At 32.7% G+C, this 115,343-nt stretch carries 94 protein-coding genes, 1 rRNA gene and 1 pseudogene (2 of these 96 cut by a window edge); 52 read left to right on the top strand and 44 right to left on the bottom strand.

From position 1 onward, the window contains the following. From ACXGQW_RS06585 to ACXGQW_RS06570, 4 genes are all read right to left on the bottom strand, one after another. A protein-coding gene (locus ACXGQW_RS06585; RefSeq protein WP_457821248.1) for a translocation/assembly module TamB domain-containing protein crosses the window boundary here: on the bottom strand, positions 1–489 show its 5' portion. The gene continues 4,530 nt to the left of window position 1, outside the view; the window shows 489 of its 5,019 coding nt (coding positions 1–489); the start codon lies at positions 487–489; its stop codon lies beyond the left edge, outside the window. Between the two features lie 150 nt (positions 490–639). Continuing rightward, the gene (metG, locus tag ACXGQW_RS06580; protein ID WP_457821246.1) at positions 640–2,715 is read right to left on the bottom strand and encodes a methionine--tRNA ligase; all 2,076 of its coding nucleotides are present in this window, start codon (positions 2,713–2,715) and stop codon (positions 640–642) included. 798 nt (positions 2,716–3,513) lie between these two features. Then, a complete protein-coding gene (locus tag ACXGQW_RS06575; RefSeq protein ID WP_457821244.1) occupies positions 3,514–7,380 on the bottom strand; it encodes a beta strand repeat-containing protein in 3,867 nt (1,288 codons plus the stop codon). An 82-nt stretch (positions 7,381–7,462) separates the two neighbouring features. Then, entirely contained in the window at positions 7,463–8,272 is an 810-nt protein-coding gene (locus tag ACXGQW_RS06570) for a helix-turn-helix domain-containing protein (protein ID WP_457821242.1), read from the bottom strand. Between the two features lie 68 nt (positions 8,273–8,340). On the opposite strand from ACXGQW_RS06570, the gene ACXGQW_RS06565 reads away from it, so the two are divergent. Continuing rightward, the gene (locus ACXGQW_RS06565) at positions 8,341–9,192 is read left to right on the top strand and encodes an alpha/beta fold hydrolase (RefSeq protein ID WP_457821240.1); all 852 of its coding nucleotides are present in this window, start codon (positions 8,341–8,343) and stop codon (positions 9,190–9,192) included. A gap of 207 nt (positions 9,193–9,399) precedes the next feature. On the opposite strand, the gene ACXGQW_RS06560 is transcribed toward ACXGQW_RS06565, so the two are convergent. After that, a complete protein-coding gene (locus ACXGQW_RS06560; RefSeq protein ID WP_457821239.1) occupies positions 9,400–10,800 on the bottom strand; it encodes a hypothetical protein in 1,401 nt (466 codons plus the stop codon). 109 nt (positions 10,801–10,909) lie between these two features. On the opposite strand from ACXGQW_RS06560, the gene ACXGQW_RS06555 reads away from it, so the two are divergent. Continuing rightward, a complete protein-coding gene (locus ACXGQW_RS06555) occupies positions 10,910–11,887 on the top strand; it encodes a S66 peptidase family protein (protein ID WP_457821237.1) in 978 nt (325 codons plus the stop codon). A gap of 39 nt (positions 11,888–11,926) precedes the next feature. Here the strand turns inward: ACXGQW_RS06555 and ACXGQW_RS06550 are convergent, their stop codons facing one another. Beyond that, on the bottom strand, positions 11,927–12,082 hold the full coding sequence (locus ACXGQW_RS06550) for a hypothetical protein (RefSeq protein WP_457821235.1): 156 nt from the start codon (positions 12,080–12,082) through the stop codon (positions 11,927–11,929). 475 nt (positions 12,083–12,557) lie between these two features. Here ACXGQW_RS06550 and ACXGQW_RS06545 point away from each other — a divergent pair, with 475 nt between their 5' ends. After that, positions 12,558–12,920, top strand: a complete 363-nt coding sequence (locus ACXGQW_RS06545) for a YraN family protein (RefSeq protein WP_457821233.1) — start codon at positions 12,558–12,560, stop codon at positions 12,918–12,920. Positions 12,921–12,947: 27 nt separating this feature from the next. Next, entirely contained in the window at positions 12,948–14,057 is a 1,110-nt protein-coding gene (locus ACXGQW_RS06540) for a TlpA family protein disulfide reductase (protein WP_457821231.1), read from the top strand. A 35-nt stretch (positions 14,058–14,092) separates the two neighbouring features. Here the strand turns inward: ACXGQW_RS06540 and ACXGQW_RS06535 are convergent, their stop codons facing one another. Both ACXGQW_RS06535 and ACXGQW_RS06530 read right to left on the bottom strand, forming a co-directional pair. Continuing rightward, positions 14,093–15,400: a TlpA family protein disulfide reductase gene (locus ACXGQW_RS06535; RefSeq protein ID WP_457821229.1), complete on the bottom strand. Its 1,308-nt coding sequence runs from the start codon at positions 15,398–15,400 to the stop codon at positions 14,093–14,095. A 31-nt stretch (positions 15,401–15,431) separates the two neighbouring features. After that, on the bottom strand, positions 15,432–15,773 hold the full coding sequence (locus tag ACXGQW_RS06530; protein WP_457821227.1) for a hypothetical protein: 342 nt from the start codon (positions 15,771–15,773) through the stop codon (positions 15,432–15,434). A gap of 43 nt (positions 15,774–15,816) precedes the next feature. On the opposite strand from ACXGQW_RS06530, the gene ACXGQW_RS06525 reads away from it, so the two are divergent. The 3 genes from ACXGQW_RS06525 to ACXGQW_RS06515 all read left to right on the top strand — a co-directional run bounded on the left by ACXGQW_RS06525 (position 15,817) and on the right by ACXGQW_RS06515 (position 17,839). Further along, positions 15,817–16,263 carry a CvpA family protein gene (locus ACXGQW_RS06525; protein ID WP_457821225.1) on the top strand — a complete coding sequence of 149 codons (447 nt, stop codon included), beginning with the start codon at positions 15,817–15,819 and terminating at the stop codon, positions 16,261–16,263. 252 nt (positions 16,264–16,515) lie between these two features. After that, positions 16,516–17,046, top strand: a complete 531-nt coding sequence (locus tag ACXGQW_RS06520; protein ID WP_457821223.1) for a CvpA family protein — start codon at positions 16,516–16,518, stop codon at positions 17,044–17,046. After that, on the top strand, positions 17,024–17,839 hold the full coding sequence (locus ACXGQW_RS06515; protein WP_457821221.1) for a hypothetical protein: 816 nt from the start codon (positions 17,024–17,026) through the stop codon (positions 17,837–17,839). The genes ACXGQW_RS06520 and ACXGQW_RS06515 overlap by 23 nt, the downstream gene beginning before the upstream one ends. Positions 17,840–17,876: 37 nt before the next feature. Here the strand turns inward: ACXGQW_RS06515 and ACXGQW_RS06510 are convergent, their stop codons facing one another. The 3 genes from ACXGQW_RS06510 to ACXGQW_RS06500 all read right to left on the bottom strand — a co-directional run bounded on the left by ACXGQW_RS06510 (position 17,877) and on the right by ACXGQW_RS06500 (position 20,981). Then, on the bottom strand, positions 17,877–19,037 hold the full coding sequence (locus ACXGQW_RS06510) for an iron-containing alcohol dehydrogenase (RefSeq protein ID WP_457821219.1): 1,161 nt from the start codon (positions 19,035–19,037) through the stop codon (positions 17,877–17,879). Positions 19,038–19,071: 34 nt separating this feature from the next. After that, positions 19,072–19,704, bottom strand: a complete 633-nt coding sequence (locus tag ACXGQW_RS06505; protein WP_457821218.1) for a nitroreductase family protein — start codon at positions 19,702–19,704, stop codon at positions 19,072–19,074. A gap of 371 nt (positions 19,705–20,075) precedes the next feature. After that, entirely contained in the window at positions 20,076–20,981 is a 906-nt protein-coding gene (locus tag ACXGQW_RS06500) for a TIGR01777 family oxidoreductase (RefSeq protein WP_457821217.1), read from the bottom strand. Positions 20,982–21,107: 126 nt separating this feature from the next. On the opposite strand from ACXGQW_RS06500, the gene ACXGQW_RS06495 reads away from it, so the two are divergent. Next, on the top strand, positions 21,108–21,938 hold the full coding sequence (locus ACXGQW_RS06495; RefSeq protein WP_457821215.1) for a mechanosensitive ion channel family protein: 831 nt from the start codon (positions 21,108–21,110) through the stop codon (positions 21,936–21,938). A 230-nt stretch (positions 21,939–22,168) separates the two neighbouring features. Here the strand turns inward: ACXGQW_RS06495 and ACXGQW_RS06490 are convergent, their stop codons facing one another. From ACXGQW_RS06490 to ACXGQW_RS06450, 9 genes are all read right to left on the bottom strand, one after another. Further along, positions 22,169–22,723 carry an HNH endonuclease gene (locus ACXGQW_RS06490; protein WP_457821213.1) on the bottom strand — a complete coding sequence of 185 codons (555 nt, stop codon included), beginning with the start codon at positions 22,721–22,723 and terminating at the stop codon, positions 22,169–22,171. Positions 22,724–22,869: 146 nt separating this feature from the next. Then, positions 22,870–23,622: a tetratricopeptide repeat protein gene (locus tag ACXGQW_RS06485; protein WP_457821211.1), complete on the bottom strand. Its 753-nt coding sequence runs from the start codon at positions 23,620–23,622 to the stop codon at positions 22,870–22,872. 10 nt (positions 23,623–23,632) lie between these two features. Next, entirely contained in the window at positions 23,633–25,486 is a 1,854-nt protein-coding gene (locus ACXGQW_RS06480) for a BatD family protein (protein WP_457821210.1), read from the bottom strand. Then, a complete protein-coding gene (locus tag ACXGQW_RS06475; RefSeq protein WP_457821208.1) occupies positions 25,470–26,348 on the bottom strand; it encodes a tetratricopeptide repeat protein in 879 nt (292 codons plus the stop codon). The genes ACXGQW_RS06480 and ACXGQW_RS06475 overlap by 17 nt, the downstream gene beginning before the upstream one ends. Position 26,349: 1 nt before the next feature. Next, positions 26,350–27,390: a VWA domain-containing protein gene (locus ACXGQW_RS06470; RefSeq protein ID WP_457821206.1), complete on the bottom strand. Its 1,041-nt coding sequence runs from the start codon at positions 27,388–27,390 to the stop codon at positions 26,350–26,352. Between the two features lie 210 nt (positions 27,391–27,600). Further along, positions 27,601–28,602 (bottom strand): vWA domain-containing protein, encoded by a 1,002-nt coding sequence (locus ACXGQW_RS06465; protein WP_457821204.1) that lies wholly within the window; start codon positions 28,600–28,602, stop codon positions 27,601–27,603. Then, the gene (locus ACXGQW_RS06460) at positions 28,589–29,476 is read right to left on the bottom strand and encodes an LPXTG cell wall anchor domain-containing protein (RefSeq protein ID WP_457821202.1); all 888 of its coding nucleotides are present in this window, start codon (positions 29,474–29,476) and stop codon (positions 28,589–28,591) included. The genes ACXGQW_RS06465 and ACXGQW_RS06460 overlap by 14 nt, the downstream gene beginning before the upstream one ends. Before the next feature lie 49 nt (positions 29,477–29,525). Further along, the gene (locus ACXGQW_RS06455; RefSeq protein WP_457821200.1) at positions 29,526–30,392 is read right to left on the bottom strand and encodes a DUF58 domain-containing protein; all 867 of its coding nucleotides are present in this window, start codon (positions 30,390–30,392) and stop codon (positions 29,526–29,528) included. A 121-nt stretch (positions 30,393–30,513) separates the two neighbouring features. Beyond that, complete coding sequence (locus tag ACXGQW_RS06450) at positions 30,514–31,503, bottom strand: AAA family ATPase (RefSeq protein WP_457821198.1); 990 nt, start codon at positions 31,501–31,503, stop codon at positions 30,514–30,516. 198 nt (positions 31,504–31,701) lie between these two features. Here ACXGQW_RS06450 and ACXGQW_RS06445 point away from each other — a divergent pair, with 198 nt between their 5' ends. Beyond that, on the top strand, positions 31,702–32,916 hold the full coding sequence (locus ACXGQW_RS06445; RefSeq protein ID WP_457821196.1) for a class I SAM-dependent rRNA methyltransferase: 1,215 nt from the start codon (positions 31,702–31,704) through the stop codon (positions 32,914–32,916). Positions 32,917–32,977: 61 nt separating this feature from the next. Here ACXGQW_RS06445 and ACXGQW_RS06440 read toward each other — a convergent pair whose 3' ends face one another. The 5 genes from ACXGQW_RS06440 to ACXGQW_RS06420 all read right to left on the bottom strand — a co-directional run bounded on the left by ACXGQW_RS06440 (position 32,978) and on the right by ACXGQW_RS06420 (position 40,032). After that, a complete protein-coding gene (locus ACXGQW_RS06440) occupies positions 32,978–35,926 on the bottom strand; it encodes a hypothetical protein (RefSeq protein ID WP_457821194.1) in 2,949 nt (982 codons plus the stop codon). 37 nt (positions 35,927–35,963) lie between these two features. Further along, entirely contained in the window at positions 35,964–37,124 is a 1,161-nt protein-coding gene (locus tag ACXGQW_RS06435) for a T9SS type A sorting domain-containing protein (RefSeq protein ID WP_457821192.1), read from the bottom strand. A gap of 175 nt (positions 37,125–37,299) precedes the next feature. Continuing rightward, positions 37,300–38,049: a UDP-2,3-diacylglucosamine diphosphatase gene (locus ACXGQW_RS06430; protein WP_457821190.1), complete on the bottom strand. Its 750-nt coding sequence runs from the start codon at positions 38,047–38,049 to the stop codon at positions 37,300–37,302. Positions 38,050–38,051: 2 nt separating this feature from the next. Next, positions 38,052–39,611: a S41 family peptidase gene (locus ACXGQW_RS06425; protein WP_457821188.1), complete on the bottom strand. Its 1,560-nt coding sequence runs from the start codon at positions 39,609–39,611 to the stop codon at positions 38,052–38,054. Further along, a complete protein-coding gene (locus ACXGQW_RS06420) occupies positions 39,598–40,032 on the bottom strand; it encodes a deoxycytidylate deaminase (protein ID WP_457821186.1) in 435 nt (144 codons plus the stop codon). Before ACXGQW_RS06420 ends, ACXGQW_RS06425 begins: the two co-directional genes overlap by 14 nt. Before the next feature lie 125 nt (positions 40,033–40,157). Between ACXGQW_RS06420 and ACXGQW_RS06415 the strand changes: the two genes are divergently transcribed. The 3 genes from ACXGQW_RS06415 to ACXGQW_RS06405 are packed head-to-tail and all read left to right on the top strand — an operon-like array spanning position 40,158 to position 44,283. Continuing rightward, positions 40,158–41,051 carry a formylglycine-generating enzyme family protein gene (locus tag ACXGQW_RS06415; protein WP_457821185.1) on the top strand — a complete coding sequence of 298 codons (894 nt, stop codon included), beginning with the start codon at positions 40,158–40,160 and terminating at the stop codon, positions 41,049–41,051. Between the two features lie 19 nt (positions 41,052–41,070). Continuing rightward, positions 41,071–41,997, top strand: a complete 927-nt coding sequence (locus tag ACXGQW_RS06410) for an alpha/beta fold hydrolase (protein ID WP_457821183.1) — start codon at positions 41,071–41,073, stop codon at positions 41,995–41,997. A gap of 54 nt (positions 41,998–42,051) precedes the next feature. Further along, positions 42,052–44,283: a tetratricopeptide repeat protein gene (locus ACXGQW_RS06405; protein WP_457821181.1), complete on the top strand. Its 2,232-nt coding sequence runs from the start codon at positions 42,052–42,054 to the stop codon at positions 44,281–44,283. Positions 44,284–44,498: 215 nt separating this feature from the next. Here ACXGQW_RS06405 and ACXGQW_RS06400 read toward each other — a convergent pair whose 3' ends face one another. The 3 genes from ACXGQW_RS06400 to rpiB form a co-directional block, all read right to left on the bottom strand. Then, on the bottom strand, positions 44,499–45,701 hold the full coding sequence (locus ACXGQW_RS06400; protein ID WP_457821179.1) for an IS256 family transposase: 1,203 nt from the start codon (positions 45,699–45,701) through the stop codon (positions 44,499–44,501). A gap of 214 nt (positions 45,702–45,915) precedes the next feature. Continuing rightward, positions 45,916–47,223: an NAD(P)/FAD-dependent oxidoreductase gene (locus ACXGQW_RS06395; RefSeq protein WP_457821177.1), complete on the bottom strand. Its 1,308-nt coding sequence runs from the start codon at positions 47,221–47,223 to the stop codon at positions 45,916–45,918. Between the two features lie 99 nt (positions 47,224–47,322). Continuing rightward, on the bottom strand, positions 47,323–47,754 hold the full coding sequence (gene rpiB, locus ACXGQW_RS06390) for a ribose 5-phosphate isomerase B (RefSeq protein ID WP_457821176.1): 432 nt from the start codon (positions 47,752–47,754) through the stop codon (positions 47,323–47,325). A 1,024-nt stretch (positions 47,755–48,778) separates the two neighbouring features. On the opposite strand from rpiB, the gene ACXGQW_RS06385 reads away from it, so the two are divergent. The 6 genes from ACXGQW_RS06385 (at position 48,779) to ACXGQW_RS06360 (ending at position 55,688) form a co-directional block, all read left to right on the top strand. After that, on the top strand, positions 48,779–50,230 hold the full coding sequence (locus ACXGQW_RS06385) for a WD40 repeat domain-containing protein (protein ID WP_457821174.1): 1,452 nt from the start codon (positions 48,779–48,781) through the stop codon (positions 50,228–50,230). Positions 50,231–50,347: 117 nt separating this feature from the next. Next, positions 50,348–52,594 (top strand): ribonuclease R family protein, encoded by a 2,247-nt coding sequence (locus ACXGQW_RS06380; RefSeq protein WP_457821172.1) that lies wholly within the window; start codon positions 50,348–50,350, stop codon positions 52,592–52,594. Positions 52,595–52,732: 138 nt separating this feature from the next. Continuing rightward, positions 52,733–53,398, top strand: a complete 666-nt coding sequence (locus ACXGQW_RS06375) for a GIN domain-containing protein (protein WP_457821171.1) — start codon at positions 52,733–52,735, stop codon at positions 53,396–53,398. Positions 53,399–53,452: 54 nt separating this feature from the next. Further along, entirely contained in the window at positions 53,453–53,647 is a 195-nt protein-coding gene (locus ACXGQW_RS06370; RefSeq protein WP_457821169.1) for a Sec-independent protein translocase subunit TatA/TatB, read from the top strand. A gap of 62 nt (positions 53,648–53,709) precedes the next feature. Beyond that, a complete protein-coding gene (locus tag ACXGQW_RS06365; RefSeq protein WP_457821167.1) occupies positions 53,710–54,297 on the top strand; it encodes a DUF975 family protein in 588 nt (195 codons plus the stop codon). A gap of 8 nt (positions 54,298–54,305) precedes the next feature. Then, positions 54,306–55,688, top strand: coding sequence for a DUF5723 family protein (locus tag ACXGQW_RS06360; RefSeq protein ID WP_457821165.1), 1,383 nt, complete (start codon positions 54,306–54,308; stop codon positions 55,686–55,688). Positions 55,689–55,924: 236 nt separating this feature from the next. On the opposite strand, the gene ACXGQW_RS06355 is transcribed toward ACXGQW_RS06360, so the two are convergent. After that, positions 55,925–56,812, bottom strand: coding sequence for an SPFH domain-containing protein (locus tag ACXGQW_RS06355; RefSeq protein WP_457821163.1), 888 nt, complete (start codon positions 56,810–56,812; stop codon positions 55,925–55,927). Positions 56,813–56,909: 97 nt separating this feature from the next. Between ACXGQW_RS06355 and ACXGQW_RS06350 the strand changes: the two genes are divergently transcribed. After that, positions 56,910–57,278 carry a 6-phosphogluconate dehydrogenase gene (locus ACXGQW_RS06350; RefSeq protein ID WP_457821161.1) on the top strand — a complete coding sequence of 123 codons (369 nt, stop codon included), beginning with the start codon at positions 56,910–56,912 and terminating at the stop codon, positions 57,276–57,278. A gap of 53 nt (positions 57,279–57,331) precedes the next feature. Here ACXGQW_RS06350 and gltX read toward each other — a convergent pair whose 3' ends face one another. Then, positions 57,332–58,852, bottom strand: coding sequence for a glutamate--tRNA ligase (gene gltX, locus ACXGQW_RS06345; RefSeq protein WP_457821159.1), 1,521 nt, complete (start codon positions 58,850–58,852; stop codon positions 57,332–57,334). 127 nt (positions 58,853–58,979) lie between these two features. Here gltX and ybeY point away from each other — a divergent pair, with 127 nt between their 5' ends. The 4 genes from ybeY to ACXGQW_RS06325 all read left to right on the top strand — a co-directional run bounded on the left by ybeY (position 58,980) and on the right by ACXGQW_RS06325 (position 63,107). Further along, entirely contained in the window at positions 58,980–59,387 is a 408-nt protein-coding gene (gene ybeY, locus ACXGQW_RS06340; protein ID WP_457821157.1) for an rRNA maturation RNase YbeY, read from the top strand. Between the two features lie 101 nt (positions 59,388–59,488). Then, entirely contained in the window at positions 59,489–61,366 is a 1,878-nt protein-coding gene (gene mnmG, locus ACXGQW_RS06335; RefSeq protein WP_457821155.1) for a tRNA uridine-5-carboxymethylaminomethyl(34) synthesis enzyme MnmG, read from the top strand. Positions 61,367–61,464: 98 nt separating this feature from the next. After that, positions 61,465–62,103, top strand: a complete 639-nt coding sequence (locus ACXGQW_RS06330) for a SanA/YdcF family protein (RefSeq protein WP_457821153.1) — start codon at positions 61,465–61,467, stop codon at positions 62,101–62,103. Continuing rightward, entirely contained in the window at positions 62,103–63,107 is a 1,005-nt protein-coding gene (locus ACXGQW_RS06325; protein ID WP_457821151.1) for a class I SAM-dependent methyltransferase, read from the top strand. The genes ACXGQW_RS06330 and ACXGQW_RS06325 overlap by 1 nt, the downstream gene beginning before the upstream one ends. Before the next feature lie 137 nt (positions 63,108–63,244). On the opposite strand, the gene ACXGQW_RS06320 is transcribed toward ACXGQW_RS06325, so the two are convergent. From ACXGQW_RS06320 to ACXGQW_RS06280, 9 genes are all read right to left on the bottom strand, one after another. Further along, entirely contained in the window at positions 63,245–64,120 is an 876-nt protein-coding gene (locus ACXGQW_RS06320; RefSeq protein ID WP_457821149.1) for a helix-turn-helix transcriptional regulator, read from the bottom strand. A gap of 94 nt (positions 64,121–64,214) precedes the next feature. Next, positions 64,215–66,212: a T9SS type A sorting domain-containing protein gene (locus ACXGQW_RS06315; RefSeq protein ID WP_457821148.1), complete on the bottom strand. Its 1,998-nt coding sequence runs from the start codon at positions 66,210–66,212 to the stop codon at positions 64,215–64,217. Between the two features lie 101 nt (positions 66,213–66,313). Then, positions 66,314–66,673, bottom strand: coding sequence for a hypothetical protein (locus tag ACXGQW_RS06310; RefSeq protein WP_457821146.1), 360 nt, complete (start codon positions 66,671–66,673; stop codon positions 66,314–66,316). A 9-nt stretch (positions 66,674–66,682) separates the two neighbouring features. Next, positions 66,683–68,953 (bottom strand): TonB-dependent receptor plug domain-containing protein, encoded by a 2,271-nt coding sequence (locus tag ACXGQW_RS06305; protein ID WP_457821144.1) that lies wholly within the window; start codon positions 68,951–68,953, stop codon positions 66,683–66,685. After that, positions 68,953–69,840, bottom strand: a complete 888-nt coding sequence (locus ACXGQW_RS06300; protein ID WP_457821142.1) for a FecR family protein — start codon at positions 69,838–69,840, stop codon at positions 68,953–68,955. The genes ACXGQW_RS06305 and ACXGQW_RS06300 overlap by 1 nt, the downstream gene beginning before the upstream one ends. 8 nt (positions 69,841–69,848) lie before the next feature. Further along, positions 69,849–70,361 (bottom strand): RNA polymerase sigma factor, encoded by a 513-nt coding sequence (locus ACXGQW_RS06295; protein ID WP_457821140.1) that lies wholly within the window; start codon positions 70,359–70,361, stop codon positions 69,849–69,851. Between the two features lie 72 nt (positions 70,362–70,433). Further along, a complete protein-coding gene (locus ACXGQW_RS06290; protein ID WP_457821138.1) occupies positions 70,434–71,720 on the bottom strand; it encodes a hypothetical protein in 1,287 nt (428 codons plus the stop codon). 251 nt (positions 71,721–71,971) lie between these two features. After that, positions 71,972–73,105: a DNA polymerase III subunit gene (locus ACXGQW_RS06285; RefSeq protein ID WP_457821136.1), complete on the bottom strand. Its 1,134-nt coding sequence runs from the start codon at positions 73,103–73,105 to the stop codon at positions 71,972–71,974. A 92-nt stretch (positions 73,106–73,197) separates the two neighbouring features. Further along, entirely contained in the window at positions 73,198–73,605 is a 408-nt protein-coding gene (locus tag ACXGQW_RS06280) for a hypothetical protein (RefSeq protein WP_457821134.1), read from the bottom strand. Between the two features lie 264 nt (positions 73,606–73,869). Between ACXGQW_RS06280 and ACXGQW_RS06275 the strand changes: the two genes are divergently transcribed. The 7 genes from ACXGQW_RS06275 to ACXGQW_RS06245 all read left to right on the top strand — a co-directional run bounded on the left by ACXGQW_RS06275 (position 73,870) and on the right by ACXGQW_RS06245 (position 80,098). Then, positions 73,870–75,051, top strand: coding sequence for a phosphoglycerate kinase (locus ACXGQW_RS06275; protein WP_457821132.1), 1,182 nt, complete (start codon positions 73,870–73,872; stop codon positions 75,049–75,051). A gap of 97 nt (positions 75,052–75,148) precedes the next feature. Beyond that, complete coding sequence (locus tag ACXGQW_RS06270; RefSeq protein WP_457821130.1) at positions 75,149–76,186, top strand: aldo/keto reductase; 1,038 nt, start codon at positions 75,149–75,151, stop codon at positions 76,184–76,186. Positions 76,187–76,313: 127 nt separating this feature from the next. Continuing rightward, positions 76,314–76,553 (top strand): ribbon-helix-helix domain-containing protein, encoded by a 240-nt coding sequence (locus ACXGQW_RS06265; protein WP_457821129.1) that lies wholly within the window; start codon positions 76,314–76,316, stop codon positions 76,551–76,553. Beyond that, on the top strand, positions 76,546–76,833 hold the full coding sequence (locus ACXGQW_RS06260; protein WP_457821127.1) for a type II toxin-antitoxin system RelE/ParE family toxin: 288 nt from the start codon (positions 76,546–76,548) through the stop codon (positions 76,831–76,833). The genes ACXGQW_RS06265 and ACXGQW_RS06260 overlap by 8 nt, the downstream gene beginning before the upstream one ends. A gap of 399 nt (positions 76,834–77,232) precedes the next feature. Beyond that, a complete protein-coding gene (locus ACXGQW_RS06255) occupies positions 77,233–78,117 on the top strand; it encodes a sce7726 family protein (RefSeq protein ID WP_457821125.1) in 885 nt (294 codons plus the stop codon). Next, positions 78,099–79,037: a sce7725 family protein gene (locus ACXGQW_RS06250; protein WP_457821123.1), complete on the top strand. Its 939-nt coding sequence runs from the start codon at positions 78,099–78,101 to the stop codon at positions 79,035–79,037. The genes ACXGQW_RS06255 and ACXGQW_RS06250 overlap by 19 nt, the downstream gene beginning before the upstream one ends. Before the next feature lie 38 nt (positions 79,038–79,075). Then, complete coding sequence (locus ACXGQW_RS06245) at positions 79,076–80,098, top strand: RES domain-containing protein (protein WP_457821121.1); 1,023 nt, start codon at positions 79,076–79,078, stop codon at positions 80,096–80,098. A gap of 134 nt (positions 80,099–80,232) precedes the next feature. Here the strand turns inward: ACXGQW_RS06245 and ACXGQW_RS06240 are convergent, their stop codons facing one another. Further along, the gene (locus ACXGQW_RS06240; RefSeq protein WP_457821119.1) at positions 80,233–81,084 is read right to left on the bottom strand and encodes an AraC family transcriptional regulator; all 852 of its coding nucleotides are present in this window, start codon (positions 81,082–81,084) and stop codon (positions 80,233–80,235) included. 128 nt (positions 81,085–81,212) lie between these two features. Here ACXGQW_RS06240 and ACXGQW_RS06235 point away from each other — a divergent pair, with 128 nt between their 5' ends. The 6 genes from ACXGQW_RS06235 to ACXGQW_RS06210 all read left to right on the top strand — a co-directional run bounded on the left by ACXGQW_RS06235 (position 81,213) and on the right by ACXGQW_RS06210 (position 88,501). Beyond that, entirely contained in the window at positions 81,213–82,376 is a 1,164-nt protein-coding gene (locus ACXGQW_RS06235; RefSeq protein WP_457821117.1) for a cytochrome P450, read from the top strand. Positions 82,377–82,405: 29 nt separating this feature from the next. After that, positions 82,406–82,720, top strand: coding sequence for a 2Fe-2S iron-sulfur cluster-binding protein (locus tag ACXGQW_RS06230; protein WP_457821116.1), 315 nt, complete (start codon positions 82,406–82,408; stop codon positions 82,718–82,720). 101 nt (positions 82,721–82,821) lie between these two features. Continuing rightward, the gene (locus tag ACXGQW_RS06225) at positions 82,822–84,054 is read left to right on the top strand and encodes an NAD(P)/FAD-dependent oxidoreductase (RefSeq protein ID WP_457821114.1); all 1,233 of its coding nucleotides are present in this window, start codon (positions 82,822–82,824) and stop codon (positions 84,052–84,054) included. Between the two features lie 10 nt (positions 84,055–84,064). After that, the gene (locus ACXGQW_RS06220; RefSeq protein WP_457821112.1) at positions 84,065–85,189 is read left to right on the top strand and encodes an alcohol dehydrogenase catalytic domain-containing protein; all 1,125 of its coding nucleotides are present in this window, start codon (positions 84,065–84,067) and stop codon (positions 85,187–85,189) included. Positions 85,190–85,200: 11 nt separating this feature from the next. Further along, the gene (locus ACXGQW_RS06215) at positions 85,201–87,702 is read left to right on the top strand and encodes a glycoside hydrolase family 2 TIM barrel-domain containing protein (RefSeq protein ID WP_457821111.1); all 2,502 of its coding nucleotides are present in this window, start codon (positions 85,201–85,203) and stop codon (positions 87,700–87,702) included. Position 87,703: 1 nt separating this feature from the next. Further along, complete coding sequence (locus ACXGQW_RS06210) at positions 87,704–88,501, top strand: alpha/beta hydrolase (RefSeq protein ID WP_457821109.1); 798 nt, start codon at positions 87,704–87,706, stop codon at positions 88,499–88,501. 40 nt (positions 88,502–88,541) lie between these two features. Here the strand turns inward: ACXGQW_RS06210 and trpS are convergent, their stop codons facing one another. Further along, positions 88,542–89,510 carry a tryptophan--tRNA ligase gene (gene trpS, locus ACXGQW_RS06205; RefSeq protein WP_457821107.1) on the bottom strand — a complete coding sequence of 323 codons (969 nt, stop codon included), beginning with the start codon at positions 89,508–89,510 and terminating at the stop codon, positions 88,542–88,544. Positions 89,511–89,636: 126 nt separating this feature from the next. Beyond that, on the bottom strand, positions 89,637–90,107 hold the full coding sequence (locus tag ACXGQW_RS06200) for a CYTH domain-containing protein (protein WP_457821105.1): 471 nt from the start codon (positions 90,105–90,107) through the stop codon (positions 89,637–89,639). 80 nt (positions 90,108–90,187) lie between these two features. Here ACXGQW_RS06200 and ACXGQW_RS06195 point away from each other — a divergent pair, with 80 nt between their 5' ends. The 11 genes from ACXGQW_RS06195 (at position 90,188) to ACXGQW_RS06145 (ending at position 104,491) form a co-directional block, all read left to right on the top strand. Beyond that, positions 90,188–91,165, top strand: a complete 978-nt coding sequence (locus ACXGQW_RS06195; RefSeq protein WP_457821103.1) for an acyltransferase family protein — start codon at positions 90,188–90,190, stop codon at positions 91,163–91,165. Further along, positions 91,166–92,680 (top strand): phosphoethanolamine transferase, encoded by a 1,515-nt coding sequence (locus ACXGQW_RS06190; RefSeq protein WP_457821101.1) that lies wholly within the window; start codon positions 91,166–91,168, stop codon positions 92,678–92,680. A 47-nt stretch (positions 92,681–92,727) separates the two neighbouring features. Continuing rightward, a complete protein-coding gene (gene porZ / locus ACXGQW_RS06185) occupies positions 92,728–95,121 on the top strand; it encodes a type IX secretion system anionic LPS delivery protein PorZ (RefSeq protein ID WP_457821099.1) in 2,394 nt (797 codons plus the stop codon). After that, positions 95,121–95,843: a DNA repair protein RecO gene (gene recO / locus ACXGQW_RS06180; RefSeq protein ID WP_457821098.1), complete on the top strand. Its 723-nt coding sequence runs from the start codon at positions 95,121–95,123 to the stop codon at positions 95,841–95,843. The genes porZ and recO overlap by 1 nt, the downstream gene beginning before the upstream one ends. Next, complete coding sequence (locus ACXGQW_RS06175) at positions 95,843–98,278, top strand: TonB-dependent receptor (protein ID WP_457821097.1); 2,436 nt, start codon at positions 95,843–95,845, stop codon at positions 98,276–98,278. The genes recO and ACXGQW_RS06175 overlap by 1 nt, the downstream gene beginning before the upstream one ends. Before the next feature lie 42 nt (positions 98,279–98,320). Further along, positions 98,321–98,683, top strand: a complete 363-nt coding sequence (gene rnpA, locus ACXGQW_RS06170; RefSeq protein ID WP_457821095.1) for a ribonuclease P protein component — start codon at positions 98,321–98,323, stop codon at positions 98,681–98,683. A 25-nt stretch (positions 98,684–98,708) separates the two neighbouring features. Beyond that, a complete protein-coding gene (locus ACXGQW_RS06165) occupies positions 98,709–100,343 on the top strand; it encodes a DUF6909 family protein (RefSeq protein ID WP_457821094.1) in 1,635 nt (544 codons plus the stop codon). Beyond that, on the top strand, positions 100,343–100,918 hold the full coding sequence (locus ACXGQW_RS06160; RefSeq protein ID WP_457821092.1) for a sugar transferase: 576 nt from the start codon (positions 100,343–100,345) through the stop codon (positions 100,916–100,918). The genes ACXGQW_RS06165 and ACXGQW_RS06160 overlap by 1 nt, the downstream gene beginning before the upstream one ends. 3 nt (positions 100,919–100,921) lie before the next feature. Continuing rightward, positions 100,922–102,196: a phosphoribosylamine--glycine ligase gene (gene purD, locus ACXGQW_RS06155; RefSeq protein ID WP_457821090.1), complete on the top strand. Its 1,275-nt coding sequence runs from the start codon at positions 100,922–100,924 to the stop codon at positions 102,194–102,196. A gap of 219 nt (positions 102,197–102,415) precedes the next feature. Beyond that, on the top strand, positions 102,416–103,234 hold the full coding sequence (locus ACXGQW_RS06150) for a type IV pili methyl-accepting chemotaxis transducer N-terminal domain-containing protein (protein WP_457821088.1): 819 nt from the start codon (positions 102,416–102,418) through the stop codon (positions 103,232–103,234). A 198-nt stretch (positions 103,235–103,432) separates the two neighbouring features. Further along, positions 103,433–104,491 (top strand): glycosyltransferase, encoded by a 1,059-nt coding sequence (locus ACXGQW_RS06145; protein ID WP_457821086.1) that lies wholly within the window; start codon positions 103,433–103,435, stop codon positions 104,489–104,491. Here ACXGQW_RS06145 and ACXGQW_RS06140 read toward each other — a convergent pair. Both ACXGQW_RS06140 and ACXGQW_RS06135 read right to left on the bottom strand, forming a co-directional pair. After that, positions 104,472–105,512: a sensor histidine kinase gene (locus tag ACXGQW_RS06140; protein WP_457821084.1), complete on the bottom strand. Its 1,041-nt coding sequence runs from the start codon at positions 105,510–105,512 to the stop codon at positions 104,472–104,474. The genes ACXGQW_RS06145 and ACXGQW_RS06140 overlap by 20 nt on opposite strands. Further along, complete coding sequence (locus ACXGQW_RS06135) at positions 105,502–106,194, bottom strand: response regulator transcription factor (RefSeq protein ID WP_457821082.1); 693 nt, start codon at positions 106,192–106,194, stop codon at positions 105,502–105,504. Before ACXGQW_RS06135 ends, ACXGQW_RS06140 begins: the two co-directional genes overlap by 11 nt. 203 nt (positions 106,195–106,397) lie before the next feature. On the opposite strand from ACXGQW_RS06135, the gene ACXGQW_RS06130 reads away from it, so the two are divergent. From ACXGQW_RS06130 to ACXGQW_RS06110, 5 genes and pseudogenes are all read left to right on the top strand, one after another. Further along, a complete protein-coding gene (locus ACXGQW_RS06130) occupies positions 106,398–109,181 on the top strand; it encodes a TonB-dependent receptor domain-containing protein (RefSeq protein WP_457821080.1) in 2,784 nt (927 codons plus the stop codon). A 204-nt stretch (positions 109,182–109,385) separates the two neighbouring features. Continuing rightward, the gene (locus tag ACXGQW_RS06125; protein ID WP_457821078.1) at positions 109,386–110,429 is read left to right on the top strand and encodes a hypothetical protein; all 1,044 of its coding nucleotides are present in this window, start codon (positions 109,386–109,388) and stop codon (positions 110,427–110,429) included. A 91-nt stretch (positions 110,430–110,520) separates the two neighbouring features. Then, positions 110,521–111,232: pseudogene (locus tag ACXGQW_RS06120) on the top strand (3'-5' exonuclease). Between the two features lie 312 nt (positions 111,233–111,544). Then, on the top strand, positions 111,545–112,990 hold the full coding sequence (locus ACXGQW_RS06115) for a DUF3360 family protein (RefSeq protein WP_457821076.1): 1,446 nt from the start codon (positions 111,545–111,547) through the stop codon (positions 112,988–112,990). Positions 112,991–113,957: 967 nt separating this feature from the next. Further along, positions 113,958–115,343, top strand: a 16S ribosomal RNA gene (locus ACXGQW_RS06110) (it continues 137 nt past the right edge of the window).

Raw genomic sequence — 115,343 nt, 5'->3', positions numbered from 1 at the left:
TTTTATGTTAGAAGTCGTTGAATTGGCCGTGGTATCTTTAGGCTGAGTATTCTTAGTACTGTTATCTATAAACGCTTTGGGTATATAACTGTAATTGTACAACGTATCATTTTCTAAGGTATGCACGTTGGCTCTTAAACCTTTCCAAGTAACGTTTTTTATGTTGATTTTGTTTTGGGTAATAATGGGTAAAAAAGCTGTTGAAACTTCTAAGTAATGAGAATATAATAGGGTATCTTTTTGCTGATCTTCCAAATACAAATCTTCTACAATTAAATTTCCTGAGAAGCTTACGTATAGTTTTCCAATATTAAATTCAGTATCAATTTTATCGGTAACAAAATCCGCTAGTTTATTCTTTATAAAGTTTTGTCCCCAAGAACTTCGAATAGCAAGCACAGTTATGATGAATACAACAATCACAAACAAAAACACCCATTTTAATAGATGGAATGCTTTGATTAAAATTTGTCCTCCTTTATTAGTCATATTCTCTTTTCTATTCGTGCAACAAATATATAACGCACGCTATATAGTTTTGTTGATTTACAACATCTTTTAAAAAATATCTTTTAAGGAAAACCCCACTCCTTTTACAACAAAGAGTGGGGTTTGTTCTATGATGAGATTCGTTAAAAACTAACTAACAAATTCTCCGTTGGCTATATTGTCTTCTGATGGAGCTATAAAAGATAATTTTCCGTCTTTGGTGTCTGTCATTAAAATCATCCCTTCACTTTCTACACCACGCAATTTACGAGGAGCTAAGTTTACCAAAACAGATACTTTTTGACCTACAATATCCTCTGGCTTGTAACTTTCGGCGATACCAGAAACAATAGTTCTTACATCAATTCCAGTATCCACTTTTAAAACCAATAGCTTTTTTGCTTTTGGCATTTTTTCAGCCTCAATAATGGTTCCCGTTCTAATATCTAGCTTGGTAAAATCTTCGAAAGTAATAGTGTCTTTTTGCGGTTCTACGACTTTGGCTTCGGCAGCGTTGGCTAACTTTGTAGCTTCTAACTTATCTAACTGAACTTGAATATCTTTATCTTCAATCTTGGCAAATAACAATTCAGATTTACCAATTATGTGACCCGCAGGCATTAATTCGTCCTTAAGTTCTATATCACTCCAAGACAACTCCTTTTCGACTCCGCTCGAAGCCCCTAACTTTAAAATTCCCTTTAGTTTTTCGGAACTAAACGGTAAAAACGGTTCGGAAAGTACGGATAATGCGGCTGAAATTTGTAATGCCACATACATAATGGTTTGAGTACGTGCTTCATCTGTTTTTATCAATTTCCAAGGTTCTTCATCTGCCAAGTACTTATTACCTAAACGCGCTAAATTCATTAGTTCCGACAAAGCTTCTCTAAAGCGATAACGCTCCATAGACTTAGAAATCGTATTAGGGAATTCTTTTACTTGAGCTAACACATCCTCATCCAATTCCGATAAATTCCCTGCAAGTGGTACTTGCCCATTGTAGTATTTATTGGTTAAAACCACCACACGGTTGATAAAGTTTCCGAAAATAGCCACCAACTCATTATTATTACGTGCTTGAAAATCTTTCCAAGTAAAATCGTTATCCTTGGTTTCTGGTGCATTGGCCGTTAAAGCGTAACGCAACACATCTTGCTTACCTGGGAAATCTTCCAAATACTCATGTAACCAAACTGCCCAGTTTTTAGATGTAGATAATTTGTTTCCTTCTAAATTTAAAAACTCATTGGCAGGAACATTATCTGGCATAATATAGTCTCCATGCGCTTTTAACATCGCAGGGAAAATAATACAGTGAAATACAATATTGTCTTTCCCAATAAAATGCACCAACTTGGTGTCTTTATCTTTCCAATAAGGTTCCCAATCTTTTCCGTTTTGGGCAGCCCATTCCTTGGTAGAAGAAATGTAACCAATAGGAGCATCAAACCATACATATAAAACTTTTCCATCTGCCCCTTCCACTGGTACTGGAATTCCCCAATCCAAATCACGAGTTACCGCTCTTGGTCTTAAACCATCATCTACCCAAGATTTTACTTGTCCGTAAACGTTAGGTTTCCAATCATCTTTGTGCCCCTCTAAGATCCATTCTTTTAAAAATGCCTCATGCTTGTCTAAAGGTAAAAACCAATGTTTGGTTTCCTTAACCGTAGGTACGTTTCCTGTAATGGCAGATTTTGGATTGATTAAATCTGTGGCATTATGTGACGTACCACATTTTTCACACTGGTCTCCGTAAGAATCCTCAGCTCCACATTTAGGACACGTTCCTACCACAAATCTATCTGCCAAAAACTGATTGGCCTCTGCATCGTATAACTGAGATTCTACTTTTTCTATAAACTCACCACTTTCGTACAATTTGGTAAAAAATCCAGAAGCTGTTTTGTGATGTATAGGAGCAGATGTTCTGGAGTAATTGTCATAAGAAATACCAAACTCCTCAAAAGATTTTTTTATAATTCCGTGATACTTATCTACCACGTCTTGCGGAGTCACCCCTTCTTTTTTTGCTTTAATCGTAATAGGTACTCCATGCTCATCAGAACCTCCTACAAAGGCTACATCTTTACCTTTGTTACGCAAGTAACGCACATAAATATCCGCAGGCACATAAACCCCTGCTAAGTGACCAATATGGATAGGTCCGTTAGTATATGGCAAAGCCGTAGTAATCGTATATCTTTTAGGATTGTTCATCAGTAACATCAATTTAGACGGCAAAAATACAATTATGTAACGAAAATCTCATCATTGCCCAATTAAAGATTAGTGTAGTGACTCATATCTATTTTTATATGGGCATTCCCTTTCATTACATTGCAGGTCAGGCTGTACGTTATATCTTTTGGCGGTTTTCGATACAAATTTATTCCGTTGCACTTTATAAATTCACTCAAACTGACCGCAAAAGGATGCCACTTCCATCCTTAATGCTATTTTACATCGAAACTGATTCTTTTATTCCAAAAATCTGATGATTTGAGATAAAAAAACTGCCAATCGTTGAGATAATTACCCTACCAGTAGTACACAGTGTGATGAAAATTTCTTTTCAAAGCCGTGAACAACGTTATTAATAACCCACTAAGATTTACTCCTAAAAAACGAAAGTTTTAAAATCATCATTCGCAAAGAAACTGGTGATTTAAAAACTGCTATAGAAAAAAGCTATTTGTTTGCATGACGAAAATTTAGTAGGAGTTTACAATGCCAACTATTTTTATAAAAAACTGGAAGAGCGATTTACCATTGTAAAAAAATAGCGATAAAAACTCTATGAACACTTTCGTTCAAAAAGTACCAACAAAAAACCAATGGCTCAGGTTTGCTATTTTTTATAAAATTGATTTTAACTTATAGTCAACTAAAAGCAAAATTAAACTTGACTTAGGTTTTATCCTTAAACAGTCAGTCTCCTTTAAAAAAGTTATTTACTAAAAAAAAACACCTTTCTAAAAAATAGAAAGGTGTTAGATAATTGTAATTTACTAATGATTATTTTAAAACAAATTTGTGTTGACTTAAACCTATAGTTGTTTTAACTACAGCTATGTAGACTGTATTTAATTTTAGGTCAACTTTAAATTCTAGCTGATTTAAATCTTTGTGTTCTGTAATTAAATTTCCTCTCACATCAAATATTAAAACGTTTGAAATAGAATTTTTTGAAGTAATGACAAGGGAGTTATTGATGTTTCCAAATGCTACATCGTCATCTGATTTAACTATATGATTACTCAGAGTGCTTTCAGGAGCAATGGTTAAAAGACTAATCATTTCTAAATTATTGTTACCTGCTAAATCTCTAAAAGTATTGGCTTTAACACCAATAGTTACTACTCCAGTTCCAACGGGTGACACCACCAGCTTAAACTTTTTGGAAGAATTATTGATGATTGATTCTTGTTTAATTTTTGATTCAAAGTTAAAAGAATCACCTCCTCTAATAGGACCACCTTCATCATCATCATCATCATCATCATCCCTGCCATCAATTGGATCACCTATTGGAATGATAGGATCTGTATTGATTTCAGCAAAACTTACAAAAGTAGCATTGGTGATGATAAATTGGCTAGCGTCCGTAAATCTGCTTATGTTTGATACTTCCGAAAAAGACAATTCGATTTCTATATCCGTAGCTACTGTATAGTTGAGCGGGCTAGATACTACTGTAAACGTTGGTGCAGTATTATCGATTGTGATTGTTTGTGGGTCAGAACTCAAACTAATTCCGTTAAGAAATGAATGAACAATAAGAGTGTTTTGTTCATTAGCTGTTGTTTCTGGCAAAGTTATCAACCAGTTACCCGATCTGTTTGCTGTTGCAGACAAAATTGACTCTGAAATTGCAACATCATTAATGCTTAAAGATATAGCACTATTTGGCTTTGCTACACCTCTGATCGTAAGACTTGTGTCTGTGGTAATGTAGTCCCCATCATTACTACCTGTGTCTTGAGATATACTTGTAATCATTGGCTTTACATTGTTAATGGCAGAAATAAAAACGCTAAAGCGGCTTGGTATAACTCTGTTACCTGCCAAATCAATAATGTTTGATCCATCAAATGCAACACTAATACTCTCATCATCCACATTGGGAGTCACGTCAAAGGTATAAGAAGTATTAGAGACCATTACGAAATTAGAAATTGTGTAGTTAGAATTTGGCTGAAGGTCATCAACAGTTAAAGTTTGTTGAATTGCTTCTGATATTGTAACCGATACCGGGATGACAGATGCATTGGTAGTACTACTTACTGTAGATTGATAAGTAACTCTAGGACTCGTATAATCTAATGTATAACTTGTTTGATTAGCCCCAGAAGGAGTTAAGTTTGTTAGTACATTTCCGGCAATATCTTTTATCTGTTGGCTACTATTCACCACTAAATTTAATATTCCATCCTTATCTTCTACATTTGGGCTTCCTATAATTAAGGTGTTGGTTCCTCTTCCTGTTACTCTAGAACTTGATAATGCTTCGTTTAAAACTCCGCTAACACCAAAATCTACAGAAGACTCTGTGCTATTAAATACAGGCTCACTAAAAACAAGTTGCCAATTTACAAAAGTAGCATTGGTAGTCTCGTCCTGCAATCTTGTAATGCTTACTAAAGTTGGAGTAATAGTGTCTATGTTTAAAGTAATAACATCAGATTCGTTACGCTGTGTGCCATTTATAACAGACTCCGCACTTATAAGCGTTTCTCCTTCTAGAAAAACAGCAATGTTATTAGGAGTAGTAATAGACCAATTACCATCGTTATCTGTTATTGCCGAAAACCCTGGTATTGGAAACGACGAACCGTTTGTATTATTAAGTCTTAGACCAACAATACTTGTAGGCTTTGCAGTTCCGTTAATTGTAAAGCTCGTATTTTTTGTAATAAAATCTGTGCTACTTTCTCCGCTATCATCTGTAATATTAGTAATTACAGGTTGTACATTGTTTACCGGGTTAATCGTAATCGTAAAGGTTTGAGATATTGAAGCGTTTGCACTGTTACCCGTAGAAGGACCATCATCCAAAGCTGATATAGTTACGGTAGCCTCTCCAAAAGTGTTTTGAGCAGGTTCAAAAGTTAGGGTTCCTATATTAGAAATGGTAGGCTGTACAGAAAACAGATTATTATTATTATTTGTTAAGTTAAACGTTACCGTTTGTATTTCGTTTGCATCTCCGTCATCTATATTAATTAAGTAATTTTCAATAGTTCTTGCTCCTGTATTTTCGTTAAAAGCCAAATCTTTTCCTTCTGTTCTAAAATCGAAAGATGGAGCATTATTTACAACGTCCGAAGTTATAGTAACTGCTTCTGTTGCAGTATTAGTGTTTCCTGCTTTATCAGTAATAACACCACTGTTAAGAGCTATACTTATATTTTGAAATAGAGAAGTCGGACGGATGGTTAACGTGTACTCCGTAGTATTATTAGTACTTGAAATTTTATTGACTTTTGGAGTAAATTCTCCTACGCTTTCAAATCCGTTGTCATTAGATTCGTCAAACTCATCATTATCCTCATTGTTGTTAAGATCCGGCAAGTCAACACCTGGCCCTTCAATATCTAGACTAAAGCCTTCTTCAAAGTTTACAAATGTAGCATTGGTTAAGTTGAATAGACTTTCTAGATCGTTTCCAAAAGTAACATCTTCGTTAAAATTTACCCTAATTTTAATTATATCTACACTCTCAAAAGTTTCGTTGATGGTCGTTACAAAACCTTGTGGAAGTGTAGTATCTATGGTAATAACTTGTGCTATAGAACTAGTAGTTAAATTGTCTGTTTCGGCAATTGCAATTAAATTAGCCATACCGTCGGGTAGTATTTGAGGAATTGTGTAAGAAAATTCTCCTGAACTATTAGTTGTTGCACTTGCCAATACGCTAGGAACTTCAGTTCCGTTTACATTAAAAGCAATGGTGCTATTTGGAATTGCGGTTCCATTAACAGTTAACGTATTATCATTTGTAATAAAATCTGTGTTACTATCTCCCGTATCTTCTGAAATACTTGTGATTTTTGTTGCAGGAAAAATATTTAAGGTAAATGCTTTGGTAATACTATTGGTACCATTATTTGCTGTACCTCCATCATCCGTTAGTGTTACATTTATTGTTGCACTACCTGTTCTGTTTTCTGCGGATGTAAAATTTAAAGTTCCAGAACTACTAATTGTAGGTTGCACCTCAAATAACGATTCATTATTATTACTAGTAGTAAATGTTAAGTTTTGAGTTACACTATCATCACCATCGCTAATTTGGTCAATAAAATTTGGGATACTTCTATTACCACTATTTTCTAATATGTTAAATTCTGTGCCTGCATCAAACTCAAATGTTGGGGCTTGGTTTACAAAAAATACAGACTCATCCTTAGTGATAGCTACTTGAAAATTTAAATCTGTACCAATATTTATAGAGCTTCCGTCTGCATAAGCATCTTTCTGAAAACCAACAGTAGTATCAAAATTACTGTTACTAGTCATAATAAAAGTGTAGATTCTATCTTTTCTTACAAAAAAACCATCTGATTTGTTTGGTTTAAAATTATAAAATTGGCCAAAAGTGTTCCACGTTTTAGTGGTTGATATTTGTCTACCAAATTTTCCATTTCCTTCACGCAATACAATATTACCGTTGATTGAGGTTGGACTAGAACTAGATTGGACTAAAATAGTGTTAATAAACCCTGTTTCGCAAGCTTTAAAACTTTGACCTATTTCTTTGATATTAAAAGCCTTTAAATCAAGCCTGTCATCAGTTCTTAAAATGGTAATCGCACAATTTTGCGAATAGCCATTTATTGTCCCCAATACTATGAGGGTTAAAAAAAGTAGTATTTTTTTCATGATTAATTATTTTATTTATAAAACAAAATTATCAATCACAAAAAATTGAAACTTGTAAATTTAAGACATTGTTTGGTAAATTTTATCTTTTATAAATCCTATCTAAACCATTAGTTAATAATGGGTTATATATGTTTTTATAAGCTTTGATACTTTGCCCTAAAAACTTTTTAAAGTCTTTTTCAAAATGAGAATGGTCAAAATAATTATAATCATAAATTAACTCTTGCACTGGCAAATGATTAGATTTTTGTAATTCTCGAATCACATAATTAAAGCGAACTAGGCAAATAAAACGATATGGGGAGGCACCCACTTCTTTACTAAACATTCTCTCAATGGTTTTTTGAGAATAAGGGAATTTTTCTCGTAATGAATCCACCGTTAGTTTGCCTTTTTTTTTCACAATGTAATTTACAATTTCTGTTGATGGTAAAATTTCTGACCACTGTTGGTAGTAACTACCTAAATAGTAATCTACAACCTTGGTCATCTCTTCAATATGATGGATGTCTGCCAATTCGTTATACAGCGCTTTTACTATATCTTCTTCTACGTAATTGCAAAGTGAAATCAGTTTATTTCTATTTTTTACTGCGTGTATTTTGGTAATATTATGTAGTATGTGGTTGGGCAACTCAAAAGACAACCAAGAGCTATCTTTAAAAGCAGTAACGGTAAAATAATCTCCAGTTCCTTTTACAAAAACCTTGGGAACGGTTACGGTTTTATTTTTAAAATTGCAGGCATCAATTCGTCCGTACCGAAGCATTAAATAAGAATAACCATAATCATTAATTAAATTAGGTAACATATTTTCCGTATAGTTAATTCTTGTCGCATCTTTATAAAAAGTATGTTTAAAATTTTTGTTGTTGATAAATTCCATCATAATAAAAAAAAGCTAAATTAACCTAGGAGTTTTATAAAACTCTGTAAATTTAAGACATATATCGTTATATGGAAAAAAGTTATTTTAAATCGAACAAAGCAAAAGAACAAATTTTAAGACTTTATGATGAAAAACTAAGTGAACTTAATGGAAAATACCAGTCTATATACATAAATACTAGCTACGGAGTTACGCATGTTTTAATGGATCATGAAAGTATTAAACCGCCTATGGTGCTAATCCATGGTTTAAATTCCTGCGCTCCATATATGCTAGAACAATTTGAATTTTTACAGTCCAATTACAAATTGATTATTGTGGATGTGTTAGGTCAGCCTAATAAAAGTGATGAGGTTCGGTTATCTAAAAAAAATAACGATTTTGGTTTGTGGATTATAGAAATTGCCGACTACTTAAACTTAAAAAATTTCTCTATACTGGGGTATTCTTTTGGGGGATATATAGCTCTAAAAACAGCTCTTGTGGCTGACTCAAAAAGAATTGACCAGCTCTTTTTATTTGCACCTGCTGGATTGATAAACGGGAGTTTTTTTAAAATTTTTAAACATTTTTTATGGCCAATGCTTTGCTATAAAATTTCTAAAAACAAACAATTTTACGACAACTTTTCAGCTAGTTTGGGAATAGAAAACCACAACTCTTTGTATTACGAAATGATTTTTTTAAACTATCAGTCTGACACTAGCATGACCCCTATTTTTAAAAATAAAACATTACAAAAAATAAATGCTGAAGCCTTTGTTTTTTCAGGGTCAAGCGATTTTATATTCCCATCAAAAAAATTGAAGAACAAATGTAAATTCTTGCCAAAATTTACTTTTTTTAAACAAATTTGTAAAGGGAAACACCTTTTAAGCAAAACTCAAATAGAGCAGGTATTGCGTACTGAAGTTGTTTAATTTTCATCTATTTACATAAATGATTTAATACAAATCTTTCCAAGCACCTAGTTATTAGGTTGTAAAATTGCTTAATTTAGAACTTTAAATACAGCTTGTAGTTGTTCAAAAAATTGATTACCAGCAATTTAACACTGTAACACGCATAAAAATTTCCTAACAAAAACTGCTAGAAGGATTTAAAGAACTTTAGGAAAATAATAACTGTTATTTTATCAGTAATTTACTTCTTTGAATTTTTCCTTTACTATTCGTAAAGTTTACAATATAAATTCCCTGTAAATCTTTATTGGGTAATGTTCTACCTAAAGCATCTTTCACTTGTATAGCTACATCTGTTTGGTTAGTTCTCAAACTTCCGTTGCGCACACTATATCTTAAGCCTTGTATAACGTTACGAGAACTAGAAAGTATCGTAGCATTTTTATACACACGCACGTGTCCTGAACTAATTCTATTTCCAGTAGCACCAATAGCTACTACCGTTCCGTCCGCGCTAACACTTACAGCACCCCCTGAATTGTCACCACTAGCTTCTCCATCAATGTCTGCTCCTACTTGAGTCCATGTACTATTTACGTTCTTGTACATGCGAACGTTACCTGATGTAGATCCGTTAACACCGTGTCCTTTAGCTCCAACGGCCAATATCGTACCATTAGCATTCAAACCTACTGAACTTCCTGAAAAATCATAAAATGAGTCCCCTTTAATATCATCTCCTATTTGAGTCCATTTTCCGTTTACACTTTGATACACTCGAGTATGTCCTTCAGGACTCCCAGACGGATGTCCTCCTGCAGCCCCTACCGCTATTGTTGTACCATCAGCACTAAAACTTAGGGAAGTAACCTCCCCATCAATACTTCCTTTAGAAACCCAGCTTCCGTCAATATTCTGATAAACACTGACGTATCCTGATAAATAATCAATACCCGAGAACGTAGTAGTTCCTATAGCTAGCATAGAACCATCGGAATTCAAACTTACAAATTTCCCTGTAAAGGCGTTACTTTCCTGTTCTTCTAGATTCGTACCTATCTGAGTCCAAGTTCCGTTGTTATACTGGTACACTTGTACGTATCCCGATGGAAGCCCAAAAGCACTATCAGTAGGAGCTCCAATAGCTACTATAGTTCCATCAAAATTTAAGCTTACAGAAGCCCCCAACGGGTTAAAATCGGAGACTCCTTCAATATCCGCTCCTACTTGAGTCCAAGTCCCCTCATTATTTTGATATACACGTACTTGACCCTTATAATTTTCTCCAGCAGGGGCACCAATAGCCACAATTCTTCCATTACCACTTAAACTTAACGAGGTTCCCGATAGATTTCCAGCAGCTTCTCCATCAATATCTGCTCCTATTTGAGTCCAAGTCCCCTCATTATTTTGATATACACGCACGTGGCCAGAGTCACTACCATTCCCATCGTTATTGGGTGCTCCAATCGCGACCACTTTGCCGTCAGCGCTCAAACTCACAGATTTCCCTGATAAATCTCTTTCAAATTCTCCATCAAGGTCTGTTCCTATCTGAACCCACTGTGCGTAACTAAATAAGTTGCACAGTAGCAACATATTTAAAATAAGTGTTGTCTTTTTCATAGCATCATAATTTTTTTGGAATTTATCCAACAATAAATATAAAAACTTTATAAACACCTTAGTTTAAAAAATTGTAAAATTGCTTAATTTGGAGCTTCAAATACAGCTCATGAAAACCTTTTTAAGGCTTATCTTTTTATTGGTAATTACTTCTATGAACAGTCAAAACATTACTTTTACACAACCCGAATTTTTAAAACAAGGAGATACAATTTTAATTGTAGCTCCCGCAGGGATTGTGAAACAGCCCAAAGCTATTGCAAAGGCAAAAGAAACTTTTGAAAGCTTTGGTTATCAAGTAATTATCGGAGATCACGTTTTTAAAGAATACCATCATTTTGCAGGTTCTGACTCTGAAAGGCTCAAGGATATGCAATGGGCTATTAACCACAAATCTGCTAAGGCTGTTTGGTGTGCACGTGGTGGATATGGTTCTGTGAGAATTATCGATAGTTTAAATTTTACTGGATTGGTAAAACACCCGAAATGGATGATTGGTTATTCTGATTTTACCGTCTTTCATGACAAACTACACAACCTAGGTTTTAAAAGTATCCACGGGGCTATGCCTATTAATTTTAAAGAACATTGGGAAAATATACAAGAGAGTATGGATGCGTTGAACAATACTTTGCAAGGAAACTTAAATCAATATCACGTTCCTTTTAATTCTTACAACAAAAAAGGAAATTGCAGGGGAAGAATCATTGGTGGAAACCTTACCATTTTAGAAAATATGACGGGTACAGATGGCTGTATTTCTACAAAAAATAAGATTCTCTTTATTGAAGAAGTTGGAGAGTATAAATATCATATTGATAGATTGTTAAGAGGCTTGGATAGAAAAGGATATTTTAAAGATTGTTCTGGCTTAATTTTAGGCGATTTTACAAGCATCAAACAAAACAACCCATTATTTGGACAAACTATTGAAGAGATTGTTTTAGCAATTGTAGACAAATACAACATTCCTATCCTCTTCGATTTTCCTGCTGGTCACGAAGACAAAAACCTTCCCTTAATTTTTGGATCGGAGATTGAATTAAACATTACGGAAAATAATGCCACCGTTCAGTTTGTAGAGTAACTTCCGTAATTTTTGTCAACTACAGAAGTTACTTTTATATTATAAAAACAAAATAGGGTCTTCGTCATCTTCTGCATCTCTGTATTCCGATTCTATATTGATTTCTTTAGGATAAAAACTCCTTGTTAATTTATCTATATAATTCAGTAATTTTCTTTCTATATATTGATTGATTTTTTGGCTATAATTTTTCATTTCAGTTAAATTTTTCACAATAAAAAAGACACTTTAAAAGTGCCTTTATAAATTATTGAGATAGGTAATTGTATGTTACGGGTAATCTAGTTTATAAAGGCATGAATGTAAAAACATGACATAGGTTTTGTGGCTTGCAGTTGAAACTGAAACAAACTGTTTTGAAAATAAATTTGAAGTGTGTAATGATTTATTCATAGTAAAAAATTTAAACGTTTTAAAACAAAAAAAGCATCCCGTTAGGATGCTTTTAGTATATATTATATTCTGATTTTTTTATCAAATAAAGATACATAACAACATCCCTAAAGTGTAACATTTAAACGTCATCACTTTAAACGAAAGAACCTCGACAGATCCAAATTTTGCTGTATGTAAAGTATTATTTCTCATTTGTAAAGCAAATATTGTTATTTGTAGTCTGATAAACAAATATTTAACTTTCTATTTTAAAAATATTATTTTAGAAAATAAAATGGCTATACATAACGACTTAGGCAATAAAGGAGAACATCTTGCCGCAAAATTCTTAATCAGCAACAAATATCAAATTTTAGAAACCAATTGGAGATACCTTAAAGCCGAAGTTGACATTATAGCCCTCATCAATAACACGCTTATTATTGTAGAGGTTAAAACCAGGAGCAATAATTACTTTAGCAATCCCGAAGAAGCCATCAATTCCAAAAAAATTAAGCTGCTAACCAATGCTGCCCAAGCTTATTTAATTAAAAAAGACCTAGACATAGAAGTTAGATTTGATGTTATTTCCATCATAAAAAATAACCACAAAACTGAATTAAAGCACATCCTCAATGCGTTTTATTGTTTCGATTAAATGTTTAACTTAACCAAAAATTATCTTATGAATAGAAAAAAATTAATCTATCTAATTTACATCATTGGTATTGTTTTTTGCTCTCCAAAAATATTTTCGCAATGGATTTACGAAACTAACAGAGACTTAAAAAAGGATATTATTATTAGCTATAAGGTTACTTATGAGAACGAGCTAACGGAGGCACAAAAAAAATTACCCAATTATATTAAAGAAGTATTAGTCATTTTAAATGATCAGAAATTAATAGAAAAAGTGATTAGATATCCATACAACAAATCTAGTGTTAAGCTATGTGATTATGACAAGAATAAATATTATAGACTTTATTTGAGCAACAAAACTGGTTTTTCTTATGAGTTTAAAGAGCCCAAGTTTGAGGCTAGGCTACAAAAAAACAACGCAAAAAATATTTTGGGAATGTATTGTGAAAAATACGTAACACTATTAAAAGGCAAACCTGTAGAAATTTACAGTACCAAAGAATTAGGATTAAGATTTGTCCATAATTATAAAATTGATGGTTTGTTAATGGAATACACCGATTACGATAACAAACTTGGTTATTACAATGTGAAAGCAGAAAAAATTAACAGCTTTGATTTACCTGCAACCACGTTTAGTTTGGAGGATTACCAAATAACCCCATATAGTACCTACAGAAAAGAATACAATGAAAGAAGAGCTAGTCAAAAAAAATTGGTCGCAGAGAGTATGGGTAAACAAAGTCCTAAATTTTATGCTAGAACCATTGATAATAAAAAAATATCTAGTAAAAAAATGTTGGGTAACAGCGTAGTTGTATTAAACTTTTGGTTCCATACTTGCCCGCCTTGCAAAAAGGAAATTCCAAAATTAAATGAGCTCAGAAATCAGTATAAAAAAAATAAGAATGTAAAATTCATCGCTATTGGTTTGGATAACAAATCAACCATCGAACAATTCTTAACCACTCATCCTATTGATTACGACGTTGTGGACGAAGGTAGATGGCTAGCAACAAAATTTGGCATCACCTCTTACCCTACCAACATTATTATTGACAAGCAGGGAAAAATTCAATTTTTTGAAGTAGGTTACAAAACAAGTATCAAAGGAATCATGACTAATAAAATTGATGAACTATTAGACGAATAAAAAAAGAGCTTCAGAAATTTCTGAAGCTCTTTTCTTTATAAGATTTTTTTTATTTCTTCTAAGTCCTTGGGCTTTGCTATTATTTTTTTATCTGTATTTAACAAAAAGAAAGAGGGAGTTCCATCTATATTATAATTGATAGCGTCCGTACTTTCCCATTTTCCTAAGGAGATGGTGTGTTCCCAATCTGGATAAAATTTTGTGTTGTTTAACCAACTTTGCTCATCCTCTTTATTTTCTATTCCTACAGCTATCACTTTAAGCCCCTTTTTTGTACTTAAATACTTATTCACCTTTGGCAAGGTTAATCTGCAATGGGAACAGGTACTACTCCAAAAAATAATTAGATATTTTTCATGGGCTTTTAAGCTGTACAGACTAGTTGATTTAGATAATTTGATATCTGGAGCTCTTGCCCCTATTAAAGTTTTAGACTTACGTTCAAACTCTTTAATCTTTTCTGGGTTTTGAAGGTCTAACGGTAGTAACTTGTATTGAGTTGTAGTATGCTGCACAACTTCTATCAGCTCTTTTTTAACAAATTTTTTGATTAAAAAAGCTAGCAAACTTTCTTTAACTGTGTTACTACTTGCTTGAGTTAAAACCTCATCAACCGCTTTAATAAATAACTCATTTTGAATTTCAGAATCATCATTTTGATGTAGATAAAAAATATAGTCGTTTACCCTACTTCTCAAAAAAGTAGAATTAATTAAAATTTTATCGTTAAAATCTATATTATCAAAAAAGTGCGTTTTTATACTATTGATGTAGTTTCCCGGCAGGGTAAATGGTATAGGTGCATTATATCTTTTAGAAGCTTTTATAATACTCAAACAATAATCATGCTCAGCCAAATTTTCGTAATAGGCTTGGGCTCCTTTAATTTTTGATGCAATTTCTTTATACTTAGCCACATCAGCAGAAGGTTTTTTAAAAAAAGTCAATTGTACGGAGTCTAGTTTATTCTGCAAGTTGGCCATATTATAGTTGTAGGCTTGCAATAATTGATTTTCTCTAGAAACCAAATACTCAGCGGATAGTTGCCCCTTTTTGCTGTCTAACCTAAAACTTACATCTTCTTTATCGTAAATAAAATCGACATAACCTGTACTGATATTTTGATACAGAGCTCTGTAGTATCCCGAACTCAAACTGTCCATAACAAATGAAAAGGAGTTGTCTTTTACTTCTGTATATTTTACGTATTTAGAATCCCCGTGTGCAAGTTGGTACAAAGCGATATTTTTAATTGTAGGTATCGAATCTGTGAATTCTCCTTTTACTTGATATTGAGCCCAAGAAAAATTAACAACCAGAAGTAAAATGCTTAAATATTTCATAAACGGATTAAATCAAATAACATTCCAAAAATTAATCTTCGAAATAACGGACAATCGCTTCTTTCATTAACAGTGTTTGTTCCCCAGGCTTTAAGCTTGGTAACGTTTCTAAAGCCTTGTAGTGAGGCCAACCATCATCGTCAAAAAAATCAAACTCATAATAGCCGTAAGGTTCCAATAACCTGCAGATGGCGATATGCATTAAGTTTAGTTTTTCGTCTTTTTTAAATACTTTATATCCTTGTCCTAACTCCTGAACTCCTATTAAATACAAAATAGCATCTACATCTAAAGTATCTCCATCTGCAAATTGATTAGACAAATCTTTAACTATTTTGTTCCAACTCAGTTTTAACTGTTCGTCGTTAACCATTTTTGTTTTTTTTAGCAAATATAAGAAGTCAAATACGCTAAAAATGAAAAACATATATTTGATTTTAAAAATTGTTTTGATGAACTATCTAATTGATATAATTGTCTGTACTCTTCTCATTTTAGGATTTTACAGAGGGTTTAAAAAAGGTTTTTTCGATGAAATTTCTTATTTACTGTCTTTAGTGTTTTCGATATATGGAGCTATCCACTTTTCTTATCATTTAAAAGTTGTGTTAGATAAGCAATTTGTATTGGATTATAAATACAGCACTTTAATTGCTTTTTTTGGAATGCTAATTATTGTTGTGCTAGGAATGGCTTTAATTAGCAAGATTTTTGATAAGATGGAGGGCTTGGTTAATTTGGGGGTAGCTTCTAAATATTTGGGAGGTCTTTTGGCTTCTGCAAAATTAATACTCCTGCTAGGGATTGCTTTTACTTGGTTGGAAAGTGTAAGTTTTATGCTTCCTGTTTTTAACAAACAATAAAAAGAGACCTCTATCTTTTACGAACCCGCTAAAAAAGTTACAGACAAAGTCTTTCCCAAATTATTAAACAAGTTAGAGGATCTTAAAAACTTGGAAAAAAATCAGCGAGAACAGCAAGAAAAAGAGATTCAAGACAAAGAATATGATCATAAACAAAAAGGAAAAAACAAAGTGTTAAAATACTAGCTTTACTTATAAGGAAACTCAAAAGCTTAGTAAGTAAAACACTATCTTTGGATTCAAATTTTTTCTATGGAAATAATAGATATTATTCTGGGAATTGCTTTGCTATACGGTTTGGTAAAAGGAATTATGAAAGGTTTGTTGGCCGAGGTAGCTTCTTTAATAGCACTAATTGCAGGTATATACGGAGCGATGCACTTTTCTTTTTATGCCAAAGATTTGTTAACGGAACACATCAATTGGGAACCTAAATACATCTCCTTAGCAGCATTTGCTATTACCTTTTTAGTGATTGTTATTTGTATTTCACTAGCAGGAAAGTTGTTAACCAAATTAGCTTCTTTCATTGCTTTAGGATTTTTAAACAAAATTTTGGGAGCCTTATTTGGTGTTGTTAAAGTTGGGCTCATTTTAAGCGTATTGCTCGGATGGATAGAGAGAGTCAATGGAATGATTCCTTTTATTAGCAAGGAACAAAAAGAACAATCTATTTTATTTACTCCTGTTAAAAACTTAGCTCCTTCTATCTTTCCAACTTTGCTAGATAGAATAGACAGTAACACTAAAGAGAACGAAGATGATGACACAAAAAACATTTAGTATTCTAGGTTGTGGGTGGCTCGGTTTACCACTTGCGAAACGTTTGGTTAGTCATAACTTTATTGTAAAAGGTAGCACAACTACTATTACTAAGTGCGAAACGCTTTTAGAGGCCAATATCCAACCTTATGTATTATCTATTGACGATGAAATTGATGGAAATTTAGACCATTTTTTAAAATCTGATATTTTGTTAGTGAATGTGCCTTTTAGAAAACAAAAAGCTTTTTTAAACACTTATAAGCAACTGGTAAAGCAAATAGAGAAATCTACTATTCACCACGTAATTTTTATAAGCTCTACCTCGGTCTATAGTGATGTAAATACGGTAGTTACCGAAGATTCTGAAACTCCAGTAAATCCTGCAAAAAAAGAGCTTATAGATTTTGAAAATTTGTTTTTAAATAGTCAAAAATTTAAAACCACTATTATTCGTTTTGCAGGTTTGATTGGTGGAAATCGTCATCCAGGTAACTTTTTTAAAGAAGGAAGAGAGGTACAAAATGCATCGGCTCCAGTAAACTTAATTCACTTAGAAGATTGTATTGGTATTATCCACCAAATTGTTCATCAACAAAAATGGAATACTGTTTACAACGCAGCTGCATCAACACATCCAACTAAAGCTGAATATTATAAGCAAGCTACTTTAATAATGGGTAAAACACCCGCCACTTTTATAGAAGAACGAGATACTTTTAAAATTATATCTAGCCAAAAACTAATAGAGGAATTAAATTATCAATTCGTTTATCCTGATTTGTTAGAGGGATTAAAAACTTTTAAAAACTAAAACATCCACCTTAATTGGGTGGATGTTTGGATTTGTTTTAATAAGTATCTAAAATTATTTTTTCTACATCGGGTGGGGTTAGTTTTTTGTGTTCTCCCAAAGCAATCCAACCTCTCTGCTTAAGCCTATTGGCAACCTCCTCAGCAGTGCCTTTATAATCTTTAGTATAGTCTGATAATTTGGTATCGATTCCTAAATCATTAAAAAATGATTCCGTTTTGGTAATCGCTTGTTTGGCTTTTTCCTCCACGGTTCCTTCAGAAATATTCCAGACTCTTTCTCCATACTGAGCCAATTTTTCCTTTTTCGAATCAAAATTGTATTCATAATGACTGCGAGCAATAATAGCTAAGGTTCTCGCATGATCAATTCCAAATAAAGCGGTTAGCTCGTGACCCATTGCATGGATAGCCCAATCCGTTGGCACTCCTTTTTGAATTAAACCATTTAGTGCCATTGTACAACTCCACATAAAATTGGAAGCTGCCTCGTGATTGCTTGTATCCTTTATAATAGTGGGAGCTACTTCTATCAATGTTTGTAAAATACTCTCTGCAAATCTATCTTGTAGCAAAGCTCCTGTCGGATAGGTTAAATATTGTTCTAAAACATGGGTAAAAGCATCTGTAATACCGTTTGCCAATTGCCTTTTAGGGATAGAAACTACCACCGAAGGATCTAAAATTGAAAATTGAGGAAACAGTCCAGGTCCCCCCATTCCTAATTTTTCTTTGGTTTTATCATTGGTAATTACTGCACCTGAATTCATTTCCGAACCTGTGGCAGGCAACGTTAAAATGGTACCGAAAGGCATTCCTTTGAAAGTTCTTTTGCTTTCTTTTAAAATATCCCAAGGAGTATCACCTTCATATAAAGCTGCGGAGGATAAAAACTTGGTTCCATCAATTACGGACCCCCCACCTACAGCCAGTAAAAAAGTAATTTCTTGTTCTTTTATTATTTTAAGTGCTTTGAGTAAAATACTATATTCTGGATTGGGCGGAATACCTCCAAATTCTACTACTTGATGTTTTTCTAAAGACTTTTTTACTTTATCATAAATCCCATTTTTCTTAATGCTTCCTCCACCATATAGCAGTAGTACTTTAGCATCCGAAGGGATCTGTTTTGCCGTATTTTCTATTTGATTCTTTCCAAATAATATTTTTGTGGGATTCTGAAGTTCAAAATTATTCATTTTACTATTTTTTAATATTTCTGTATTAGTAGTACTATTTAACTTCAGTTATCAAATCTTTTGTTGATTTTCTAACTTTTTTTAAAGATTCAAGCCAATCATTTTTCGCATCCCTGTAACCTAAAGGTAATAATACAGCACTTCTAAGCCCCTTAGACCTCAAATCTAATATTTCATCTACAGCATCAGGGTCAAAACCTTCCATAGGTGTGGCATCTACTCCTTCATAGGCAGCTGCTGCAATAGACATGGCAAAAGCAATATAAGCTTGTTTTGCTGCATGATTAAAATTCACATCATCCTCTTTTTGTGGATAAGTATTTAACAATTGTTCGCGGTAATTTTCCCATCCTTCGTTTTTAAAACCCCTCACCTCGTTGGTTAAATCAAACATTTTATTGATTCTCTCTTTGGTGTACGTATCCCAGGCTGCAAAAACCAATAAATGGGAACAGTCCGTTACTACCGATTGATTCCAAGCGATGGGTTTTATTTTTTCTTTGATGTCTTGATTGGTAACCACTATTATTTCAAAAGGCTGCAAACCGCTTGATGTAGGAGCCAATCTTGCAGCTTCAATAATATTGTCTATTTTTTCTTGAGGTACTACTTGCTTGTTCATTGCCTTTGTAGCGTATCTCCAATTTAATTTGTCTAATAATTCCATTTTACTAATTATTTAATTATGCTATACTGTATCCTGCTTGGTAAAACATTGGTTAGTTTATGAACCCTCTCAGTTGAACTCTACACCTTTGGGAAACGTCAATCAATAACACAGAAGAAACCTACGTATGATTGATTTTCTTTTTATTTTAAGAGCAGGACAACACTCGCAGACAGTTACCAAATTCGTAAGAACTTTTACTAAGAGTTATCTTTTTTCCAATTTATTTTACACGATTAAATGTAACATAAAAAGGAATGAATATTTATTTTGACAGTATTGATACTTATCAAATAGTCCAAGGTAGCATTGGGCCTAGATAAAACGGAAAAAATTGTATTGTAAAATACAATTGACTTCAAGCCAAATTACTATTTGTGTAAAGTGTAGTTTAGGATAGCTGAAGAATTTGGATGCCTGAATTTGAATCCGGTTTCTTTAATTTTTGAATTGTCCACAGCACTTCCTTCTAGTAAAATTAAAGACATTTCCCCAAACAATAACTTTAATATAAAACTAGGAACATTGGGCATAAAGAGCGGAGCGTTTAAAATTTTGGCTATGTTTTTTGTGACTTGAGCATTGGAATCGTTTGCTGCAACAGCATTGTATATTCCAGAAATTTGATTTTCTATTATGTGAATATACATATCGCATAAATCTTCTACATGAATATAGGACATTATCTGTTGACCGCTACCTAAAGGAGAACCAACTCCTATTTTAATAGGAGTAACAATTTTTTGTAGGGCTGATTTTTCTTTGGCAAAAACAACTCCTGTTCTCAAGCAGGTGGTGGGGATACCGATGGTATTGAATTGCAAAGCCGATTTTTCCCAGTGCTTGCAAACCTCAGCTAAAAAATCATCTCCGTAAGCATCCGTTTCTTTGTAAACTTTATCCGTAGTTTCTAAACCGTAACAATCTGCTCCAGATGCGGAAACAAAACCTTTTACACAGTGGTTATTTTCTTTTAACGTTTTAAATAGCAAATTAGCCGTTTGTACACGACTATCAATAATTATTTTTTTCTGTTGGTCAGACCATCTTTTATCTGCAATATTAGCTCCTGCTAAATGAATAATATAGTCTGCACTACAAACTGCATTAACGTCTATTAAGCCTTTATCGATATCCCATTGAGCATAGGACAAACCTTTTTTATCAGATGATTTTTTATTTCTAGAAAAAATAGTTATCTCATATCCCTTAGATATCAACTTATCTTGTAAGTGCGTTCCTATCAAACCCGTACCCCCAGTAATTACTATTTTCATGCTATTTATTTTGTTTAATCTCCTAAGATATCAAACAATCATCAATTTTTAGTTTATTGATATAAGTTATTACTATTTAAAATAATTATATTTGAGTTTAAATTAAACTAAAACACTTATATAATTATGGAAGAAAACAATCTAATTGAAACAATTATGACCAAGGGTTCAGAATATTTGACTCTTTACGGATTAAAACTAGTCTCTGCTATTTTAGTATGGATTATTGGAGGATTTATTATCGGTGCTCTTGTAAAAGGGTTCAGTAAAATGCTAGACAAAAGAAACACTGATGCTTCTTTAAAACCATTTCTAAAAAGTTTAGTAGGTACTTTATTAAAAGTAATATTAGTTATTACAGTATTATCTACCTTAGGTATTGAAATGACTTCTTTCATCGCTATTTTAGGTGCTGCTGGTTTGGCAATAGGTATGGCTCTATCAGGTACTTTACAAAATTTTGCTGGTGGTGTAATGATTTTAATCTTTAAGCCCTTTAAAGTGGGTGACGTGATTGAAGCACAAGGACACACAGGTGGAGTTAAGGAAATTCAGATTTTTAACACAATTTTAAAAACTCCAGATAACAAAACAATTATTATTCCTAACGGTGGGTTGTCTAACTCCTCTATGGTTAACTACTCTACGGAACCTAAGCGTAGAGTTGATTTTACTTTTGGAATTGGATATGGAGATAGTATAGAACAAGCTAAAGCATTGTTATTATCTATTTTAAAAGAAGACTCTAGAATTATCAACGATCCTGCTGAACCGTTTGTTGAAGTAGTTGCATTGGCAGATAGTTCTGTAAATTTTGCTGTTAGAGTATGGGTAAACGCTGCCGATTATTGGGGAGTTTATTTTGCTACGAACGCAAAAGTTTATAATGAATTTAACAATGCTGGAATCAACATTCCTTTCCCACAAATGGATGTTCATGTTCACAAAGCTGAATAGGCTAACACACAACTTAACAAAAAATCCACTCGATTAGAGTGGATTTTTTATTTAGCTATATAGTATCGACATGAGTTCTTTTTGAGAGAGCGTACTAGATATATCTTATATTACGGAGTATTTTATTTATTTTAAACTGGCTTTCTAGACATAATTTTTACCGAAAATTCCTCGAAATGACAATTTAGAAATCTAGCCCTGCATCTGCATATTGAGTTTACATTGATTACTTAATCAATAGTTACGTGTCCCCAATTTTCTCCAGTTTTAATTCTGTGAATTTGCATATCAGAAACTCCAAATTGTTTGGCAATCATTTTTAAACGAGTTTTGCTTTTGGTACTAGCTAATTTTCTTTTAATCATCTTTACCTTACCTTCATCTAACTTATAATTTACCTTTTTGTTTTTTATAGCTTCTATAAATACTGGATTTTTAAATTGGTGAAGCTCCTTTTCTCTTTTGGTAGCCCATTTTAGGTTGCTTACGTGGTTATTTAACTTATCGTAATCTAAATGGATGACATAAATTTCATCTTCTTTTTTTTCTAAAAAGTGGATAGCCACTAAACGATGAATATATCTATTGGTTTGTTTTTTTGTTTTTTGTTTAACGGTAAACATGGAATAACCCGTGCTATTATCTAACTTTTCAACCAACTTTTCCTCTTCTCCAGAAAAATTGATGAGTCTTCCATAGTTAGAAATTTTGAATTTTTCGGTTTCTGCAATCTTTTCATCAAACTTAACGACTTTCCATTCTTCGTTTCTATATCCGTGTATCATTTTGTTAAAATTTAAAAATTAATAATAGGTTTGCATTTCTATATAGGTCTGCAAACTTCTTTAAACCTTAATCATAGCATTTGAAAGGAATTTCTAGTATTCTTTAAAATAGAAGAGCATATTTATCAAAGATAGTGAAAATTGTCTTAGAGCAGCTTTAATGCAGTTGCAGGCATCCACCCTATTTGCCCATCGGCTATTTTAATCTTATGCCAATCACCTACCTTATCTAGCACTTTAACTTTAGTTCCCTCGTGTAATGTAAATGTATCTACAGCACTTTTCCTAGGTGCATTTTTAACCTCTACTTTATCGACAAAAATAACCGCATAAGTCGTGTTTTGAGTATAAGAGTACTGTTGTACTGTGATGAACAAAGTTGTCAATAAACCGATGCTTATTAAAACGGCTAAAGTAAAATATAATTTTTTAACACTTGGTTGTATGCTAAAAAAGAACAACATCCATAAGACAGCTCCTAATATTGATAATGCCACCGCTATTTTTGCCCACCCGTTGTACGACAATACGGAAAGTACCGAACCGTTTAATTTTTCCAAGGTTGATTTTGGAACAACCTTAATCGTGTCGATGATACTCCTGTTAGCAAAAGCTAAATTTACCTGAGCATCCTGGTTAGACGGATTTAAAATCAATGCTTTTTCGTAATGATAAATGGCTTCTGCCATTTGGTTGGTTTTGTAGTAAGCGTTTCCCAGATTATAATATATCTCCGATGACTCCAAACTGTCTTTTAAAATACGATTGTATAGATCAATAGCCTTGTCATAATCTTCTTTTTGATAATGGTTATTGGCCTCTTTAAATGTGTTTTGTAAATTTTGAGCACTCACAAAACTAACGAACATCAGTAAAAATCCTGTTATTAAATTTTTCATGTTTTAGAATTTATAAGTTTTTATCAATTAACGTAATTGCTTGTTTAGCCTTATCAAAATCCTCTGCCATTTTAGCATCGGATGAAGGGGCATATCTTGCAAATTCGCAAGCACTAAATACTTCTATAAATTGATTGATAATTTCGTTAGAAACTCCTTTATTGCTGAGTATTTCAGCTATTTTTTCTTTACTAATGTCAGTGGTTTCAACGCTTAGTTTTGCCTTTAAATAATTGTGTAAAGCTTTTTCTAGAGAGCTATAAAACGTTTCTTTATTCCCCAACTCCTTCTTGGCATTCGCTAAGTATTTTTTAGCGAGTTTGTCTGCTTTTCTAAATTTAGTTCTACTCACGTTTTTACTCAATTCTCTTTGTTTTTTAGAAGCAAAAATTCCTAAAGGCAAAATAATTAGTGGTAATAAAAGCAATAAGTAGAATAGCTTAGATTTGAAAAAGTCTTCTTTTGTTACAGACAATAATTTTGTATCAGTTTGTATGTACCTAAAGTTGTTGTTGGCTTTTCCTACAACCTGTTTAATATTATTATTCGTAAAATCTGTAGAGGATGACGTGGGTAACTCTTTACCTTCTGTAACGTTTAATACAATATCGTCGGCTTTAATTGTATGATACTTTTCGTCTTGAGGATTAAAATATGAAAACGAGGTTGATGGAATGATAAATTTGCCTTTGTATTGAGGGACTACCGTGTAGGCATCTTCAATACTACCTCTTAGACCCGAAGTTGTGACTGTCACTTTTTCTTTGCGCTCAGGGTCGTAAACTTCCAATTCTTTTGGAGTTTTAATATTGGGTAACTCAAATAATTTTAAATTTCCTTTTCCAGCAATTTTCACCTTTACTTGAGCGGACTCATTGGCTTTAAAAACGGCTCTACTGGTATTGATGTCAAACTCATAATTACCCACAGCTCCAGAAAAATCAGTAGGTTTACCCGTAATAGGCAATGCTTTTACTTTAATGTTTCTCTTTACAGAAGTTAGTTTTTGATTTACGTTGCGCGTAATCATATTTCCCCAAAAATCTCCTCTTCCTGTAGGTACTCCAATCGTTAAATCTGCAGACATTGGATTTACGGATAATTCTCCAGATCGTTGTGGAATTAATAATACTTTGTGTAAAGTAGCATACTGCCATTTTTCCCCTTTGTATGTTCCTTCTTTAAATTGAGGATTTTCATTGTCTAATGTCTGACTCCAAAATCCCTCGTAATTGGGAGGTGTATCCACATTAAAACCATTGATGGACATTTGATTCACATATAACCTGTATTCTACGTAAATAGGCTCTCCGACATAGGGTCTTTGATTAGAAACGGTTACTACCATTTTTACGTTTTGACTAGCAATGTAATTAGGATCGTTAGGATCTTTAGGTAAATCTACAGGATCTACTACGTTGATAGTAATAGTGTTGGACTCTATTTTTTTCCCTTTAAACCCAATAGAAGCAGCAGGTAAAGTAAAAGTACCTTTTCTGATGGGTTCTAAAATATAAGTATAAGTCTTACTAAAGTTTCTTTGTGTTTTTCCGTTAACAAAACTATAAGAATTACTCACAGATTGACTCGGTCCTCCAACCACCTTGAAATTTTTAAAATTGGGCAATCTAAAATCGTCTGCTTCTTGATTGTTAATTTTATATTCCAACCTCAAACGCTGATTTTCGCCCAACGTTTTTTTGCTCACTCTTGCCGTTAAACTTACGTCTTGTGCAAAACTTAGTGTAGTTGTTAATAGGGCAAAAAGTATAAAATACGGAGTACTAAGCAAAAAACTCTTGGTACTGCATATTTTGTACTGAATACTTTGTACTAAATACTGTAAACTACCAGTCTTTTTCATTTTGATTTGTTTTTACTTTTACTTGTTGTGCATTTACTTTTTTCTGAGTTTTTTGTTCTTCATTACTCATAGATTCTAACAACTGCTGTACTTGTTGCGGAGATAATTTAGATTCTTTGGGCTGCGCAGGTTGTTCTTTTTCTCCCTCAGGTTGCTCCCCATTTTTTTGATCGGAATCCTGATCTTTATCATCTCCTTTATCTTGGTTGTCGTCTTTATTATCTCCTTCTTTATCCTTGTCCTTTTCCCCGTCTTTATCTTTCTTGTCGTCTCCTTTATTGTCCTTGTTATCCTTATCTCCGTCTTTATTTTTATCAGAATCTTTATCGTTTTTATCGTCTTTGTTCTGATCTTTTTGATCTTTGTTTTTATCCTTATTTTTATCGTCCTTATTATCTTTATTTTGCTGATCCTGTTTTTGATTTTCTTGTTTAGAAGCTATAAATTTTTGACGCAAAATATCATCTTCAGGATTTTTTAACAAGGCCTGTTTGTATGCTTCTAAAGCTTTTTCTAGGTCTTTTTGCTTCTTAAAAGCATCTCCTATAAGTTCGCTAGTCTTTGCTTTATCTTGGTCATTTTTAGCGATTTTGTTAGCTAACTGATACTGTTCAACGGCTTCTTTATATTTCTTCTGTTTAAAATAAGCGTTACCCAAATTATAAGCCCCTTTGTAGTACGTACCATTCTCTGCTAGGCTTTTTTGATAAGCGATTGCAGCATCAGCATAACTATTTTTTTCATAAGCTTTGTTACCGGCTCTTAATTGTTTTTTAGATTCGTATAGTTTTTCTTTAGGCAAATCTTGTCCCCAAGTAACAAGGGTCGTCAGTGCCAAAAACAAGATTGATAATTGCTTCATTTTAGGCTTCTTTTTCATTAAACAAATTCACACTTTTTACCCATTTGGTTTTTTTCTCAAACACAAATAAATCTATCACTAACCATAGAATTCCCAAGGCAATAAACCATTGGAATTGGCTTTTATAGTCGGAAAATTGTTTGGTTTCAAATTCTGTTTTTTTGGCTTTGGATAACACCTCAACGATTTTGTTTACAGAAGTCGCTGTTCTATTACCATCTACATAAAAACCATTAGCACTTGCAGCAACTTCTTGCAATACCTGTACCTGTCTTTGGGTAATGACTACTTCTCCGTTTTTGTCTTTTTTTAAGCCTTTTTTGTAACCATTAATCATATCTGGGATTACTCCTCCTTTTTCAGTTCCAATTCCTATGGTAATCACCTTAATACCCTCTTTGGCTAATTCTTTGGCTTTGTCTATGGTATTTTCTTCGTGATCTTCCCCGTCAGACAAAATCACTAAATATTTATTGGTTTGTTCGTCGTTATTATAGTAGTTAATCGCAGAGTTCAATGCTTCGTTTATGGCTGTTCCTTGGCTAGAAACCATATTGGGAGCAGCGTTTTTTAGAAATAACTTAGCTGCAGCATGATCTGTGGTTATGGGTAGTAAAGGATATGAGTTACCTGCGTAAATAATAATTCCAATTCTGTCACTACCTAATTGGTCAATGGTTTTTAAGATAATTTGCTTTGCTTTTTCCAACCTATTCGGGGCAATATCTTCGGACAACATACTTTTAGAAACATCTAAAGCAAAAACAATATCTACCCCTTCTCTTTTAACCGTTTCTAGCTTAGTACCTATTTTAGGATTTACCAAAGCAATTACCAAACTTATGATTGCCAAAGCCAGAAAAACATATTTAACCGTGGTTTTATACACGGAATAATCAGGAGCTAATTTTTGCAACAATCCTGCAGTTGCAAAAGCTTTTTGAGTTCTCTTTTGCCACCAAAATTTATACAACAAAATAACTAGCAATACTGGAAGTATTGCTAGCGCATAAAAATATATGGGTTCTTCTAATCTTTGCATTTTATCTTTTTAGTTTGTAAAGTTTTAAGATTGAAAGAGGGCTTTCATCACTGTTAAACTCTTTAAAACATCTCAACTCCGCTCGATGATCTGTTTTTATGAGACATCTGTTTAGAGACTTTGTTTTAACAGAGTCGAGAAATTATGTATATGTTCTCAATGCACTTTTCATTCCTCTAATAACTCAAACCAACATCAACTCGTAACTTTTTAAATAAAACTTTTAAACAATGTATTTTTTAAGATGTATTCTAAAGCTAGTAGTGCCAAAGCAGCAATTACTAAACTTCTATACAACTCTTGATAATTATAATACTTAAATTCTTCTATTTCTGTTTTTTCTAACTTGTCTATCTCCTCGTAGATAGTTTTCAATTTACTATTGGAGGTTGCTCTAAAATATTTACCTCCAGTTTCATCTGCAATGTACTTCAGTAGCTTTTCGTCTATTTCTACCTCCACAGGTTTAAACAACAAATTACCGTTATAGTCTTTTGCATAAGGCATTTCTGCCATTCCGTTCGTTCCTATTCCGATGGTGTACACCTTGATTCCTATTCCTTTTGCCAATTCTGTTGCCAATTTAGGATCTACAGAACCTGCTGTGTTTACACCGTCTGTTAATAAAATAATGACTTTGCTTTTTGCTTTGCTTTCTTTTAATCTATTTACTGAGGACCCCAACCCCATTCCAATAGCAGTACCGTCTTCTATTCCTCCATATTCTATACTCGCTATGGTTCTTTTAACAATAGATTTATCGCTTGTAATGGGCGTTTTGGTATAACTTTCTCCAGCATATAAAACCACTCCTATTCTATCGTTGGGTCTTTTGTCTACAAAATTTTCGGCTACTTTTTTTAAGGCTTCTAACCTGTTAGGCTTTAAATCCCTAGCCAACATAGAACCCGATACGTCTGTAGCCATTACAATATCTATCCCTTTGTTCTTTTTGTTCTTAGTGGTTACCGCTACATTTCTAGGTCTAGCCAAGGCTATAATCAATAATGCTAAAGCCAATAATCTAAATACAATGAGAGCTCTATACAAGTAAATATAAAACCCAGATTTTTGCACCGCTTTGGCCGAAGAAACTACCAACTTGGCTTGATTTCTATTTCTGCTGATGTACATCCAAACTGCCAAGGCAGGAATAATTATCATCAGCCATAAAAACAATGGATTTGTAAATTCAAAATTACTGTACTTCATCTTCTCCAACGGTCTTTTTTGATTCTACAATTTGATGAATGGTTTCTATCACCGCTTTTGCATCGGATTCGTGACCTTTGATATCACTTTCGATAGGTTTTTGCTTGGCAAATTTTACGTAATCTGCTTGAGATAATAGTCCATTTAACCTAGATAAAATTTCTTTATCTAATCCTAGTTTTTGTTGTTTGTTTTCTGCAATTAATAAAGCCATTAATTCGTCAGATGTGGTTTCTAAGGCTAAAATTAACAACTCATCACCAATGTATTTTCTAACAATATCTGTAAGCTCAGAGTAATATTCTTTTACCAAACCGTTTTGCCATAATTCTTTAGCTTCTAAATCCTTTAGTTCTTTAGTGGCAGCCAAATAAGGTGGTATTTTAGGAATTACAATTTTAACTTTTTCTTTCTTTTTTCTGAATAAGAAATACAGCGCAATCACAAATGCTATTATTCCTAAGAACACGTAAATATAATTCTTACTTCTATACCAAATTTCTCCAAAAGTGTAGGATTCTGCTTCCAAATCTTTAGTTCTATAAAATTTAGCAAGACTGGTTGTATCTACCTTTACCGTAGCCACATTTACTAACAAGGAGTCTGTAAAGTATTCTTTAGTATCCAAAAATACTCTTTGGCTTTTGATGTAAAAGCTTCCTTTATCAAAACCCGTAATGAGGTATTTTTTAAGGATACTATTTTCAAGTGTATCCGCAGGTAATTCTTTAGCAACCTCTAAACTATCTAACTCTAATTGGGTAAAAGTAACCTGTTCTCCTTTGGGTACTTTTATGGTAAACGTTAACTGTTCTCCTATTTTAATATGGGTAGTATCTGCTTGAATGCTGATAGAGGGTTCTGTTTGTCCCATTATTATGCAGCAAAACAAACAACAAATACTGGTTATGAAATACTTCATATTATGCTCTTTGTTTAAAGTATGTCAATAATTTTTTTGCGTAATTCTCTTCTGTTCTACAACTCAATACACCCGATCCACTCTTTTTAAAAGCTATTTCAAAATTTTGCTTCCAAAACAAAAACTGCTTTTCGTATTGCTGACGAACTTTTTTGGATAATGTATTTACCAAGACCGTATCTCCTGTTTCTGCATCCAGCATGGGTACCAAACCTAATTTAGGAATGGTTTCGTCAAATTGGTCGTAAATTCTAACTCCTGTTACATCGTGTTTATTTCCAGCGATTTTTAAAGTTTGTTCGTATCCTTGGTCCATAAAATCAGATAAAACAAAAACAATGGCTTTTTTTCTTACCACGTTAGATAAGTATTTTAATGCCTCGTTGATATTTGTTTTGTTACTCTTAGGGGTAAATTCTATCATTTCTCTGATGATACGCAACACATGACTTTTTCCCTTTTTAGGAGGGATATACAACTCAACCTCATCAGAAAAAAGTAGCAAGCCTACTTTATCGTTATTCTTTATGGCAGAAAAAGCTAAGGTAGCAGCAATTTCTGTTAAGGTTTCCCTTTTAAATTGCTCGTTGGTTCCAAAATTTCCCGAACCACTAATATCAACCATCAACATCATGGTTAACTCTCGTTCTTCTTCAAAAACTTTTACATAAGGTTCGTTGTAACGAGCGGTAACGTTCCAATCTATGCTACGAATATCATCTCCAAATTGATACTGTTTTACCTCACTAAAAGTCATACCACGTCCTTTAAAAGAACTGTGATATTCTCCCGAAAAGACATGATCGGACAAACGACGTGTCTTAATCTCTATCTTTCTTACTTTTTTTAAGATTTCTTTGGTATCCAATGCGTGTAATCGTTTAACTGTTTATTCGTTTAATCGTTTAATCGTTTGGAAATTGTTTTGAACAATTCCGTGATTAAACAATAAAATACTAACTACTTTATACTTACTACTTTGTACTAGATTAAGGTACTTCTACTACATTTACAATTTGATTTACCATATCTTCGGCAGTTACATTTTCTGCTTCAGCTTCGTAAGTGATTCCTATTCTATGTCTTAAAATATCTAATACAACCGCTCTTACATCTTCTGGAATTACGTATCCTCTTCTTTTGATAAATGCATGACATTTGGCTGCTTTGGCCAAAGAAATACTCCCACGAGGAGAGGCTCCAAAGGATATCAAAGGTTTTAAGTTTTCTAATCCGTATTTTTCCGGATAACGAGTAGCAAAAATCAAATCAAGAATGTATTTTTCGATTTTTTCATCCATATACACTTCGTTAACCACCTTACGAGCATTTATAATTTGCTCTAAGGAAACCACTGGATTTACTTTTTCAAAAGATCCACTCAGGTTGGCTCTCATAATTAATTGCTCCTCTTCTAATTTTGGATAATCAATCACCACTTTGAGCATAAAACGGTCTACTTGCGCTTCTGGTAAAGTATAAGTTCCTTCTTGGTCTACAGGATTCTGTGTAGCCATTACTAAGAAAGGCTCATCTAACTTAAAAGTTTCATCACCAATGGTAATTTGACGTTCTTGCATGGCCTCTAACAATGCAGACTGTACTTTGGCTGGAGCACGGTTAATTTCATCTGCCAACACAAAATTGGCGAAAATAGGTCCTTTTTTTATAGAAAAATCGTTGTCTTTCATGTTATAAATCATAGTTCCTACCACATCTGCTGGTAGCAAATCTGGTGTAAACTGAATACGGCTAAACGCACCATCTACAGCTTTTGCTAACGTGTTAATAGCTAAGGTTTTTGCCAAACCAGGAACCCCTTCCAACAAAATATGTCCATTCCCTAGCAAACCAATCAACAAGCGATCAACCATGTGTTTTTGACCTACAATTACCTTATTCATTTCCATAGATAATAAATCTACGAAAGCACTTTCTTTTTCAATCTTTTCGCTGATAGCTCTAACGTCTACTTCCATTATTTATAAAGGTTTTTGTCTTAATTTAAGTTCTCTTAATCAATTTGTGTACCAAAATACGTAATTGTGGCTAATTGTGAAGAATTGACAGATATAAAATAAGTAACATTATAAGGGCTTCTTTGTGCACTCAATGGCTATGTTGCCGTTTCTTTTAAAACAACTACCTTGCAGTCTCTTTAAAATCTTTACATCGTTGTGATAGCACTCCCAGAAATTCCAGTTGATAAAATAGCTTTTAAGCTTAAACCTAACGCGGAAGTGTTGGTAAAAAAAGGACATCCGTGGATTTTTGAGAACAGCATTGTTAAACAAAGCAAAGAAGGAAAATCTGGGGATTTAGCTGTTCTATTTGACGGAAGAAAAAACAAGTTTTTGGCCTGTGGTTTTTATGATCCTTCTTCTCCTATCAGAATAAAAATTTTACAAGCAAACAAGCCTGCAAATATTAATAAAGAGTGGTTTGCTACTAAAATAAAAGATGCCTATCAAAAAAGACTTCCGCTCTTGCAAACCCAAACCAATAGTTATCGTTTGATTTACGGGGAAAATGATGGTTTACCATCGCTGGTGGCGGATGTGTATAATGATATTTTAGTGATTAAATTATATGCCTCTTTTTGGTTTCCTTATCTTAAAGACATTTTACCGATACTTATTGAAACAAGTATGACTAAAACCACTGTTTTGCGTTTGGGTAGAAATGTACAAAAGGAAGGAAATAAATACGGTTTTTCTGATGGATTGATACTAGATGGAGAGCTTAACAACGAAGTGATTGTTTTTAAAGAACACGGCGTTAACTTTTCTGCCAACGTTATAAAAGGACATAAAACTGGCTATTTTTTAGATCATCGTGAAAATAGAAGAAAGGTTGGGGAAATGGCTGAAAACAAGTCTGTATTGGACGTGTTTTCTTATGCAGGTGGTTTTTCTGTACATGCTTTAAAAGGTGGAGCCAAATCTGTGAGTAGTTTAGATATCAGTGGACCTGCGCTTGAAATAGCCAAAAGCAACGCCAACTTAAATGAATACACAGGAACTCATCAAACCATTGTAGGTGATGCTTTTGTTGAAATGGAAAATTTAGCCAAACAACAAACTAAGTTTGATATAGTTGTAGTAGATCCTCCGTCTTTTGCCAAAAGTGCTGCTGAAGTAGATAGAGCTGTAATGAGCTATAAAAAATTGGTAAAACTTGGAATTAAACTAGTCGATAAAAATGGAACGTTAGTGATGTGCTCTTGTAGTTCTAGAATTGCTTATGATGATTTTTTTGAATTGGTGGAACAAGTTTTAAAGCAAAATAGAACCTCCTATAAAGTGTTAGAAAAAACAAGGCACGATATCGACCATCCAATAGGTTTTAAAGAGGGTTCGTATTTAAAGAGCATCTACGTAAAAATTCTATAAAGCAAAAAAAGCTAAGAACTGATATAGTCCTTAGCTTTTGTTCTATAGTATCTAAAATTAATTAATTCAACGGTGAACTTAATTCCACATCAATAAATCGGAACATTCCACAAGGTACATCTACCTTAGCTACTCCATTAATTACGTTAAAAGTTTTATTGTCTAATAAATCTTTAACCGCAACTGGACTCACTGTATTAAATTTTACAGTTACTTGCCTATCGCTAGGGTTGATATATCCACCATCAACTAAAGTTAATCTCAAGTGAGTTGGAGAAGTTTGTGCAACTACCCACCCTACTTGGTCTCCTGAAACTGTAATTGGTAATTGATTTGCCCCTGCCTCAATATCTTGTTTAATTTGAGTGTAGTAGGTATCTGCATCAAATTTAGTGTTTCCATCAGCAGAAATGTAATCTATACCGTCCGTAATGTATTCCTTTAGTATATTTCTGTAAATAGGATGCATATGGTCTTCCATTTTTCCTCTTGGAGCGCTAGCATCAGCTAAAGCACCATTTTGAACAGGAGTGATTAATACACTTCCGTTTGGATATGAAGGTATAAAGTTTTGTCTTCTATCTTTAACTCCTGAAGCATAACTTGAGAAATCCCATTTAGTAACCGTAGCTCCTAACCAAGAACCATTCATGTGACTAAATACAGCAGGGTTATTTTCTTCGTAATCTCTGTCGTAAAAAGTAGTCCATTTATTGTTTTCTGCCTCATTTAAATAATGTTCTTGAGGTTCGTGTATACTTAGGTGTACAGGATTAAAACTAAGTATTTGCTCTCTTTTAGGTACGTATAATGCTCCCTTGGCAACTAACTCCCAAGCAAAACTTTGATGTTCTGGATTTACGTAAGTTACATTTAAGAAATTTGCTCCATAAGCCATACTGTAAACCATTGTTCTTAAAAAGTGATTGTTCAATCGCTGATAAGATATCTGTCTACTTCTATCAAAAGTTGGGTTGTCTCTAGAACAACGCATACCCCAGTTGTCTAAAGCTCCAGATGCCCACAGTCCCATTCTACCCAATAAACTCATATCTTGAGTTTTATCTGTGGTTTCTTCTAAACTGGAAACAAAAACGCTAGAAAATTCACCAGATATCATTCTAGACCAAGCTGGTAAATAAGCTGCACCTTGCCAAAAAACATCTTTATTTCTGATATATATATTTGAGTTTCTTGTTTTAGCGTAATCTGCTAAAGGATAAATATGGTCGTCCATCACTTGATCAAAACCTTCTCCAGAACCATTCATTTCTGGGTAAATCATCATGATTTTTTTGTTACCATTGGTATCAGCGTGATTGATAATTGTTTCTAAAGTGCTTGGAGAGTAAAACAATGGATCGTTACCATGACCACCCCAGAAAGAAGCTCCGTTAGGACCATTGTCAATACTTGGCGTAATCGTATTTACTACTTCGGATTGAGTTAAGACATAGTTATTTCTTCTATCTCTTTTATCTCTAAATGGATTTCCATCATAAATAGTATTTCTATCCCAATCATTCACATCTTGTACTCTACCTCTATGCCAAACGTAATTCAAAAAAACAGGGCTATTGTAATTTGGATTGTTAGTGATACTTTGAGCTACAGGATTGTCTGACCCTTCGGCAGAATAAACTATTTTTCCTTCAGTTTCCCAGCTAGGCTTGGTAAAACCGTTTAAGTTATTTCTGTAAGTTTGAGTGTTTGCTAATATTTTAGAAATGTTACCTGGTGGTACTAAATTAGCAAATTCCGTTTTCCATCCATCGTTTTGCATATTTATCACATGAATACAACTTCCTCCATCTTGACTACTTCCTAAAATAATGTTTTCGTCAGCATCTTTCCAAGCATCGTTATAACTATAAGTACCGACAATTCTCTCTGAACCTGCTTCGTCTAAATCTGGTGGTAACAATAGGATATACGAACCTGTAACCACAGCGTACTGATAGCTACTACCATTTGGGATGGTAAATACTTGATTCACTCTATAAGATGTTGGTCCCACATTTCTAAATTCGTGCAGTACTGAATTGTAATCTGTAGTATTTAAAACTGTAATTCCGTTATTACTCAATGTAGAAGTACCTAACAATACTTCGTATACACCATCTCCATCAGGATCTTCTACTCTAACATCTCCTACCACGTCAGGAGTGTTGACGTCAACAATACTTTGTATTGGAGTATCAGCTAAAGGAACAAAAATATAATTATCTCCATTAGATTGCATATGGTTATTTGTTGCTTGCATAAATAGCAAATCTGAACCATCTGCCTGTGGTATCGGTCTTAGGAAATTAGCATGATGTAAGAATTTTTTTGGAATGTTCTTCGTTCCCCATGGTCTAACTTTTGAATATCCAATAGAAGGCAATGTTTTAACCAAATTTCCTGTTGGTGATAAATAGTAACAGTTCGTATCAAAGTTTCCACATACAACATAAGGATTTAAACTTGCATCTTTAACCACACAAACCGCATACATAGGGGTTAAGTGATCGGACTCATAAGGTTTGAAATCCCACATTTTTTTACCGTCGCTGTCTAAACAGTAAACTGTACCGTTAGCACTTGCTACCAATATTTCGTCTTTTCCATCACCTGTAAGGTCATCACACCATACGTCGTGATTCATCACTCCCTGACCAATATCATTCTTCCATAAAATAGCTCCGCTGTAATCTATACCTAACATAGCTCCATTGTAGTCAGAAGCTACGATGATATCCTTATTATTAACAGTAGCGGTTCTAACTTTCATTATCGTGTGTCCCGTTTCTATACTATGAATCGCTTTGTTATCTAAAACACCATCTTGTGGGATTGTAAACTTTAAAGAATTAGTTCCATTTGAAGCTTGTTCAGGTGAAATTTCAAACTGATTGGTATTGGCATTTTTCCATGACGATGTAGATTCAAAGTCATATTTTTTTTGTGCGTTACTCGTATTGCAAAGCATTACAAATACCAAACCTATATAATATGTTGTTTTTAACATTGTAATTAAGATTTTAATGAATAAATAAAGGGTTTATTTATTCAATGATTAATTTTTTAACAGTTACATTTTCATTAGACAAAACGTTCACGTAGTATATCCCTGATTTTAATGAGGTAAGATCTAATCTCAGAGTACTATCACCTTTAGAAAAATCTGTATAGCTTGTTACTTGTCTTCCTTGAGTATTATAAATCACTATCCTTTCGACTGTAGAAGCCTCTAAGTTCAAATTCACAAAATCGTTAGCTGGATTTGGACTCATAAAAAAGTCGTTTTCTCCGTTAATGTTATCATTAGACAGACTTTCTTCTGAAAAGTTTATTTCATCAATAAAGAAAGTACCTTGAAATTTATTTTGCTTGTAACTATTATTAACCACTATTTTAAATTCTGAATTATCTACAGCCTCATCGAAATTAACTGTTTGGGTTAGGGTAACCCATTCCTCTTTTGCAACGGTAGATATATCCCATTCTAAGCTTGTAAAAGGTTCATCAATTTGAGTGTAAAAATTAGGAATATCACAATCATTATCCACCCAAACTTTTAAGCTTACTTCTTGCTCGCTTGCATTTAAAGTCAAATTATTATCTGTCTCAGTATTAATGGTGGTAAATCTGTCTAAGAGAGTAACATAAGACAGAATAGATATATTATCAACGTACACAGTACCTGTGGTTCCAAAAGCTTGCTTCATGATAACTCTAAGCGTTCCATCGGTAATTTTATTGGTAATTGTCAACGGAAAAGTTACTGGAACCCACGTATCTTTCGCAATACTTGAAATATCAATTGTAATATTTTCTGCAATAGTAGTTCCTTCTCTTATATCGAAACCTATATTATCAAAGTCAGACCCTGCCGTTAAGTAAACATATATTTTGAAATCGTAATCGCCAGGCTCTAAGTTAATTAACATTCTACTTAACGAAGATCCAAAGGCTCTTTTGGTTCCATCTATAGGAGTATCGCTAACAAATTTTAAACTTCTTGAAGAACTATTAAACCCTCTATCTGTGGAAATAGAAAAATTTGCTGGGTGCTGCATCCACCAACCAGTATCACCTGTGGTTATTTCATAACCATAATAGGTTTGGTCTAGAGCGTTCAGTTCCGTTTGGCTATATGCTGTGCTCAATAAAAACGTGAATAGAATTGAACAACTTATTTTAAAAAGGTAATTTTTTTTATTCATAACATATCTTTAAAAATTTGACTAAATATCTAATAGCTAGAGCAATTACTTTTCTTATGGCCATTAATTACTATGTCTCCATAAAAAAGTTTTCCTTACGCAAAAGTACAGATAAATTAAAAGAAACTGCCTTTTATCATAGAAAGCTCCTCAGTTTTGTCATATTTTCATCATACTAAATATTATACTCACATATTCTTAAAGTTCCTTTTTCTAGAACACAATAAGTGTAATAATTAATCCAATCTCCCGTATTTACATAATGGGAGGTATCAGACAGTTGATGAATCATTGGTAAATGACGATGACCAAACACAAAATAATCAAAATATTTGGTTTTCAGCACTTTATTGCAATAAAGTATCAAGTGTTCTTTATCTTCTCCTAAAAAATGAACATCTTCTTCACCAGAAATTGTTTTATTTTCTATGGAAAGATATTTTGCTAAGGTTATTCCCAAATCTGGATGAAGCCATTTGAAAAGCCAATTACATATAGGATTCACGAATATTTTTTTCATGAATTTATAACCTTTGTCCCCAGGCCCTAAACCGTCACCATGGCCAATTAGAAAAGTTTTTCCTTGTAAAGTAAATTCGGTAGGTTCTCTGTATACGGGAATATTAAGTTCTTTCTTAAAATAGTCTGTCATCCACAAGTCATGGTTTCCTACAAAGAAATGAATGGGAATCCCTGAGTCTTTTAATTCAGCCAATTTTCCTAAAACCCTCACAAATCCTTTAGGAACAACCTGTTTGTACTCAAACCAAAAATCAAATAAATCTCCTAACAAGAAAATAGCTTCTGCATCTTTTTTAATCTCATCAAGCCACTGAACAAAAAGGATTTCTCTTTGCAAGCTACTTTTAGGATTTGGAGCTCCGAAGTGCTGATCTGATGCAAAATATATTTTTTTGGAATTCATTACTACTCGTTGTTGTTTTGTAATGATATGACTTTTTTGATATAGGGATCTCTCAATTGAATTAATTGATAATATACCTCATCAGAAGTAAGGGTCGCAGCAAAGTTTTCTTTTAAAAGCGCTATTGCCGTTTCTCTATTTTTAAACTGATAAGGAGCTATATAGTTATCAAACTCCTTAAGAATTTTGGTATCAATCTTAAAATTTTCTATAAAATTATCGTCATTGTAGCTTTTTAACTTTGCTCTATTTTTGTCTATGTAACTATACACAAAGTTGTTAATCAAATTTAATTCGTAATAATTGGCTCCGTTTAGTGTATCTAATGGTATAAATACATCTGGTGTTATACCACCTCCTCCGTAAACTACTTTCCCTTTGGGAGTAGTGTATTTTAAAGAGTCTATTACTTTAATGCTGTCTTTGTAAAACAGTTCTCCATTCTTAAACCTACTAGAAACCTCGTCATTATAATCATTGTCTTCTGTATAAGGTTTTTGGATAGAACGTCCAGTAGGAGTGTAGTATCTAGCAATCGTTAAACGCATGGCAGATCCATCACTAAAATCTATTTCTTGTTGAACCAAACCTTTTCCAAAAGTTCTCCTCCCTATAATGGTACCTCTATCATTATCTTGTAAAGCTCCAGAAACTATTTCGCTTGCAGAAGCTGAATTTTCATCAACTAAAACGTACACTTTCCCTTTTTCGAAAGAGCCTTTGCTCGTGGCTACAGAGTTTTTTTGTCTTCCTTTTTTATTTTTTGTGTAAACAATTAGTTTTCCATCAGATAAAAACTCGTCCGCCATTTGGTCTGCAATATGCATGTATCCTCCTGGGTTTCCTCTAAGGTCTAAAACCAAATTTTTTGTTCCCTTTTGCTGTAGATTGGTCAATGCATCTTTAAATTCGTCATAGGTGGTCATGGCAAATCTATCTACTTTAATATATCCCAAATCTTGATTTAGCATAAACGAAACTGGAACACTCTTAATGGCTACTTTACCTCTGGTAATTTTAAAATTGATTACCTTTTCGCTGCTGGGTCTGTAGACTTTCACATCAACTTGCGTATCTTCTATGCCTTTTAGAGTATTTACAACATCGTCAGAATTAATTTCTTTTCCGTGAATAACAACACTATCTGCTTTTAAAATTCTGTCTCCAGCAATTAATCCAGCTTTTTTACTCGGTCCATCAGCTATTACTTTTACTACTACAACGGTATCTTTTTTAATTACAAATTGCACTCCAATTCCTACAAAATTACCATTCATAGTTTCTTGTGCGTATTGCTGTGCTTCTTTAGGTAAATAACTAGAATGGGGATCTAGTTTATTGAGTAAATTACTAATAATTTCTTCGGTAATTTCATCAGTATTAACATCATCTACATATTGATTTTCTATGTATTTTAATACAGTACCTAATTTGCTTACTTTATTGATTCCCGTGGCACTGTAAACCCTACCAACGTTTTTTATGTTAAAAAAACTACCCAGTATAATTCCAAACGCTATAGAAAGTCCAATAAAAATTGGAATGTTGTTAGTTTGTTTCATCAATTTCTAATTTCAATAGTTCAACACCTGCTTTTCTCAAAAATTCTATCCCTGTGGTATCTTTATACTCTTTTGCATAAACCACTCTTTTAATTCCTGACTGATGAATGAGTTTGCTGCAATCTTTACACGGTGATAATGTAATGTATAGAGTTGCATTTTTTGTAGATTGGGTAGAGGCAGCTACTTTTAAAATGGCATTGGCCTCTGCGTGCAAAACCATCCATTTGGTTTCGTTTTCTTCGTTCTCACAACAATTATCAAAACCAGAAGGTGTTCCATTGTATCCGTCAGAAATAATCATTCTATCCTTAACAATAAGTGCTCCTACTTTTTTTCTATGACAATGAGATAATTTAGCCCACTCAAAAGCCATTCTTAAATAAGCCCTATCATATTTTATTTGTTTTTCTTGCATCATAAACTCCGCTTCAATACTTTTTTATCGAAATATCTAACAAAAATAATATCTTATTACCAGTTCTTACCAAAAATATAGATATAAATAGATAATATTGTAGGTGTTTAACAGCGAAATACCGTCATATGAAATATTTATCTCTAATTGCTATGGCTCTTATCAGTACAGCATCTTGTAAGCATAGCAAAGAAAATAAGACTCCAAAAATAGTAAATACCTCGACCCAATTAGAACAAGTTAAAAAAGCTAACACGAGTAATATGATTTTTTTTGACGGAGGCAAAATTACTATAGGTGCAAACGATAGAACTCCTTTAGAAGCTCCTGCTTTTGAAGTAGAAGTAGCTTCTTTTTATTTAGACAAGTACTTGGTTACGGTGGCCGATTTTAGAAAATTTGTAGAAGCTACAAATTTTACGACTGAGGCAGAAAATTTTGGAGACTCTGGTGTTTTTAATTTGGAGACCTATAGTTGGGAATTGCGCAAAGGAACTACTTGGGAATATCCTTTTGGACCTGATGAACCCAAAGCAATAGATAATCATCCTGTTACTCATGTGAGTTGGAATGATGCCACTGCCTATGCTAAATGGATTGGAAAAAGACTGCCCACAGAAATAGAGTGGGAATACGCTGCCAAAAACGGAAAGAATAGTAAATATCCGTGGGGAGATAAACTTTTAAACAATAAAAAAATTATGGCAAATACTTGGGAAGGAAAAACAATTCAAGATAAAAACTCCACCGATGGATTTTTGTACACCTCTCCCATAGATACTTTTCCGCCTAGTAATAGTGGAATTTACGACATGGTTGGAAATGTTTGGCAATGGACTTCTACAATTTATAAGCCATACAATAAAACTTATTATCAAAATATAGATACCAATATAGTGGTAACAAGGGGTAGTTCTTTTATGTACGATCAGGCTCAAGAGATGAGCTATACCACTACTTTTAGAAATAAAAACACCAAAGAATCCTCTTTATTTAACACAGGATTCAGATGTGCTAAATAATATGTAAAAACCTACCGATATGAAAAAATTTATTTATTTACTCACTTTAGTTTTCGCTTTTAGCAGTATTTCTTGCAGTACTGTTAAAAAAGAAAATAAGAATGCCTATTTAGAATTTAGAAACCGTCAAAAAAGTTTTCAATCAAGCGACGGTGCTTTAAAATACATTGATGAGGGTAAGGGAGACAAAGTTATTCTGCTATTACACGGAGTACCAACCTCATCTTGGTTATATAGAAAAATGATTCCTTTACTAACCACTAAAGGATATAGAGTGATTGCTCCTGATATGCTAGGGTACGGAAGTAGTGATAACCCTAAAGGATACGAAATATACAATGAAGCCAATCATGCAAAGAGAATTTTGGCTTTGATGAATCATTTGAACATACAACATTGGCACCACGTAATGCACGATGCAGGTGGGTTGTGGACTTGGGAGCTAATAAAACAAGCTCCTGATAAGATTACAAAACTGAGTGTTTTAAATACCATTATTTACAAAGAAGGATTTAATCCTCCTATTAGGATGGAAAAGGGAATCATTGCTAAATCTGCCATGTGGCTTTACAATAACGGGTTTACTACCTCAAAAATGTTAAATATGTTGTTTAAAGAAGGGTTGACTAATCCAGATATGCTAAGTGAATCTGAGTTTTATGGTTATAAAAAACCATTGTTAGAAGACAAGACTAAAGGGATGTATTACTTTTTTACGCAAACTTGTAACACCTTTCCAGACTACAGGGTTGTGTTTGAAAAATTAACTATTCCTACACAATTTATCTGGGGAAAAAATGATAAAATGTTACAAATAGACCCTCAATTAAGCCTCATTAAAAAAGGTTTTGACGTTGATGATAGTCAAATTTATTTACTTGATGCCAAACATTTTATTCAAGAAGAAAAGCCTAATGAGATTGTTGAAAAAATAGTAAATTTATAAAGCATTAATTCACCCCTTGTACGGTGTTTTATAGATCTTAAAATCAATCATCTTTTGAAAAAAAAATACTTTCTTTTACTCTGTGTTATCATTGCATTTTCTTGTCAAAGTAAAAAAGAAGAAACGTATGTAAAAGTAGATCCTATGTCTATTTTTACCAATACGGATAGTATTCCCAATCAACATTACGTAGGAAGTCAAAAGTGTAAAGAATGTCACCCTAATCAGTTTAAAGACTGGGAAGGTTCTCATCATGACAAATCTATGCAGAAAGCCAATAGGCAAAGTATACTAGCACCTTTTAAAGGTGAAACTTTTAAGAGCCAAGGTGTGACTTCTACTTTCTTTCAAAAAGATGGAAAATTTTATGCCAATACTGAGGGCAGAGATGGTAAGAATCATGATTTTGAAATTATTTATACTTTTGGAGTTACCCCATTACAACAATATATTGTGTTGTTTCCCAACGGACATTACCAATGTTTAAGAACTGCTTACGATACGGTAAAAAATAAGTGGTTTGACTTGTATCCAGATTTTAAAGTAGTACACAGCGAATGGTTACATTGGAGTAGAGGAGGATTGAATTGGAATACCATGTGTTCTGATTGTCATAGTACCAACATTAAGAAAAATTACAACGAAAAAGACCACAGCTATAATACCAATTATGCTATTATCAATGTAAGTTGTGAGGCTTGTCACGGTCCAGGTAAAGAACATGTTTCTAACGCACTAAAACTAGGGGATAGGTATGTAAATGATGATACTATGCAAATGGTTGATTTGAATTCTAAAGAATTGGTTGATGCCTGCGCACGTTGCCATGCGCGTAGAGAAAATATAAGCTTGTTCCACACTCCTCAAGGTACTTTTTTAGATCATTATTTTCCACAACTTATCAAAGAGGGAATGTATCATCCTGATGGACAAATTTTGGATGAAGACTACGTTTACGGATCTTTTATACAAAGTAAAATGTATCACAATGGTGTAAGTTGCAAAGACTGCCACAATGTGCACTCCACAAAAAGAAAGTTTGAAGGGAATAAATTGTGCTTACAATGTCACGATGCACAAAAATTTGATACTAATGAGCATCACAAACATCCTATGAATACCGAAAGTTCTTTGTGTATTAATTGTCATATGACGGGTAAATATTACATGGGAAACGATTTTAGACGAGACCATAGTTTTAGAATTCCTAGACCCGATTTAAGCTTAAAATACAACAGTCCTAATGCTTGTACAGGTTGCCACAAAGATAAAGACGACCAATGGGCATATGACAATTTTGTAGAACTATATGGAGAACCTATAAAAAATCATTTTTCTGATAAATTGGCTCCCGGAATTACTAGAGCAGAAGGAGGTTACGATAGTTTGATGGCTTTGGCTAAGGATACGAATTACCCAAATATAGCGAGAGCTTCGGCAGTATCTAACTTAAATTATTACTATGCAGAAATTGATATCAATGAAGTTTTAAAATTTTTAAAAGACGATTCTCCACTAGTTAAAGGTGCTACTGCAGATTTGCTATTCGAGTTAAAATCAGGAAACGATTACTATAAAAACTTGCTCCCATTATTAAAGGATAAAAAACGAGCTGTAAGAGTAAAAGCTTTTTCTGCACTGAGTGCCGTTCCTTTCTCAAAAATTCCAGAAGATTATAAACCTTTCTATAACAAAGTTAAAGTTGAATTTGCCAATGTTTTAAAAGTAGGAGGAGAGTTTTCTGGTGGAAAGATGAAAAGAGCTCAATATTATATGGGGATTGGTAAGATTAGTAACGCAATTAATACGCTAGAAGATGCCTTAAAATTAGATCCTATCAACAATATCGTTCGTACTACGCTCGCTAACTTATATTATCAAAATAAACAATATAAAGAAGCGGAGCAGGCTTATAAAACTATTTTAGAACAAGAACCTGGTTTTGGTATTACCAACTTTGATTATGGACTTCTTTTAAATGAACTAGGGAGAACTGAAGAGGCGATTAAACAGCTAGAAACTGGTTATCAATTAATGCCTGAAAACGATAGAATTGTTTACAATTTAGCGCTGCTTTATTTTAAAAATAAGCAAAATACTCAAGCCACTTCTATTCTAAAAAAACAACTGAAAACGAGTGCTAAGAATACAGACTTAATTTATTTGTTAGCTTATATCCATTATCAAAATAAGCAAAATAAGCTGGCTAAAGCGTATGCTAGTGAATTACTAAAATTGGCTCCTAATAACGAACAGTATCTTCAATTTTATAATGCGTTACAATAGTTTTTGTAATTAGATAAAAGGGGTGGCTTAAAAAAGAGTAAGTTTTTTACATCATTGGTAAAACAGTAGTGATGTGATTCCGTGTCAAGCACAGAATGACGGAATAACTACATAAATTAGCAGACTAATTAATATAGTTTATAGCTTCGGTTCTTATTTAATGTGACAGTATCCAATATTTTGTGTAAACAAAAATTCTACGGGGTTTAACTTTTTTAAAGTTGAACCCTTTTTTCAAATATAGTTAAGAACTGGTTAAGAATTAGTCCCCAATTGTGAATTGGCTGAGTCCATTTCTTAGTAATTTGCATCAAAGATAAATAAACTGATTTTTTCAAGGCATCGTCTGTTGGGAAGCTCATTTTGTTTTTAGTGTATTTTCTAATTTTGCCATTAAGATTTTCAATTAGATTGGTGGTGTAAATTATTTTTCTGATTTCTAAAGGGAAATCAAAGAACACGGTAAGTTCCTCCCAATTGTTACGCCAAGATTGTACTGCATAAGGATATTTATCATTCCATTTTTCAGCAAACTGGTCTAATTCGGCTTTAGCCATTTCTTTATTAGGAGCATTGTAAATATGCTTCATGTCTCCTGTAAAAGCTTTTTTGTCTTTCCAAACCACATAACGTGCACTGTTACGAATTTGATGAACCACACAGATTTGAGTATCTGCTGTTGGAAACACATTTTTAATGGATTGTGTGAATCCGTTGAGATTATCGGTAACAGTTACCAAAATATCTTCAACCCCTCTAGCTTTTAAATCAGTAAGTACTCCTTGCCAAAAAGCGGCAGATTCATTCATTCCTAACCACATTCCTAATAGTTCTTTGTGGCCTTCTCTGTTGAGCCCTACGGCTAAGTAAATAGTTTTGTTAACAACCTTTCCTCCTTGACGAACTTTAAATACAATTCCATCCATCCAAACTACGCAATAAACAGACTCTAAAGGCTTGTTTTGCCATTCTAATACTTCTTGATTGATTCTGTCTGTGATGATAGATATAGATGATGTGGAGAGCTTATAGCCATAAATTTGATAAAGTTCATCTTCAATATCAGAAACACTCATACCTTTTGCATAAAGCGAGATTACGATATTTTCTATAGACAGTGAAGTGCTTTTGTGTTTAGGAACCACAACAGGTTCAAAATCACTATTGCGATCACGTGGAACTTTAATCTCGCTTTGACCGAAGCGGTTCTTTACTTTTTTTGTAGTGCTACCATTGCGAGCATTAGTGTTGCTGCGTTTACCATTTTTGGGATAGCCCAAATGAGCATCCATCTCTCCTTGAAGCATAGCTTCTAAAGCGGCACTGTGTAATTCATTCAATAAATTACTTAAATCGTCTTCTGTTTTTAGGCCTTTTAATAGACCACTTTGTAAAAATTGATTTTTTAAATCATCCATAATAAAACTGTGTGTTATAAAATTAATCAAAAAATTAGGCGGGGTTTTAAAACCCCGCCTAATTTCTGTTTACACAGTTTTTTGGACACTACCTTTAATGTTTGCCTTTTGTTATTACAAACTAAAAAAGATGTATACAATGGTCATGCGATTCCGTGCCAAGCACGGAATAACGGAATAACTTTAATAATTATATAAATGATCAAACCAATAACTAGAGTTCTGCGTTGGTTCTAACTCTTCTTTTTCTTATGCTATATCTTCTTATTATTACTCTAGAACCTTTATTATAATTAAAGTAGTTGTATATCCAGTTAACTAAAATAACCAGTCTATTTTTAAATCCTACCAAAGATACTAAGTGTACCAACATCCAAATTAACCAAGCTATAACCCCACCAAACTTAAAATTCTTTAAATCTACAACCGCTTTATTTCTACCAATAGTTGCCATAGATCCTTTATCATTATAAATAAAAGGCTCTAAATTGGTATCTCCTTCTAAAATTCTTTTAAAGTTATCTGCAAAATGGTTTGCCTGTTGAATAGCAGGTTGTGCAACTTGTGGGTGACCGTTAGGATATTCCTTCGTTTGCATCATGGCTATATCTCCCAATGCAAATACTTCTTGAAAACCTTTAACTCTATTAAATTCGTTTACGTAATATCTTTTAGATCTTTGGTCCACTGCATCGTCTGGAAAACCTTTAATGTTGTTACCAATCACCCCTGCAGACCATATTAATGTACGAGTAGAAAATTCTTTACCATCTTTAGTTCTCACCAACTTTCCATCGTATTCCGTTACAATGGTATTGGTATGTATCTGTACATCTAAATCTTCTAAAAAAGCTCTAGATTTTTTTGAAGCAATTTCACTCATAGGTGGTAAAACCCTGTCAGCTCCTTCTAAAAGGTGAATTTGCATGAGTTCTGGATCCAAATCAGGAAAATCTAACGGCAATACACTCTTTTTAAATTCTGCAATAGCTCCTGCCAATTCTACTCCAGTGGGTCCGGCACCTACAATTACAAAGTTTAATAGAAATTTTTTCATTTCTATATTCTCTTCTACCGTAGATCTTTCAAAGTTCTGAAGAATTAAACTTCTTATATTCAATGCCTGTGGAATGGTTTTCATAGGCATTGCGTGTTTTTTAATTTCTTTATTACCAAAGAAATTGGTCTTGGTTCCGGTGTTGATAACCAAGTAATCATAATCCAGTTCACCAATATCAGAAATTATCTTTTTATTTTCCGTGTCTACCTCTTTAACGTCTGCCAATCTAAAATAAAAGTTTTTATTTTTTTTGATAAACATTCTTAAAGGGTAGGCAATAGAATCTGGATCGATACCACTTGTAGAAACTTGATAGAGTAGGGGTTGAAAGGCATGATAGTTATGCTTATTAATCATGACTAACTGAATAGGTAAATTTCTTAATTTTTTAACCAAATTTAATCCTGCAAATCCTCCTCCAATGACAACAACTCTAGGGAGATTTCCTTTAGGTATATTCATTACTTTTTACTTTAATGGTGTATCTATTATTTTTTAATTGCAAATAAAAAAACTGCATTGAATATTCAATACAGCTTTTGTTTGTTATATGCCTGTTTATTAGCAGCAAGCTATTTTATCAACTCTATTTTGGTGACGTCCTCCCTCAAACTCCGTATCTAAATAAGTCTTTACAATTCCCAATGCTTGTTCTACAGAGGTAAAACGAGCTGGAATACACAATACATTTGCTTTATTGTGCTGCTTTACCAAAGTGGCTATTTCGCTTGTCCAACATAAACCTGCTCTAACATTTTGATATTTATTAGCCGTCATCGCTACTCCGTTTGCACTTCCACAAATTAAAATTCCAAAATCAACTTCATTAGTATCTACTGCTTTGGCTACTTTGTGTGCATGATCTGGGTAATCAACACTATCAAAAGTATCTGTACCATAGTTTACTACTTCAATACCTCTTTCTTTAAGTAGTTTAACTACTGCTAATTTATAATCTGGTCCAGCATGATCGTTTCCGATGGCTATTTTCATGTTGTTTGTTTTATATTTTGTACAAAAATACAAAAAGCTAAGGAGTTAACTAATTTTAAGTAGTTAACATAGCTGTTAACAATCCTCTTTATAAATAACGATAATTGATTGTTACTCTAAAGCTATTAGTAAAACGACTTATGTTATGTTTATGATTGAAAATTTACAACCTCGTAAAACTAAAATTGAAACCTAAACACTTAATAAAATTAACATGATTGACTTTGAAACTAAAACGCTCTTAATATCTTTTTTTTCTTCTACAGAAGATTTGATCAACAAAAAAATAATTAGAAGTTCTAAATATACAGCAGATATTGCCGAATATCTGTATTAAAAGATATAGTTAAAACAACGTCGTACTAATATCAATTCAAAACCTTTTCTATATATAAAAATTCAAACTCTTTAAAATCAGTTATTTAAGTTTTTATACATTTAAAATATCATTAGTATTCTGTATATTTTATTAAATAATTCACAATAAAAATGGTTATCAACAATAAAAATAACAACTATTTACAAAAACCTTTAAAATCAAGTAATTACAAAAAGAGGGTAAATGTTGATAAACTGTGGTTAAAAAAAGCTAACTAAATTTTGAAATTCAGCATAAAAAAACAATACGCTACATACCCAATACAAAGCAATTTTTTTTATTGTAAAGTTTCTAAAGGTTGTTAACAATTAATTCACTATTTATTAAGATAGAAAGCCATTATATCTTTTAACGCATTTACGTAATTTCAAATTATCAACCTATGTGAATAAGTATCACTAAACATTTATTTACAAGTAATTTAGAAGTCTCATAACTTGTTAATAAACTTATAATTTAGTCTATTCAAAATAATTTAAAATATAATTATTGTACAAATCAACAGCTAATAATAGTACATCATAGGTTTTTAAATTTTAAAAAAGAAAATATGAGATATTATATAGATGTTGATAAGCTTTGAAAAATTTGATTTTGTTTTCTTTAATAGGTATTAAATATTTTCTTTGCAAAAAACTATATTATATGAAGCAAAGAATACAATTTTTAAATGTGTTACTATTTACTAGTCTGATGAGTTTTGCGCAGTGGACTCAAGTAGGATCTGATATTGATGGAGAAGCTGCTAATGGCAATTCAGGTTTTTCTGTAAGTTCGAGTGCTGATGGAACTACAATTGCTGTTGGAGCTCCTTTTAGTAATGGAAATGGTACTTTTTCTGGTCATGTAAGAATTTATAAATATGATGCAAACAGCTGGACTCAGCTAGGATCTGATATTGATGGAGAAGCTGCTAATGACTATTCAGGTTTTTCTGTAAGTTTGAGTGAAGATGGAACCACAGTTGCCATTGGAGCTCCTCTTAATAGTGGAAATGGTTTTTTTTCTGGTCATGTAAGAATTTATAATTTTGATGGAAACAATTGGACTCAGTTGGGGTCAGATATTGATGGAGAAGCTGGTGATGACGAGTCAGGTACTTCTGTAAGTTTGAGTGCTGATGGAACAAAAGTTGCTATTGGAGCTATAAGGAATGATGGAAATGGTTTAAATTCTGGTCATGTGAGAGTTTACGAATATAATGGTATTACAAGTGATTGGACTCAGTTAGGATTAGATATTGATGGAGAAGCTAGTGGTGACGAGTCAGGTACTTCTGTAAGTTTGAGTGCTGATGGAACAAAAGTTGCTATTGGAGCTCTTTTTAATGATGGAAGTGATAGTAATTCTGGCCATGTGAGAGTTTATAGATATGACGAAAGTAATTGGACTCAGTTAGGATCAGATATTGATGGAGAAGCTGCTGCTGACCGGTCGGGTTCTTCTGTAAGTTTGAGTGCTGATGGAACTACAGTTGCCGTTGGAGCCTCTTATAATGATGAAAATAGTTCCTTTTCTGGCTATGTAAGAGTTTATAGGTATAATGAAAGTAATTGGACTCAGCTAGGATCTGATATTGATGGGGAAGCTGCTAATGACAATTCAGGTTATTCTGTAAGTCTGAGCGCTGATGGAACAAGAGTTGCTATTGGAGCTCCTTCCAATAATGGAAATGGTTCTTTTTCTGGCCACGTAAGAATTTATAATTTTAATGGAAGCAGTTGGACTCAGTTAGGAGCAGACATAGATGGAGAAGCTGCTGGCGATGAGTCAGGTACTTCTGTGAGTTTGAGTGCTGATGGAACTTTAGCTGCTATTGGAGCTCGTTTTAATAGAGGAAATGGTTCTTCTTCTGGCCATGTAAGGGTATACAAATATACAGAAACAACAACCCTTTCTAGTTCTCATAAAAAAATAGAAGGATTGGTTTATAAGGTATTAAATGGTCGTTTGGTAACCAATCAATCAGATGTTACTATCAGTGTTACCGATGTTTTAGGAACTCAGATTGATAATCAAAATTTAAAGGGAATTTATATTGCAACTTTTACGGATAGTAAAGGAAAAACACAAATAAATAAATTGTTAATTCAATAGATAAAAATATAACTACTAAAGTTTATAACACCCCAGTAATTAAATTGCTAGGGTGTTTTTTGTTTGTATAATCTAGCGTAAATATATGTACCTTTATCATGAATAAAACAAAAAAATATGCCAAGAGGTAAAAAGAAAGGTATTTTTAAAAAAAAGGGGAACGTCATTAAAGACTTAACTCGCAAAGTATTTAAAGTACTGAATGAACATAGTGGAAAACCCTTAAACTACAAACAAATTGCAGCCGCTTTAGGTTTAGAAGATCATGCAAGTAAACAGCAATTACTACTAAAATTAGAGGAGTTAAAAGCTCAGAAAAAAGTGAAAGAAGAAGATAGAGGTAAGTATGTTTTAGATGCTTCTAAAAATTATCATATCGGAACTTTAGACGTTACAAGCACAGGAAATGCTTATTTTATTTGTGATGATTTTGAGACTGATACTTTTATCAATAAAAATAGCATTGGAGGTGGATTAAATGGAGATACCGTTAAGGCCTATGTTTATAAAAGAAAACAACGAAATAAATTAGAAGGAGAAGTTGTAGAAATTATAGAGCGTAAAAAAACAGATTTTGTAGGTACGCTACAATTAAGTGCACGTTTTGGTTTTGTGGTGGCTGATGATAGAGGAATGCACAACGATATTTTTATTCCAAAAGATAAAATAGGGGAGGCTTTAGACGGAGATAAGGTAGTGGCAAGTATTACAGATTGGCCATCTGATTCTAAAAATCCTTATGGAATTATCACCAGAGTTTTAGGAAAAGCAGGAGAACATAACACAGAGATTCATGCTATTTTAGCAGATTATGACTTGCCTTACGAATTTCCTACCGAGGTAGAAGATGCCGCTAAAGAATTAGATGTAACCATTACTGATGATGAAATAGCCAAACGTAGAGATATGCGTAATGTGTTAACATTTACCATTGATCCTAAAGATGCTAAAGATTTTGATGATGCTTTATCTTTTCAAAAACTAGACAATGGAAATTATGAAGTAGGAATCCATATTGCTGATGTTTCTCATTATGTAGAAGAGGGTTCTATTTTGGATGATGAAGCTTATAGCCGAGCTACGTCAGTTTATTTGGTAGATAGGGTAGTACCTATGTTGCCAGAAATGTTGTCTAACGGAGTATGTTCTTTAAGGCCGGAAGAAGAAAAGTTAACTTTTTCTGCTGTATTCGAGCTAAATGATAAAGCAGAAATTAAAAAAGAATGGTATGGTAGAACGGTAACTTATTCTGATAAACGTTTTGCTTATGAAGAAGCTCAGGTAGTCATAGAATCTGCCTTTTCTAGTGATGAAAATCTACAGTCAACAGCTAATAATGAAAAACCGATAATCATTCCCGCAGAAATTTCTATTACAGGAGAAGCTTACGAAGTAGCTGCAGACATTACCGCTGCTATTTTAAAAATGGATGAGTTGGCAAAAATCATGCGTGGCAAAAGAATGAAATCTGGTGCGTTGGCTTTTGATAAAATAGAAACTAAATTTAATTTAGATACGGAGGCTAATCCGATAGGAGTCTTTTTTAAAGAATCTAAAGATGCTAATAAATTGATTGAAGAATTTATGTTATTAGCTAACAGAAAAGTGGCAGAATTTGTAGGAAAAACAAAATCGGGTCAACCTAAAAAAACTTTTATTTATCGAGTTCATGATGAACCCAATACAGACAAATTAGAGGCATTAAACAATTTGGTTCAAAAATTTGGATATGGCATAGACACCAAATCGAGAATGTCTACTTCTAAATCACTAAATAAGCTACTAAGTGATGTTCATGGAAAGGCAGAATCTAACATGGTAGAAACATTAACCATAAGATCTATGAGTAAAGCGGAATATACTACAGAAAATATAGGTCACTACGGTTTGGCTTTTGATTATTATAGCCATTTTACTTCTCCAATTCGTAGGTATCCTGATGTCATGGCACATAGATTGTTACAGCATTATTTAGACAAAGGTAAATCCGTTTCTGCTGAAGATTACGAAGAAAAATGCGGGCATTCATCTGAAATGGAAATGTTAGCTTCTAAAGCTGAAAGAGATTCCATTAAATACATGCAGATTAAGTATATGCAGAATTTTGAAGGGCAAGCCTTTAAAGGGGTAATCACTGGAGTAACAGAGTGGGGAATTTATGTTGAGGTTTTAGAAAATAAATGTGAGGGAATGGTGAGAACCAGAGATATTGCGAGTGATCATTTTGTTTTTAATCAGGAAGAATACGCTTTAGTAGGACGCAAACATGGAGAAATGTATAGATTGGGTGATGAAGTTTGGATAAAAGTTAAACAGGCAGATTTAGAACGCAAGCATTTAGATTTTTACTTAATTGAGGAATAGTACTTTTATTTTTAGAAAGTTATTTCAAATGAATTTTAATAAAAAACCGTATTGAGAAATTTCGTGTAATTTTAGTCAAATTATTGTTAAATACATTCCTTAAGCTACGGTACATCAAAACTAATAATATTAGAGATTATGAAAAGAATTTTTTTAGCGTTGCTATTCATCACTCAAATAAATTTTGCACAAGATTTAGTTAGAAATTTAAAACCATTTAAAGCTATTTCTATTACCAGCGCTATGGAGGTAGAGTTAATTTTAGCTAATGGTTTTAAGTTGGAGGTTACAGGTAAAGACGTTGATAAATTATCAGTAAACAACAAAGGAAAAGAATTAAAACTATCTACTTCTTTAGGTAAAAAGTTTAAAAGCGATTTAAAAGTTAAAATTTACTATTCAGAGGGTTTAAGAAATATCAAATTAGCTAATAATGTAATTTTTACTTCTAAAGAACCTATCATCGAAAAATTTTTAGAATTTGAAGCTATTAACAACGTTAAAGCAGATTTAACAGTTCAAACTAAATATTTGGTAGCAAGGCTAGATTTAGGTAGTAATTTGCTTTTAAAAGGCTTTGCTGACGATCAGAAAGTGAAAGTGAATACCAAAAGTATGTACGATGCTTTCAATTTAAAAAGTAAAAAAGCTACGGTAGAAGTAAAAGCAGGAAATGCAGGTATTTATGTATCAGAATTTTTAGATGCCAACGCAAAATTAAAAGGAGAAATTGTATACATGGGAGATCCGTTTTCTGTTAACGAAAAAACATTTTTAGGAAAAGTAATACACAAAAAAAAGTAAGTATTTCTTAAGATGTAAATTACTATATTTGTAGCTTCAAAAAGATAAATGATAATGAATACTTTAAATATAACTTTAGGATTTGTAGGACCAGGACAATGGGTAATCATTGCTGTTATTGTTTTATTGTTGTTTGGAGGTCGTAAAATACCTGAGTTAATGAAAGGTCTTGGCGGAGGAATCAAGGAATTTAAAAAAGCTTCTCAAGACGAAGAGGACGAAAAAAAAATAGAAGAGGATAAAAAGTAATCCTCAAAAAATATATATACACTTGCCTATTCTGAAAAGAGTAGGTTTTTTTTTACATAAAAATGAACCATATAGAAATTATAAAAAAATCTGTAATAGATTTAAAAGGATACTGGAGCGTAGCTTTATTATCATCCTTATTGGTAAGCTTATTACCGGTAACTATCCAATACCACAAAATATTGGGTTTGTTATTAATTTTAATTTTTTCTGGTCCCTTGAGGGCTGGAATATTTAAAATAGCCTTATTAATCGTCAATAAAAAAGATGTTCATATTACGCATGTTTTCGAAGGATTTAAATTTTTTAAAAATGCTATGGGGGTATTTTTACTTTCACTGGTATTTATTATTGGAGGGATGCTGTTATTTATCATTCCAGGAATCATAGCTATGATATGGCTATCACAATCATTTTTTATTTTAGTAGAAAATCCAGAATTAGAACCGTTAGAGGTATTTAAAATGAGTAAAAATTTGATGAGAGGAAACGAATTTAATTTTTTTGGTTTGTTTATTGTATTCACACTAATAACGGTATTATTAGCATTGAGCAAACTTGTTATGTTGGCTTTTTTAGTAGCTCCCATTCAATATGTAGCCTTTGCTAATTTTTATCAGCATTTAAAGAAGGTTAGTCATCCCACTTAAATAACTATATGATAAAATATTTGAAAGGAATTTTAATACTGTTTGTAAGCTCCATTAATGCACAAACATCTATTGGATTTATAGATAATTTTTCTGGAATTCAAAGCGTAATATACAATCCTTCAAATATTGTAGATACTTTTTACAAAACTGATATCAACCTATTTTCTGGCGATTTAAATGCTGGAAATGATGCCGTAGTATTCAATCCTTTTGAGATTTTGGGAGATGTTGATTTTAAAGAAAACAGATTTAAAAGCTTAGATGAATATATAAAAGAAGAGAATTTTTCTAAAAACTCCAGCTTTTATACAACCAATCAAGTTTTAGGACCTTCTGTTTTAATTAATTTAGATAAAAAAACAGCTATTTCTTTTACCTCTGCTATTAGAACCTATGCAAGTATTCTCAATATAGATGCTGATACTTTTGATAAAATTAGCAGTGATTTTTACGACAATAATCCACAAAGATTGCTAACCGATGATTTTAGCAGGGTAGGAGGTGGAGGTAATATTGTGTCTTGGGCAGAGATAGGTTTTACTTATGCAAAGGTTTTATTACATCAAAAAGATCATTTTTTTAAGTATGGTGTTAGTTTAAAATTTTTGAGAGGAATCAGAGCTTTTTCAGTTTCTCTGGACGATTTCAATTCTAATTTAACAACCGACTCGTCAAATCCCTTGAATAACGTGATAGATATTGATGGAGATGTAAATTTGTCTTATAGCAGCAAGGGAGCTAATTATGGTCAGTCTATTGATATTGGTCTTGTATACGAGAAAAGAAATAGAACTCTAGCTAGTCTTTCAAAAGATAAAAATGGAGTTTATTATAGCAAAGCACCTTATCAATATAAACTTTCTGTTGCCGTTACTGATATTGGTTTTTTATCATTTAACAATACAAGAAATCAAGTTAATAGATTCGATTTAAGAGTTCCTAGCGAAACTTTTAATCTGGAAGATCATCTAAACATATCAAATAAAAGAAGAGAAAAAACCAATTATATTTTACCTACTACAGCTCATATCAACTTCGATTATTATATCAAACCTCACTGGTATGTTAATTTAAATTTAGATTTATTTTTACTCTCAAATTCTAACTTAAAACAAATTAAATCTATCTCTACTGCAACCTTGTCGGCAAGATATGAATCTCAACATTTTTCGGCTTTCTTACCAATGAGTATCAATAGATTCGGTGTTTTTAAATCAGGAATAGGATTTAGAACAGGTTATTTCTTTTTGGGAAGTTCTTCTTTTTTTACGAATCTAACCAATCTATCAAAAGAAGCAGATGTGTTCTTAGGATTTAAAATTCCCATTTATCATAAGAAAGTAGTGAAAGAATACAAGGATAATTATAGATATCACGTAAGTAATTAGGAGTAGTAACTCGTATTTCAACCATGTAGTTTCAAATTACATAAAATGGGACTCAATATGAGTTAGACTTCAGAAAAATACTACTATTTACCGTTAAAAATTGCGTAAAAATATTATAAAGCTAGTTTTTTATTATTGCTCATAATTAAATTTGTTAATACAATTTCAATCATAAGTTATTCTATATAGCTATTCCAAAGTCTGACATCAACTCTATGGAACTCACATTAATTAGACTATTTGTTATTATTCAGTTTATCAGCAGCTACCAAACTTGTCACCATATCATTCAACATACTGCTAGCCGCATTGGGGTTGTTAGGCAGTAGTATTAAATTACTTTTACTTTCGCTACCGATGGATTGCAAAGTATCATAGTGTTGTGTAATCACAATTAAGGCAGAAGCCTCTTGACTATTGATTCCCGCTTTGTTTAAGGTTTCTACAGACTCTTCCAAACCTCTAGCTATCTCTCTTCTCTGGTCTGCAATTCCCTTACCCTGTAAACGCTTACTTTCTGCTTCTCCTTTGGCTTTTTCTACAATGGAAATACGTTGCGCATCTCCTTCAAATTGTGCGGCAATCTTTTCTCTTTCAGCAGCATTAATTCTATTCATGGCTTCTTTAACTTGTGCATCAGGATCTATGTCAGTAACCAACGCTTTTACAATGTCATATCCGTAACTTAACATAGCCTCTTTCAATTCTCTTTGTATAGCTAAGGCTATGTCATCCTTTTTTTCAAATACGTCGTCTAAACGCATTTTAGGAACTTCTGCTCTTACTACATCAAAAATATAGGCAGTTATTTGATCATGGGGATTTTGTAGCTTATAAAAAGCATCTTCAACTTTTTCTCTTAAAATTTGAAACTGAACAGAAATTTTCATTTGTACAAATACATCATCTTTCGTTTTAGTTTCCACTAATACGTCTAACTGTTGAATTTTTAAACTAACTCTACCCGCTATCTTATCAATAAAGGGAATTTTAAAATGTAACCCTGCCTGTCTAATTCCAATGAACTTTCCAAATCTTTCTATAATGGCTGTTGTTTGCTGTTTTACGGTAAATATGCCTAGAAAGATGATAATGGCAATTGGGACTAATAATAATGCGCTCATTTGTTTTTTCTTTAAATTTGAGAGAATAAGTTAACGAAAATCAACCGATATTAACTTTTCATATGTTATTTTTATTCACACAAATAAAAGATAGAATATGAAAAAATTTATAACTGTATTTTTAGGACTGATAGTGATATCAGTTGTCTTATTTTTTACTATTGGGTATTACTTAAATTTTAGTGAAGGATACCGCTCTGGTAGATTGGTGAAAATTTCTAACAAAGGAATATTTTTTAAAACTTGGGAAGGTGAAATTAGCCAAGGAGTGTCAGATGCTCAGATTTTTAGATTTTCTGTTTTAGATGAAGAGGAAGTAATTATAGATAAATTAAAAGACTTACAAGGTAAAGCGGTTAAGTTGACTTATAAAGAAAAATTTGTGACCATGCCTTGGTGGGGAGATACCAAGTATTTTGTGATTGATGCCGAAGAGGTGATGGATAGCAATATGAATTTTTACTAAAGGAAATATGATAGTATAAAAAAAGGGTTACCAAATGGTAACCCTTTTTTTATTTAAGATAGTGTCTTAATAGCATAAGCTATTCTTTCCTTAGTTTTTTGCTTACCTATCATTTCAATAATATCAAAAAGATGAGGACCTTTCATAGCACCCACAATACTCAAACGTAAAGGTTGCATTACTTTTCCAAAGCCTAATTCATTACTCGTGATAAATTCTTTAATGGTAGCTTCAATGTTAGCACTTGAAAAGTTTTCGTTACTTATTTTTTCAATAATATCAGCAACAGTTGCCATTAAGGAACCTGTGTCTGTTTTCCATTGTTTTTTGGCAGCCTTGGTATCAAATTCTTTAGGATTTTCAAAGTAGTAATTAGAAAGCTCCCATAAATCTTTGGTAAAAACAGCACGTTCTTTTACGGCTTCTATAACTTTAGAAATGTATACGTCGCTAAAGCCATCAAGTTGCTTTGGAAATAAAGTTTTGAATTCAACTAATAATCTATTGGTAGTAGCAGATTGTAGGTATTGCTGATTGAACCATTTAGTTTTATCTGGACTAAACTTGGCTCCAGATTTAGAAACACGTTCTATACTAAATTCATTGCATAATTCATCCAAAGAGAATATTTCTTGTTCAGTTCCAGGATTCCAACCTAACAAAGCTAGCATATTGATAAACGCATCAGAAAAATATCCTTCTTCCTTATAGCCAGTAGAAACCTCATTTGTTTTCTCGTTCACATAATTTAATGGGAAAACAGGAAAACCTAATTTATCCCCATCACGCTTACTCAATTTACCTTTTCCTACAGGCTTTAAAATTAAAGGTAAGTGTGCAAACTTAGGAGCAATCCAACCAAAAGCTTCATAAAGTAAAGAGTGTAATGGTAGGGAAGGTAACCATTCCTCACCACGAATTACATGACTAATTTGCATCAAATGATCATCAACGATATTTGCTAAATGATAAGTAGGCATTCCGTCAGACTTAAATAAAATTTTATCATCCAAAGTGTTAGTATCAATAACAATTTCACCGCGAATCATATCATCTAAAATTAGCTTTTGATCTTTAGGTGTCTTAAACCTTATTACATATTTTTCACCATTTTCAATTTTTTCGTTTACTTCATCAGCGTTTAAATTGATAGAGTTGTTTAATGTTTCACGTGAAACATTACTATAGACAAAAACAGTTTTATTACTTTCCGCTTCACTTCGTAATTTGTCCAATTCTTCAGCAGTATCAAAAGCATAATACGCTTGGTTGCTTGCAACTAAAGCATCAGCATATTTCTTATATAATTCTTTTCTTTCGGATTGTCTATAAGGACCAAATTTTTCGTTTTTATTAGGACCTTCGTCAAAGGGAATACCACACCATTCCAACGCTTCCGTTATATAGCTTTCTGCATTGGCAACGTATCTAGTTTGATCTGTATCTTCAATTCTCAATACAAATGTTCCTTTATGTTTTTTTGCAAACAAATAATTAAATAAAGCAGTTCTCACTCCGCCAATATGTAATGGTCCCGTTGGGCTAGGAGCAAATCTTACACGTACGTTTTCCATGATAAATAATTTAGTTTTTACGGTAAGGCAAATATAAGTTATCTCTTGTTTTTTGCGTGGTTTATAGTTGATTTATTGTCTAGCTACTAATTTGTAATTTATTATCTTTGCAAATCAAAAAAATAAGATGATTGAATTTACTTATGAAACTGATTTTGAATTAGTTAATATAGAAAATTACATTAGTTGGATTCAAAACGCTTTAAAAGAAGAAGGTTTTGAGGAAGGTGATATTAATTATATTTTTTGTGATGATGATTATTTACATAAACTGAACGTGGAATTCTTAAATCATGATACTTTAACGGATATTATAAGTTTTGATTATACTATGGGTAAGTTGGTCTCTGGAGATATATTTATATCTATCGAGCGAGTGAAAGATAATGCCAAAGATTTAGGCATTTATTTTGATGAAGAATTACCAAGGGTGATTATTCATGGAATTTTACATTACTGCGGATACAAAGATAAATCTGAGTCTGATGCAAGAATAATGAGAAGGAAAGAAGATTATTATATTAATACTTTGTAAAAATATAAAGTTCCACGTGGAACTTAAATTGAATATGTAAATTCTTCAATTTGAATTTGAGGAAATTACATGTTTTAATATTCAATTTTTAAATTAATAATATGAGTTTATTTACGGATACTTACGACGTGATTGTTGTTGGTGGTGGACATGCAGGTTCTGAAGCTGCTGCTGCTGCTGCTAATATGGGAGCTAAAACTTTATTGGTAACGATGAGTCTCCAAAACATTGCACAAATGAGCTGTAATCCTGCTATGGGAGGAATTGCAAAAGGACAAATTGTAAGAGAAATAGATGCCTTAGGAGGTTATAGTGGTATTGTAACAGATAAAACTGCTATCCAATTTAAGATGTTGAATAAATCCAAAGGTCCTGCCATGTGGAGCCCACGAGCACAATCGGATAGAATGCGTTTTGCAGAAGAATGGCGTATGCAACTTGAAAATATCGATAATCTTGATTTCTATCAAGATATGATTAAAGGATTAATTATTGAAGATGGAGAAATAAAGGGTGTAAGGACTACGTTGGATTTTAACATCAAAGCTAAATCAGTAATTATCACTGCAGGTACTTTTCTAAACGGGTTGATACACATCGGAGAAAAATCTTTTGGAGGAGGTAGATCTGGTGAAAGAGCCTCTACTGGAATTACGGAAGATTTGGTAGCAGTTGGTTTTGAAGCTGGAAGAATGAAAACGGGTACACCACCACGAGTAGATGCAAGATCCTTGGATTTTTCTAAAATGATAGAACAACCAGGAGATGAAAATCCTGAAAAATTCTCTTATTTAGAATCTACCAAACCTCTAACAGATCAACGTTCTTGTTATATGAGTTACACTTCACAAGAAGTTCACGATTTACTACGTTCTGGTTTTGATAGATCTCCTATGTTTAATGGTAGAATTCAGTCCACAGGTCCTAGATATTGTCCTTCCATTGAGGATAAAATAGATCGTTTCGCTACCAAAGATAAACATCAAATTTTTGTGGAACCAGAAGGTTGGAATACTGTAGAAATCTACGTCAACGGATTTTCAACTTCTTTGCCAGAAGATGTGCAAGATAAAGCGTTACGTAAAGTGGCAGGTTTTGAAAATGTGAAGTTTTTACGTTATGGTTATGCTATAGAGTATGATTATTTTCCACCCACTCAGTTAACACATTCTTTAGAAACTAAGTTGGTCAAAAATTTATTTTTTGCAGGGCAAATTAATGGAACAACGGGTTATGAAGAAGCAGGAGCACAAGGTTTAATGGCAGGAATAAACGCTGCTCTTAAAGCTCAAAATAGACCTCCGTTTATCTTAAAAAGAGATGAAGCATACATTGGTGTTTTAATAGATGATTTAATTACAAAAGGTACAGAAGAGCCTTACAGAATGTTTACTTCTAGGGCTGAGTATAGAACGTTATTACGACAAGATAATGCAGATATTAGATTAACTCCAATAGCTCATAAAATTGGTTTGGCTTCTGATGAACGCTTGCAACGAGTAAAAGAAAAAGTAGAAAAATCCGACTTGTTGGTTCAGTTTTTAGAAGAAACAAGTATCAAACCAGAGGAGGTCAATACAATTTTAGAAAACAAAGGATCTTCCTTAGTAAAGCAATCTCTCAAAATGTATAAAATAGCGTCTCGTCCTCAAATAGATTTTTCAGACGTTATTAAATTTCCTGGAGTAGCAGAGTTTATAGAAAAACATAATATTGATTCTGAAATAGTAGAGCAGGCAGAAGTAAAGGTAAAATATGCAGGCTATATTGCTAAAGAAAAGAATAATGCAGATAAGCTTCAGCGTTTGGAAAATATATCCATTCCTAAGAATTTTGACTATTATAAAGTAAAGTCTTTATCTACGGAAGCTCAACAAAAACTAACTAAAATACAACCCGTAACTATTTCTCAAGCAAGTAGAATAAGTGGAGTGTCTCCTTCTGATGTTTCTGTATTATTAGTTTACATGGGTAGATAACTCAAAAGTTCCACGTGGAACTTTTTAAGATAATAGAACCGATACTTCAAAAGGTATCGGTTTTTTAATACATTTAATTTCTTTTGAAAATAAGTTTTATGAAAAAGGGTACCTTAAAAAAGATATTAAAAATCGGAATAGTCGTTGCAGTACTCTCTTCAATTTTACCCTATTATGTGATAGAAATAAGTGTTAAAAATAAAGTTTATGATGATGTGCAGCTCATTGAATACAATAGAGTGGGATTGGTGTTAGGAACTTCAAAATTATTAAGTAACGGAGAGATAAATGCCTATTTTCAATACAGAGTAACTGCTACCGAAGCATTACATAAATCAGGAAAAATAAAATATATTTTAGTAAGTGGTGACAATAGTAATAAGGATTATGAAGAGCCTACGGATTTTAAAAATGCGTTGATAAAAAGGGGAATACCATCAAATAAAATATATTTGGACTACGCAGGCTTTAGAACGTTAGATTCAGTTATTAGAGCAAATAAAATATTTGGATTACATACGATTACAATTATTTCTCAAGAATTTCATAATGAAAGAGCTGTCTTTTTAGCAGAATTACATGGAATTAATGCGGTAGGATTTAATGCTAAAACTGTTAGTAAAAAGTATGGTATTAAAGTATATTTGCGAGAGTATCTTGCAAGAACAAAAGTGTTTGTAGATATTTTATTTCGCGTAAAACCTAAGTTTTTAGGGAATCCAATACAAATAAAATAATGGCCTTAGAATCCTATTTAAAAACCAAAGACTATGCTGTATCTAATCAAAAATTTGAACTTTTGTTGGATGACAGAATTGATTTGTTAATTACCAATCCTAGACCGAACAAAGAGGACTTAGTTAAATACTACGAGAGTACGGAGTACGTTTCGCACACGGATCGTAGGAAAACCGTTACAGAGTTAATCTACAACTGCGTAAAGAAATATACGCTGAAGAAAAAGTTGAAATTAATTAATTCCTTTGATTTTAAGGAAAGAACCTTGTTAGATATTGGATGTGGAACAGGAGATTTTTTAAAGACTTGTCAGCAATCGGGATGGAAAGTAACGGGGATTGAACCCAATAAAAAAGCCAGTGAGAAAGCTCAAGAAAAACTAAAGAAGGGTACTTATATTTACACAGATATTCATGCTTTTTTTGACGATGATTTTGCAGGGGAAGAAAAGAATATCGATTTTAAGGAAAGTTATAAGCATACCAAGCTATATCATCATAACGAACACGAAACGAAAGATATAGAAAAAGAAGTTTTAAAGTTTGATGGTAATTATAACGAAACAGCAGAAGATCCTTATCAGTTTGATGTAATTACCATGTGGCATGTGTTAGAACATGTTTATGATTTGGATATGTATATCTACAGATTAAAAAAACTACTAAAACCAAATGGTACTTTAATTATAGCGGTTCCCAATTTTAAAAGTTTTGATGCAGAGCATTATAAAGAATTTTGGGCTGCTTATGATGTCCCCAGACACTTATGGCATTTTTCTCAAACTGCGATTCATAGATTATTTTCTACAGAATTGATAAAAGTAGTTCAAACCATTCCTATGAAATTTGACGCTTTTTATGTTTCACTTTTAAGTGAGAAATACAAAACAGGAAAAAAGAATTTTATCAAAGCTTTTATGAATGGAATTAAATCTAACAGGTCTGCAAAACGCACGGGAGAGTACTCTTCTTTAATTTACGTCCTTAAAAACATGAAAAGCTAATTTTAAGAAGATTTAAAGCAATAATTGTTCAAACAGGAACATTTTGTAGTCAAAAATTTAATAAACGCTGAAAAGGTTAATATAGGATTATTTTTAATAGCTAAAACTTATTTTAAATTTTTTTAGTATAGATTTCACTAATTATAAGTGTCAAGATTTATCAATTCACTGATTCGAGAGATTTTTAATTTTCTATATATATTTTTAGTATGTGTATGAACTGTTAATTCAGAAATGTTCAGACACAACGAAATTTCTTTTTTAGTTAAACCAATGACTAAAAGTTCAGCTACTTGTAATTCTCTTTTAGATAAACTATTTAATTTTTCTTTACCCTTAACTTTGTTTTTTAAGATTTGATTATTCAGTGCAAACAATTCAGTTATTTTTGAAATGCCTAACTTTTTGTATATATTTTTAAGATGAGAATGTATTGTATGCTCAGAAATGTTCAAATTTTCCGAGATCTTAGATTTGGATAATCCTTTTCTATAAAATTCTACAATTTGCTTTTCTTTATTAGTTAATAAACTCGTTTTGAGTTTATAGATATTGTTATTTGTATGTTCGTTCTCAACAGCTAGTGTTAGTGCATATTTTGGCTTTCCATATTTATTTCTAAGAATGGTTTTAGTACTACCAATAACAGGTTTCCATTCTTTATCTTTACGCAGTAGCATATAATTAAGATGTAATTTTTCTAGATGGTCTTTTCTAAAAAATGAAATGGAACTCAATAAACTATTATAGGTAGATATATGAATAGTTTTTAGATAAAATAAATAATTGATTCCTCTTAAATAATTTTTTTTAAAACCATAAAAATTTTTCATTTTATCGTTTATCATAAGAGGTCTATAGTATTCTACATCATGCAAAGTTAGCATGTAGTTAGACGAATTTAAGATTGTAAGAAAGTAAGGAGTGTTAATTTTATCACAATTTAACAAATTTAATTGGTTCAATTTATCAGTAAACAAATCTAGTTCTAAATCTAACCATTCAAAATCCATACTTTAATTTTTTGCCAATGGTAATATGAAATTACTACAAGAACAAGACTTTACGTTTTGCTCTCGTAGTAATTTAAATTGAATAAATAATTTATTATAAAACTAATTTAAAACTTTGAGAGTTAATTTTAATAATATAAATAGCGGACTCTAGATTTTTCAGGTTCAGCTCTCTAGATTCTGAAGTATTAATATCCAAAACTTTGTTTCCAGTAATTGTATAGATACTCACGTTTAAATTTTTGTCATTAAAACTTAAAACTTTATCATTTAGCGAGAAGAAATGACTTGACTTAGCATTTATAATGTTACTGGATAGTGAGGATGTATCAAAGCTAACTATTTTACCAGATCCTGTCAGAGACGTATAAGTTTTTAAACCATCTACAGCAATACCCTCAAAAAGACCACATGCAGTGGTGCCGTAACCAATGTCTTGTAATATACTACTATTAGTTGCTATTGTACTTGGAGTAGCGTTAGGATCTGTATTTGATAAGCTGATAAACTCAATATTTTGACCTGTGGATAAATAAATATTATCATTGTTGATTGAGATACTTTCTATATATCCTCCGTCGGTTGAATTGTCCAAAAAAGTTGTAAGATTAGCTCCTAAATTGTTCAAATCACCTTTGTAAATCTTTTCACCGTCTGTTAGGTATATATCGTCTGAATTTGTCGCACTACTTTCAATTAAAAAATCAAGTGTTACATTTTCATCATTAGAGGAATTACTATCCAAATCGTAAGTAAATATTTTAGTGCTGTCTTCATCTGAATTGGGATCAATAACAGCGTAAATAAGCTCATTGTTGTTGATTGTGACACCTGCAATAGTTTCGGCTTCAACGCTAGAACTAACAAGAGTTTCAACAGCAAAATTCAAACCGTTTATGTCAATTCTTTTTATATCAGAAGAAATGTGGTCAAAATTAGATACATCAACAGTTATAGAGTTAAAATATAAATGATTGCTGTCCAAAGCATAGTCTTGTATTATTTCATAGTTATTACCGCTTTTAGCTGCTGAATATAAAGGTGATATTACTAGACTACTCAAATTTAATTTAGAAATTCCTACTAAGGGTTCATCGAAGTATATTTCGTTATTAAAAATAATAAGTTTTGATGGAGAATCTAGATTTTCTAAAACATCATTAAAAGTAGTTCCATTGGAATTTGTACATTCAATATCAGACTCAATTTGAGCTGTAACAATCAATCCTCTATCCATTATAGTCATGTAAGCTATTCCTCTGTAAATAAATATATCGGAAAACGAATCTTCGTTGTTATCAGTTTCAAAAGTGGTGTTCTCAATTAATTCAAACTCATCTATATTAACAATTTCATCAAATAGAGATCCTTCGTAGATAATATTGTCATTAGTAAAAAATAATTGCTCTTTAAGCACTTGAATTCCTAAACTATTTATAGAACTTGTACCAATATTTAACGGTAATAAGCTAGGAGAACTATCATTTACATTTACATAGCTAAGTCTGTTGTCACGATGACTTACAAGAACCAAATCATCAAAAATAGCTAAGTCGTTAACAACACCATTAAAAGTGGCTAGTGTAGTAAAAGTAGATCCAGAAATACTTACATCTCTTACAATAAGAGAAGACATTTCTCCAATTTCTATGGTTCGATACAAAAGATTGCCATCAAAAATTACAGCACTAACGTAGTTGGCTGAAGTATCAATTACATTGTTGATGCTTGTGTTAGATAATACTATTCGATTAACTTTACTATCTACAAATGCATCTTCTACAGGGTTAATTTCTTCACTAACCACTAAGGCAACACCGTTTCTAATATTAAAGGTGGTAACAAAACTTTGAGAAGTAGTAGTGCTACTTGGTACAGTAAAAACAACGTTTGGTGTAGGGTTATTAATTTTTAAATCGTAAGAAAGTAACTGTGTAGTTGTTGCTACATATAAAATACTATCAACAACTTTAATATCTTTTGGATTGTCTAGTCCTGAAGCATAAGTGGTTAGGTTGGTAATAATGTCGGGTTGAGCTTTTACCGAGGAGATACCTAAAAAAAATAGGAATACGAGTAATTTTGTTTTCATATTGGTAGATTTAGTTTGAGAGAATAAAATTCACACTTCTTATTAGAATAAACAATACCCTATTTAGGGTATATTTACCTACCTTTATCAATAAGGATTCACTAACTCAAATACCAACCTATTACAGCTAAAATCATGTAGACACCCAAATTAGCTGCTCCCTGATAATCTCCGGCCAATCTTTGTCCAAATAATAATATTAGAATATTAACAGCACATATTTTAAAAACTATTCTCAAGGACACCCAATTGACATCAAGTAAATTAGAGCAAATACCCATGACTAAAAAAGCAGTTGTAATAGTATTTGTGGTTACTAACAAATACCAGAATACTTTTCCGTAATTTTTGGTTTTTAAATGATGATTTAAAAAGGAAATATATCCATTTTTATCGCTTAGTTTTTCAAACAAAGAGTATCCAAAAGATAGGGTTAAAAAGGCTAGAATGTATATTAACATTTTTAGTTGTTAGTTAAAAAATAATCTCATCCCAAAATTAGGAGTTAGTTTTAAAGAAGTATCCTTTATATTTAAAATTTTATCGTTGGCAATTAAATAATTCTGATTGGCAGTTTTTTGTTGATTAAAGATATTCGCAATTCCCAAATTTAGAGCTCCAGTTATGTTTTCAGACAAACTAAAGTTATACTTTAAGGAGCTGTCTATCCTAAAAAAATGACTTAGAACATTGCTGTTAGGTTGATTAAAATTAAGAACGCTACTACCGTTTTGCTCAATAACATTATTGTTTCTATTGAGCTCCGTAAAATTATTACCTGTTTTGTACAACACACCCATAGAAAATTCAATTTTTTTCGCAAAAGTATAACTAAAAACTAGGTTTGCAATATGTCTTACATCTACATTATTTGCAAATTCCGAAGGATTTAAATTATCAAAATTATAGGTGTTTTTACTAAAAGTATAACTTAGCCAAGTACTGTAGTTCTTATACGTTTTATTGACTAATAATTCAATTCCATTTACACGGTAATTTCCTATTTTACTGATAAATTTAAATTGATTTTGAAAACCTTGGCTTTGCGTATTTATGTTGTTAATTTGTTTAAAAAACGGATTGATTTCTAGCAGATAATTATCTCTTTTATAAGTAAGACCCACATCCAATTGTTTGCTTTTAATCACCTTATATTCTTCTCCGTTTGCTAATACCCACCTTCTGTTTTCTACTCCCAAAAAATTATCGTTAAAGTCTATAATTTGACTGGCAGATTGATGTTTAAATTCTGCCATAATATGAAAACTTAAAAACCGATTTAATTTGTAATTATAATTAATTCTTGGCTCAAGAATCAATTTATTAAACTTGTCTATGTGGTTAATTCTTACTCCAGTTTTTATATAGGTTTTCTTAAAGTTATATTCTATTTCAGAAAATAGAGCAGAGGTAATTAAAACCTCCTTTTGGATGCTTTTAAATTTTGGATTGTTTACCAACGTAGTATTTAATATCCCTGTTTCGTTTATTTGTAACCCAAATTTTAATGCAATTTTAGTATTGTATTTATAAATGTTATTTAACCTAATATTATTTTCTGTAACTGTATTTTTTTGTTGTAAAATTTGGTTAACTGTAATTCTATCATCAAAAGTATTAATGTTGTAGTTGGAATGATAAAAATTAAAAAGGGAAGAGAATTTTGAATTCCATTTAGAATTCCACGAGACTCCCAAACCCAATTTGTCCTGACTTAAATTACTTGTTTTTTTAAAAGACTGATTAGTGTCTGGCTCTCTATAATTTAACTGATTGTTGATGTTGATAAAGTTGATTCTAATTTTATTTTTTTGATTGACATTATAGAGCAATTTGGCCGTATAATCATAAAAGTAAAAATCAGTTTCGTTGTTATTTAAACCTACGTTCAAATCGCTATTTTGTAAGCTTTTTTCTATAAAATTTCTATAGGTTTTGGTTTGAATATAGTCTGTAAATGATCTGCGTCCAGAAAGGTGAATAGCTAATTTTTCGGAAACAGGAATTTTTATATAAGCATCTTGATTGATTAAATTCATTCCAAATGACCCGCTTGTTTCTTCGTTTATCTCATCATCAGTAAACATCTTAATAGTTCCAGAAACTCCGTCAGAATACAAACTACTAGTTCCGTTTTTTGTTACCTGTGTTCGGGTAATAAAAAACGGATTATACGCAGATATCAAACCAAAAAAATGTGCAGAATGATACATTTTAATTTCGTTCCATAACACCAAATTCTGATCATTGGTACCTCCTCTAACGTTCAAATAATTCAAACTTTCGTTTGAACTATTTACTCCAGGTAAAGTTTGTAAAACCTGTATAACATCTGGATCTGATAACCCGGGGAGTATTCCAAAATTTTTGCTGTTTAAAACAATACTACCGTCTTTCCTTTTTTGAATTCCTTTAGTTAAATACTGGGTAATAATAACCGGATTCAGAACCTCTATTTTAGGAGGTTTTTTCTTTTGTATGGTAATATATCTCCCAGTTAAAAATGAAAAATTTAGAGAAGTATTTGCATTAAAATATTCAATAAATTCTTTTAAACTTAAAGCGTTTTTAGGAGGTGAAATTTTAATATTTTTCACGTCATTAGATGCAGATGAAAATCTAACATCAAACTTTTTCTCAATATCAGTAATTACACTTTTAAGCAGCACTTTTTTTTGTTGCGCATTGCAGGTCTCAACATTAAATATAAGTACTAAAAATAGAGTAATATATTTAGCCATTAAGGATATAGGATAATAATGTTGTTATTCATTTTAAAACGGATGTTTAAGGGTACTGTAATCGCTTTTAAGGCAATATCTAAATTATTATGCGGAATAGCTCCAGTAAAAAGTGTGTTAGGGTTTATATGATTAAGTTTTATGGTTACCTGATATTCTTGTTCCAATTTATTTAACACATGAATAAGTTTGGTTTGTTCAAAAACACTTTCATTTTGTAGCCACAAAGGCATCGTTCCATGCTCAAATGTTTTTACTCTAGAATGATTAATTTCAAAACGTTGTCCCTTGCTTAACTGCACGGTTTTACTGCGCGTTTCTACGCGTACTAAGCCTTTAAAGCATTTAACTTCAAAATAAGTCTTGTGGTCCTTAATATTAAATTTAGTTCCCAATACAGTAACCTTCCCGCTACTAGATGTTACGCTAAATTTTTTTCCTTTTTCTACCTCAAAAAACGCTTCTCCTTTTAATTGAATCTCCCTATTATTTTTCCAGTTAAATTTGGAATAAGCTATCTCTGAATTTCTGTTGAGATAAACTTTAGAATCATCTGGTAATTGATAGGCTGTGTTTATAGTAGAATTACTTACTATTGTAGTTTGTTGGAAAAAATATACGTAAGTAACCGTAGGAATAACGAATAGCAAAATGGCAGCAGCAAATTTCATAAAAAAACGAATGGATAGAATTTCCTTAGGTTTTATCTGCTGTTTCTTTAGATTGTCAAACTTCTTCCATTCTAAATCTATATCAATATTTGGTGTTTTAATGTGAGAGGTATAATGGGCTATTTTTTTTAGCTCATTATTGTCAATATTTTTCTCATCGTTTGAGGTCGATGTTCCATCCAACCAGGCTAAAATTTCTTTTTCAGATTTCATCATTATCAACGTTAGGATTTAGAAAATTTGGTTTTAAGATTTAAGTTTTTAATCGCTTTAGATATTTTTCTTTCCACCGTTTTTTGAGATATATTCAATATTTCAGCAATCTCTCTAAATTTTTTACCCTCTATTCTATTCAGTAAAAAAATCTGTCTCTCATCCTCTGGTAAGGCAGCAATATTGGCTAGTAATATTTTTTTGTATTCATTTTCTTCAAAAATATATTCTGGGTTTTGATTATCTCTATCAAAAAAAGGAGTCTCTTCTTTGTATGAAAAGACTACTTTTTGATGCTTAATGTTGTTTAAAAACAAATGATTGATGCTAGTGAATAGATACGTTTTAATTTTAGTAACATCTATTTTAGCGCAGTTTTTCCAAATGTTCAAAAAAGCTTCTTGTACCAAGTCTAAAGCATCGCTCTGATTTCCGCATTTATAAAAGGCAAAATTAGTAGCATTTTTTAAATGACTTTTGTATAAGTTTTCAAAAAAATCGTTCTCACAAAGCACATTTTTCATAAAATATTTTTTAGAAAATAAGCTACTAGTATGGTATACTAGCAGCGTATTTGTTAAAATATAAAGTAGAGATTATTTTAAGTGGCTTAACAATTCATCGTTATTGTTAACGGTAATTACTTCTTGTAATTCGTTAAAAATCTCAATAGGATATTGTAGTCCCAATAAAACATTGTTAAAATCAGTTCCTTCTAAAAAAGAAATCAAACTAGAATTATCGTTTATTATTAAATTACCATTCTGATTTTCATCCTTAAAAAAACTTTCTGTTTTTATAGGAAAATGAATGCTGTTTGAGTTGTTGGTACTTTTGGCAAAATTTAAAATAGTAGCTACTTCATTTGTTGTTAGCGTATCAGTGAGTTGTTTAATTTTATCTGTAAACTCTTTAAAATTGTCGAATTCAATTCTGTTTTGTTGTCCGTCAAAAATGGCAACGGGTAATTGTATATTCGCACTGGTATTATCGCTTAGTTGAAATAAGTAAGTTTTAAATTCATTTTGCGATCTCAAAATAGTAGAAGTATTGTTAGCAATTTCATTGATAGTCACTGGGTATTCAAAATCTGAAGAGCTGTGAATTAAAAAGAATTGAATGATATCAACATTCTCACTACCCAACTCCACTGCTTTTACTTTTACATCTACCGATTGCAAAGAAGTTAACTCGTTAATTTGGAATAAAAACTCTTCGTTATCGTCAATGGTAATTTCTTCTTGAAGATTGTTAAACAATGTGATTGGATACTTTATAGAAATTGAGATTTGGTCAGTATTAGTACTGGCAAGAATGTCATAAAAACCTGGTTGATCCTCAATTTCCGAAGTACTAGATTGCCCTGAACCCTTGAAAAACAAAACAACCGTAATAGGATAATCTAAATTTTCTGGTTTAGTATCTACAAATGATGCGATAAGAGCAATTTCATCAACATTTAAATAATCGACATTATTTTCAATGCTATTAATTGCAATTTCTATTTTATCACTTAAGTCATTTTGACCTTGAATTTCTATATCCTCATTATTCTCATTTTTGATAACAATAGGATATTGTAACGAAACAATTTGGTTGTTTTGGTTTATGTTAGATAAAAAAGTTAAAAGTTTTTCGTCTGAGTTAAAATCTCTACTCTCAGTATCTTGAGTGTTGGTGTTAAAAATTAAGGTAATAATTGGATAAACAATGGTTGTTTCTTGAGTTGTTACAATCTCTTTTAAGTTGTCAATGTCTGTTTGTGTTAGTTTTTTGGAAGTACTTGATGCTACTTCCTCCGTGGTTTCTTCATTAATTTCTTCTTGACAAGATATAAATCCCACAGAAAAGCAAATAAGTAATAGTCTAAGTAAATTTTTCATTTTGTTTTTATTTAGTGTGTTATACTAATAAGACAACTCATTTATTCTTTTCCCTCACACTTTTTATTTCTTTTTTAGAAAGTGATGATCTCAGTGAAAAATCTTACGGATTGTAGTGTTATTAAAAGGTAGGGCTTTCAAGTAGAAAAGTGGGGAACCAGAGGTTTTTTTTCAAGGCAATTATCAAAAAAAAAAAAAGGTTTTATACTCAATCAGATAAGTATTCTTTTAGGGTGCCTAGCAAGAGTATTTTAGACCTGTTCTTTAGTATGTAACAGTCTAGTAAGTTTGATAGAAGTGTCTAACAAAACAAGTTTAGCGTTTCCGTTTCTTTCAATATGGTAAATGGCATCATTCAATTCCTTGTTAATAGCTTCTATATTGCCTCCATGAATAAAGGGAGCAAATTTATCGATGGTAAAACCACTGGTTTGTGGTTGCATAAACACCAAATCTTTAGCACCGTAGTTAAACAACAAAGCCTGTCTAAAAAACTGTAAACAGAAATTTAAGAACTGTTTTTGTTTTTCTCTTCCCATTTTACCTATTAACTCAGACCAAGCAATCAAATCCTGAATAACACTAGCATTTCCTTTAGCCTTAAAGGCCGCTCTTACCCAGGTAATAAAAAGTTGTTCAAACTCGGTATCGTTTCCTTCCTTTTTCAAGAATTCTAAGGCTTTTTTGTAGCTACCTTCTGCTCTGTGAGCAATATTTTTAGCCTCGGCAGTAAAAGAATCTTCACTTTTAATCAAAGCATCAGCTATACTTTCTTCGCTCAATAACGGAAATTCTAATATCTGACAACGAGACAATATCGTATTAATAACGAGTTCTTTATGCTCCACCACCAATATAAAAATGGTTTTTGCAGGAGGTTCTTCTATAAGTTTTAGCAACTTATTGGCAGCAGCATTGTTCATTTTTTCTGCCATCCAAATAATCATAATTTTATAACCTCCTTCGTAAGATTTTAGTTTGAGAGATTTAACAATCTCCTCGGCTTCATCAACCCCAATTTGCCCTTGTTTGTTTTCTATGCCTATATGTTGATACCATTGAAACAAACCTCCGTAAGGTTGCTTTTCTACAAAAGTTCTCCATTCACTCAAAAACAACTTGCTTACAGGGTGCTTTTTAACCTTGTCGTTGGTAGCAGTCGGAAAAGAAAAATGTAAATCTGGGTGTTGTAATTTTTCTACTTTAACACTACTTTCCGCATTGTTTTTGGCCAAGATATATTGAGCATAAGCAATAGCCGTGGCTAACGTTCCAACACCTTCCTTCCCTACAAATAGCTGCGCGTGTGCAATTCTGCCATTGTCTGCAGTGGTTTTTAGGTGATTGATGATATGTTGTTGTCCAATGAGGTTGTTAAAAAGCATATTCAAATATAGTAGATTCTATGATTTAAATGCACTTTTAAGGTAGGAATGAGTTTATCTATTTTAAGAATATTTAGGGTTGAAACCTATAACTAGTCTACAATTTTAATTTCCCCACTCATCATTTTATGGTATTGGCACACGTAGTATAAAACATCAGGAGCATCTTTAGGTATAGAAAATAAAAGCACACTCTCATTGGCTCCATTGTTGGTTACGCCCTTGTCATAAGTATCGCTTTTTCCCACAGATTTTTTTGTTTTGATAAAAAACGGATGACCATATGCTACAACATTAAACTCATAAGTTTCACCTCTTTTAAGTGTTAGTGTAGGATTTTTACCTATTGGTTCTCCATTTATAGAAACGATGTAACTTTTGTTCGTTTTGGCATCAACAGTGTAGGTGGCAATTGGCTCTTTTGGACCACAACAAATCACAGTTAAGCATATTGAAAGTACCAATAAAGGTAAAAGTAGAAGTTTTAAATTGCGTTTCATTATTCCAGTGTTTAGAACTTAAAATTAAGATATCCAACAAATTAACTTTCTGATTTTTTTAAGTATAATAGCTGTTTTTTGTCATATTGCTACTAAAATAGTGAGCATGAGTTGGCAACTACATGTAGCGTTTGTAGAAGATAAATTTTGAGAACCAGCTGTTTGTTTAAATGATTTAAAACGTTTTAGTTAATTTCATTACAAATGAATTCTTTTAGTGCTTACAAGCATTATATTTGTGACCAATCAACTTAGATTAGACATATGAAAACAGTAAATGATTTTAATTTTAAAGGTAAAAAAGCCTTAATAAGAGTAGATTTTAACGTTCCCTTAGATGCAGATTTTAATGTTACGGATACAACTAGATTAAAAGCGGCTAAGCCAACAATCATCAAAATATTAGAAGATGGTGGATCAGCAGTTTTAATGTCTCACTTAGGTCGTCCAAAAGGAGTAGAAGATCAGTTTTCTTTAAGACACATTGTAAAAACCGCTTCTGAAATTTTAGGAGTAGAAGTTAACTTTGTAGCTGCAACAGTAGGGGCAGAGGCAGAAGCTGCGGTTGCTGCTTTAGAGCCAGGGCAAGTGTTGTTGTTAGAGAATTTACGTTTCTTTAAAGAAGAAACTAAAGGAGACTTAGGTTTTGCAGAGCAATTGTCTAAATTAGGAGATGTTTACGTAAATGATGCTTTTGGTACGGCTCACCGTGCACACGCATCTACGACTATCGTAGCGCAATTTTTTCAAGATAAATTAGCAGGTTACGTAATTGAAGCAGAATTGGTAAATGCAGATAAAGTTTTGAAAGGTGGAGATAAGCCTGTAACTGCCATTATGGGAGGTGCAAAAGTTTCTGATAAAATCTTAATCATCGAAAAATTATTAGACGTTGCAGACAATATTATTATTGGAGGAGGAATGTCTTACACTTTTGCAAAAGCAGAAGGAGGTCAAATAGGAAAGTCTCTTTGTCAAGATGATTTGTTAGATTACGTACTAGAATTAGAGAAGAAAGCAGAAGCTAAGGGAGTAAAATTAATTTTCCCTATTGATAACTTATTAGGAGATGATTTTTCTAACGATGCCAATACAAAAGTAGTGTTGAGAGGAAACATTCCAGCAGACTGGGAAGGGTTTGATATTGGACCTCAAACAATCGAGTTATTCTCTAAGGTGATTAAAGATTCTAAAACAGTTATTTGGAACGGACCTATGGGAGTTTCTGAAATTCCGTTATACGCAACTGGTACTATTGAAATAGCTAAAGCTGTTAAAGATGCCACAGAAAATGGAGCATTCTCTTTAATTGGAGGTGGAGATTCTGCTGCAGCCATTAACAATTTAGGTTTTGGAGATGATGTATCTTATGTTTCTACAGGAGGTGGAGCCTTATTAGAATACATGGAAGGTAAAGTGTTACCAGGTATTGCTGCTTTGTCATAAGTTAGAATACTTGTTATAAATAAAGATCAAAGGTGTTTCGAAGTTTCGAAACACCTTTTTTTTATGTACTTTAATTGCGTTTAAAAATAAAATATAAATGAAGTACACACACATACCCAATACTGATATTAAAGTTTCTAAAATATGCCTAGGTTCCATGACTTGGGGAGAACAGAACACCGAATCCGAAGGTCATGAACAGTTAAATTACGCTTTTGATCAGGGAATTAATTTTGTAGACACTGCAGAAATGTATGCCGTGCCTCCTAAAGAAGAAACCCAAGGGAGGTCCGAAGAAATTATCGGAACCTGGTTAAAAAATCAGCAACGAGATCAGGTGGTTCTTGCGAGCAAAATCACAGGTCCCAATCCTAATTTATCCTACATAAGAGAACCTCAGCAGTTTACTAAATCGTTAATTTTAAATACGGTTGAACAAAACCTTAAACGTTTACAAACGGATTATATTGATGTTTATCAGTTGCATTGGCCAGACAGAAATACCAATAATTTTGGCGGTCTAATGTATAGCCATGATGCCGAAGAACAATGGGACGACAAAATTTTGGAAGTAGTAGAAGCGATGGATGAATTGGTAAAAGCTGGAAAAATACGTCATTACGGTTTGTCTAACGAAACTCCTTGGGGAGCAATGAGGCATTTAAACGAGGCTGATAAAAAAGGTTTATCTAGATGCAAAACCATCCAAAATCCTTTTTCATTGTTATGTAGACATTTAGAAGTAGGATTAACAGAGGTTTTAATGAGAGAAAAAGTAGGGTTACTGCCTTATTCTCCTCTAGGATTTGGAGTATTAACGGGTAAGTATTTCGATGGAAATTCACCCGAAGGATCTAGGTTAAATTTGTTTCCTAACTATGACAGGTACAGCAATACAGAAGCCATGTTATTAGCTAAAAAATACGATGCTTTAGCAAAAAAACATGGATTAACTTTAATTGAATTGGCATTAGCATTTGTAGATGCACAACCTTTTGTAACGTCTAATATTATTGGTGCCACAAAAATGAGTCAACTTAAGGAAAATATTGCAACTATTCACGTTACTTTATCAAAAGAGATTTTAAAGGAAATTGATGAAATTCACCAAACACAACCTTTTCCTGCTCCTTAGTGAGAGTTTAATGTTCGTTTTCAAGATTTTATAGATACGTTAAGTGGTGTAGATATAGGGAGTCGGCTACAATAAATAGATTTGCAAAAGATTCATTTTTGGTGTATTTTTACATCAAAAATGAATTATGGCACGACAAAGTATATCTTTTACTCAACCAAATGACGAATGGTTGAAATCTCAAGTTGACAGTCAGGAATATTCTAGTAAAAGCGAATTAGTAAATGATTTAATTAGACAAGCTAGAAAACAACAACGAAAAATAGATTGGATCAGTTCTAAACTTGAAAGTGCAGAAAAAAGCGGATTTACTTCTTTGACAAAAGAGGATATTTTGGCTGAATCTAAGTCTTTGTTGAATGGCTAAATACAAACTGAGTAATTCCGCTAAAGAGGATTTAATAAGAATTCATCAATTTGGAGTGAAAAGATTTGGAATGACTCAAGCAGACAAATATTTTGAAACGTTTTTTGAACATTTTGATATGATAGCTGAAAGACCATGTTCCTTTGAGTCTGCTGATTTTATTAGAAAAGGATATAGACGTTGTCCTTGTGGATCTGATAATATATATTATAAAATAAATGAAAGTTTTGTTGAAGTAATATCTATAATTGGTAAGCAAGACTTAGAAAACATTTTTTAGTCACATAACTGTGGCCCACAAAGTCTATACTTAATGTGGGTTTTTATTCCTTTCCTGAAGTTTTTGGCTTCTTTACTTTGTCCGCTTAAACTTATTTGATTAGTTTTAAGTCGATAAAGAAAAAACTATAAATAAGTCTAAGATAAGTGGCTCGTCCGATTATCAATTCTTACACTAAGCTCAATAAAAACCATTGGATTTAATTCTGAAAAACTTAAAGGAAATTGATGAAATTCACCAAACACACCTTTTCCTGCTCCTTAGTGAGTTTAATGTTTATTATTTATAAATTTTGAACTGTATGGATGTAAGGAGTCGACGTTAGTTAAAAGCAACATCATTTTAATTCAAACCTGTTTGGGAATAAAAAAAATTGTTTTTTTGTACCTCTGAAAGATAATGAATATCAACGATAACATAGAAAGCTTAAGGAGTTTATCTCAAATATTTTCAACTGCCAATTTCAATAAAATTGTTAGAAAAAAAGATTATGTTAATACTTTTGAAAGAATTAGAAAACATACAACTTTCTCTAATTCAATAACTAATTTAGAGTTATTAGATAATGTCTACAATGAACTGTTGGAATCATATCGTAGTGAATATGTATATAAGAACGCACTTATTAATAAAAAATTAATAAAAAAATATAGTCTTAAGAATACAATTGCATTAAACGAGTTTAAAATAGGAAACTCAATTGCTGACTTTGTTTTGCTTAATGGGAAAGCACGAGTTTTTGAAATTAAAACAGAACTTGACGGACTAGATAAATTAGAAAAACAGATTTCTGATTATTATTCATTTGCAACAGAGGTATATATTGTTACAAGCTCAAAGCATATTGAAAAGTTAATAGAATTATATAAAGAAACTAAAGTTGGAATAATTGAACTAACCCAAAAAAATAGTTTTAAAGAAATTAAACCTGCTTTATCAAATATAGATTTATTAGACCATTCATCAATATTTAAGTCATTGAGAAAAAATGAATATGTTAATGTATTGAAAGCAAATTCTTTTCAAATTCCTAAAGTACCAAATACTTTAATTTTTAAAGAATGCCTTAATCTTTCAAAGAATATTCATATTGAAGATTTTCAAAAAAGTGCAATTAAAGTATTAAAGAAAAGGAATATTAAAAACCCTGATTTGTTAAAGGATAACAGAGTACCTAATTATTTAAAACATATTTGCTATTCTCTAAATTTATCTAAGCCAGAATATGAGGAATTAAACTCTTTTCTAAATAAACCAAGCAATTTATGTATTTCCCGTATTTAAGAGGTAAACAGTTTGAATTAATAGCATTAAGAGAAATTAGTGCACTTATGTCTTCGAAAAGTGAGAAAATTTCACCGATAATTGAACCTGTGAAAGACTCTAGTACATTGAGGAGTACATTAAAAGAGCTTATTGAAAAAAACATTAATTTTAATTTTATAATAAATCCTAGAGTTGGCGGTTTTATTAATTCTTCTGATGCACTTATTGAAATATTAGAAGAAAACCTAAATGGTTATACAAATTTTCAATTAAGTATAATTGTAGACAAGATAACTCAACAAGGAATTGCTGAATTATTAGAGTTTACTAATCAAATTGCTATAAATCACAATGGATATACTTTAATTCATAATTCTGAAATAGGCGAAAATTCAATCGAACAACTCAATGCTAATTTAGAAGTTAAATATAATCTAATATATTTCTCAAAAACTAGTAGAAGATATTACAGAGAGTTCAACCAAGATACTCGAGTTAGTTTAGATGATTATTTTGGAAAGCTAGACAGAAATGCTGATTACTTACAAATTCCCGTAAGTGACTTTTCAGAAGAATATAAATATTACTCAGATGATAATTTTGTAGGATTTAGCGATTTTCTTACGATAGGAGATATATATTCAGAGTCAGGTTTTTTACCTAGAGCAGTTGCAATACACTTGTCTTATATTGACCAAGATAAAATAAAAATAAGGCATTTCACATCGGATTCAAATCAAGATTCATCAGATATTGGGGGAAAATTTGCAGAAGCATTGCAAAAACTTGTTAATTGGTGTAGCGAAACTAATATTACAGAAACAGAAGGCATTAGGGTTTTTAAAGAGTTGCATAGCAGAGGACATTTTCCAGGTTTAGGTAGTATAAAGAAAATATCTACAATCAATCATATAGAATTAGTCATCAATAATATATAAGTATGAATTGTTGCACTAGTTGTTTTACAAGTTCGTATTTGACAAATATTATTCAATCGAACAAAGAAAAAGGAAATTGTAATTTTTGTGGAACAGAAAACACCAATATTTACTTAGCAAAAGAACTATTACCTTTTTTTCGAAACATCTTTAATCTTTATAAAGCTGATGAAAGCTCTAAGCTTTCGCTTTGGGATTCTATTAATAAGGATTTTGAAATTATAGAAAGTAATTGTTTGAAAAATAGCGAATCTCTTTTCAAAGCCATTGCTCATTCAGAATATGCAGAGTTTTCAGGTCTCTTTGAAAATAATGTATCACAAGAGTCCAAAGAACTTTTAGACATCAAATCAAATGAAGTTCAAAGTATTTGGGATAGATTTAAAGCAGAAATCAAACATAAAAATAGGTTTCATATTAGTAGAGCCAACTTAATAGACTTAAATGTTCTTGAAACCTTTTTTAGAAGTGAGTCTTTTACAAAAATTATAAAAAAAGGTAGAACTTTTTACAGATGTAGAATTTCTAATAAAACCGGATATGAAAATAAGGATATGTGGAATCCACCAGAGAAATTTGCTACTAGTGGAAGAGCTAACCCAAAAGGAATTTCTTATTTATATCTAGGCAGTCGAATAGAAACAACATTTTACGAATCTAGATCTAGTTTGTTCGACTATGCGAGTGTTGCTGAGTTTAGATTAAAAGATGATATTAAAATCTTGGATTTAAGAAACCCAGAATATGATATTATTAGCTGGTCGGAGAATGATGCTGTTGAATTGTTTTTAATTTATGGTTCGTTTATCCAAACTTTGCAAGAAGAAATTTCTTTACCAATTAGAAAGCAGGATAAAGATTTAGACTACATACCAACTCAGTACATTTCAGAATATATAAAGTCTCTTGGCTTTGATGGTGTAGAATATCAAAGTTCACTAGACGATGAAGGTTATAATTTAGCGATTTTCAATCCTGATAAATTTGAATGTAAAGAAACCAAAGTCTATGATATAAACAGTATAAAACTCAATTATACAGAAATTAAAACTGAAAAATAACTAACGCAAATAGCTAGCACCAAACATAACTAATAAAAGCTTTTCCAAAAGTTAGTTCTTATTTGAAAATTAGTCCTGTGTTCATCCGAAAAGTTAGTGCCTTTTACACACAACGTTTCATACACAGCCTCAAGTTAATTAACATGTAATTTTTTATATTCTTTTGGACCTATTTTTTTGTGCTTGTTAAATTGTCTGTTAAAATAGCTCAAACTATTGTAGCCACATTCATAACAAATTTGGGAAATACTCAAATCCGTTTCTATTAATAATTTAGAAGCCTGTGCAACTCTTAAATGGTTTACATACTCTGTAAAAGTTTTTTTGGTACGTTTTTTAAAGTACCTACAAAAAGCAGGAGTAGACATATGGGTTTTTTCAGAAATTTCGTCTAAAGAGATTTCGTTCTTAAAATTTTTAAAAACATAATTAATCACTTCCTGAAAAATTTTACTGTCTTTGGCTTGATAAAGTTGAGAATCTTCGGAAACAGAAAGCAGTCTCTGTTCAGAATCTTTACTCATTTTATGTAACAATTCATAAAACTTTAGTAATTGTTCAAATCCTTGAGCTTGTAAAATGGTAAAAAAATCCTCCTGATAAGCCTTGCTAAACTTAAAAGCGATTCCGCTAGCAGATTTTTTAAGCATTGCGTGTATATTTCTCATTTCTGGGAGCGGATAATCAAAAAATAAGCTAGGCTTAAATTGAATAACGATACTATGAGAATTCAATTCTTTTTGATTATAAAATACCTCATCACACCTCCAATAATGTGGAACAGAAGACCCAACCAATGCGATGTCTCCCTCTTTAAATAGCTCGGAACTATCTCCTACAAACCTGGTTCCGTGACCTTTATGTATGTAAGTAAGCTCATATTCAACGTGGAAGTGCCACGGAGAATCAAAATAGGGTTTTTTAAATTCACTAACAGTAAAGGACTGATTGGACTCCTGAGAGATTTCTTGTTTTATTGCTTTCAAATCAATTTAATTCATAATTAATGGATAATATAAAATATGGCGTTAATATAGTTCAATTAATTGATAATATTCGGAAAATTTTCAACAAATAATAGTATCATTTTTGCAAAAGCCAATGACACTAAAATATGGAAAAAAGTAAAATGGAATGTCCCTTCGGACATGCAAGAACCGAAAGAGGTTTTGGAGAGATGGATGATCAGAATGATCCTGTAAAAATTCTATTGAGATTAAAAGATGTACGTAAATCGGCCAAAAATTGGAAGACCTTTCAATCTGGAGGAGAAGAAGTTGGTCGTATTGTTGTACCATCAGAAGTAGCTATACGAGATACCAGACAAATTCCCTTTGAAGTAGATCCGCCAGAGCACACTGATTATCGTAATTTAGTAGAACCTTGGTTTAAAAGACCTAACGATGAAGCGTATCAAGATAAGTTAAGAGACATCGTCAGCACAGTTTTAGAAGACGTTGTTACCAAAGAAAATATAGAAGTTGTAGAAGAATTTTCTCTAGTAGTTCAATCACGAGCTTTAACCGTATTATTAAACACACCTTTTGAGGAATCTAAAACTTGGATTGACTGGGGTACACATGTTTTTAGAAGTGAAGACAGCCATTTAGACGGAGACAAAGCCAATATTTTATACGATTACATTGATGCAGAAATTGAAAGAGCTGATAACAATCCTACAGACGATTTGTATTCAAAGCTGTTAAATTCTGAAATCAACGGGAAAAAACTAAGCAAGGAAGAGGTAAAAGGAGTCATGATATTGACTTTTGCAGGGGGACGAGACACTGTAATCAACGCAATTACCAATTCTATTTCTTATTTTGCTGAGCATCCAGAGTCTATAGCTCGTATTAAGGAAGATCCAGAAATGATACCCACTGCTGTAGAGGAGTTAATTAGATATTATTCTCCGTTAACTCATATGGGTAGAGTAGTTACACAAGACACAGAGGTTTGTGAGCAAGAGGTAAAAGCACAATCTAGAGTTTCTTTATGTTGGGCATCTGCCAATAGAGACGAAAAGACGTTTGCCAATGCAGAAGAGGTAGTGTTAGATAGAAAAGTGAATCCACACGTAGCTTTTGGTTTTGCAACGCACAACTGTTTGGGAGCTACGCATGCAAGAGCTTTATTAAGAATTGTGGTTTCAGAAATGGCACAAAAAATTCAATCTATAGATATTTTAGATTGCGAAGATAATATTGAAGACTTAGGGGAATTTAAAAGAAAAGTAGGCTTTAATTCACTAAAAGTAAAATTCAACGGAGTACAATAAAACACAAATAATATTTAAAAAAATAAAAGATGGCTAAAATAACCTTTATCACCAAAGAGAACGAAAAAATTACAGTAGAAGGAGATTCTGGAAACGTAATGCAACTAGCTGTGAATAACGGAATAGACGGAATAGATGGAGATTGTGGAGGAGTTTGTTCTTGTGCAACTTGCCACGTTTTTGTAGCAGAAGCGGATATGGAAAAAGTAGGTCAACCAGAAGAAATAGAAGCTGATATGTTAGAGTTAGAAGATAACGTATCTGATTTTAGTAGATTGTGTTGCCAAATTCAAGTAACAGAGGCTTTAGACGGAATTGAATTAACCGTTGCTAAAGAAGATTAAATTTAGTGGGTATAAGCATTAGTATGATGCAATTTTGAGTTCAACTCAACATTATATGTTCCTTTATACTCAGTGATGATATCACCAAAAAAAATAAAAAAATGTCCGTAGATAAAACATGTGTCGTGATAGGAGCAAGTCATGGAGGGGTAAATTTTGCCTTTGCTTTGCGTAAAGAAGGTTGGGAAGGAAATATAATTCTTTTTGATAAGGACGAAACAACTCCTTACCACAGACCTCCACTATCTAAAAAGTATTTGGAGTTAGAAGACAGCATTCAAAACAACTTGCTAAGACCTTTAGAAAGTTATAAAAAAGACAATATTACGTTGTCTTTAGGAAAAGAGGTGACTAAAATTGACAAAGAACAAAAAACCATTACGTTATCAGATGGTGCAGTTCAGTCCTACGATACTTTAGTGCTTTCTACAGGTGCAAGAGCTTTTGTACCTCCTATTAAGGGAATTCAACAAGCAAAAAATATATTCACACTGCGTAACGCTACGGATGTTACTAACATACGAGAAGCTTTCCACGCAAGTACACAGAAAAAAGTGGTAGTTATTGGAGGAGGCTATATTGGTTTGGAAACGGCTGCATCTTTAAAAAAATTAGGAGCAGAAGTAACCGTTTTAGAGCGTGAAGAAAGAATTTTAGCGAGAGTGACCACTCCTTATCTATCTGATTTTTTTACCAACATTCACAAATCTAACGGAGTTGATATTTGCGTAAACAAAGGAGTAACAGAAATTAAAACGGAGGATGCTCAAAGCACTGTAATTTGTGATGATGGTTCTCAATACGAAGCAGACATTATCATCGTAGGAGTTGGGATAAGAGTAAATACAGAGCTGGCAGAAATGGCTGGGGTTATCATTAACAATGGTATAGAGGTTGATAAGACTACTAAAACATCTGAAGAGGCTATTTATGCTATTGGAGATTGTACTTATCATTACAACACAATTTACGATACCCATGTGCGATTAGAATCTGTTCAAAATGCAGTAGATCAAGCAAAGGTAGCTGCTGCCAATATTTGTGGAAAAGAAACAATTTACAATGCGTTACCTTGGTTTTGGTCGGATCAATACGATGTAAAACTACAAATTGTAGGACTCTCTAACGGATTTGACAATTCTGTAGTTAGAAAAGAAAATGATAAAAAATTCTCTATTTGGTATTTTAAAGAAGATAAGTTACTAGCTGTAGATGCCATTAACGATGGAAAAAGCTATGTGTTGGGAACAAAATTTATCAAAACAAACGCTGTTATTGATAAAGAATTGTTAGCAGATGCTACATCAAACTTAAAAGAGATTATAAAAAAATAAACACACACACATGAGTGCAATAGAATGTAAAGCAGCCATTTCTGTAGGAGATGGAAAATTTACCATAGAAACGATTAAAGTTAATCAACCTAAAAAAGACGAGGTTTTAGTGAAAATGAAGGCTTCAGGTTTGTGTCACACAGATCATGATTCTTTAACTTGGGGAATGCCTATTGTTTTAGGACACGAAGGGGCAGGAATTGTAGAAGCTATTGGAGAGGATGTTGAAAACGTATCTGTAGGGGATGAGGTCATTTTAAACTGGGCAACCCCTTGCTATTCTTGTTTTCAGTGTCAGGAAGGAAACCAACATATATGCGAGAGCAATTCGCCAGTAATTGCCAACCATGCAGGTAAATTACCTGGAGGGCATGTAGCCATTGAAGGGACTACTTGGAACGATACTCCTATAGAGCGTTCTTTTAATATTGGTACTTTATCAGAATACAGTTTGGTACGTTCATCAGCAGTAGTAAAAAAGAAGAGTGAAAAATTGTCTTTTGAAGCTGCTTCCATTGTTTGTTGTGGAGTGATGACAGGTTGTGGTTCTGTTTTTAATACAGCCAAAGTAACTTTAGGAAGTTCCGTCGTGGTACTTGGAACTGGAGGAGTGGGACTAAACGTAATACAAGCTGCTAGAATTTCTGGTGCTGCAAAAATTATTGCGATTGATATCAACGAAAATCGTTTAGAGATGGCCAAAGATTTCGGTGCTACTGATGTAATTTTAGCTGACAGAAATGATAAAGGATTAACCAATGCTGCCGAAACGGTAAAAACCATGACAGGTGGTAGAGGAGCAGATTTTGCTTTTGAATGTACTGCCGTTCCTGCCCTAGGAGTAGCTCCTTTGGCCATGGTTCGCAATGCGGGAACTGCGGTTCAGGTAAGTGGTATTGAAGAAGAAATTACGGTAGATATGCGTTTGTTCGAATGGGACAAAAAATACATCAATCCGCTATATGGAGGAGCAAGACCAGAAATGGATTTTCCAAAATTAGAATCTCTATATGACAAAGGAGATTTAATGTTAGATGAAATGATTACTAACACCTACACTTTGGATAACTTACAGCAAGCGTTTGATGATATGTTGAGCGGTAAAAATGCCAAAGGGGTAATTACCTTTAATTAAATTTAAAAAAGATGAAGAAGCACTTACTATTTTTAATTACTTATTTAACGTTTGGTTTTATCCACGCTCAAGGTAGAGAAGTTACTTTATTGGAGCAGTGGAAGTTCTCTCAATACGATGATGGAGCCTCTTTTCAAGAAAATTTTGATGATTCAGACTGGAAAGAAGTAATCATACCTCACGATTGGGCTGCCCAAGGCGAATTTAACTTTGCGAATGATTTGCAATTAACGGTAGTGGTGCAAGATGGTGAAACAAAACCAAAATACAGAGCCGGAAGAAGTGGGGCTTTGCCTTATGTTGGAGTGGGTTGGTACAGAACCAATTACAAACTATCAGCAGCAGCGCTAAAAGACAAAAGGCAATTGCTTTTTGATGGTGCGATGAGTAATGCCAAAGTGTACGTTAACGGAAAATATGTAGGTCAAAGACCATTTGGTTATGTTTCTTTTTATTTTGATATCTCTAAATTCCTAAAAGAAGGAAACAATTCTATAGCAGTTAGGCTAGAGAATTTTAATAGCCAATCTCGCTGGTATCCTGGAGCAGGGTTGTACAGAAAAGTATCCATTGTTAAAACAAACAATGCACATGTTAAAACCTGGGGAACTTTTGTAACAACTCCTAAAATTACGAAGAGAAAAGCAACGGTTAAGCTAGATTTGGAATTGCTAGGACAAGGAAATTTTACTGTTAAAAATCAAATTTTTGATGCTAACGGAAAAGAAGTTTCATCTACAAACAAAGAGATAACGATTCAAGATAGCCTGTTAGTAAACGATGAATTCGAAATTAATAGACCCAAGTTATGGAGTATAGAGCATCCAAATTTGTACAAGCTTAAAACAACCTTGTTGCAAGGTTCTAAAGAAGTAGATACTTATGTTACCTCTTTTGGTGTTAGAGACATCCGCTTTGAGATAGATGGTTTTTATTTAAATAACAAAAAAGTGAGATTTCAAGGAGTGAATATGCATCACGACTTGGGTCCTACAGGAGCAGCATTTTATCCAGAATTGTTTTTGAGACAAATGAATAAAATGAAGGAGATGGGAGTCAATGCTATCCGTTTTTCTCATAACCCTCCAGCTCCCGAAGCATTACATATTTGTGATTCATTAGGACTATTAGCCATTGACGAGTCTTTTGATGAATGGCAGGTGGGAAAAGTAGTGAATGGTTATGCAAACCATTTTGATAAGTGGGCTAAAACCGATTTAACGGATATGATTTTAAGGGATAGAAATCATCCGAGTGTTATTATGTGGAGTATAGGAAACGAAATTTTAGAACAATACAAACACGACCCCAATAACATCACCAAATATTTACATGACATTGTTAAAACGGTAGACACTACAAGAGCAACCACAGCAGGGTTTAATACCGTAAAAGCTGCTTTAGAGAGTGGTATGGCGAGTGTTGTAGATGTAGCTGGGTTTAATTACAAACCTAGTATTTACGAATACATTCGAAAAAACTATCCAAAATTAAAATTTTATGCCAGTGAAACTGGTGGTTCTGTAAGCGTTCGTAATAGTTACAAGTTTCCTGTAGTATTTGATACCATCAAAAATAAAAGAGGGAATACCAAAAGGGTGGTTGTATATCCTGACGGTCATCCAGGAAACTTTGAAACGACTAACGTACCTTGGGGATATCCTCCGTTTAAGGAATTTGCTTCTCAAGAAAAAAACAAAAGTGTTTATGGTGAGTTTGTTTGGACAGGTTACGATTACTTGGGAGAACCTTCTCCGTATCATAGTGCCAGATCGCGTAGTTCTTATTTTGCACCTGTTGATTTTGTTGGTTTAGAAAAAGACAAATTTTATCTGTACCAAACGCAATGGAGAAAAGATAAAGAGGTGCTTCACGTTTTTCCACACTGGACATGGCCTGAACTAAAAGTTAAATCTTTCCCTGTAGCTTGTTATACTTCTCATGAAAAGGCAGAATTATTTGTAAACGGAAAGAGCTACGGTATTAAAACTAAAAAACCGTTAAAAGAATTAAAGTTTGAAAGTAATACCATTGATGTTCCTGCCTCTGGGGGTGGAAATTGGGATTTGTTAAAAGCCTATGCCATTGTTTGGGATGATGTGGTGTACGAGCCAGGAGAAATTAAAGTAGTAGCTTATAACAAAAAAAATAAAAAAGTAGGAGAAGTAACTAGGGTTACAGCTGGGGCTCCTGATCATATTGTAATTGAGCCAGAAATAGCATCTATCAAAAAAGGAGAAGTGGGAGTTTATGTAGTCTCTGTGGTGGATAAGAACGGAAACCTATGCCCACATTTCAATAAAAATATGACCATTGAAGTTGAGGGGGCAGCTAAGTTCTTAGCTTCTGGAAATGGAGATCCTACCAATATGCAGAACTTGTCTAAGCCTAGGAGAAAATTTTTGAATGGTCAAGCAGTAATTTTTGTACAATCCACAAAAAAAGGAAAAGTAATTTTAAAGACAACCACTAAAAAGTTACAAGCAACTAGTAATCAGCTAGAAATACATTAATATGGCATCTAAATTTAAAACTACTGAAATTTCAGACCCGAGATTTGAATCGGATAATTTGAGATTTATTACGGTTAAAACAAATAATTTAAAAGGAAGAGGAGATATTTGTTTATTCGTTCCTAAGGTTAAAATGTCAGCAGATATTCCACTAGTGGTATTAATGCATGGGGTTTATGGAAGTGCTTGGATTTGGTCTCAAAAGGCGGGTGTGCACAGAACAGCTCAAGAAATGATGGAGACTGGAGAAATCAAACCTATGATTATTGCTATGCCTTCTGATGGATTATGGGGAGATGGCTCAGCTTATTTGCCCCACAATAATTTGGACTTTGAAAAGTGGATTGCAGAAGATGTAATTACTGCGGTAAAAGAAAATATAGAGGTAGTTACGGATGATTCTCCAATCTACATTTCGGGATTATCTATGGGTGGATATGGTGCCTTAAGAATAGGAGCTAAATACCCTAAAACTTTTAAAGGAATATCGGGGCACAGTTCTATCACGGACATTCCGCAAATGGAATTGTTTGTGGAGGAGAATTTAGAGAATTATAAGCAGGAATTATCTAAAAACGAGTCTGTATTTGAGCTGATGAAACAAAACAAATCAGTATTACCTCCTTTTAGGTTTGATTGTGGTAGAGATGATGAATTGATAGAACACAACAGAACATTACATAAGCAGTTAGAAGAAGAAAATATACCTCACAGTTACGAGGAATTCTCAGGTAAGCATGAATGGGTTTATTGGGAAACACACATTAAAGATACGTTGAGGTTTTTCAACAATCTATAATAAAAAAAAAGAGCTGAAATTAATGATTTCAGCTCTTTTTTTAGTATCCTATTTTAGTTCTAACTCTTTGCAAAACTTTGTTAGCTATGTTGTTTGCTTTTTCAGCTCCCACAGACAAAGCTTTGTCAATTTCTTCAAGGTTGTTCATATAATAATTATACTTAGTTCTCTGTTCAGCAAAGGTATCAATCAACAATTCGTAAAAGGCTTGTTTTGCGTGTCCATAACCGTAATTACCTCCTTTGTAATTAGCGCTCATTTCTGCAATTTGCTCATCAGAAGCTAAAATTTTGTACAGCGAAAATAAGTTACAAGTATCAGGGTTTTTAGGTTCTTCTAGAGGAGTACTATCAGTTTCTATTTTCATTACCTGTTTTCTCAACTTTTTATCATCTAAGAAAATGTCAATAATGTTTCCTTGAGATTTGCTCATTTTACCACCGTTGGTTCCAGGAATATACATGGTAGTATCTTGTATTTTGGCTTGAGGCAGTACAAAAGTATCTCCCATTTGATGATTAAATCTACTCGCAACATCTCTCGTAATTTCTAAATGCTGCAACTGATCTTTCCCTACGGGTACAATTTCAGCATCATATAAAAGAATGTCAGCAGCCATCAGCATGGGATAATCAAATAACCCTGCATTTACATCTTCTAATCTATCCGCTTTATCTTTAAAAGAATGAGCTAGTGTTAATCTTTGATAAGGAAAAAAGCAGTTTAAATACCAGGTTAACTCTGTAGTTTGAGGTACGTCACTCTGTCTGTAAAAAACAGTTTTATTAATATCTAAACCAAAAGCCAACCAAGCAGCTGCGGTGCTATAAGTGTTTTGCTTTAATGTTGTACCATCTTTTATTTGCGTTAACGAGTGCATATCTGCAATAAACAAAAACGATTCGTTATTAGGATTGTTAGCCATTTCTATGGCAGGCATAATTGCTCCTAGTAAGTTTCCTAAATGAGGGGTTCCTGTGCTTTGTACTCCAGTTAAAATTCTTGCCATTTCCTCTAAAAAATTATGTTTTGCACAAAAGTACACTTTCGTTAAAAAACTAGAATACTTAAAAGGCTATATTATTTGTAAAACTTAAATTCTAAAACGACTACTGTAGCATGATTTGAAAATGAGTTACCAATTTTTATAAGGATTTTTGCTGAGTTGAGAGTTATAATATTTTGTTTGGCCAGTTACTTCTTTTCCTAACCAATTTGGTTTTTCAAAGTATTCAGATTCGCTATTTAACTCTACTTCTGCCACAATTAGCCCGCTATTATCTCCATCAAAAACGTCAACTTCAAACGTGTGCGCTCCCTTCTTTACCAAATACCTAGTTTTTTGAATGATACTCGGTTCGCACATACTCAACAATTCTTGAGCCTCATTCATATCAATTTCCTTTTCCCATTCGTATCTAGTTGTACCGCTAGTATTAGAGGCTCCCTTAATGGTTAAATACCCTTCATTATTCTTAATTCTTACTCTAACAGTTCTTTCTTTATTGGAATTTAAGTAACCCTGCTCAATTCTATCATGTTGAAAACTTTCTTTGATAAAATTTAGACTTTCTACTAAAAATTTGCGTTCTATTTCTAATTCCATTATTTAAGTTAATTTAGTCGAAAAAAAAAAATAGCTAAATGTCATTTTTGGCTATTACATCAAATATAAAATAAAGAATTTTGAAGAGAATACCTTGGGTAGATCAAATAAGAGGTTTCGTAATAATATTAACTCTTTATATAAACAACAGTCCAAGCGCAGAAGTATACATTAGCTCATTTGTATTGCCCCTTATTTTAATGATTGCTGGATTGTTTCATCCTAAAGAATTTGATAAAATAGTTCTAAAAAAAAGAATTGAAAGAATACTAGTTCCGTATTTTTTATGGTCTATTATGCTTTTCGTTTTCTGGCTGTTTATAGGTAGATTTTTTGGTGAAAGTCAGGAAAATAATCTGTCTATTTGGAAGAATTTTGTAGGAATCTTCTACGCTCAAGGAGGAAACGATTACATGAATTGGGGGGTGCCAATTTGGTTTTTGCCGATGATTTTTGTGGTGTTCATTCTTTTCGAGGTTTTTGAAAATATCCCAGTGAAAAGGGTAAAATATGTACTTATTTGCTTCATATCACTAATGGGTTATTTTTTATCAGATTATACCGAGCACCATTTTCCGTGGAGTATAGATGTTGCTATGGTATGTCTTGTTTTTTATGCTTTTGGCTGTTATTTTAAGAAACAAATACTATATAGCGAAAAAAAGTTTGCTTTCTTGATGTTTGGCTTAGTTCATCTATTTCTATTCGGTTACAATACGAGAATCAATTTATTTAAATCTGATTATGGAAATTATGTATTGTTTGTTTTAAATGGATTGTCGGGATCATTGTTTTACATCGGCTTCTTCAAATACTTTCCAATATTCAAATGGTTGAGTTTTTTTGGATTGAATTCTATTACAGTACTTGCTGCTCAACAAAGAGCTATGTCAGTAATCAAGCTTTGTTTGTTATTGTTTTTAGGTGTTAAATATTTTAACTTTACTGAGATTGAAAAATTATTATATTCTTTTGTTCAAGTTTTATTAATAATTCCAGTGATTTTTTTTGTAAATAGATATGCAAACATTCTTAACGGAAAAATATTAAGAAAATAAATGAATTTAAATGCAAAAGATAAAGTTGGTTTTTACTTATACCTAAATGTTTGCATGGGACTTTTAATAAGTCTTTCATCATACGTACATATACCCTTAATTGACTTTAAAGACTATATTGTATATCTAATCCATTTTGGGTTGTTACAATTTACATTATTTGGTTTTACTTTTCTGTTTACTTTAAACAAATGGATATTTAGAATAATTTTCAGCCCGATTTTTTTTGTTTTATCTATGGTTGCTTTTTGGGTTTACACCTTAGATATTAGTGTTTCTGTAGATTTAATTAAGGTTACCTTAGAATCCAAACTAGATATTTTTTTAGATAGCGTTTCTTTGCCTTTTATCGTTTTTTCTATTTCAAGCTTTCTAGTTGTTTTACATTTGAACATATTACATTCTAAAATACGTTTTGACGTAAAATTTGTGTTAAAAGCAGCAGTATTAGCTTTTGTTTCTATTTTAATGTTTTTTCTGTTTGAAGCTAAGAAAAATGGAGTTTTCAAGAGAAGAATGCCTTATGTTATAGCTTTTGAATTGAAAAAATATTTTGAATTAAAGCCTCTAAATATTAAAGAGATTAGAAAGGAGATCTATGCCAAAAATAAGATAGATATTGTATTTGTCTTGGGAGAGTCCGTAAGAGCAAAAAATCTTGAACTTAACGGATATCATAGAGAAACAAATCCATTGTTAAAAGGAAAAGGTAACCTATATTCTTTCAAAAATATATACACACCAAACACTTACACTTCTAAGAGCATTCCTCAAATATTAACAAGTATCGATGTTGATACAGATAAAAAAAACGAAATTCATTCACTTTATTCAGTACTTAACAAATCAGGTTATCAAACTAAATGGATTGGAAATCAGACTCCAGAGGTGAGCTACAGAGATTTTATTTTTGAAAATAACGAAGTGAAGTTAATTGATGTAGAACACTCTGTCTTAAGTTACAGCAAAAAGTATGATGGAGAGTTGATAAATGAATTCAAAGACAGCTATTCATACGGTTTGAGTCATTTTTATACTATTCATATGATAGGAAGTCATTGGTGGTACGAAGGTAGATATCCAAAAAAATTTAAAAAATTTGAGCCTATTGCAAATTCTAAATATATACCATCAAACTCAAAAGAAGAGATGATTAATTCTTATGATAACACAATTGTTTACTTAGACTATTTTTTGAATGAGTTGATTACTTTTTTGGAGAAAAAAAATAAGCAAGTCGTTTTGGTATATCTGTCAGATCACGGTGAAACTTTAGGAGAGCAAGGAAAATGGCTACATGCGCAGAACAACGATGCAAGTAAGAACCCAGCCTGCATAGTATGGTATTCGAATGAATTTATAAAAAATCACCACCAAAAAACAGAAAATTTGAACGCCAATATTGCAAGAGAAAGGATATCAACAGATTTTTTATATCACAGTATTTTGGATCTTATTGACGTTAAAGAATTTGAATACGATTCGAATAAGAGTATATTTAACAATAATCCGTAATTTTGGTTATGATATCTAGAACAATAACTTTTTTACAGAAAAAACGAATGAAGTACGTATGCCTTTCTCTAGTTTTTATTTTTCAATTTACGTATGCTCAAAAAGATTTTTCTGAACGATGGACAGATTTTTTGTCCTATAATAATATAGTTGATTTTGTAGTTGTAGAGAATGAATTATTTGCGGCTTCAGACAATGCTGTTTTTGTTTATAATTTAGATTCTAAAAGCATTGATAAAATATCTTCTGTAAATGGTTTGATTTTAGAGACGATAAATAGTATTTCGTATGATGCTAATACTGATCATATAATTTTGGGTCACCAAAATGGTCTGATTCAGTTAATTTCAAGAGATTTCAAAATTTCATTAATTACTGGGCTGATAGAAAATAAAACATTAACAAGTAAGGAGATTAATGGCTATGAAAGCAAAGAATCAGTTTTATTAGCTTATGGAGATTTTGGTATTTTAAATATCAATGTTGACAAGCTGGAGGTAATTTCTAACTTTTCGTTATCAAATACAAGAACTCCTAAAAGAATTAACACTATTTTATTTGGAGATGACATACTCTACGCGGCTAGTTTAAGCGGAGTGTATGCATATAATTTTAGAGACGATGTTGACTTAGAACAAGCTGCTTTCTTCAATAAATGGTCAAAAGTAATCAGCGGAGACATTCGTCTTATGGAAATAATTAGAGGGAAGGTGTTATTTGTTCAAAATAATTCTTTAAGAGATATTTCTCAGCCAAACAATTCGTTAATTACATTTACCGACAATGTTTTAGATTTTTCCATTTCGGATAGTAATAACTTAGTGTTTACTTATAAAGATAGAATAGATATTCATGATTCTGAATCATATGCTTTGTTAAATAGTATCCAAGCGAGCAATACTAGTTCTAAGAATTTTGAAGCAAAAAAAACGATTATAAAAGCTAATTCAGCTTACATAAGTAGTTCAGAATTGGGTGTTTTGTCAACAAAAGTAAATTTTACCGATGACCCAAGATTGTTTGAGGAAATTCATCCAGACGGACCTTCCAGAAATGATATTTTTTCTTTGACATATCAAGACAATCAAATTTGGGTTGTTTATGGAGGTTACGATAGAGTGGTGTATAATTCGTTACCAAAAGGAGGTAGAAATTTTGGAGTGGATTACTTCAGAGATAACAAATGGCAGTCGCTAAGCTTTGATGAGGTTAATAGTAGGCACAATTATGTAAAAGCTATTGTTAATCCTTTTGATTCATCAACGGTTTTATTAGCTTCTCATAGCTTAGGTATTACGGAAATGACTCAAACTGAAGAAGGAACTACGTTCGAATTTGAAAAGACTTGGACAAATCAAAATACCAATTTTATTTTGCCAGGTCACCAAAGTGTCAACCAAACATGGACAGCCAATATGATTATTGATAACAACGACATGATTTGGACAGCTAACCCGAGAGCAAAGGAGCAAAGATTTTTTTCTAGATATGATGGCTCTTTGGTTAATACTATAAGTCCTTGGGTATCAAATATTAGATTTACAGACATAGTGGGAACAACTTTTATAAGAGGGTTTAACAATATGTTCGTTGATCAGAATAATAATATTTTTACGGCTACAGCAGAAAATGGAATACTAGCTTTCAATGCAGATTCAATTAGTGATGAAAGTAAAAGAAAACGAACTAACTTGACGGAGACCAACACTGGATTAGCATCAGATGTTGTATTTTCTGTAATTGTGGATGAAAACGAAAAAATTTGGATTGGAACTGCTTCAGGTTTGGTGGTTTTTGATGATTACGTTAATCTTTATAACAACACAAAGAGATCAGCAAGCAAAGTTGTTATTGAGGAGGGAACCGAAGTGAGAGAGCTTTTAGGAAATGTAATTGTTAGGGATATAGTTATAGATCAAGCAAACACCAAATGGTTCGCTACGCAGGATGGCGGGATATTTCATACCTCATCTGATGGACAAACTACGTTTGATATTTTTAATACGACTAACTCACCCTTGCCTTCAAACAGGGTTGTAGATTTGGAAATAGATAATGATACGGGAGTATTGTTCATTGTTACAGATGCAGGAGTCGTTTCTTTTGATACGAAATCCGAACCTTTTGGAGAAAGTATTACAGATGTAATTGCGTATCCTAACCCAGCTTTGAGAAGTGCGATAGGCCACGAGGTAGTGACTATAGTTGCCAAAGATGGTAAAGGGATTCCAGATGGGACCAATATTAAAATTATGGATGTTTCTGGTAAATTGGTTTTTGAAACGAATATCAGCGACGACGGTTCTATTATAGGTGGTAAAGTAGAATGGAACAAGAGAAATTTAAGAGGGAACTTAGTTACTTCGGGAATTTACATCGTGTTGGTCTCCAGTCCTGATGGAACGGAAAACACAACTACTAAAATTGCGATTGTAAATTAATGCATGTATCTACAAAGGCAATTGTTCTCAGTGCTATTAAATACGGAGATAACGGTTTAATAGTAAAATGTTACACTCTGGCGGAAGGAGTTAAAACTTACCTATTGCAAGGAATACTAAAAAGCAAAAAGGGAAAAATTCACAAATCGCAATTTTTACCTTTATCCTTACTGCAAATAAATGCATCACATAATAACAGAGGTAGTCTAAATAGAATATCCGAAGCTAAAATAATTCAGCCTTTTCAATCTTTGCACGTCGATTTTGTAAAACAATCCGTCGTATTTTTTTTATCAGAATTTTTGTCCTCTGTTTTAAAAGAGGAAGAGGGAGAAAATGAAGTATTGTTTGATTATTTAGAAAATGCAATTCTTTGGTTAGATTGCCATGATAATATTGGTAATTTTCACTTGATTTTTATGTTAGAATTAACCAAGTGCTTAGGTTTTTACCCAGACAACAATCATCAAAAAAAAGGATATTATTTTAGTTTGCAAGACGGAAAGTATGTAACGGCTAACGATTACAATATCATTCAAGGAGAAGAATTGATACTTTTTAACACTGCATTGGGCATAAAATTTGATGAGTTAGGTAAAACACTTTTGAGCAAAAGTCAGAGGGCAAAGATTTTGGAAATTATATTAAAATATTATCAACTTCATATGACCTCTTTTAAAAGACCAAACTCATTAGATGTTTTGTCAAAAGTATTAGAGTAGTGATTAAATATTTCTTTGTTTTCTTTTTGGGTTTACCTCTGGCATTTTTTGGACAAAAAATAAAGGTGATAGATGCTTACACACAACAAGCATTGGCTAACGTTCGGGTAAAAAACATAAACACTCAGTCTCTATACACAACAGATAAACAAGGAGAATTTTATATAAAGCAAGGGGATAGAAAAGGTTTTTTCGAGTTCAAAATCCGTTCCCACGTCACCAAGAAAATAGCATATAAGCAACTAAAAACTGTAATTTTGCTTGAGCCCCAACACGAGGGTTTGGAAAGTATCGTGCTTTCTGTTGCTAGGGTAGCAGAAAAAAAACAAAGTATTCCTGAGCATATTGAAATTATTACAAAAAAGAGTCAAGAGTATATTTCACCTCAAACTTCTGCAGATTTATTAGCCAACGTTCCGGGTGTCAGGGTTCAAAAATCTCAATTAGGAGGAGGTTCACCCGTGATTAGAGGTATGGAATCTAATAGAGTATTATTGGTTATCGATGGAGTTAGGCTAAACAATGCCATTTATAGAACGGGTCACTTACAAAATTCCATTACTATCAGTCCTTTTGTGTTGGAGAGAACGGAAGTTGTTTTTGGACCAGCATCTGTTACATATGGTTCCGATGCTTTGGGGGGAGTAGTACATTTTTACACAAAAAAACTTAATTATAGCAACTCTTTAGTTTTTAAAAACGATGTATTTACTCGATATAGCTCTGCCAATCACGAAAAGAGTTTTGGTTATAGCAATTACGCATCCCACAAAAAATGGGCTTCTTTCTCTAGTATTTCGTACAGTAGTTTTGATGATTTAAGGATAGGAAAAAATAGAAAGCATGGCTATAAAAACTGGGGGAAGGTGTTTCAGTATTCTAAAAATACAGAGGATAGTTTTTTCCAAAATAGTAGTAAAAACGAAAATCCTAATATCCAAAAGAACACCGCATACCGTCAGTTAGATATTCTACAAAAATTGATGTTTCCAGTTTCTAAAAACATCAATTTGGTGCTCAATACGCAATTCAGTAAGTCTAGCGATATTCCGAATTTTGGAAAGTTAAACGATGAGCAAGGAGGGGCGTTAAAGTTTGCGGAGTGGAGATACGGTCCTCAACAAAGATTACTTTTATCTAGTCAGTTAAAATTTAAAGACCATCAGTTTTCTTTGTTGCAAAATGGTGTAGTAACGCTAGCTTATCAAAATGTATTAGAATCTAGAATTAATAGACAATTTAATTCTTTAAATAGAGTGACGAGAAAGGAAAAGGTGGATATTTTCTCTTTAAATAGCGATTTTTATAAATCCCTGAGCAAAAAAGGGAATAGAAAATTATTCTATGGTTTTGAGTTGATTCATAACAACGTGGATTCCAAAGCCAAGGGAGAGGAGTTGGTGATTAACGGAAACAGGATATTGGGACTACAAAACACCTTTACACCTGATACTCGTTATCCAGATGGTGGTAGCACCTATACTAGCGCAGCTGTATATAGTTCTTACAGGCAGAAGCTTAATAAAAAACACACTTTAAACACGGGTTTGCGATACACAGGAACGCTTTTAAAAGCGAAATGGAATAACAATGTTAGTGTGCCCATACCTGATAATCAGATTACATTAAGAAATAGTGCTATTACGGGTTCCGTGGGTTATATATACAAACCGAATCATCAAAATAAAATTAGTTTTGTATTATCTAGAGGATTTAGATCTCCTAATGTAGACGATATTGGAAAAATTAGATCAAAATCAGGTAAAATAACGGTTCCCAATTCTAGATTAGAACCAGAGCATTTGTACAGTGGAGAATTTGGATATCAACTATCTTCAAAAGACAAAAAATTTAAATTGAGTACCAACGGTTATTACACTTTACTAGATAACTATATTTCTAGATCTCCTTCTAGCGAGTTTGGAACTGAAATTACATTCGATGGAGATGTTTTTACAGATGAAAATATATTGGCTAACAACAACCAAAATCAAGCATATATTTATGGAGGTACTTTGGGTTTTTCATGGGAAGTTCTAAAACACTTAAAAACCAATGCAAGTATCACTTATACCAAAGGGGCCACTCATCAAACAAATGAACCCTTATCTTCTATTCCTCCAACGTTCGGAAATATGACCGTTGGCTGGTATCAAAAAAAGTACAATTTTGCCTTAGAGTATCGTTTTGCGCTGGCAAAAAAATTAAAGGATTACAATGTATTAGAAGGGATTGATAATTTGGATGAAACCCCCAATAATCAAGGGACACCTGCTTGGTCCATTTTTAATCTCAACACTAATTATTACGTAACCAACGATTTTAGTTTGCAGTTACAGCTTCAAAATATTTTGGACGTGCACTACAAGGAATTTGCTTCCTCGTTAAGTGCTCCAGGTAGAAATTTGGTATTCTCGTTAGCATATTCATTTTAAAAAACGATTCTATAACATAGGTTTCATTACTTTTGCGACAGAATGAAATACACTTTAGGAAAAAATCAGAAGCTAAAAAGTAGAAAAACAATCTCTCAGCTGTTTATTGAAGGAAACTCTGTTAAAAGTTTTCCTGTTAAAATGATGTATTTACCCAGTAGTGAAATTACTGAAAATAGAGTTGCTTTTTCCGTTCCCAAAAGAAACTTTAAACTAGCTGTAGATCGAAATAAAATCAAAAGATTATTAAGAGAATCTTATCGACTCAATCAGTTCGAATTTTTTGAAAACAACCCTCATAAATACAATATTATGTTTATCTACATGGGTAGAACTATGCCCAAGTATGATGAGGTTGATGCACAATTAAAAAAACTTTTTATCAAGTTTAAATCATTGCTTTAAACTTATATTATTAACTTCCACAGCTATGGAATACCAAGAAAAAAAGTTAGCACAAAAATCCAAAAGAGCCATAGAAACAATGTACATTACCATGTTGCATTTGTTTAACAGAGGTTATTACAAACCTATGGGACTTTCTGGAACTTCTCTAAGAAGTGTTTTACTTGAGCTTCAGCCAGAAATTTACGGTTCCATAGGTGATTCTAAACAATTTGAGTTAGACGGATTGTTGTATGTTTTAGATCGATTGCCTAAAGGATTTGAAAAATGTAGATACGTTAATTTAACCGCTATTGAAGGTTTTAATCAAGCACATTTTAAAAAGATAGTTCCCCCAAAGAGAAGGAGAAATTGTTATCGTATAGACGATGATCAGATGAATATTGAGATTACAAGAGGAAGATCTGATATTTATGACGTGCTAACGCATTTAACTTTTGTCTATTTAGAATCTCACAAACTGCTGAACAGAATGTTTGTAGGTTTTAAAAATGAAATATCTCATGAGTGGGAAAAATTAGAAGAGTTGGTGCTTTCTGAAACGGAAATTAACAACGAGGACAGAGATGTTTTATTTGTGTATTTATCTAACCTTTTAGGCAGAAGTTTTGATGAGGTAAAAGAGGTTCATACCAAATTATCATCTGCAGATAACCCAGATTATTTTTTTAGTATTATTTATTGGCTAGGTCATTTGGCGGTAAAGGAAAAGCTCGATAATGAGTATCGTTTGATTAGGTTTAGTGATACATTAATAGAGCAAGTGGGTAAACATGTTTACGGAACTATATGGGCAAATAATATCAAACAGATACTAAAAACTAAAAAACTATTAAACAAACCCATTCACATTGTAAGTTCTAATATGCACTCTGTGCTAAATGTATTGTATGCAGAACAAGCCATTGGTAAAAGCAATAAAGATTTTCATTTATACAAAGAATTGAGTCTCAAAAAGAACGAAAATTTAAGGAAACAAGTATTGGGCTACGCGATGAATCATGGCTTAATAGAAGTAAACGACCTTTCTGGAGCCAATATTGATGTTCAAATTATTGATACTTCACTTATTCCCAATTCCAAAAGTAATGCTGTAATTGTGGTGATGGATTATGCTTTTGGTGAACAAGCTTTTGAAAGTATGGATGAGTTGCTTAAGCCCTACGAAGGCACTAAGCTAAATGTCAAATCTATTTCTATTATGGGTAAAGCAGGTATTTTATGTGGCAACAAAGGAGATATTATGATTCCGAATGCCCACGTTTCTGAAGGAACAGCAGATAATTATTATTTTGAGAACGAACTGCAAGAAAATCATTTCAAAAATATAAATTTAGACGTTTATACGGGAAATATGATTACTGTGCTGGGAACTTCTCTTCAAAATAAATTTATTTTAAACTATTTTAAATCTACCAGCTGGAAGGCCATAGGATTAGAAATGGAGGGAGCGCATTACCAGAAAGCCATACAAATAGCCTCCAAAATACGAAATCATATTTCCAAACAAGTAAAAGTAAGATACGCATACTACGCATCAGATAACCCATTACATTCAGGGAGTACTTTGGCTTCCGGAGGTTTGGGTATGAAAGGAGTAACTCCCACCTATGCCATTACAAATGTTATCGTTCATCAAATATTAACGCAGTCAGCATAATGTTAAAACGCTTTTTTGATATAGTTTTTTCATTTTTTATCATGTTAATTATACTTACATGGTTGATACCTGTTATCTGTTTCTTAATTGTTATAACTACAGGGGAAAGACCCTTTTTTTTCCAGAAAAGGGTGGGAAAAAAAGGTGCGCACTTCAATATCTATAAGTTTAGAACCATGAAAGGGATTCCTCCTGTGAACGATCCCTTACTGTCTGCCGAAGAAACCGTTAGAATTACCAAGCTCGGAAAAATTTTAAGAAAATACAGAATTGATGAATTCCCACAGTTTGTCAACGTATTAAAAGGAGACATGAGTATTGTGGGTCCTAGACCAGAAAGGCAAGAGTTTTTAGACAATATTATTAGCGAAATGCCCAATTATGTAGAGCTGCAATGTTTAAGGCCAGGAATCACCTCTTTAGGTCAAATACGCTTTGGATATGCTGATACCTTTGCTCAAATGAAAATTAGAGCCAGATACGATTTAGTTTATTTAGATAACCTATCTTTGTGGACTGATATAAAAATAATATTACTAACTGTTTTGGTGGTAATTAAAGGTAAAGGTAAATAAAACATGAACATTCTTATTTTAGGTTCTGGAGGTAGAGAACATGCATTTGCAAAAAAATTAGTTGAAAGTAAAAAGTTATCAAAGTTATTTTTAGCACCAGGGAACGCTGGTACTGCTAAAATAGCTACGAACTTAGCTATTGATCCTACGGATTTTAAAGCCGTAAAAAGAGTTGTTTTAGATAACGATATTAAGATGGTTGTTGTAGGGCCAGAAGCACCTTTAGTAGCTGGAGTACACGATTTCTTTTTGGCAGATGCAGATTTGAAAGACATTCCAGTTATTGGTCCTAAAAAAGACGGAGCAGAGTTGGAAGGTTCTAAAGAATTTTCCAAGAAATTTATGTTTAAGCATGGAGTTCCAACTGCTAAATACGAGGCCTTTACTAAAGAAACGGTAGCAGAGGGACAAGCGTTTTTAGAAACGTTAAAACCACCATTTGTACTAAAGGCTGATGGATTAGCAGCAGGTAAAGGTGTTTTAATCATAGACAATTTAGAAGAAGCGAAGGCTGAGTTAGCAGATATGTTAACCAACGAAAAATTTGGAGCAGCATCTTCTAAAGTAGTAATTGAAGAATATTTGGATGGTATAGAATTGTCCGTATTTGTACTAACAGATGGAAAAGATTATAAAGTGTTACCTTCGGCCAAAGATTACAAAAGAATTGGAGAAGGAGATACGGGTTTAAACACAGGTGGAATGGGAGCTATTTCTCCAGTACCATTTGCAGATAAAGCTTTTTTAGCTAAAGTAGAAGAAAGAGTTGTAAAACCAACAGTAGATGGTTTACAAAAAGATGGGATAGATTATAGAGGATTTATCTTTATAGGGTTGATGAATATTAATGGAGAACCATTTGTAATTGAATACAACGTACGTATGGGAGATCCTGAAACAGAAGCTGTATTACCTCGTATTACATCTGACTTATTAGATTTATTTGAGGGAGTAGGTAATCAAACTTTAGCGTCTAAATCTTATGAAGTAGACCCTAGAACGGCAACTACAGTTGTTGTTGTTTCTGGTGGATACCCTGAGGCTTACGAAAAAGGAAAAGTAATTACTGGAACAGGTAACGAGGAAGATTCTATTATATATCATGCAGGAACTACGGTCAAAGACGGTGAAGTAATTGCTGTAGGAGGCCGTGTGTTGGCGGTTACTTCTTTTGGTGATGATATTCCGAGTGCTTTGGCAAGATCATACAAAACGATAGATAAAATTTCTTTTGACAAAATGAATTTTAGAAAAGATATTGGGTTTGATCTAATGTAAAATTAAATCAACATAAAACCCAAAGAGGGCTTTAGTATTTATACTAAAGCCCTCTTTTTGATTAGTAAATTAACTTATTTATGTGTTTTAAGATAAGATAAATTGGTTAGCGTTAATTTAATTCAAAAGGTAACATTTATCATTTTTATTAATATAATGTTTTGTTAACATAAAATTAACATATATATTTGAGATATATTCAATAATAAAAAATCAAATATGAAGAAATTAGTTTTATCGATTACGCTGTTAGCTACGTTTATCAGCAATGCTCAAACCATCAGTAAATCAGAATTTATCAACACTGCAGGTAAGCAAAGAATGTTGTCTCAGAAAATTGCCAAAAATTATTTGGTCATGTCTTTTGATGAAAAAGATATTGACTTTAAGGCAAGTTCAAAAGTGCTTATAGATTTTAAGATTGCGAGTTCAATATTTCAGAGGAATTTAGAGGTTTTAAAGAAAAATCTAGAAGCTTACAACAAAGATTTATTGAAGGTTTTGGACAAAGAAGAATCCAAATGGAAAGAGTTTTCTGAGGCTACAAAAAAACCAAAAACTCCAGAAAATGCAATCAAAGTATTAGAGTTATCTAGTGAATTACTTAAAGTTTCAAATGACGTGGTCATTGAATCTGAAGCTCAGTTCTTGCAATCGAGTAACGATAAAGATTTGATTAAATTGGTAAATAAGTCTGGAAAGCAAAGAATGCTATCTCAGCGTTTGGCTTTACTCTTTACTTATCAAAAATTGGAGAAGTATATTGGGAAAAAGCAAAGAATAAAGACTTTGGATTTAGATGCAGTTTTCGACAAAATGGATTCAGATATAGGTGAATTGATGGTAAGTGAATATAATTCTGCTGCAAAGACAGATGATATCATTGGGGAAATCTCTGTTGAGTTTGATATTCTTAAGTCTAAAAGGAGTGACTTTGTTGAGGGAAATATAGATTTGAATGAAGTTATTGAAGTAACCAATAATTTAACGAGATTGTTTAACGATTTGACTTTTGCGTATTCTAAAATTGAAAAGTAATATTATAAGTATTGTTTTTATAAAAAAAACTTTGTCTATCACTAGGCAAAGTTTTTTATTTTCTACCAAATTCAATTCATATAAAGATATTCAGGTAGAAGTTTGACTTTGTGTAATTTTTTAGATTGGAATTTGTAAAGTAGCAAATGCTTTAAGTGATGAGCCTTTTGTATTTTAGAGATTCTTAAAAACCCGTGATTGAAAGCCATCAAGAAAAATAAAATAATTGTAGCTCCTTTGAATTGGGGATGGGGTCACGTATCTAGGTGTATTCCTATCATTAGAGAAATACAAAAATTAAATTTCATACCCGTTGTTGCTTGTGACGGTGATGCTTTATTGTTTCTTAAAAAAGAATTTCCATCAATCGAAACGATTGAACTAACTGGTTATAGAATTAAGTATGGTTCTTATTTTAAACTGAGAATGCTCTTGAATCTACCTCATATCATTTATGGTATTTGGAAAGAGCATAAGGAAATTAACCATTACATATCACAGCGTTCAAAAGAAGTGGCTGGTCTGATATCTGATAACAGATTGGGAGTTTATTCCAGCAAAGTAAAGTCTGCTTATATCACACATCAGTTAAACATCAAGGCGGGACTGTTATCTGTTTTGGTCAATAAAGTCCACCATTATTTTATAAAAAAGCACAATGTTTGTTGGGTGCCAGATGAGCCGTGTAATTTGTATACAGGAGAGCTTTCTAAAAACGAAAATTTGGAATTTAGATACATTGGCATTTTATCTAGATTTGAGAAATCGGTAACCACAAAAAAATACGATTTGCTAGTATTACTTTCAGGAGTAGAGGGACAGAGAGTGATTTTAGAGCGTATACTTTTAGAGGAACTCAAACATTATCAAGGTAAAGTTTTGTTTGTAAGAGGAAGCTTTAAAAAACTGGATCAACAGGTTTCTGATCATATTCAACTCGTAGATTATATGAATTCTGAAGACTTGGAAAAAGCGATACTGAGTGCTGATATGATTTTAAGCAGATCGGGATACAGCACAGTGATGGATTTGATAAAACTAGAAAAGAAAGCTTTTTTAATTCCTACACCTGGACAGACGGAACAAGAGTATTTGGCGAGTTATTTAAAGAAAAAACAGTTGTTTGATTATTGTCATCAAAAGGATTTTACAATTGATAGGATTCAAAATAGAAAAGATGTTTGCCGTTTTAATCAGAACCACAAACATCTTTTAAAAGAGGAGTTAGATGCGTTTGTTAAGCTTTTTCAAGCGTAAAATAAAAGGTAGATCCCTCTCCAATATTACTCTTTACGTTAATGGTTTGCTCATGCGCTTCAATAATGTGTTTCACAATAGATAATCCAAGTCCAGAACCTCCTTGGTCTCTAGATCTGCTTTTATCAACTCTGTAAAAACGTTCAAAGAGTCTAGCAATATCATGTTCTTTAATTCCCTCTCCGTTATCAGAAACTTTAATGCAAATCTTTTCTTCATCCAAATAGCTTACGGATACAATGGTGGTTCCTCCAAAGCTTCCGTATTTAATAGAATTCATCACCAAATTAATGAGCACTTGCTCTATTTTGGCTTGGTCTGCAATTACAAATACAGGAATGTCATAAAATTGATCAAGAGTAAGTTTGATGTTTCTCTTCTTGGCTTGCATTTCAAGCAAATCAAATACTTTTTGAATCACCTGAATGATGTTGAAAGTATCGCTTTTTAGTTTTAAGTCGTTGGTTTCTAATTTGGTAATTAAATCCAAATCTCCAACAATTTCGCTCAGTCTCTCAATAGCGTTATTGGCTCTTTTAAGATATTTTTCTCTAATCTCTTTGTTTTCAGCAGCACCCTCAATAAGCGTTAGCAAATATCCTTGAACGGTAAAAAGAGGAGTCTTTAATTCGTGAGCTACATTTCCTAAAAAATCACGTCTGTAATTCTCTCGAGAATTAAGTTTGCTAATTTCTTTTTTCTTTTTGTAGTTATACTTTAAAATATCACGAGTTAAAAAATCAAACTCATCTGCATTAATATTGACGTTGGTAATTCTTTTCTTTTTTAAGCTATTTACCTGAGTGTATATCTTGTTAATCCTGTAATTTATATAAGCTTCCATCCCATTGTTAATGACAATGATTAGAATTATAAACAGTATTAAGGATAATACGCTTAAAGCTTTATAATGAATAATAGGCTCTGTGATGTACATAAATATCAGCAAAGCAATGTCTATACATACAATTAAAATGAAAGCAATAGTTACAGAGAAAAAGAAAAAGTTTTTAATTTTCATTCAATATAAACTTATATCCAACTCCTTTAACAGTTTTAAAGTAATCGTCACCAATTTTTTCTCTCAATTTACGAATGTGAACATCAATAGTTCTATCTCCAACAACTACATCGCTCCCCCAAACTTTTTTCATAATAGATTCCCTGTTAAATACTTTTCCGGGTTTGGATGTTAGTAAAGAAAACAATTCAAATTCCTTCCTTGGGAGTACTATTTTATTACCGTCTTTAATGACAATATACTCGTCTCGGTCAATAATAATCCCTCCTAAATCAGTACTATTTGCAATTTCGTTACCCTCTTTTAATCTTCTTAAAAGAGATTTAATTTTACTGGTAAGTACTTTGGGTTTAATAGGCTTGGTAATATAATCATCAGCACCAGCATCAAAACCAGCAACCTGACTATAATCTTCTCCACGAGCAGTAAAAAATGAAATAATTACATTACTTAGCTCAGGAATTTCTCTAATTTTTTCGCAAGCTTCTACACCATCCATTTCAGGCATCATTACATCCAACAAAATTAAGTGGGGTTGAATTTCTTCGGCTTGTTTTACAGCCTGTATACCATTTTCGGCAGTATAAATATCATAACCTTCTTTTTTTAAATTGTACCCTACAATTTCTAAAATGTCTGGTTCATCGTCTACAAGAAGGATTTTGATTTTGTTTGTGTCCATTTTACTTTATTGTTAATCCTACCAAAATTAAGGTTTTCTAATATACGAAATAGGTTTTAACAATCATTTAACCTAATCAATATATTAAACTAATACGAGTTGGTTTTTAACATTATGATAACATAACGTTAATGGTATCTTATGACTTTTAAGGTATTATTTATAGATTTTTGCACTTTCAAAAAACAAATATATCATTGATAATGAGAAATTTATTAGTTGCTTTTTTAACATTAATAACAGCGTTAACTTACGCGCAATCAAAGGGTAAGATTACGGGAAACGTAAAAGACAAGGATTTAGGTTTAGAGCCTTTACCTTTTGTAAGTGTTTATGTAGAAGGAAATACACAAGTAGGAACTACTACAGATTTTGACGGTAATTACGCTTTGCCACTATTGCCAGGGAAACACATCATTGTTTTTGATTTTGTAGGTTACAAACCTGTTAAGAAAGCAATTAATGTAGTAGCGGGTAAAACTCAAAACATATCTGTGGTGATGGAAACTTTAGCAGATGCTTTAGATGCTATTGTAATTACTGCGGTTACCAATAAAGAAAGTGAAACTGCTTTAATTGCTGAGCAAAAAGAGGCAGTCAGTATTATTGAAAGTATTGGTGCAGAACAACTGTCTCAGCAAGGAGTATCTGATGCAGCGGAGGCGACTACGAAAGTTGTGGGGGTTACCAAATCTGCGTCGTCAGGAGATGTTTTTGTTAGAGGTTTGGGGGATAGGTATTTATTAACTACGTTAAATGGCTTACCCATTTCATCAGACAACGTAGATAAGAAAAATATCAATTTAAATTTATTTTCAAATGATATTATTCAAAATGTAGGTATTAGTAAAACTTATTTAGCATCCACTTATGGTGATCAAACATCTGGTAGGGTGGATGTTACTACTAGTGTATACAATGATAAAGATTTCAAGATAAGCTTTGGTACAGGTATAAATTCAAATGTAGCAGAAAACTTTTCGAATTTTAGAACTACGCAAAATTTGAAGGATATTAATTTTTTAGGATTTTATAATCAAACACCAAATGTTTTAAGTACAGTAAGAAATGAGTCGTTCGATCCCGAATCTCTAGATTTTCCCTTAAACTATAGCTTATCAATATCTAAAGGTTACAAGTTTAATACTAAGATTGGAGATTTAAAACTATACACTACGCTTTCTAATGAAAGATCATTTGATTATGAGACAGGTGTATTTCAACAATACAACGCTAATAATTTAACAGATTCTTATACAGATACGGAATTATTTGAGTTAAGTAGCACCACTACTGGATTGGTAGATTTTAGTTTAAAAATCAATAGTGAAAATAACTTACAGTGGGTAAATTTATTTGTAAATAAAGTTAAAGATCAACTTTATGAGTCAGGAAGGAATGGAGAGGGTTTTAAACTAGATAATCAGCCAAGAGCCGACGTAGGAAGTTTTCTTAGAGATCAAAATTTGAAAGAGACTCAAATATTTGTATCTCAACTTTTAGGTATACATAATTTAAAAGAAAACAATACATTAAAATGGGCAACAGCATTTAACTATTTGATTGCTGATGAACCAAATAGAATTAGAAATGAATTTGTTATTGGTGATGGTACTACAAGAACAGATAATACACCAATAGGAGTTATTGCTCCATCTACTAATAACAATTTTCAGCAAAGAAAATTCTCTCAAGAAGTTGATGATATTGAGATAAGTGCATTTATTAAAGATGAGATTGGAATAATTCAAAAAGAAAATCAAAGTTTAAAATTAAACACAGGTATCGACGTTAGATATAGAACACGAGAATTTGAGTCGGTATTCGTAGGATTAGATGTTAGAAATAACACACTTTCTTCTCTGGACAACTTCTCAGTGATAGCTAACGAACAAAATTTTGCTAGCGGAAGTGTAACCGCCATAACAAGACCTGAAGACACGTACTCTGCAAGGCTTTTGTACACGGGGGCTTATTTAACTACAACATATAATATTAATAAGCTGACGGTTAACTTAGGATTACGAGCTGAAAGGAATCAAATTGAAGTAACGAGGTTCGATGTTACAAACTTTTTTAATAGAGAAACTAATACACCAAGAATAGGTGATGCAGGTGATACTTATAGTAATCTTCTGCCACAATTGGATTTAAAATATGAAGTGATAGAAAACCTTAATTTTAGAATGTCTTTGAGTAAAACCTTTACACTACCTGAGTTCAAAGAGTTGGCTCCTTTTCAATATCAAACACCTACCGGTAGAACTATTGTTGGTAATCCAGATTTACAACCATCAACAAACTATAATGTTGACACTAAATTGGAGTACTTTTTCTCTGAGGATGAACTATTTTCTTTAACAGGATTTTATAAAAATATACAAGACCCTATCAACTTTACTATTCAAACGGGAGCTGCAGGGAACTTTACTTATGCAAACACTGGAGAAAAAGCGCTTGTTTTTGGATTAGAAGCAGAAGCAAGGGTTAATTTGTTGAAAATGGACGATGATAAGCTACGATTCATTGGAAATATTTCTTACACAAACCATGAACAAGACTTGTTTGAGACTTTCCAATTCAATAACAGAGAAACTTCAGGTTTAGCAGGGGCTTCTGATTGGATTATTAACGGAGGTTTAAATTACAATTCGGGAAGCGAAAACGAAAAATTCAACTTAAATCTAACGGGAAATTACTTTTCTGACAAAATTTTTGCTGTGGGAGCTCCTAGAGATCAAGCTAACAGAAATTTACTTTTCAATGAAGAAATCATTGAAGAAAGCTTTGTCACTTTAGACTTAGTGGCAAGTAAAGTTTTTAACGACTTTACCATAAAGTTTGCAGCTAAAAACATCTTAAACCCTAACATTGATCAAACACAAGATGTTTTAAATTTAACGGATGAAACAACGATAACAAATGAATTAGTTTCCAGATATAAAAGAGGAGTAGACTATAGCTTATCTTTAAGTTATAAATTTTAAGCTATAAACTTTTGCTGATAATAAAAAACGCAGAGATATTTAAATATCTCTGCGTTTTTTATTATTGTAACATTAGATGACTATTTTTTTAACATTGATAGATGGTTTTTAACTCTTATTTAACAATCAATTAACGAGCTAACAAAATAGACATCGTTTCTTTGTGTCAACAAAAATTAAATTTAAAATCTAAAATTATCAAAAATGAAAAAATTAGTATTATCAATGTTAGCAATTGCTTCACTAGTATTTACAAGTTGTAGTGATAGTGATGATGGTCCAGGTAGTGGGAGTCAATTGGAAAACCAATTACCAGGTAATATTGTTGCAGATTTAACTTTAGATGCGTCAATAAAATATAACTTGACTGGAGCTACAATTGTCAATCCTGGAGTAACTTTAACAATTCCAGCTGGTACAAAAATTGAAGCTTTAGCGGGTGGGACAAGTGTATATTTAGCTGTGTTAAAAGGAGCTGATATTGTTATTGAAGGAACTAATACTAATCCTGTTGTAATGTCTTCTGCAAATGGAGAACAAGGAGATTGGGGAGGATTAGTTATTTGTGGAGATGCCACAACAACTGAAGGTGTTGATGCTACTGCAGAAATCGCTGGTTTTTCTTATGGGGGAACTAACGACGAAGACAGTTCAGGTTCTATAGAGTTTTTAGTAATGAGAGGAACTGGAGCAGCCATTAACTCTGATTCTGAGTATAATGGTATCTCTTTCTATGCCGTAGGTAGTGAAACAAAAGTTGAAAACATTGCAGTAATTAATGGAGCAGATGACGGTGTTGAGTTTTTTGGAGGTACTGTTAATGCAACTAATTTATACTTAGAAAACAATGATGACGATTCAGTGGATTGGACAGAAGGATGGAATGGTACTGTAACTAACACTTACATCTCTCATACTGTTGCTGGTTTCTCAACTGCTTTCGAAGCAGACGGAATTAATGGTAACCCTAAGTTTGATAATGTAACAGCTATTTCTACTCAAAGTGGAACTGCTTTACAGTTTAAGAAAACATCAGGTGCTACAATCACTAACTTATTCTTAGAGGGATACGGTGTTGATATTGATCTGAGAGAAAACGGTACTTTAGCTGATGTACAAATTGATGCTGCTGATGCTAATGGAACTATAATTGATGCTGCTGCATTGACTTATACCTTATCTGCAGATCAAAAAGATGGAACTAAAGTAGATATTTCTGCATGGACTTTTAGAAATGCCAATCTGTAATCAAGCATTTTATAAAATATTATCAACCTCACCTTATTAAGGTGAGGTTTTTTCATGCCTATATATTTCATAACTTTTACTAAAAAAAGTAATGAAAGAAAACATCTTATTTCTAGATATAGAAACAGTGCCACTCTACGCAAATTTTAATGAGGTGCCTAAAGTTGAGCAAGAACTGTTTGCCAACAAAACAGCCTATAAAAGAGGAGAAGAATACACAGCAGAAGACTTTTACGATAGCGCAGGTATTTGGGCAGAATTCGGCAAAATAGTATGTATATCGGTGGGTTATTTTGTGAACTCCCAGCTACGGATAACCTCTTTTGCATCTAAAGACGAATTAACTATTCTAAATAATTTTAAAACTTTACTAAAACAGTATTTCAATCAACCTAAAAATGTGTTGTGTGGACACAATTCAAAGGAATTCGACATACCTTTTATCGCCAGAAGAATGATTGTTAATGAAATAAAACTACCTAGTCAGCTTCAATTGTATGGTAAAAAACCATGGGAAATCAAACACTTAGATACCATGGAGCTGTGGCGTTTTGGAGATTATAAGCATTACACTTCTTTAAAACTTTTAACACACATTTTAAGAGTGACCAAGTCCTAAAGGAGATATCGATGGAAGAGAGGTCTGTAAAGTGTTTTACAAAGAAAATAATTTGCAACGTATCATAAATTACTGCGAGCAAGATGTGTTGGCTTTGGTAAGAGTTTATCAAGTACTAAATGGTGATAAAATGATTCCTGATAAAGACGTTATTTTTGTTACAACCTCTAATGAGCAAAATTGATAGGAAGACAAGTAAATCCCAATACTCAAAATACGACGCTCCAAATCCACTAAACACAAAAACCTGATATAAATTATGTTCTCAAATCAGAATAATTTGCACCTAACGAGAATTCAATATATTAAATAAAAGATTTCAAAATTGTCATTTCGAGTAATCTGCAACAGGTAATTGTATCAAGAAAAGCAACTTTAAAACAAAAAATATACTTTATACTCTACAAAAAAATATAAATAACTTTTATACTCACCATATTGAGTGTTTTATAGCAATATCTTTATATATTTGATTTTTTCGCAATAATTATAGTAAATGAATAAAGAATCGTATAAAATCAAAAGGAAAAATTCAAAAGAATTCAATACAAGAAAAGAATATTTAGAACATGAACTTTCTATTTTAGATTTTAGAAAATGGAGAGTAAATCTACCTTTTAGAGATTATTCTATTGAAATTGAAGATATTGTTCCTGGATTGGCTGCAACAATTGGTAAAGTAGTAATGGTAACTGCTGTAGTAGCAGCATTTGCAGCTCAATATGGTTTAACACCAGAATTTATAGCAGAAAACGTAAGGTATGAGTTGTTAATTGCAGGGGGATTGTTTGTCATACTTTTTTCAGCAATTTTAAATCCCAACGCGAATTTGGCAGGAACTCATGGACCTATGATTCCTTTAATCCCAATCATCGCTATGTCTGGAGGACATCCGCTGGCTTTAGGAGTTCTAATAGGAGTGTTCGGAATTTTGTTAAGTATCACCAAAGGGGGGTCTAAGTTAATGACGCTAACAGGTATAGGAGTCAGAGGAGGCTTGTTAATTTATCTTGGGGCCATAGGTCTCATTAGTCAAATAGGTAAATTTGAGAAATGGGCTATATCCAACAACACCAGTACTATTTCTTTTGTGATTATTGGAGTAACTATCCTGTTATACGCTTACCTAGCCAGAATAGAAAAAAGATGGTTAGCCATTCCTTTGTGTTCAGTAATAGCTGGAGTTATTGCTTATGCCATGGGAGCTCATTTCGAATTTTCAACCCTACCAGGATTACCACACATGAATCCCAATTGGTGGTGGGGAGAAACCACCGGTTGGCAAATCGGATGGCCAAACTTAGGTCATTTTATATCTGTCATACCCTTCGCAATATTAGCAGTAGCCATGTGGCCTCCAGATTATCTAGGACACAGAGTTTTCCAAGAATTAAACTACCCTAAGGGAGCAGAAAAAACACTAATGGATGTAGACGATACCATGTCTGTCGCATCCCTTAGACAAATAGTAGGTTCAGTATTAGGAGGAGGTAACATCACTTCCTCATGGGGAACTTATATGATTCCTGCGGCGATTGCCAAAAGACCCATTCCAGGTGGTGCATTGTTAACGGCATTGCTATGTATAGTTGCATCCGTATTTGGATATCCAATGGATTTAGCCATGTGGGAACCAGTACTAAGAATTGCCTTAATTGTGGGAGTATTTTTGCCATTACTAGAAGCAGGAATGCAAATGGTCAAAAAACAGCAAGACTCTCTAAGCGCAGGGACATGTATTTTTGCTTGTGCATTCGTAAATCCAGTTTTTGGATGGGCGTTAACCATGTTTTTGGATAATATGGGACTGATAGGAGATAAACAGCGTGCTAAAAATATGTCTTTAAAAGAAAAATTAATAATTCCAGGAATTACGTTTATCGTATGTGCTGTGTCATTAGCATTAGCAGGTCAATTACCTGGAATTCCAGGGATATTTTAAATGGCTACCTCCTAATTCTTGATCGAATTTCCAAAACTATTTCTTTCGTTATTTTGTAGAATAAGGTTGTAGAATGTTTGTTTCAAGTAGCTTTCAATAGAAAATGATATCTAAAGTCAATTCTTTACTAAAGAATATAGCTAATGGTAAAATATCCTCATACCATTATGCATGTACTACTAAAACTCTCTCAAATCAAACCTAGATGAACTAAGAGTTTATGTATATTACTTAGGGCGTTCCCCTTGTGGGTCGGGCTATTCGCTATATCTTTTACTAGTTTTCGATACAAATTTATTCCGTTCCACTCCATAAATTCACTCAAACTGACCGTAAAAGGATGCCGCTACTATCCCTAACGCAAAGAGTAAAGTTTACCAAAGATATAAGACAGAAAAAAAATCATCAAATCATAACATTTTAATACAGCTCAAGAACTCAAAAATTTCCAACTTGACTACTGACTACTGACTACTGACTACTGACTACTGACTACTGACTACTGACTACTGACTACTGACTACCAACCACCAACCACCAACCACCAACTATCCACATTAATCCCCTGACTAGTAACCCACTAAAAAAAGAGATAAAAACTTCACAAAAAAACTATATAAAAACATTAAAATATACGTATGTTTGCAGCCCCTTAGTAGCGAGAACTATTTTAGTTATAAAGGGATAAGATCAGATACATGATACAGCATTTATTAAAGGAGCATCTCCTTTACAAACGAGTAAAAAAAAGATTTAGAAATAAATCAACAATTATTTGTTTGGGATTAAATAAAGTTAGTATATTTGCATCCGCTTAGCGAAGCAGCTAAGTTATTAAGTCACTATGTGACAAAGTTCATTGAGAAATTTGAAATTGACAGCGTAAATTAGAGCGTAAATTACATGACTAGATCATGAGATTTTTTTGAGCATCGTCTAAATATGCAGTGAGAGCTGTAAAAAAACAACGATGAAGAGTTTGATCCTGGCTCAGGATGAACGCTAGCGGCAGGCTTAACACATGCAAGTCGAGGGGTAACAGAGATAGCTTGCTATTTGCTGACGACCGGCGCACGGGTGCGTAACGCGTATAGAACCTACCATAAACAGGAGGATACCCTTTGGAAACGAAGACTAATACTCCATGGCGATATGATTTGGCATCAGATTATATTTAAAGATTTATTGGTTTATGATGGCTATGCGTCTTATTAGCTAGATGGTAAGGTAACGGCTTACCATGGCAACGATAAGTAGGGGTCCTGAGAGGGAGATCCCCCACACTGGTACTGAGACACGGACCAGACTCCTACGGGAGGCAGCAGTGAGGAATATTGGTCAATGGAGGCAACTCTGAACCAGCCATGCCGCGTGAAGGATGACTGCCCTATGGGTTGTAAACTTCTTTTATAGAGGAAGAAACGTGGTTACGAGTAATCATTTGACGGTACTCTACGAATAAGGACCGGCTAACTCCGTGCCAGCAGCCGCGGTAATACGGAGGGTCCAAGCGTTATCCGGAATCATTGGGTTTAAAGGGTTCGTAGGCGGGCTAATCAGTCAGAGGTGAAATCCAGCAGCTTAACTGTTGAACTGCCTTTGATACTGTTAGTCTTGAGTTATATGGAAGTAGATAGAATATGTAGTGTAGCGGTGAAATGCATAGATATTACATAGAATACCGATTGCGAAGGCAGTCTACTACGTATATACTGACGCTGATGAACGAAAGCGTGGGGAGCGAACGGGATTAGATACCCCGGTAGTCCACGCCGTAAACGATGGACACTAGTTGTTGGGCACAAGTTCAGTGACTAAGCGAAAGTGATAAGTGTCCCACCTGGGGAGTACGGTCGCAAGATTGAAACTCAAAGGAATTGACGGGGGCCCGCACAAGCGGTGGAGCATGTGGTTTAATTCGATGATACGCGAGGAACCTTACCAGGGCTTAAATGTAGGATGCATTGTTTAGAGATAGACATTTCTTCGGACTTCTTACAAGGTGCTGCATGGTTGTCGTCAGCTCGTGCCGTGAGGTGTCAGGTTAAGTCCTATAACGAGCGCAACCCCTATTTTTAGTTGCTAACAGGTCAAGCTGAGGACTCTAGAGAGACTGCCGGTGCAAACCGCGAGGAAGGTGGGGATGACGTCAAATCATCACGGCCCTTACGTCCTGGGCTACACACGTGCTACAATGGTAATGACAGAGGGCAGCTACCTGGTGACAGGATGCGAATCTTCAAACATTATCACAGTTCGGATTGGAGTCTGCAACTCGACTCCATGAAGCTGGAATCGCTAGTAATCGCATATCAGCCATGATGCGGTGAATACGTTCCCGGGCCTTGTACAC

It is taken from the genome of Wenyingzhuangia sp. IMCC45533, from assembly GCF_054111225.1.
Note: the sequence above shows the minus strand (reverse complement) of the source record. Positions and strands in the feature narration are given on the sequence as shown.

Excerpts from the sequence above, each read along its gene's own strand:
- metG (WP_457821246.1), bottom strand. The coding sequence starts at position 2,715 with ATGAACAATCCTAAAAGATATACGATTACTACGGCTTTGCCATATACT.
- ACXGQW_RS06575 (WP_457821244.1), bottom strand. The coding sequence starts at position 7,380 with ATGAAAAAAATACTACTTTTTTTAACCCTCATAGTATTGGGGACAATA.
- ACXGQW_RS06570 (WP_457821242.1), bottom strand. The coding sequence starts at position 8,272 with ATGATGGAATTTATCAACAACAAAAATTTTAAACATACTTTTTATAAA.
- ACXGQW_RS06565 (WP_457821240.1), top strand. The coding sequence starts at position 8,341 with ATGGAAAAAAGTTATTTTAAATCGAACAAAGCAAAAGAACAAATTTTA.
- ACXGQW_RS06560 (WP_457821239.1), bottom strand. The coding sequence starts at position 10,800 with ATGAAAAAGACAACACTTATTTTAAATATGTTGCTACTGTGCAACTTA.
- ACXGQW_RS06555 (WP_457821237.1), top strand. The coding sequence starts at position 10,910 with ATGAAAACCTTTTTAAGGCTTATCTTTTTATTGGTAATTACTTCTATG.
- ACXGQW_RS06550 (WP_457821235.1), bottom strand. The coding sequence starts at position 12,082 with ATGAAAAATTATAGCCAAAAAATCAATCAATATATAGAAAGAAAATTA.
- ACXGQW_RS06545 (WP_457821233.1), top strand. The coding sequence starts at position 12,558 with ATGGCTATACATAACGACTTAGGCAATAAAGGAGAACATCTTGCCGCA.
- ACXGQW_RS06540 (WP_457821231.1), top strand. The coding sequence starts at position 12,948 with ATGAATAGAAAAAAATTAATCTATCTAATTTACATCATTGGTATTGTT.
- ACXGQW_RS06535 (WP_457821229.1), bottom strand. The coding sequence starts at position 15,400 with ATGAAATATTTAAGCATTTTACTTCTGGTTGTTAATTTTTCTTGGGCT.
- ACXGQW_RS06530 (WP_457821227.1), bottom strand. The coding sequence starts at position 15,773 with ATGGTTAACGACGAACAGTTAAAACTGAGTTGGAACAAAATAGTTAAA.
- ACXGQW_RS06525 (WP_457821225.1), top strand. The coding sequence starts at position 15,817 with ATGAAAAACATATATTTGATTTTAAAAATTGTTTTGATGAACTATCTA.
- ACXGQW_RS06520 (WP_457821223.1), top strand. The coding sequence starts at position 16,516 with ATGGAAATAATAGATATTATTCTGGGAATTGCTTTGCTATACGGTTTG.
- ACXGQW_RS06515 (WP_457821221.1), top strand. The coding sequence starts at position 17,024 with ATGATGACACAAAAAACATTTAGTATTCTAGGTTGTGGGTGGCTCGGT.
- ACXGQW_RS06510 (WP_457821219.1), bottom strand. The coding sequence starts at position 19,037 with ATGAATAATTTTGAACTTCAGAATCCCACAAAAATATTATTTGGAAAG.
- ACXGQW_RS06505 (WP_457821218.1), bottom strand. The coding sequence starts at position 19,704 with ATGGAATTATTAGACAAATTAAATTGGAGATACGCTACAAAGGCAATG.
- ACXGQW_RS06500 (WP_457821217.1), bottom strand. The coding sequence starts at position 20,981 with ATGAAAATAGTAATTACTGGGGGTACGGGTTTGATAGGAACGCACTTA.
- ACXGQW_RS06495 (WP_457821215.1), top strand. The coding sequence starts at position 21,108 with ATGGAAGAAAACAATCTAATTGAAACAATTATGACCAAGGGTTCAGAA.
- ACXGQW_RS06490 (WP_457821213.1), bottom strand. The coding sequence starts at position 22,723 with ATGATACACGGATATAGAAACGAAGAATGGAAAGTCGTTAAGTTTGAT.
- ACXGQW_RS06485 (WP_457821211.1), bottom strand. The coding sequence starts at position 23,622 with ATGAAAAATTTAATAACAGGATTTTTACTGATGTTCGTTAGTTTTGTG.
- ACXGQW_RS06480 (WP_457821210.1), bottom strand. The coding sequence starts at position 25,486 with ATGAAAAAGACTGGTAGTTTACAGTATTTAGTACAAAGTATTCAGTAC.
- ACXGQW_RS06475 (WP_457821208.1), bottom strand. The coding sequence starts at position 26,348 with ATGAAGCAATTATCAATCTTGTTTTTGGCACTGACGACCCTTGTTACT.
- ACXGQW_RS06470 (WP_457821206.1), bottom strand. The coding sequence starts at position 27,390 with ATGCAAAGATTAGAAGAACCCATATATTTTTATGCGCTAGCAATACTT.
- ACXGQW_RS06465 (WP_457821204.1), bottom strand. The coding sequence starts at position 28,602 with ATGAAGTACAGTAATTTTGAATTTACAAATCCATTGTTTTTATGGCTG.
- ACXGQW_RS06460 (WP_457821202.1), bottom strand. The coding sequence starts at position 29,476 with ATGGGACAAACAGAACCCTCTATCAGCATTCAAGCAGATACTACCCAT.
- ACXGQW_RS06450 (WP_457821198.1), bottom strand. The coding sequence starts at position 31,503 with ATGGAAGTAGACGTTAGAGCTATCAGCGAAAAGATTGAAAAAGAAAGT.
- ACXGQW_RS06440 (WP_457821194.1), bottom strand. The coding sequence starts at position 35,926 with ATGTTAAAAACAACATATTATATAGGTTTGGTATTTGTAATGCTTTGC.
- ACXGQW_RS06435 (WP_457821192.1), bottom strand. The coding sequence starts at position 37,124 with ATGAATAAAAAAAATTACCTTTTTAAAATAAGTTGTTCAATTCTATTC.
- ACXGQW_RS06430 (WP_457821190.1), bottom strand. The coding sequence starts at position 38,049 with ATGAATTCCAAAAAAATATATTTTGCATCAGATCAGCACTTCGGAGCT.
- ACXGQW_RS06425 (WP_457821188.1), bottom strand. The coding sequence starts at position 39,611 with ATGAAACAAACTAACAACATTCCAATTTTTATTGGACTTTCTATAGCG.
- ACXGQW_RS06420 (WP_457821186.1), bottom strand. The coding sequence starts at position 40,032 with ATGATGCAAGAAAAACAAATAAAATATGATAGGGCTTATTTAAGAATG.
- ACXGQW_RS06415 (WP_457821185.1), top strand. The coding sequence starts at position 40,158 with ATGAAATATTTATCTCTAATTGCTATGGCTCTTATCAGTACAGCATCT.
- ACXGQW_RS06410 (WP_457821183.1), top strand. The coding sequence starts at position 41,071 with ATGAAAAAATTTATTTATTTACTCACTTTAGTTTTCGCTTTTAGCAGT.
- ACXGQW_RS06400 (WP_457821179.1), bottom strand. The coding sequence starts at position 45,701 with ATGGATGATTTAAAAAATCAATTTTTACAAAGTGGTCTATTAAAAGGC.
- ACXGQW_RS06395 (WP_457821177.1), bottom strand. The coding sequence starts at position 47,223 with ATGAATATACCTAAAGGAAATCTCCCTAGAGTTGTTGTCATTGGAGGA.
- rpiB (WP_457821176.1), bottom strand. The coding sequence starts at position 47,754 with ATGAAAATAGCCATCGGAAACGATCATGCTGGACCAGATTATAAATTA.
- ACXGQW_RS06385 (WP_457821174.1), top strand. The coding sequence starts at position 48,779 with ATGAAGCAAAGAATACAATTTTTAAATGTGTTACTATTTACTAGTCTG.
- ACXGQW_RS06380 (WP_457821172.1), top strand. The coding sequence starts at position 50,348 with ATGCCAAGAGGTAAAAAGAAAGGTATTTTTAAAAAAAAGGGGAACGTC.
- ACXGQW_RS06375 (WP_457821171.1), top strand. The coding sequence starts at position 52,733 with ATGAAAAGAATTTTTTTAGCGTTGCTATTCATCACTCAAATAAATTTT.
- ACXGQW_RS06370 (WP_457821169.1), top strand. The coding sequence starts at position 53,453 with ATGAATACTTTAAATATAACTTTAGGATTTGTAGGACCAGGACAATGG.
- ACXGQW_RS06365 (WP_457821167.1), top strand. The coding sequence starts at position 53,710 with ATGAACCATATAGAAATTATAAAAAAATCTGTAATAGATTTAAAAGGA.
- ACXGQW_RS06360 (WP_457821165.1), top strand. The coding sequence starts at position 54,306 with ATGATAAAATATTTGAAAGGAATTTTAATACTGTTTGTAAGCTCCATT.
- ACXGQW_RS06355 (WP_457821163.1), bottom strand. The coding sequence starts at position 56,812 with ATGAGCGCATTATTATTAGTCCCAATTGCCATTATCATCTTTCTAGGC.
- ACXGQW_RS06350 (WP_457821161.1), top strand. The coding sequence starts at position 56,910 with ATGAAAAAATTTATAACTGTATTTTTAGGACTGATAGTGATATCAGTT.
- gltX (WP_457821159.1), bottom strand. The coding sequence starts at position 58,852 with ATGGAAAACGTACGTGTAAGATTTGCTCCTAGCCCAACGGGACCATTA.
- ybeY (WP_457821157.1), top strand. The coding sequence starts at position 58,980 with ATGATTGAATTTACTTATGAAACTGATTTTGAATTAGTTAATATAGAA.
- mnmG (WP_457821155.1), top strand. The coding sequence starts at position 59,489 with ATGAGTTTATTTACGGATACTTACGACGTGATTGTTGTTGGTGGTGGA.
- ACXGQW_RS06330 (WP_457821153.1), top strand. The coding sequence starts at position 61,465 with ATGAAAAAGGGTACCTTAAAAAAGATATTAAAAATCGGAATAGTCGTT.
- ACXGQW_RS06325 (WP_457821151.1), top strand. The coding sequence starts at position 62,103 with ATGGCCTTAGAATCCTATTTAAAAACCAAAGACTATGCTGTATCTAAT.
- ACXGQW_RS06320 (WP_457821149.1), bottom strand. The coding sequence starts at position 64,120 with ATGGATTTTGAATGGTTAGATTTAGAACTAGATTTGTTTACTGATAAA.
- ACXGQW_RS06315 (WP_457821148.1), bottom strand. The coding sequence starts at position 66,212 with ATGAAAACAAAATTACTCGTATTCCTATTTTTTTTAGGTATCTCCTCG.
- ACXGQW_RS06310 (WP_457821146.1), bottom strand. The coding sequence starts at position 66,673 with ATGTTAATATACATTCTAGCCTTTTTAACCCTATCTTTTGGATACTCT.
- ACXGQW_RS06305 (WP_457821144.1), bottom strand. The coding sequence starts at position 68,953 with ATGGCTAAATATATTACTCTATTTTTAGTACTTATATTTAATGTTGAG.
- ACXGQW_RS06300 (WP_457821142.1), bottom strand. The coding sequence starts at position 69,840 with ATGATGAAATCTGAAAAAGAAATTTTAGCCTGGTTGGATGGAACATCG.
- ACXGQW_RS06295 (WP_457821140.1), bottom strand. The coding sequence starts at position 70,361 with ATGAAAAATGTGCTTTGTGAGAACGATTTTTTTGAAAACTTATACAAA.
- ACXGQW_RS06290 (WP_457821138.1), bottom strand. The coding sequence starts at position 71,720 with ATGAAAAATTTACTTAGACTATTACTTATTTGCTTTTCTGTGGGATTT.
- ACXGQW_RS06285 (WP_457821136.1), bottom strand. The coding sequence starts at position 73,105 with ATGCTTTTTAACAACCTCATTGGACAACAACATATCATCAATCACCTA.
- ACXGQW_RS06280 (WP_457821134.1), bottom strand. The coding sequence starts at position 73,605 with ATGAAACGCAATTTAAAACTTCTACTTTTACCTTTATTGGTACTTTCA.
- ACXGQW_RS06275 (WP_457821132.1), top strand. The coding sequence starts at position 73,870 with ATGAAAACAGTAAATGATTTTAATTTTAAAGGTAAAAAAGCCTTAATA.
- ACXGQW_RS06270 (WP_457821130.1), top strand. The coding sequence starts at position 75,149 with ATGAAGTACACACACATACCCAATACTGATATTAAAGTTTCTAAAATA.
- ACXGQW_RS06265 (WP_457821129.1), top strand. The coding sequence starts at position 76,314 with ATGGCACGACAAAGTATATCTTTTACTCAACCAAATGACGAATGGTTG.
- ACXGQW_RS06260 (WP_457821127.1), top strand. The coding sequence starts at position 76,546 with ATGGCTAAATACAAACTGAGTAATTCCGCTAAAGAGGATTTAATAAGA.
- ACXGQW_RS06255 (WP_457821125.1), top strand. The coding sequence starts at position 77,233 with ATGAATATCAACGATAACATAGAAAGCTTAAGGAGTTTATCTCAAATA.
- ACXGQW_RS06250 (WP_457821123.1), top strand. The coding sequence starts at position 78,099 with ATGTATTTCCCGTATTTAAGAGGTAAACAGTTTGAATTAATAGCATTA.
- ACXGQW_RS06235 (WP_457821117.1), top strand. The coding sequence starts at position 81,213 with ATGGAAAAAAGTAAAATGGAATGTCCCTTCGGACATGCAAGAACCGAA.
- ACXGQW_RS06230 (WP_457821116.1), top strand. The coding sequence starts at position 82,406 with ATGGCTAAAATAACCTTTATCACCAAAGAGAACGAAAAAATTACAGTA.
- ACXGQW_RS06225 (WP_457821114.1), top strand. The coding sequence starts at position 82,822 with ATGTCCGTAGATAAAACATGTGTCGTGATAGGAGCAAGTCATGGAGGG.
- ACXGQW_RS06220 (WP_457821112.1), top strand. The coding sequence starts at position 84,065 with ATGAGTGCAATAGAATGTAAAGCAGCCATTTCTGTAGGAGATGGAAAA.
- ACXGQW_RS06215 (WP_457821111.1), top strand. The coding sequence starts at position 85,201 with ATGAAGAAGCACTTACTATTTTTAATTACTTATTTAACGTTTGGTTTT.
- ACXGQW_RS06210 (WP_457821109.1), top strand. The coding sequence starts at position 87,704 with ATGGCATCTAAATTTAAAACTACTGAAATTTCAGACCCGAGATTTGAA.
- trpS (WP_457821107.1), bottom strand. The coding sequence starts at position 89,510 with ATGGCAAGAATTTTAACTGGAGTACAAAGCACAGGAACCCCTCATTTA.
- ACXGQW_RS06200 (WP_457821105.1), bottom strand. The coding sequence starts at position 90,107 with ATGGAATTAGAAATAGAACGCAAATTTTTAGTAGAAAGTCTAAATTTT.
- ACXGQW_RS06190 (WP_457821101.1), top strand. The coding sequence starts at position 91,166 with ATGAATTTAAATGCAAAAGATAAAGTTGGTTTTTACTTATACCTAAAT.
- porZ (WP_457821099.1), top strand. The coding sequence starts at position 92,728 with ATGAAGTACGTATGCCTTTCTCTAGTTTTTATTTTTCAATTTACGTAT.
- recO (WP_457821098.1), top strand. The coding sequence starts at position 95,121 with ATGCATGTATCTACAAAGGCAATTGTTCTCAGTGCTATTAAATACGGA.
- rnpA (WP_457821095.1), top strand. The coding sequence starts at position 98,321 with ATGAAATACACTTTAGGAAAAAATCAGAAGCTAAAAAGTAGAAAAACA.
- ACXGQW_RS06165 (WP_457821094.1), top strand. The coding sequence starts at position 98,709 with ATGGAATACCAAGAAAAAAAGTTAGCACAAAAATCCAAAAGAGCCATA.
- ACXGQW_RS06160 (WP_457821092.1), top strand. The coding sequence starts at position 100,343 with ATGTTAAAACGCTTTTTTGATATAGTTTTTTCATTTTTTATCATGTTA.
- purD (WP_457821090.1), top strand. The coding sequence starts at position 100,922 with ATGAACATTCTTATTTTAGGTTCTGGAGGTAGAGAACATGCATTTGCA.
- ACXGQW_RS06150 (WP_457821088.1), top strand. The coding sequence starts at position 102,416 with ATGAAGAAATTAGTTTTATCGATTACGCTGTTAGCTACGTTTATCAGC.
- ACXGQW_RS06140 (WP_457821084.1), bottom strand. The coding sequence starts at position 105,512 with ATGAAAATTAAAAACTTTTTCTTTTTCTCTGTAACTATTGCTTTCATT.
- ACXGQW_RS06135 (WP_457821082.1), bottom strand. The coding sequence starts at position 106,194 with ATGGACACAAACAAAATCAAAATCCTTCTTGTAGACGATGAACCAGAC.
- ACXGQW_RS06130 (WP_457821080.1), top strand. The coding sequence starts at position 106,398 with ATGAGAAATTTATTAGTTGCTTTTTTAACATTAATAACAGCGTTAACT.
- ACXGQW_RS06125 (WP_457821078.1), top strand. The coding sequence starts at position 109,386 with ATGAAAAAATTAGTATTATCAATGTTAGCAATTGCTTCACTAGTATTT.
- ACXGQW_RS06115 (WP_457821076.1), top strand. The coding sequence starts at position 111,545 with ATGAATAAAGAATCGTATAAAATCAAAAGGAAAAATTCAAAAGAATTC.